A 113,338-nucleotide genomic window follows, 5' to 3' on the forward strand; every position below is an offset into this window, starting at 1 on the left:
TGCGCATCGACGACTACAAGTATCGTTTCATCGACCAGCCCGGTGGCTGGCTCGGCGCAAAGACCAAGGTTGACGTCCCCTACCTGATCAACCTCCGCCTGGATCCGTTCGAGCGAACGGGCTGGCCCGACAACGGGACCAAATACGGCGCCCAACAATACTTCGACTGGTTCAAATATGAGTTCTGGCGCTTCGTGTTCGTTCAACAGGAGGTCGAGAAGCTGGCCATGACCGCGACCGAGTTCCCGCCGATGCAGAAGGGTGCGAGCTTCAACCTCGATTCCGTGAAGGCGAAAATCGAGGCCGCCAGGACCGCAATGGCAAAATAAGATTCATGATCGTGTTGGGCGGCGTCCATGCCGCTCAACACCTTCTCCTCCGGCCTCGCCTCTATCAGAGCGAAGCGGACCGGCCTCGGGAGTACACGCCTAACCTCGTTTCCGCCCCTGCTTCGCCAGCGCCGTCTCGATCAGCGTGCGCGCGGCCTCGCCGGCCGTCTCCATATAGCTCGGGTCGCGATGCAGCAGCACCACGGCGAATGATCCGTCCAGCAGCAAGAGGATCTGCCGCGCCAGTTTGAGCGAATCGGCGATGCCCTGCTCCGCGAAGGTCGCGCGCAGCCAATCCTCGAACTTCTTCTTGTGCGCGGCGCCGATCCGGATCGCGGGATGCCCGGGCATGTTGGCGAGCTCGGCGGAGGTGCGCAGGAAGCCGCAGCCCTTCCACTTCGGATGCCGCGCCGAGCGCGCGAGGTTCTTGAAGATCGCCTCGACCTTCACCGGCAGGCCACCCTCGGCCTCCGCGAACCATTTGCGGAACAGCGCGAGATTGGGCTGGTCGCGCGCGGCGAGATAGGCAGCGACGAGATCGTCCTTGCTCTTGAAGTGATAGTACAGCGTGCGCTTGGTGAGGCCGGCCCTGGCCGCGACCTCGTCGACGCTGACGCGGCGGATGCCTTCATTGTAGAACAGCGCGCTTGCCGCCTGGACGATGCGCTCGCGGGTGGGCTCGGAAGGTCTGGGCATCCTGCGTATGTATACTAACCAGTGAATATACACAAATTGCAGCTGGCCCTACATTCGGCCCGACACACAATTGCTGGAGACTGCATCATGCCCGCCCCCATCCTGCTCGAAATCACCGACGGGATCGCCCTGATCACCCTGAACCGTCCGGAGCAGCTCAACGCGCTGAACTACGCACTGATCGATCAACTGATGGCCGCGCTCGACCGCATCGAGGGCGACGCTGAGGTGCGCGCCGTGATCCTGACCGGCGCCGGCGAGCGCGCCTTCTCGGCCGGCGCCGACATCCACGAATTCGCTGGGAGCGTCAAACAGGGAGCGGCCGTCGCGGTGCGCGACTTCGTCCGACGGGGACAAGCCATGACCGCGCGGCTGGAGGCATTCAAGAAGCCCGTGATCGCCGCGATCAACGGGCTCGCCTTCGGCGGCGGCTGCGAGATCGCCGAGGCGGTGCATCTCGCTGTCGCCAGCGACCGCGCGCAATTTGCAAAGCCCGAGATCAAGCTCGGCATGCCCCCGACCTTCGGCGGCACGCAGCGGCTGCCGCGGCTGGCCGGACGCAAACGCGCCCTGGAATTGCTGCTGGCGGGCGATCCGTTTCCGCCCGAGCACGCGCGCGAGATCGGGCTGGTCAATCAGGTCGTGCCGCATGATCAGCTGCTGACCGCCACGCGCGAACTCGCCGGCCGGATCACCAGGCATTCGCCCGGATCCGTCGCCGGCACCATCACCGCGGTGACGCGCGGGCTCAACATGCCGATTGCCGAGGGCCTTTTGGTCGAGAGCGAGCAGTTCGCCGCGCTGGTGCCGGGCCGCGATCTCGCCGAGGGGTTAGCTGCGTGGAAGGAACGGCGGCCGGCGAGGTATGTCAGGGCTTGAGCTGGCTGATCCCGCAAGCGTCATTGCGAGGAGTGAAGCGACGAAGCAATCCCTACCTCCGCAAGCGGTGAAATGGATTGCTTCGCGGAGCCTGTCATGCGGCAGCGCTTCGCGCCGACCGGGTGGCTCGCAATGACGACCCAAACGTGGATGGCCGGGTCAAGCCCGGCCATGACGACGGAGAGACGGCTGAGACCTGCGCCCTACCGCACCACCGCCGCGGTCTGCCCGAACAGCAACTTACGTTCCTCCTCGGTGCGGATCGCGGGCTGGCCGAAATTCGGGTTGACCTCCTTCGCCTTGGCATAGGCGCGCTCGGTCGCGGGGCGCTTGCCGATCGTCTCGAGCCAGCGCTTCAGATGCGGGAAATCGTCGATCTCCTGGCCCTGGTTCTTGTAGGGCACGACCCAGGGATAGCTCGCCATGTCGGCGATCGAATAGTCGCCGGCGATGAATTCGCGGTCGGCGAGCCGCTTGTTGAGCACGCCGTAGAGCCGGTTGGTCTCGTTGACATAGCGGTCGATCGCGTATGGCAGCTTCTCGACGGCGTAGTTGCGGAAATGGTGGTTCTGCCCGGCCATCGGCCCGAGCCCGCCCATCTGCCAGAACGTCCACTGGATCGCGTCATAGCGGCCATGGATATCGGCCGGCAGGAATTGTCCGGTCTTCTCGGCGAGATAGAGCAGGATCGCGCCGGACTCGAACAGCTGTAGCGGCTTGCCGCCGCCCTTCGGCGCGTGATCGAGAATTGCTGGGATGCGGTTGTTCGGCGCGATCTGCAAAAAGTCCGGCTTGAACTGATCGCCTTTGCCGATGTTCACCGGGAAAATCCTGTACTCCAATCCGGTCTCCTCAAGGAACATCGTTATCTTGTGACCGTTCGGCGTGGACCAGTAGTGGAGATCGATCATGGGCGTGATCCTGCATTGCCAGGGACTGCCGATGTCGTGCATCGGCGAGAAAGATGCGAATGCATGGAGTTGGGCGCATAACCGCACCCAAGTCAATGCCGTGCGCATTGCACCGCGCGCGAATGTGATCTGCGGCCAGCGCAAGTGCCCGATTGAGCCGCGTCCCGATTGCTCCTAGGCTGCCGGAGGGATCGCGCTGACGAATTTTCAACATGGGGCATTGCAATGACACATGATTTGGCAAGACGTGATTTCCTCAAGGGCTCGGCGGCGATCGCCGGCGCAGCAGCCGCGGGCGCTTTCTCCTGCGTCGAGATCGCGAGCGCCGCACCGATCGAGGTGCCGACCGTCGACAAGCTCTCGATCCGCGTGCTGGTCGATTCCAGCTTCGATTTGTTCTTCAAGCCGAAGCAGTCGGGCGGCGTCACCATCGCGGCGCCGCCGCGTTCCGCCGACTACCAGAAGTCGTTGCACAATGAATGGGGCCTGTCGCTGTGGCTGGAGTCGGAGGCCAAGGGCGCGCAGCGCACCCTGATGCTCGACTACGGCTACACGCCGGAGGTGCTGCTCAACAACATGGCGCTGGTTGGCGTCGATCCGGCGAAGCTCGACGCGCTGATCGTGAGCCACGGCCACTACGACCATTTCGGCGGCCTCAACGGCTTCCTCGACAAATTCCGTGATAAACTACCGGCCGACGTGAAGCTCTATGCCGGCGGCGAGGACAATTTCTGCCACCGCGTCAGCGCAACGCCGACCAAGGGCCAGTTCAACGATTTCGGCACGCTCGACCGCCGCCAGCTCGCGGCGCAGCGCGTCACCACGGTGCTGTGCGAGACCCCGACCGTGATCGCCGGCCACGCCTTCACCACCGGCAAGATCACCCGCCGCAGCATCGAGCGTGTGTTGCCGCAGACCTGGGTCGAGTTCGGCATCAAGGACGGGCTCGGCTGCAACGCCAGCCACTATCTGCCGGCTGAGATGGACGGCAAGATCGTGCCCGACGAGCACATCCATGAGCACGCCACCTGCTTCAACGTGCGGGATTTCGGCCTCGTCGTGATCTCGTCCTGCGGCCATGTCGGCATTGTCAATTCGGTGAAGCAGGCGCAGGAGGTCTCCGGCATCCAGAAGGTTCACGCCATCGTCGGCGGCTTCCATCTCGGGCCGGCGCCGAAGGATTACCTCACCGAGGTGGTCGCCGAGATCAAGAAGCTCGACCCCGACGTGCTGATCCCGATGCACTGCTCCGGGCTCAACTTCGTGCAGGAGGCGACCGCGCAGATGGGCGACAAGGTGCTGGTCACGACGACGGGCAGCCGCCTCTCCTTCGGCATATGATCGCGCCGATCCCGCGCGTCATTGCATTCGCTGGCGCGGGCCTGGCATTCGCCGGCGCCGGCCTGTGGCTGACGCTGGCGCCGGTGCCGGCGGGCGATGCGCCGCCGCAATCGGCGCGCTCGGCCGCCGAGATCATGGACATCCTGATGTGGAATAGGGAGCCGGTCGGCGGCCCGTTCGCGTTGACCGATCAGGCTGGCCATGAACGCACCGACAAGGAGTTTCGCGGCAAGCTGATGCTGATCTATTTCGGCTTCACCATCTGCCCCGACGTCTGCCCGACCGATCTGCAGGCAATCGGGCTTGCGCTCGACAAACTCGGCCACGACGGCGACCAGGTGCAACCGATCTTCATCACGGTCGATCCCGACCGCGACACCGCGGCCCACCTCGCGGAGTACGTGCCGATGTTCCACCCGCGCCTGATCGGACTGACCGGCAACCTAGATGCGATCCGCAAGCTCGCTGATGCCTACAAGGTCTACTTCGCGCGGGTGCCGCTGAAGGATGCCGGCGACTACACCGTCGATCACACCGCTTACATCTATTTGATGGACCGCGAGGGCAATTATCTCGGCTTCTTTCCACCGGGGACGTCAGCCGACCGGATGGTCGAGATCATCCGGCCACGGCTCGCCGAGCCGGCGCGCTGACGTGCGTGCGAATAGCGCCGCGTCGATAGTGCGCCCCCTCTCCTGCTTGCGGAGGGTGAAGAAAGCAGTTCGGCAGGCGGATCGGACAAATCGCCGGTCTCAATGCATCCGCCCATGCGCGCGCAAGAAGGTCTCGCCGCTTTCCGTGACCATCACCCGCATGCCTTCGACCGAGGGTCGGCGCGCGACATAACCGCGGTCGACAGCGTCCTCCCAGATCGTCAGCCGCGGGCATGAGGTGCGCCAGACCTCGAGCACCTCGGCATAGCGCCGCGGCGCTCGCGCGACCCACTCGACAAGATCGAGCACCAGGCTATCCGCCGTCTCTGCCATCACACATCTCCCGCAAGTCGTGATCGTGCACCGCTTCTCCCCGCCTGCGCGGAGAAGGTCGGGATGAGGGGAGTCTCGACGAAAACGGTTACAGTGGGACTCGCGGAGACTCCCCCTCACCCGGATCGCATCTGGCGATGCGATCCGACCTCTCCCCGCAAGCGGGGCGAGGTACGTCAACCGCGCCGCATTAGCTCAAATCACGGCAACCATATTTCTGCGCCGCTTGGCCTCTTCCGGCAAACTGAGTTATCTTGACCTTGCATCAGTTTTCCTGAGGGTTCATGCGGCGGCTGCTCTTTCTCAACGGCATCAAGGCGTTCGAAGCGGCGGCGCGGACCGGCAGCTTCGCGGCGGCAGGCAGCGAGCTCAATGTCTCGGCCGCCGCGATCAGCCGGATGGTGCATCTTTTGGAGGAGCGGCTCGGCGTCGCGCTGTTCGAGCGCAAGGCCAACCGCCTCGTCACCACGCCGGCCGGCCGCGCCTATCAGGGCGGGCTGACGCCGATCTTCGACGCGCTGGCGAGCCTCACCGCGCAGGTCACGGCGTCCGCGAGCGCGCGGGTGCTGACCGTCGGCGTCGGACCGACCTTTGCGCTGAAATGGATGATCCCGCACCTCGCCGAGTTCCGCAAAGCGGAGCCCGACATCGAGGTGCGGATCACGACCGGTGGCATGGCGGTGCCGTTCGCCGACGACTGGAGCTGCGGCATCCAGCTCGGCGACGGCCAGTGGCCCGGCCTCGTCGCCGAGCCGCTGTTTGCCGCCGACCTGATGCCGGTGTGCACGGCGCGGCTCGCCAACAGCCTGAAGCGCCCCGCCGACCTCAAGGGCCCGAGCCTGATCCGCGTCGCGCATTCGCCCGACGACTGGCCGTCCTGGCTGAAGGCGGCGGGCGTGCCGCGCCTGACCGCGCGCGGGCCGGAATTCCAGTTCTACGGCCAGGCGCTGCAGGCAGCTAGCGACGGGCTCGGCATCGCGATGGGCATCCGGCCCTATATCGACGACGATCTCGCCGCCGGCCGGCTGGTGGCGCCGTTTGCGCTCAGCGTGCCCAAGGGCATGCGCTGGTATCTGGTCTATCGCGGCTTCCACGCCGAGCAGCGCGATTTCGCCGCGTTCCGGCGCTGGATCATCCGCGCCGCGGCGGAGCCCGCCGCCCGCCGCAAGGGAACGCGCAGTGCCTGACGAGACCGTCGATACGCTGGTGATCGGCGGCGGCCAGGCCGGGCTCACCATGAGTCACCGGCTGAAGCAGCGCGGCATCCCCCATCTGGTGCTGGAGCGGGGTCGCATCGCCGAGCGCTGGCGCAGCGAACGCTGGGACGGCCTCATGTTCCAGTTTCCGAACTGGTCGGTGCGGCTGCCGGATTTCGCGTTTGCACACAGCGATCCCGACGGCTTCTCGGACAGCGCTGCCATCATCGCCTTCATCGAGGACTACGCCGCGTTCGTCGCGCCGCCGATCCGCTGCGGTGTCGCGGTCACCAAGCTGCGCCGTGACGCCGGCGGCTTCCTTGCCGAATTTGCCGGCGGCAGCATCGCCGCCCGCAACGTCGTCATCGCCACCGGTCCCTATCAACGGCCGCTGCGGCCCGATCTGCTGCGCGAGCATCCCGGCCTGTTTCAGGTCGACGCCGCCGGGTACAGGAATCCCGCGCAATTGCCTGACGGTGCGGTGCTGGTGGTCGGTGCCGGCGCCTCGGGTGCGCAGATCGCCGAAGAGCTGATGCGCGCCGGCCGCGATGTCTTCCTCTCGGTCGGACGTCACAACCGCCTGCCGCGCCGCTATCGCAGCCGTGACCTGATCTGGTGGCTGGCCGAGATGGGCATCGACCAAACGCCGGTCGAGCAGCGCGGTCCGTCGCGGCTGCTGCCGGTGATTTCCGGCGCCCATGGCGGCCACACCGTCGACTTCCGCCGCTTCGCCGCCGGCGGCATGACCCTGCTCGGCCGCGTGACGGCGGCGCGCGACGGCGTGCTCGGGATCGCGCCCGATCTCGCCGTCAACATCGCCAATGGCGACGCCTATTACGCGACGTTCCTCGGGATCGTCGACGACTTCGTCGCGGCGCGCGGCATCGATCATCCCGATGATCCGTTGGCGCGCCTCCGCCTGCCCGATCCGCCGTGCCTCGCCGCGCCGCTCGATACGATCGACCTGCGCGCCGCGCGGATCAGGAGCGTGATCTGGGCCACCGGCTATGGCCTCGATCTGAGCTGGATCGACATACCGCTGCTGGATGCCGACGGGGCGCCGCGACACCGCCACGGCGTCTCCGACGTGCCGGGCCTCTATTTCCTCGGCCTGCAATGGCTGTCGAAGATGAAATCGTCGTTCCTGTCAGGCGTCGGCGACGACGCCGCCGTGCTCGCCGACCACATCGCGAGCCGCCGCTAGCTCCGGGTTCCATTGCTTCCTGGAAATAAACCGGACGAGTTGTGAACTGCTTCACATTTAGCGCAGCGCGCTCGTGCTTCCTATGAGAAGGGCGTTTCGAGGTCGCACATGATTTACAGCGGTTTTGAGATCAAGTCGTTCGAAGTGGGGAAGGGGCAATGGCACGCCAGGGTTCAACGGGTCGATCAAAGGCCGGTCGTCATCGATGGCATGCTGTTTCCGACGCTCGACATCGGTTTTGCGTGGTCCGATCCGGATGCGGCGATCGCCGACGCGAAGCGGGCTATCGACCGGTTCCCGCAACGCTATGGCATGACAATGCCGGCGGCCGAAGCGTCGGCGTGACCGGCAACGTCGTGGTCGCCGCTGTCCCGCAATGCGAGCCGGATCCGGTCTGGCCGGCGCAGGTCCGCACCAGCTGCCCGGAATGCGCCGCATCGCTTTCGCTGCTGCGCGTGATCCCCGGCCGCGCCGCCGAATACTGGACCATGCGCTGCGACGGCTGCGGCGGGATCCATCTCGACATCGTCGACCTGCCGCGCGTCTGAACTCCGCGACGCGCCGCCTGCTGACACCCTGCTGTCAGCAGCCTCGCCCGCGCAGCCATCCAGCCGCCGTTTGCCCTTTTCTCGCTGCCGGACTCGTCCCATATTCGGGGCATGGCGAAGACACCGAACACTCCGAAAAAGCTCGGCAAAACCCCCAAATCCAAAGCTCACCGGCCCGAGGTCCTCCCGATCGGGCCCGCGCTTGCCGAATTGCTCAATCCCGCGATCAACCGCGGCGATGCCGGCATGGGTTCGGGCACCGGCCTGCAGCCGCCGCCGGATAATTCCTGGGACCGCCGCGCCGGCGGCGAGGCCGCCGCGCATCGCGCGCGGGCGTCGACGCGCGAGACCAGCGAGGGCGTCGCGAAGCGCGATAGTTCGGGCCTCGGCGAGGCCCCGCAGGCCAATTACGGCACCTCGGCCACCATCCCGACGCTCGATCCGGAACTGGCGCGGCAGCTCGGTCTGCCGACCGCCGAGGATGACGAGGAGGCCTTGGCGCGGCCGCCGCGCAGCAAGATGGAGGCGCTCGGCGTCAAGGCGACCGCCGACGCGCTGGAGAACCTGATCCGCGACGGCCGCCCGGAATTCCGCAAGGACGACGGCTCGATGCGGGTGTGGGCCCCTCACCGCCCGCCGCGCCCGGAGAAATCTGAAGGCGGCGTGCGCTTCGAGATCAAGTCCGACTACCAACCGAAGGGCGACCAGCCGACCGCGATCGCCGAGCTGGTCGAGGGCATCGACCGCAACGACCGCACCCAGGTGCTGCTCGGCGTCACTGGCTCGGGCAAGACCTACACCATGGCCAAGGTGATCGAGGCGACGCAGCGCCCGGCGCTGATCCTGGCGCCGAACAAGACGCTGGCCGCCCAGCTCTATGGCGAGTTCAAGAACTTCTTCCCCGACAACGCCGTCGAGTATTTCGTCAGCTATTACGACTACTACCAGCCGGAAGCCTACGTCCCGCGCACCGACACCTATATCGAGAAGGATTCCTCGATCAACGAGCAGATCGACCGCATGCGTCACTCGGCGACGCGCGCGCTGCTCGAGCGCGACGACGTCATCATCGTCGCCTCGGTGTCCTGCATCTACGGTATCGGCTCGGTCGAGACCTACACCGCGATGACCTTCGCGCTGAAGAAGGGCGAGCGCATCGACCAGCGGCAATTGATCGCCGACCTCGTCGCGCTGCAATACAAGCGCACCCAGGCCGAGTTCACCCGCGGCACCTTCCGCGTCCGCGGCGACGTCATCGACATCTTCCCGGCGCACTATGAGGACCGCGCCTGGCGGGTGAACCTGTTCGGCGACACCATCGAGACCATCGAGGAGTTCGATCCGCTCACCGGCCACAAGCAGGACGAGCTCGAATTCATCAAGATGTACGCCAATTCGCACTATGTGACGCCGCGCCCGACGCTGGTGCAGGCGATCAAGTCGATCAAGTCGGAGCTGAAGCAGCGCCTCGACCAGCTCAACGACCAGGGCCGCCTCCTGGAGGCGCAGCGGCTCGAGCAGCGCACCACCTTCGATCTCGAGATGATGGAGGCGACCGGAAGCTGCGCCGGCATCGAGAACTATTCGCGCTATCTCACCGGGCGTCGCCCCGGCGAGCCGCCGCCGACGCTGTTCGAATATGTGCCGGACAACGCGCTGATCTTCGCCGACGAGAGCCATGTCACCGTGCCGCAGATCGGCGCGATGTTCCGCGGCGACTTCCGCCGCAAGGCGACGCTCGCCGAATACGGCTTCCGTCTGCCCTCCTGCATGGACAACCGCCCGCTCCGCTTCGAGGAGTGGGACATGATGCGGCCGCAGACGGTTGCGGTGTCGGCAACGCCGAGCGGCTGGGAGCTGAACGAAAGCGGCGGCGTATTCGTCGAGCAGGTGATCCGTCCGACTGGGCTGATTGATCCGCCGGTCGATATCCGCCCTGCCCGCACCCAGGTCGACGACCTCGTCGGCGAGGTGCGCGCGACCGCAGCCGCCGGCTATCGCGCGCTGATCACGGTGCTGACCAAGCGCATGGCGGAGGACCTCACCGAATATCTGCACGAGCAGGGCATCCGCGTCCGCTACATGCACTCGGATATCGACACCATCGAGCGCATCGAGATCATCCGGGATCTCCGCCTCGGCGCGTTCGACGCGCTGGTCGGCATCAACCTGTTGCGCGAGGGCCTCGATATTCCCGAATGCGCGCTGGTCGCGATCCTCGATGCCGACAAGGAAGGCTTTCTGCGCAGCGAGACCTCGCTGATCCAGACCATCGGCCGCGCCGCGCGCAACGTCGACGGCAAGGTGATCCTCTATGCCGACAGCATGACCGGCTCGATGGAGCGCGCGATGGCTGAGACCACGCGGCGCCGCGAGAAGCAGGTCGAGTACAACGAGGCCAACGGCATCACGCCGGAGAGCGTGAAGAAGTCGATCGGCGACATCCTCAACTCCGTCTACGAGCGCGACCACGTGCTGGTCGAGATCGGCGACGGCGGCATGGCTGACGACGTGATCAGTATCGGGCATAATTTCGAGGCCGTGCTGAGCGATCTCGAAACGCGGATGCGCGAGGCCGCGGCCGATTTGAACTTCGAGGAGGCCGCCCGGCTGCGCGACGAGGTCAAGCGGCTGCGCGCCACCGAGATGGCCGTGGTCGACGACCCCACCGCCAAGCAGCGCAACGTGCAGAAGCAGGCCGGCGCCTATGCCGGCACCCGAAAATACGGCGACGCCGCCAACCTGCCGGTCAGCGCGCTGAAGAACAAGTCGGCGCAGACCTCGCTGAAGGCAAGCCGCGGCGGCAAGTCCGGCTCAAGGGTGCACAAGCCCGATCTCGACGAGATGCACGGCCCGGAATCGCTGCCCTTCCGCTCCAGCGGTGCGCTGCCGGCAAAGCCGTTCGGCACCACGAGCCGCATCATCCAGCCGACCGACTCGCGGCAGTCGGGGCCGGAGTTCGGGCCGTCGCCGCGGTCGAGCGGCGGCGCGCCGGGGAAGCGCGGCGGGTGGAAGAAAAGGTAGATCATGACGCGCGCCGAGCTGCTCGCCTTCCTGCGGATACATCGGCTCGCGGTGGTCAGCACGGTTCACGGCGGCGCGCCCCAGGCGGCGGTCGTCGGGATCGCGGTCAGCGACAATCTTGAGATCATCTTCGACACCCTGACCACCTCGCGCAAATACCAGAACCTCCGGGCCGATCCGCACGCGGCGCTGGTGATCGGTTGGGACGCCGAGCAGACTGCGCAGGTCGAGGGCGTCGCGGACTTCCCGAGCGGCGCGGAGCTCGCTGCGTGCAAGCAGGTGTATTTCGCGGCGTGGCCCGACGGTCCGACGCGCGAGACATGGCCGAACATCGGCTATGTGCGGATACGGCCGAACTGGGCGCGGTTGAGCGATTTTGGCGCGGTGCCGGCAAGGATCGAGGAAATGACGCTGCCATAGACAGCTTCATCTTCAGCCTCTCCTCGATCACGCCACGTCGAACGCCGGATGGTAGCTCACATCCCCCTTGGGCGCCTTGCACTTCAACACTATCCGCTGAAAGTATCGGCTCGGCTTGCCGCCATAGGTCAGCCGACGATCATCGAGGAAGCCGAAGCGACGGTAGTACGCGGGATCGCCGAGCACGACGCAGCCATCGGCCCCTTGCTCCGCAAGCCGGATGAGCCCCTCGCATAGCAGAGCTTTGCCGATTCCGCGCCGTTGCATGTCGGGTGCGACCGAGACCGGGCCGAGGCCATGCCAGCGTCCCGCTACGCCATCGATCCGGACCGGCGAGAACGCGACGTGGCCGGCGATGCTGCCGACCTCGGAGACAGCCACCAGCGAGAGCGTCAGTGCGCCGTCCGCGCGCAGCGCCTCGACGATGCGGGCTTCGGTGCCGCTGCTGTGCGGCGCTGTTGCGAATGCGGCCGCCGTGACGCGGCTGATCGCGGCGGCGTCTTCGGGGCGTTCGTCCCTGATCTGCATGCTCGCAGATAAGGCCGATCGGCAACAGCGCGCAAGGGAAGCGCAAAGCTCGGGCGGATCATATCGCGAGACTGCGGAAGTATGACGCACCGGCCGAACCACATATTCGACGTCGTCCCTGCGAAAGCAGGGACGACGTCCGGAGAAGCCGCGGGCTCTCCGCTCACGCACGGATGTCTCTGGAATACTGCATCACCCGCATGCACGGGTGATGACACCGAACAAGCTGTTTGACATGTGAAACGGATTCCCACCGTCGTCCCGGCGAAGGCCGGGACCCATTGCCACCAGCGGAAATTATTGCGACGGGCTGTGGCCCCAGCTTGCTTCAACAACATGGCCCGGTGGTTATGGGTCCCGGCCTTCGCCGGGACGACGGCGGAATATGCCTCGCCCTGCGCCTACCCCGATCGCTTGTTGCTGGTGTTCTGGGTCAGATTGCCGTGCGCGGCCTGCTCGCGGATGTTGTGTTTCTCGTCGTCGCGATGGCCCTTGGTGGTGTCGATGGGAACGCTGGGAGTGCTGCCGGGGCCCTTGTGGCTCTTGTTGTCGTCAGGAACGGGCTGGATGGTCTTTGTCTTTGGTTTCGTCATCATCGTCTCCGTTACGCATGGAGACAACGCGGCCGGTGCGGACGGCGTTCCCGGAACGCGACTTCACAACCGAGCCTACAGCTTCTCCTGCTGCGCGGGCTGTGACTGCGGCTGCTGCTGGCGCTGCTGTTTGGCGTGATGGCGGCCGTAGAGGCACCCGGCGGCGGCGCCGAGCATGCCGTGACGGCCTGCATAATGACCGGCGACGCCGCCGACGATCGCGCCCTTGATGCAACCCTTGGCGTCGGCGGAAGACACTGTGGCAAACGCGCTGACGGCAATGACGGACGCGAGAACAATCGATTTCATGATGCGGCTCCAATGCAATGCTGCCGCATCAACGGCGAAGCGGCACGGCCGGTTCCGGGAAGACGAAGCGGTTCACCATCGACCTCGCCGCCGGCAACCGGCGCCATCGGATTAGTTTTTGTCGAGCGCACCGCGACAGCGAGCCGGCGCGATCTCACCGGCCGGCCCCGGAGGAGCTCAAGGCCTCATGGCCGGCGTCGGCACCGGCTCACCGTCGCGCGGTGCGCGCTCGCATGAACTATCTGGGGACAACCAGGGCGGCGACGGCAAGCGGCATGGTGTTACTCATAAGGAACTCCTGATCCCGGAAGCGTCGCCCACGCCGAACCAACCGGGCGCGCGGGCGGAGGTTTCATTAACTCGCGGACAGCTGCCGCCGCACGTCTGCGAGGCGCGGCCGGTTCAGCCGATCAGTTCAGTTTCTTGCCGCCGGCCGAGGCGTGGCCGGTCACGGTGGCCGGGCTGATCGTCTTGATGGTCACGCCTCCGATGTTCTGGCCCATCTGGTTCGGCTCGAATTCGGGATTGAGCAGATCCTTGGTGCCGGTGAGGATCAGCGTCTTCGCCTTGATCGAAGCCAGCGCCTTCGCCGTGTCGCCGCCGAACCCGGCCGTGGTGCCGACATCGTGCCGGTCATAGGCCCAGCTCTGGTAGATCCAGTCGTTGGCGTCGAACAGCTTCCACAGCGCGGTCTCCTGCTCGGCCATCCAGGGCAGCACGTCGGGACCGGACTTGAACTGCGCCGCATAGATGTCGGGCGTGCGCGCCGCGAGCAGCGCGACGATATCGCGGAACAGCTTGAGGCCCTTCTCCGGCGGCGCCTCGTAATTGCCGTCCTTCCACGCCGGATCGTTCATGATCGCCTTGCGCGAGGCCTCCATCACCGCGACCGACCAGGCCGGCGTCTTCGCAAGCGGCACCATCGCAACCAGCGCGTCCATGAAGTCCGGATGGCTGACGCCCCATTGCAGCGCCTGCATGCCGCCCATCGAGGGGCCGACCACGGCGACGACATGGTCGATGCCGAGCTTCTCCTTCATCAGCCGGTACTGCGATTCCACCATGTCGCGGATCGCGAATTTCGGGAACTGCATCCGCGGCTGCGCCTTCGAATTGCTCGGCGACGTGGTCAGCCCGTTGCCGATCGCATCGGTGCAGACGATGAAGTACTTGTCGGGGTCGAGCGCCTTGCCGGGGCCGATCATGAAATCGAGCCGGTGATGATTGCCCGAGATCGCGGTCACCATCAGGATGGCGTTCGACTTCTTCGCGTTCAGCGTGCCGTGGGTGACGTAGGAGATCGAGAAATCCTTGATCGCCTCGCCGCTCTCGAGCTTGAGGTCGCCTTCATTGTAGAGCTGGTGGGCAGGCTGCTGCGGCGTGTGTGCGAAGGCGGGCGGGATCGCCGGGCATGCCAGCAGCGACAGGATCGCGGCGAAGTTGGTGATGCGCTTCATTGGTCTCTCCCCATCGGGGCGGCTCTGTTCGGCCGCCTTCCGCCGCGAAGCATACGGGCCGGCCGTGCCGCGGCAAGGCCGCGGGCGCGAAGATTTAGGTGGCGCGGGCACGGAATAAACCGCCGGCAGCACCGCGATGGCCGCCGTCGTCGCATTGCGCGAACCGGCGCGCCGCATGCATTTTGTGCCACAATGCACGCACTGGTTGCCGAACCTAATCGCGTCTCGCGCGTCAAACATATGTTGTTTGATTGTGGAATGCTCCGGTTCACAATGCCGGGCCAGAGCGAGTCGGACCGGCGGAGTCGATCATGGGCGAGGATTTGAACCGGCAGCGCGTCTTGAACTTCCTCGACGTCTATTATGCCGGCGGCATCGAGGGCGCGCTCGATCGCTGCAGCGACGACGTCGCGTTTCTCGCCAACGCCCCGATCGACATTCTTCCGCATATGGGTCAGCACCACGGCAAGGCCGCGCTGCGCCAGATGTGGACCACGATCCACGAGCGCTATTCCGACATGCGCTACGAGGCGCCGATCGTCGTGACCCAGGGCGACAGGGTCGCCGCGCAGCTGCGCGTGTTCCTCCGCAAGCGCCACAACGCCCGCGTGGTGCAGTTCGACGTCGCGGTGTTCTACACGCTGCGCGACGGCAAGATCACCGAGATCCGCGAGATCATCGACACCTTCGATCTCGTCCAGCAGGTGCTGGAGCGCGACGTCGCGGCGGCGCTGACCGGGCACGACGACATCGTGCAGGCAAATTCGCAACGCCGGCGTTGAACCTCGACGGCCCGGCGCTGACTTATTACCGGGCTTGTTGCGGTCGGGGCTGAAATCACCATGAAAATCGCATTGCTCGCTGTGCTTGGCTTGGCGCTGGGCGCCCTTGGCGGCGCCGCCTTCGGCATCGGAGCCGGGCTTAGCTGGATCGGATTGGCCAGAACCTCGGGTATCGACAGCGGAACCCTGGTGTTTTTCACCTTCATGCCGCTCGGCGCCGCGATCGGCGGCATCGGCGGCGCGCTGCTGTTCGCGGTGGTGGCGATCCGCGACGCCGAGATCGTGATCGAGCGGCAACCGGTGCGGCAGCGCGACCGCTGAATTGCGGCGATCGGTTTTCGCGCGAAGCCTGCCCCGCACGTGATGCGGGGTGGATGCCGGCTCGCATCAAAGAAGCGCGTCAGAACCAGAATCCAGAGGTCGGCGGTCACATTCCGGTAAAATTCCGCGCAATTGTGCATTGCAAAAAAGTCATTTGCGTTTTTGCCGTCCCGCACTATTTCAGGCCGCAATAGCGATGTGCAGCAACCTGGCAAGGCGTCGGCGCTGATCCCCTGCCATCCGTTTGCGTTTGAAAATCCAGTTTCAGGACAAGACCAAAATGACAGAGCACAGTCTCTGGCGTTTTTCGCGCGCATTGCATCGCGCGATCAACGAACGCCAGCTTGCAGATATCGAGCCGCTGCTCGACGACGAGGTCGAATGGTCCATCTATGGGCCGATCGACCTGTTTTCCTTTTTCGGCGCGCGCCGCGGCAAGGCCGCGGTGCTCGAGGTGATCCGGCAGATCGGCGAGAACCTCAGGGTTCACCGTTTCGATCGCGAGTCGATCATGCTCGGCGTGGATTCCGCAGCCTCGATGCTGCGCTATTCGCTGACGGCACTCGACTCCAACAAGCCGATCTCGCTCCGGATCGCGCATTTCGCGCAGTTCAGGGCCGGCAAGCTGACGAGCTTCCGCGTGCTGGTCGACAGTTTCGACCTCGTCGAGCAGACCGTCGGCTACCCGATCCATCTGCCGCGCATCGCGGTCTGACGGCTTTTCGATTTCACGCCTTCGTCACGTCCGGGGCGCTAAAGCGCGAAGCGCGTCTTCGCGTTCAGGCGCCCCGGCAGCGACGGCCTGTTTTGCCAGCCCCGAACGGCCGCGCTCGGGACGCGCCGCGCGAACGCGCGGCGCGTTTGTCCATGACGATCACGCGTTGATCACTTGCTTTCAGAGCGCCGATGCCACAATTTTGCGCCACGGCAATGCATGCTGCGGCTCTGGAATTTGCGGGCTGGGAATGACTTTCACATTACGATTTGGCTGGGCAAGGCTGCCGGTGCTGGCGGCCGGCTTTAGCCTGGCGATGGCGCTGTCGGCCGCCGCGCAAACCCCGCCATGGCAGATCGCTCCTACCACCCAGGATACCGCAGCTGATAACACCGAGGCTGCGGCCGACGGGGAGCCGCCGGCGGCCAATGCCAATGACGCCGACATCCTGAAGGACATCGACGAGAGCAAGCTCGACTGGAGCCAGCTCGACACCGATTCCACCAGCCTGCCCACGCTGGCGCCGAAGCGTGCGGCGAGGCCCGCCAGCGTCGCCGGCAACGATCCGTCCTGGTCAACCAACAACAACGCCAACGGCTCGTCGGCGGTGTCGGTCAAGCAGTCGATCACGCCATTCCTCGATACCCGCATCGGCGCCGACATGACGGTCGCAAGGCAAGGCACGATGACGACGTCGGAGCAATTGTCGGAGCGGCTCGCCAATGGCGGCAGCCTGCCGCAGTCCGGCGGCTCCGCCTGGGCCGCGATCTCGACCGGCGGCGTGGCCTCGATCTGGGACAAGACCTCGGTCGAGGCGCGGGTCGATCCCGCCGCCGACCAGAGCAAGGTCGGCACCTCCCTGAGCAAGTCGGTGCCGCTGTCGGAGCAATATTCGCTGACGCTGCAGAACGGCTACAACCTCATCCAGCAGGGCGTGGTCCCGGTGCCCGGCATCATCAGCCACCCCTCGCGCAGCTACGACACCGATCAGTCGGCGAGCCTGTCCGTTAACGACACCGGCACCAGCATCACGGCAGGCCAGACGCTGTCGACCTCCGACGACAGATGGCTGCGCCGGATCGGCGCCGAGCAGAAGCTGTTCGACGGCGTCACCGTCTCCGGCTCGGTCGGAGAGACCTCCCAGGGCACCACCAACAAGAGCATCAGCGCCGGCTACAAGCGCTCATGGTGAACGGTCTGTTAGCTCTATCGCGCTAAATGATCAGGCATTGCCGCAACTTGGCCCAGATGCGGTCAAATTCGGCGGCACTGATAGGTCCGTAACTTCATCAATTCGTCGTGCGGGGGACAAGCCGCGCTTCGCCATTGCGAACAAGGGGAAAGCCGATGAACGCCACCAACCGTACCGAGGAAACCGAAGTCGAAACGACGTCCGAGGTCGACACCAACCTCGCCGCCGTCTCGGAAGTCGAAGCCGGCATCCGCGACTTCGTGCGCAACGATATCGCCTATCTGCGCCGCCCGGTGGCGAGCCCGGAGACCGCGCCGACCGACACCAACAGCGATGCCACCGTCAGCAACGTCAACTCGCTGATCCAGCGCGTCGCCGGCACCTCGCTCGCCGAGATCGAGAAGCTGATCGGCGAGCTCGAGAGCCTGCGTGACCTGCTGCATGCCGAGGGCCAGCGCGTCCAGCGCGAGATCTCCGGCTATGCCCAGCTCAGCCAAGCCGCGATGAAGTCGACGCGCATGATCGCCGACAACGTCTCGCAGTGGAAGCGCGCCGCCGACGGCCTGCGCAACAGCTGATACAGCTCAGTTTCCCAAACTGATCGCCGCCGCCTCCTGAACAGGGGGCGGCGGCTTCGCTTTGCGGCCGGATTCAGCGCAGAACGATTCGTTATTCAGCGCGGCGTAAACTCCGCGACGTCAATTTTTGCAAGAAGCCGATTTGAACGTCGGATGTCGAGCCCGCGTCCAATCCGGAATTCGCGTCCGGACCGCGCCCTGCCGGGCATCCATTTGGAGACGAAGTCATGCAGAGCGTCCGGCCGGATAACGCCGCCGATCCGATTCCGCTGCGCCAGCCGCAGCAGGGCATCGGCACGATCATGATCCGGTTCATCGGCATATTGGCAGCCGCGACGGTCGTGATGGTGCTGATCTGGAATCGTTAGACAGAAGCTTGGAAGAAATGTGACGCAGCCTGCCGACAGATCACATTGAAAAGCGCAAATGCACGCCACCTGCGCTCCCTCGAGCGCCGGCAGTTACAGACGGTCAATCAGCGGTCGATGCTCGCGGTGGTCTCGAAGGAATAGTTGCCGTCGGCAAAGCCCTTCACGACCATTCCGGTGGCCAGCATCACCACAACCGTTACCGTCGCGAAGATAATGCCGACGAGTTTCAGCGCGCTGCGATCTGCCATGGTATCCCCAGTCATTCTTGCCAGATGTCCGTGCCCTCAAACCATAAGGCAGGGACAAAGGTTCAGAATGCGTTAGCAAAAACTGAGTTCCACGCAACGCACAACTGCGTCGGCAGCAGAAGTCATTCGCTAACCATGGCGTCCGGGCAACATCAGAGGCGCGCCGGCAACATCAGGAACCGGGATTCCGCCGCGGCACGAAAGCGGTGGCGAGGAACGAGAACACCACCTCGTTGCGCTGATTGACGCCGGTGTTGCGGGCCTGAAGGATGCCCCATTCGGGCCGCTTTTCGGACGTGCGCTTGGTCTCGACCTGGTTGGTGAAGCTGACGGTATCGCCTGCCAGCACCGGGCGGATCCAGCGCAGTTCGCGGAAGCCCGGCGAGGGCCCCCAGACCGCGACCTGTTCGCCGCGCGCGGCGGCTTCCGCGGCGAGCCGCTTGCCGTCGGCGACGAGCAGCTTCATGCAGACGCTGGCGACGTGCCAGCCCGATGCGGCGAGGCCGCCGAACAGCGAGTTGCGCCCCTCCTCCTCGTCGAGATGGAAGCGCTGCGGATCGAACTGCGCGGCGAACCGCTTGATGTCCTCAGGCGTGAAGGTGAAAGAGCCGAACTCGCGCCGCGCGCCGATCTCGATATCTTCAAAAAAGCGCATGACCTCTCCTATGCGCCCGCGCCGTCGCGGCGGCTGATGATGATCGGCGACTCCATCTCGCACAGCATCTCGCCGCGCGCGTTGCGGATGGTGCCCTTGAAGGTGACGATGCCGGTCTCGGGCCGGCTCTTCGAGACGCGCGCCTCGACGACGTCGACATCCAGCGTCAAATCGTCGCCCGGACGCAGCGGAGCCACCCAGCGCATCTCGTTGACGCCGGGCGAACCGAGCGAGGCGGTGCGGCCGATGAAGCCGTCGAACAGCATCCGCATCATCAGCGAGCCGAGATGCCAGCCCGAGCCCGACAGGCCGCGGAGCATGGATTTCTTCGCCGCCTCCTCGTCGAGATGCATCGGCTGCGGGTCGAATTCGGCGGCAAAGGCGAGGATCTCCTCGCGTGAAACATGGCGCGGGCCGAACGTGCCGAAGCGGCCGGGCTTGAAGTCTTCGAAGGTCAGCGTGGTCATTGGGTGAGGATATGCCGGAGGGAAGCCCGATTGTGGCCGTTATTTGCGGCAATCACAACCGGCCCACTCGCATAGCTCGCCCCTGGACTGCCGGCGCCCGGTCCGGGGCTCGCTCCAGGCGAGATGGTTTGGGCTTCTGCGGTATCGATCCCTCTGGTCGCGGAGGCGCTGTGGCGCCGCCCGAACCATTGGCCCGGCGAAAGGCCTCGTCCCGACGGACGCCTGCGGCGCAGGCTCCCGGGATGAAGTGATCACGCCGGCGGTCACGCAGTAGGATGAACGAGACGCGAATCATATTCGGCTGGCCGGGAGAACCATGATGTTCGATTTCCAGGATCTGTTTCAGTGGGACCGCTTCATCACGCCCACGATCATCAAGACGTTCTACTGGCTGGTGATCGCGGTCATCGTGCTGTTCGGGATCTCTGGCATCCTGTGGAGCCTCACCGCGATGGCGATCAGCCCGTTCGTCGGATTCATCCAGCTGCTCGCGTCGATCGCCAGCGTCTTTGTCGGCATCGTGTTCTCGCGCATCGCCGCCGAGTTCATCCTGATCGTATTCCGGATCAACGAGCATCTCGGCGCGATCCGCGACCGGGACGGCGCAATGCGCTGAGGCTTTCGGTCCGGCCAAACCGGCCGACCGGCGGGGCCGTGGTTAATCCGAAGTAGCACCCGCGCGCAAATGCCAGCGAAATTCCAACCGGGATTTTAAAACCGCTCGCGTATCAGCCTTCCGTATTGCCAAGACCAACGCGGGGGCGTCGTGAATTCCAGGAATTTTGTTGCCGTGAGGCCGGGTGTCGAGCCGGGCTTTACGACCGAGGATATTTTATGGGCTGTCGGCATCTGGTCGGTGATCCTGACCCTGGCGCCGGTGATCGTGTTCTATCTGCTGATGGTGGCGTGAGGGCATCCCCTCCGTCATTCCGGAGCGATGCGTGAGCATCGAATCCGGGAATCTCGAGATTCCGGGCTCATGCTTCGCATGCCCCGGAATGACTGCAATATTCTCGACGACAAAAAACGCGCGGGTGCCGCGCGTTCTTTCCATTTCGAACGTAAGCGGCGTTGTTACGCCGCCTGCTTGTGCATCGTACCGGACGCCGACGCCGTGCCGCGGATCGCCTTGATCGAACGTTCGATCGCGGCCCACAGTCGATTGATCTCGGCGGCAGCGCGGCCTTCCGCATAATATTCGCGGGCGCCTTCGCCCTGGCCGAGCGCCATCAGAAGATCGGCGCGGTTGGTGATCTGGCCGCTCCACACCGGTGCGCGGAATTTCGCCAGCGCCTCGCGCGCGATCGCGACGATGCGGCTTTCGGCGCCGTCACGCTGCGCGGGCGCGCCGTTGATCACGACGGCATAGGGCTTGCGCATCGAGCGGCAGGTCTGGATGGTTTCCTGCACGGCGTTGACGTCGAACACGCCGGGCCGCGCCGGAATGATCACCATCGTGGCGTTCTTGATGGAGTCGTCGACCACGGCCGAGAGGTTCGGCGGCGTGTCGATGAACACCCACTCGATGCCGTCACGCTTGGCCTGGGCAATGATCCCGCTGACCGAGTTCACCGCCGTCTTGATCGCCGGCTCGTTGGTGCCGCGCAGTTTATGCCAGAGAGTCAGCGAGCCCTGCGGATCGGCATCGATCAGCAGACAGGGCTTCGTTGCCTTGTGCACTTGCGCGGCGAGGTGAGCAGCCAGGGTACTTTTTCCCGAGCCCCCCTTACGCGAAGCGAAAACAATCACGTTCATACGTTGGCCTCCAGATTGACCCCAGGAGGCGAAAATGAATCAGCACGCTGATTCGCGAAAGAAAAAATTTCTTGCAATCCGCAAAGTGGCCAAGATTACCGGTGCGTTTTGCTTTTTGAGTCACACCGAACTTATGACGCAACCGCAAATGGAAGCGCTAAGCGTTTGATTTGACTCAGTGCCTAGCGTTTTCCGGCAGCTTTCGCGCGCTCGCGCTCGGTCCACTTGCGCTCGATCCAGCCGAGCAATTGCGCGGTGGGTTTCTGCAGGAACGGAACGTCCTGTGCGAACAAAAGGAGTCCGAGCGGCAGCATCCAGAGCCCAAGCACCGGCAGGAAGCTGAAGATGCCGCCGATGATCAAGAGGATCGCGAGCGGAATCCGCACATAACGTGACGACGGCTTGCGCAGCCACGCGACGAAGCGCGCCGGCTTTTCCGGCAGCTTGGCTTCGAACCAGGCGAAGTGCCGATCGATCTCTTGCTTGTAGTATTCGCTCACGCGTCCCACTCCATCCGTTCCACAGGCGGAACAGATTTGCCAAACCACACAAGCCCCACAGATGATGCTGCGTGACAGCGTCACAAGGCGTCAGTCTGTCGCGCATCGCAGCCTTGAAATTGCAGCCGCGCGATCCCACAGCATGATCCGGAAAAGTGCGAAGCGGTTTTCCGAAAAGATCATGCTCAAACAACAAGCTGAAGCGCATTTTCGCGCGAAGCGCACGATTGCGCGACGACACGCGTCAAGCTGGTGACCCCTCGCCTGCGTGCGATGCGAGCCAGGTCAGTGGGCCGGCTTCTTCGCCTTGTGCGATTTGGAGACCTTCCGCTTCGCGACCGGCCGCCGCTCCACGCGTTCGTTAGCCCTGCGCGGCTCCGAATCCGCGCGGAAGAACACGCGGCAGGCCGGCGACAGCTGCGCCTTGTTCCTGATCATGCAGGCCGTGATGCGATCGACGTCGGGAATCTCGGGGCCACAAAGCCGGAACGCATCCGGCGTACAGGCCTGCTGCTGGTCCGGCGTGTAGGCCTCGCTTCGGCCCGGCAGCAGCAGCGCCGCAACGGCGAGTCCAAGCATCAACGCAAACGAAAAACTCCTTGAACCGGCGGTCCCCATGCATCCCCCCAAAGGTGTCACTAGGCGTCGTTAAGGCGTCGTGTCAGTCAGTTTGGGTGACGGGACGGAGAAGTGCAAGCGGACGCGATGACACGCCGGGCGATAAGGGCGAGCGACCTTGCGATCATCCGATGTAGCTCTGAGTGATCTTGCGGATGGTACAGTTGGGTGAGAACTGCCGCGCTCCGTACTGAAAAACCTAACGTTTTTGCAGCCGAGATGATGTGGTTTGTAGTACCATTTTGTATTTGTCTCAAGCCTGCTCTTCCGCGCAAGCCGACCGACCCGCACACGCTTGCGCAGAGCGCACTATCGGAACGGAGAGCAGAAGCCCCTCTTTGAAGCTGCCCGACCAATGGGTTGTCCAGCGCGAAACGGCGAAGCGATCTCCGACCGAAGGATGTCCGAGGACAAGGCATGGTGGCTGACGGTGACGTTCGCCGACGTGCTCAAGAAATACATCGCGGAGGCCGTGTCGGGGTTCCGGACCAAGAAGGAAGTAGAACGCTGCTACCGCCGTGACGTGATACCCGTGCTCGGTCAGAAGCTGTTCGTAGAACTGGAGTAGGACGACGCAACATGGGGAAGGAAACAGGCCGCGGCAGACTGACAGACCTGAGGCAGTTCGGCGGGATTTAGCGCTTGGCCGCACAAATATTCGCCACCAGTGGCTAGCAAGAGTCAACCTTGGGTCATTTCGAGGTCAGAGCGCGCTTAAATACAGCTTCCTCGGGATTGGTGAGAGCCGAGAGAATGTTTTCGGCTACCTTCTCGATTAGCTTCTCACCCCAGAAGGGATCGCTGACGTTGTAGTAGATGACTCGTATGTGCTTCAGGTCGAATGGAACGTCTCCTTCATTGGACGAAATCAGCACGACCGGCTTATCGAGCGCGTGAGCCAATCCCAACTCATAGAACACGTTTGGATTTCGATTTGTCAGTTCTGCCACAAGAACCTTAGCCGAATTGATGCCGGCCCAAATTTGATCGATGATTTTTCCGGTTCCGAAAATGTCGGCATCAGCACGTACGGGTCGCAGTCCAGCCTTTCGGATCGCCGGCTCGTAGATTTGTGAGTAGTAGTCCCCGATTGGCGCTCCGAAGGGCATCAGTACGAAGCAGCTATCGCTCGCGCTGACATTAGCGCTCGTGCTTAGCTTTTTGATTTGTGTCGCGCCCTCTTGCAATCCACCCTTGGTGTCGACAATCCGAAGTTTGTCGTCCTTCTTCTCGACGAGTTGCGCGCTCTGCAACGACGCTAGAAAAACATCCTTAAACTCAGCGATTTTATCTCTGGGTATTGAGTATTTATCCTCGAGAGCGTGCTCGAAAAACGCCTCATCCGGTAGATTTTCGCCTCGATAATGGGTGTAGACTTCTTTGATTTCGGGCGCGTCTAGCACAGCGGCCCTGAGAGCTTCGATGTCGTCACCGGCTTTCTGTGGACGAATTGCCTGACGCGCTCTTTCAGTGACCGCAATCCGGCCAGCGCCCGGGCGCGAGAGAAATCCGTACTTAATTGCCGAGCTCACCTCAACTTTGAAGGGACCATTGAAACCGACGCCAACAAACTCCGCGGCCTCGGCATCGGTGCAGTCATGGCCCGCATTCTGTTCGATTATCGCGCGCGGGATGCGAAGAGCCTTGTCCACGCTATGACGCGGAAATTTCGGCGTCCCTCCGGGGCTTGATGGTGGCGCCTTGCTCTTTGACCGTTTAGCTAACTTGGCCTTCTTTTTCGCGACGCGCTTCTTTTTTGCGGTTTCCGGTTGGCTCTCATCCTCCGCGCTCATTTTCTCTCCTCTGCCCTTCTCCACAATTTACGCGGGTGTGTGAGTCCCTCCAACTATCCTTTGGTGGACCTCCACACGTTCCTAAAATGGAGAGAAGCAAGGGATGCGCGCCGGACGCTAACGATACCTAGATAAACGCGATTGGCGTAGGATCGAACGGAGCCAGAATCGCTAACTAGTTGAATCGGATGGTACAGTTGGGTGGGCTCGAACCACCGACCTCCTGTTCCACAGACACAGTAAGGGCTCCGCCGGTGCTACGCCATTGCCGCCTTTCGTACGAAAACTGTAGTATTATCAATTAATAAGCCCGCCGGGTCTCGCCTTATCTGCGCTGCAATTCCCGCTATGGTGGTAGCTACGTGGTAGCTACAGAGGCGGTCGATGGCTGTTTCGAGTATAACGATCCGCGCAGTGCAAGCACTCAAGCCGGGCGAGACTATTTGGGATGCAGACCACCGCGAAGCGGTGCGGGGCTTTGGTGTTCGGCGTCAACGGGACCAAGCGACCTACGTCCTCAAGTACCGAGTGTTCGGTCGGCAGCGCTTTGTCACCATCGGTCCTCATGGTGCCCCTTGGACGCCCGAGCTCGCACGCAAGGAGGCCAAGCGGCTTTTGGGCCTAGTTGCCAACGGCAAAGATCCGGCGGACGAAAAAGCCAAGGCGCGCCTGCAGGCGGCCGACACACTCCGGGCAATTGCGGATCAATATCTCCGGAACGCCAAACAAAGGCTAAAGCCCCGGACCTATTCGGAAATCGAACGCTACTTGTTGGTCAGTTGGAAACCCCTGCATCCCGTCTCGGTTTTCCAGATCACCCGCCGTCATATATCGGCTCGTGTCGCTGACATCGCATCAGCTCATGGAGCGGTCTCAGCAGCCCGCGCCCGTACAGCCCTGTCCTCAATGTTCAACTGGGCAATACGCCAGGGCCTCGACATTGCTGCGAACCCGGTTCTCGGCACTAACCGACCCGCGCAGCCGGGAAGTCGCGAACGGGTCCTCACGGAGACGGAGCTATCAGCCATATGGCGGGCCTGTGGCGATGACGATTACGGACGTATTGTGCGTTTGTTGATACTCACAGGCCAACGCCGTGATGAAGTAGGCGGCATGCAATGGGCCGAACTTGATACCGTTTCGGGGCTCTGGACGCTGCCAAGCGCCCGGACCAAGAACCGTCGCGAGCACCCGCTACCATTGGTTCCGGCCGCCTTAACCCTGCTCCCGCACCGCCGAACCGGCCGAGACTTCCTTTTTGGTGACGGACCCCGACGCAGTGGTGACCCGCGCCGTGGTTTCTCGGGCTGGTCCAAGTCGAAGACAGCGCTTGATGCACGGATCGCGGAAGCCCTAGGCGAACCCCTGCCCCATTGGACAATTCACGATCTTCGGAGATCGGCGTCGACAGTGATGGCCGACCGGCTTGGCGTGTTGCCACACATCGTGGAGGCGATTCTAAACCACGTCAGCGGCCACCGCGCTGGCGTTGCCGGGGTATATAACCGCGCTCGGTATGCGACTGAGATGCGAGAGGCACTTCAGCGCTGGGCACAGTACGTTGCGGCCCTCCCAGCCCAAAAAGCTGGGAAAGGTCGCAGCTTGATAGCGGGCTCCGGCCTTTCTCCAACTGGTGTCCTCATGGGGCTGTCGGGTTCCACTCCTGGTTCAAGGAGCTAGCCTGTGAGCGGCGGAGTTCGAGTCAGGAGACCACTACAGCCCGAGACCCACTTTGAGGCTGGTGGGTCACGCATGGTAGCGGGGGTACAGCAGCCTTATGGCGCAGTGGCGACGATTTGTAGGCCCATTAAACGCATAAACTACTGTACCATCCCCTGGAACCGCCAGACACCCTTGAACGACCGTCCGGCCGAGCTGGGGCTGCGACCGAGCGCGTCGCAGCCCGCGTAGCCTCGCACGACAGGATCAATGAACGACGACGTCCAGCTTCTTAAACCCGCGCAGTGTGTTGTTTATGACGCGTTCGCTGGACCTGATCTCAAAGCGCTTCACTCTCTTGGTAAGCGCGGTCAGCAGCGCTGCCATCTCCATACGAGCCAGATTTATCCCGATGCATGAATGTTCACCGTGGCCAAAGGCAAGCTGGCCTGACACTCCCTCCCGCCGCACGTCGAACTGCCCCGGGTCCACCCACCTCCGCTCATCACGATTGGCGGAGCCGTAAAGCACGATAACACGCGAGTCTCGCGGTATCGTCATATCGTCGAACGAGTGCTCTTGCACGGCAAACCGTGAAAATCCTTGGATTGGCGATTCCATCCGAATTACCTCGCTGATTGCGTTGGGTATCAGCGTCGAATCCTCCCTGATCAAATCCCATTGATCGGGATTATTGGCGAACAGCCAAATCGCACTGGAGATCGCAAAGATTGTCGTATCAAGGGAGGGCCCCACATATGACAGCGCCATGAGGCTCGCCTGCTCCTTGGGTATTTCTCCTCGATCCGCCGCATCGTGCAACATCTCAGCCCAACTTCCTGGCTTGAGCTTTCCGCGAACTGCATACTCGAGCGCGTAGTTTACCATCTCCTGGAACAGATCGAACGACCCGATCGCACGTTCGTTCAAGGGTCCGAAGCAATTGAAGTTCGCGGCGGCCCATTCAAGCATACGCTCCCGACCATCCTCGGGAAGTCCCACGAGATTCGAAACGATGCTCAATGGAAGATGCTGAGCCAGGTCGGTGGCTGCGTCGAAGTGGCGAGCCGCAACCAAGCGGTCAGCAATTGACTCCGCCTCACTCGATATCGTGTCTTTCAGAGAGCGAAGCTCGCGCGGCATTAGAGGCTTAATCTCGATCCGGCGGATCTTGTCGTGCTCAACGCCGTCAGAACATAGACCGATACCTTGAAGCGCCGTGTTGATCCGCTCGTTCATCATCACGCCCTTGCCTGAGATGAAGACAGAAGGGGTCGCGAGGATCTCTTTGACGACGCTGTATCTGGAAGCAACATACATATTGAGGCGGCTGAGCCAGACGAGTGGGCCAGCGTTTCTTAACGTTTGGTATGTCGCGTAGGGGTCCAGAAGAATGTCGTCTCTGTAGAGATCGACGTCAGACTGGGGAATCGCGGATAGCAGGGCAGTTTGCATCATCGGCTTTATCCTCCCAAGTCACCCGGTTACGGAGGGTGATTTCTTGCGAGGAGCAACACTGCACGCGACGTGCCAATGTCGAGCGCCATCGGGCGCACTCATAGAAAAGCGGTCGAATAACAACCAGATAGGCCGGCTTTATCTAAGGACTGCGTGAAGCTTGGAGCGGACCGGTGTCAGGTGACGGTGGCCAAACGCAGCCACTTCGAACTGCGACTTGGCGAATGGCAGCCATTCCTTGGTCCTCTTTTCCGTTGATCCCGTGACGATCTCTGCACCTACTCGCGTGTTCGGGCAGGCCGTTCACAGGAGAAGGACGCACCTGGTAACGACATGCGCATGTGGAGTGAACACGTGGGTAGGTATCGCCACGGTCAGAATGCCGTGGCCTAGGACGGATCGACAAGCCAAGCGCTGGATCCGAAATAATCGTGGCAGGCAAACGCCGACCACCAATTGCACTCATCTTCTCGCTTGCTTCATGCCGTCGGCGAGATCTGGCTTGCGTTTCAAATCAGGTAGCTGTCCCTTGGACTCGCACGCCGTCGGCGGTCCTTCCTTGAGTTCAACGCTTATTTTTGTCGCCGTCATCAAGCCGGCAATGGAAGCCCGCAGATCGCCGAGGTCCGCAGGCATCGTATCGTCGAACTCTTTCGGCAAGTTTCCATAGAGTACCTTTACCGGATAGGGCTTGCCTTCCTCTTTTCGTGGTTCTTGGTGCAAGCGATCCCGTAGCCGACATAGGTGCCGTAGCCCAGATCTGGGGTTACTGCCGATCCACCCGTTCCAGATTTTTCCGAGATCCACGCCAGGAATGCCGTGGAAGAACGGTCGCCCAAGAGCACGTCCTTGACAGGAGACTTGTCGAAGCGCCACCTCGAAGGAGCTTCGCCGCTGACCGGCACCACACGGTGCATCAAGCAGGACTTCGCGGTGAGGAAAGAAAAGCCGCAGAAGACGCGGTTGAATTCGATCTGCGCCTGTTTCGGGTCGCCAGTTAGGTCTTGATGCGAGGCCACGGCGATATACTGAGCATCTTCGAAATCGAAGCCGCTGTATTGATACATCTTGAGCTGAAAGTACGGAACTATGCCGGGAATGACCATCTGGGTCGCCACGGCAGCGGCGATGACGCCAACAACATCCAGCATGAGCCGCTTCGGGTGGTACCAAGAGTGATCCCGGTAGCCACCCGCTTCGGGCTGCCCACTTTCGTCGCTCTGACGAGCAGCCATTGTCCTTACCTCAATCGCAAGTTCGCACGTCGCAAGTCCGCACATCGCAAGTGCGGGCGAAGAAGTCCTTTGACATGAAGATTCTCCCACCTAGCCATTGTGAATGCGAACCGACGACGAACGCGCTGCGTCGGCTCGCCAGCTAATACGTTGTTGAAGCGGCGTGGGAGGTTCACGATCAAATTCACGTCAGCCAAGCAACGAGACGACCTTGCAATACCTGTTATATTTCAACTACTTATCGACAGAAAAGGTTTGATATTCGAACCAATTCGTAATTGACCGGCAAGGAACCTTTTCCGGGCCACCTGACGCTGAGAATTTTCAGCTGCCCGATGCCAGGCGGAGGATTTAATCGGAGAAAGATCGAGGTGGGCGGTTGGGCGCCCTAGCCTTTTGCCGTTATGAGCCGCGGCCTAGTACGTGCACTTGCTCACATGACACTGCCAGCACCTTCCGCCGGCGACCGAGCGTGCAGCCAGAGACGCTCGGGCCGAGAGACGATCGATCCACTCCAGGCCGGATCAATGAGACCGGCCCTGCTGCTTTTGAATGTAGTAGCGCAGCTTCGACCGGGAGATTCCCAAGGTTCGAGACGCTTTTGAAATGTTTCCCTGACATGCGGCCAGGGCTTTCTGGATCGCCAACCTCTCGATTTCTCCAAGGGATAGTTTTCCAGGAATCACCGACTCGATCGGACCGCTATTCGCGTTCTGCTCTTCCGCATACGATAGAGCGCCAAGCTTCCCCGTAGTTTGGGGCTTGAAGACGGTTCGATTGGATATCTGCGAGTGACTGAAGAGATGAAATAGACTTATGGGCTCTTCGTCATGAGTTAGGATCGCGGCACGCTCTACCATGTTCTCGAGCTCGCGGATGTTACCGGGAAATTCGTAGACCAGCAGCGCCTCAATTGCTTCGGCCGTAAAGCCGGTCACGTGTCTCCCGGTCTTCTTGTTGAACCTATGCAAGAAGTGACTGACAAGCAGCGGGATGTCGTCGCGTCTGTCTCTGAGAGGCGGAAGCTTTATCGGAAAGACATTCAATCTGTGCAGGAGATCCGCTCGAAAGGTGCCCTTCGCCACTTCGGCATCCAGATCCAAATTCGTCGCGCAAACCACGCGCACGTTGACCTGCTTAGTTTTGGTACCCCCGATCCGGCTCAGCTGCCCCTCCTGCAGCACTCTTAGGAGCTTCGCCTGCGTGGTTGGACTTAGCGTCCCAATCTCGTCCAGAAAGAGCGTGCTGCCATCAGCGGCTTCGAACCACCCTTCACGAGCCTGGTGGGCACCAGTGTACGCCCCTCTCTCCACGCCGAAGAGCTCCGCATCGATCAGAGTCTCGGGAAACGCCGCGCAGTTTACGCTGTAGAGCGGCTTTTTTGACCTCGAGCTCGCGCTGTGCAAGGCGCGTGCGAAGATCTCCTTGCCGACCCCTGTTTCGCCAAGAAGAAGCACCGTTGTATCCAGGGGCGCGACGCACCGTAGGAGATGCCACGCTCCAAGGAATCCGGGCGAAGTACCGACGACATTGGAGCTGACCGGCTTCTCTGCTGCCTTTGCGTCGATCGAGGGGCCAACGCGTTTCCCCGTAAATGATCGGCGAGGCATAAACTGCGACGCATAGTCTTCCGGCCACTCCTCTACAGGCTTTCCAACGATCCGGCACTGTGGGGACCCGCAGGCGATACACTCCACCTCCCTGAACAAGATCGCCCGTTCCATGATGGCGCTCGTATAGCCGGACGCGTAGCCAATCTGCATCCAGCAAACAGGTTCAGAGCTTCCACCAAACGAGGCAGCATGAGCTTCAGCCTCGGCAGAATTGCGCCATGTGAGTTCGCTGAAGTACTCTCCGGTTTCGACGTTCGCTTCTATGTTGACCGGCTCAACGAAGACTTCACCACGCAGCGCGTGAAGTTGCGGCCCGACAAGAAACGCGTCAATCTGCGGGCGATCTACGCGAACCTTCATCGCGACCTGCGCCTCACGCGTTCCCGCGGCATGCCCCATGCGAAACAGAATTTGCCTGGCTTTTAGCGGACCGTTGGCTTCGATCAGCTCGCGGCGCAGCGCCACCATAGCGTCCAGATTTAGAAGCACGGCTCTTTGATCAGCCAACCAGATTTGCCCGTCGTGAGGCGAGAAGTGGACGCACTCACTCAAGTCGGAGATGTCGGGCAAGACGCTGCTTCGCGCAGATGAACCGGTGCTAGTCCTATCAACGACGTTTTCTTTCAACGCGAAGCTTGTGAACCGCGACACTGCTTCCTCCCTTCTCGCTCCCGCCATTTACGCACTAGCCGCCAGGTATCTCGTCATGAGCGATCTCCAACATGGTTGATCTCAGCCGATCGAGCCGTTGAGATTGGCTAATTTCAACCAGCACCCGGCGACAACCCAAAGGACCACATTTCGAATCGCTCAGTAAACTCAAACGAGTACGAAGAGTTTTCAGTGTTGGCACACCTTCTGCTTAGGAGAGTTACGCGCATCGTCACACCGACGGGTCGCGCCACTATCAAAGCAACATCAGGAGGAGATGCCTGTGCACTCAGTCGCTCAAAAGTCGAATGTTTCCGAGCTAACCGCCTCGTATATCGATCCGCTGGGACCTCAAAAGTCAATCGTCGAGCGAGCCACGCGGCTCCAGCCCTTGGTCAAGGCGAACTCGCAGGCCGCCGAGGACGCGCGTCGCGTGGGCGATGAGACGATTGCTGCGTTGCAACGCGAAGGGCTGTTCCACATCGCTGTGCCGAAGCGTCTCGGAGGCTCCGGCGCGAACTTCCGAACCTTCATCGATGCCGTTTCGGAGATCGGTCGTGCTGACGGCGGCACCGGTTGGGCTGTCGCACTTCTAAATGTTTGCACCTGGTTCGCGACGTTGTTCTCTGAACGCGCCCAAGCAGAGGTGTTTGGCAAGACGCCTGGTGCCCGAGTTTGCGGCGTGTTTACGATGCCGGTGCAGTCGGAGCGCGTTGATGGCGGATATCGCGTCAGTGGCGAATGGTGGTACGGGTCAGGCTCGCTGCATGCACAATGGGGCACCTTGGGCATCAAGATCGGCGAGAACGCCGATGGTTCGCCGATCACTGCGCTCGCCCTCATACCACTAAGCGACCTTACGATCCGCGACACCTGGCATGTGGCCGGAATGCGGGCGTCAGGCAGCAATACGCTGGTTGCGGACAACGTGTTTGTCCCCGACTACCGAGTACAAGCTTTCGCTGACATGGCCGCCGAGAACTATGCGCGCGAGTGGGCCGAGGAGCCGAACTACTACGCTTCGTTCGTGCCAGTTGCCGAGATCATTCTTGTCGCGGTCCAAATCGGACTTGCGCGACATGCAGTAGATCTGACCCTCCAGAAGGGTGCCGGGAAGCCCGTCGCGTACACGGTGTTCAGCGAAGCTCGGCAATCTCCAGCGCACCAGATCAAATTGGCGGAAGCAATGTGCGACATCGACGCCGCCTATCTACTCGTCGCACGAGCCTGCGCCGACATCGACGGCGCAGCGCTACGGCGGGAGAAGCTCGACCTGGTGACGCGCGCACGCGTCCGTATGGACACGGGTCATGCCGCCAAGCTGTGCCGCGAATCCATCAATAAGCTCCTCAGCGTGAACGGCGCAGGAAGCTTTGCCCTTGCGAACCCGCTGCAGCGGATCTGGCGGGATAGCGAGATCGCCAGCCGGCACGCGTTCGTCCACCCGGAAATGGCCAGCCTGATCTATGGCCGTGCGCTGTTCGGCATCGAAGAACTGATTCAGCCGTACTAGTAGGGGGATTTAATGCACAAGCTCATCGCGCTTTATCATCCGCCGAAGTCGGAAGAGGACTTTCGGAATCACCTCGTAAAAGTTCATCTTCCGCTAGTCGCGAAGTTCCCCAAACTTCGATCTCTTCGGTACGGATTCGGCGCCGAGGCCGGACCTCAACCGTCGCCATATTATGCGGTCGTTGAGTGCGAATTCGACGACGAAGCCTCGCTGCGAGCGGCACTCGCCTCTCCGGAAGGAGAGGCGGCGGCGGCCGATGTGCCCAACTATGCGACCGCCGGCGTAACGATCATCACGTTTCCACTCGAGCCGGATTTTGTTGGCGGTTCGATCGGGAGGACGACATGAACGCACCTTTGGTCGATTTTAAATCAGCCATGCGGCGGCTGACCGCAACCGTGTCAGTCGTGAGCTGCACACGAGACGGCGAGTGGTTCGGCATGACTGCGACTGCAATCACTTCTGTCTGCGCGGATCCTCCGACTGTCCTGGTCTGTGTTAACGGAGCAGCGGCCATCCACAATCCGCTGGTTGAGAGCGGGCGCTTTTGCGTCAACGTACTCCGGATCGACCAACAGGAGATATCCGCGGCTTTTGGCGGAAAGCTGAAGGGGCGGGCCCGCTTCGGTGTAGGAGACTGGAGCCTCTCATTCGACGGAATTCCTGTTCTGACGGGCGCTCAAGCCAACATTCTGGCGTCCGCACAGAAGGTCGTTCCTTTTGGCACTCACTCGGTAATTATTGGCGCAGTCGATCGAGTTTTGGTCTCGGAGGAGGTCGCTCCCCTCCTCTACGAGAACGGCCGCTATATGCGGTCGGCCGAGCTCGCAAGTGCCTGATCGCGCTGGGCGAAGATAGCTCGCTATCCCACATCAATCGCTGTCGGGGCTCCTTCCAGAGCCTCGACAGCCAAACTGGGGTGTCGACGTCGAGCTCTCCGGCCCTCTCGGAGGGCGCTTCGATCTCCCTTGGAGGGAATGCGGGCTCACGACGAAACTAGATGCCGCACGCCCCACCAAATCGGCTTGACCTCACAGGGACCGGTGCATGATCCAACCATTTACCTTCGATAGCCTCCCATGCCGCGTCGTGTTCGGCAGCGGAACGCTAGGCACGGCCAGATCCGAGGTTGAGCGGCTCGGCGGCAAGCGCGCGCTGGTGCTGACAACGCCGGAGCAGGAAGTCCAAGGCACACAGCTTGCAGCCACCCTGGGACCTATCTACGCGGGAATATTCCCCGGCGCCGCTATGCATACCCCAGTCGACGTCACTGAGCAGGCGCTGGAGGCCGTAAAGGCCTACGACATTGACTGCGTGATCTCCCTTGGTGGCGGATCGGCGACCGGGTTGGGCAAGGCCCTGGCCCTAAGAACCGACGTGCACCAACTCTCCATTCCGACGACGTATGCCGGCTCAGAGATGACGCCGATCCTCGGCGAGACCAAAGATGGTATGAAAACCACCGTGCGCACCAACAAGGTGCTGCCGGCGACGGTAATTTACGATGTCGACCTGACGCTGACACTGCCTCCCAGCCTGGCTGCCGCCTCCGGCATCAATGCAATCGCACATGCGGCCGAAGCGCTTTATGCGCGGGAGCGCAATCCCATAACCTCGCTAATGGCGGAAGACGGCATCCGCGCGCTCGCCCGCGCCCTCCCCGCGATTATGGCAAAGCCGGTCGATCTCCAGGCTCGCACCGAGGCCCTCTACGGCGCCTGGCTATGCGGCGTGTGCCTGGGCACAGTCGGCATGGCGCTGCACCACAAGCTCTGCCACACGCTCGGCGGTACGTTCGACTTGCCGCATGCGCAGACACACACCGTCGTCCTCCCACATGCGCTTGCCTATAACACCCCGGCGGAGCCCGAAGCCATGACTCGTATCGCTCGCGCAGTCGGCGCCGCAGACGCAGCTCAAGGTCTCTACGATCTTATCAAGCAGCTCGACACGACGTTGGCACTGCGGGACATCGGAATGCCGGAAAGCGGTATCGAGCAGGCGGCCGATCTTGCGCTTACCAATGCCTACTGGAATCCCCGCCCCCTCGAACGCGGCGCAATTCGCGATCTGATCGCACGCGCTTGGATAGGCGAAGCACCGGCGTCCTTTAAGGGTTCCTCGTAGTTGGCGCGCCAGACGTCTCTCGAGGCTTACGGGATCTGAGTTTTTGCAACGGAGCTATCATGCGGAACTTCAACGAGAACACCATCACGGACGCGGTGATCGAGCGGATCAAGAACGCGAGCGATCCGCGCGTCAAGAAGGTCAGTGAAGCGCTTGTGCGACACTTGCACTCATTTGTGCGCGAGGTACGCCCAACCCAGGCGGAATGGGAGTACGGCATCGATTTCCTGACGCGCACCGGCCACACGTGCGACGACAAGCGCCAGGAATACATCCTTCTGTCAGATGCGCTGGGCGTATCCATGTTGGTCGACTCGATCAACCATCCGACGCCGGAGGGCGCAACCGAGACCACGGTTCTTGGGCCGTTCTTCGTCCAAACTGCGCCCGAGATGCAGAATGGCGACGATATCTCCGGCGCGATCAAGGGCGAGCCGATGCTCGTTACCGGCTCGGTCTCCACCGTCAACGGTCGGCCGCTCTCCGGCGCGGTCGTCCATGTCTGGCATTCCGACGACGATGGCTACTACGACGTCCAGCAGCTGGACGAAATCGGCCAACTCGCGATGCGCGCGCGGCTATATACTGACCAGGACGGCCGCTTCCATTTTTGGTCGATTAGGCCAGCGGCTTACCCGATACCGCACGACGGCCCCGTCGGCGAGATGTTGGAGGCGCAAGGGCGGCATCCCTGGCGGCCAGCACACGTGCACTTCCTGGTTTCTTCACCGGGCTTCGAGCAACTGGTCACGCACGTATTCGCGGCGGGCGACAAGTACCTCGATTCCGACGTGGTATTCGGCGTCAAGGAGAGCTTGATCCGCGAGTTCATCCAGCTCCCACCCGGGCGCGCCCAAGATGGCCGTAGGATCGAGCGTCCATATGTCCATCTCAACTACGATTTTCGCCTCAAGCAGGCTTGATCTGGAGATCGGGCACCGAAGGCAGCCATTTAGGACCAGGAGCTGTGGTCTTGGGCCAAGCTGCAAATCGAACATGTAGCGCATCGAGGCTCGAACGATCAGCCACCTTCAATGCAAGGTGGTGCAGACCGACGGCGACGGTCGAACGAAACGCAGGTTTTCGGATCTTCGACCTGCCAAAGAGTCACGATACCATTTCCATCGGACACGAAAATCGCCGGTACGTTGCGCTTTCAGCAACGATCTTCCACCCAAGGCATTCCGTGAAAAACTCCCTAGTATCCGGTAAGCTTTCCACGGCGAGCCCTACATGGTCGACGCCGGCCGTCCAAGGCTCTTTCTCATTCACGATCCATCTCCAATTCCGATGATATCGCGTCGCCACTAGATTGCTGGCCTGTCCGGGTTAGCTCCAACGACGAACAGCCAAAGCGCGATCGGTCCCAGCTGCCGCCGCTATCAAGCGCCTGACAAGGCTACAATCATTCGCGATAGACGCCCGGAAGAACGCAAAACGAGCGTTACTCCACCATTGTCATCTTGAGGACCGTAACGCCCCAAGGGAGCGCCATAGCATCCTTCCAATTTGCCCGGATCGGCAATCAGATGGCCCTTGTGGCAGTGCGCCAAGTCTGGCCACACCGCCACAGTTACCGGCCTGCTTAGCCGCTTGCGACTGGATGCGCCCCCTCTCCATGTACCCGTCCGGAGATGCTCATGTTCTCAGCCGGGTGCTCAACTAACAACACGTTGATGATCTTCGGATCCGATCCGATCGACTCGTGCGTGACTTTGACGATGTCACGGATCAGTTGCGTCTTACGCTGCTTCGAAAGGCCTGCGGCGATGTGACACTGGATGTACGGCATAGAACCTCCTTCTTACTTCAAGCGAGCGATGAGTTCTTTGTCGTTGGCGTTGCCCTCGACAAACTCCGGGAGATGCTGTCCGTGCTCGACGAAGTTAATTCCTCGCCCCTCCCGAACTACGAAGAAGATGTTGTCTGCCGGTTCGCCAGTTGCCTCGCTGACTACCCGCAACAAACCCGCGGAGAGCCTTCTCTTTTGCTCATCCGTTCGGCCGTAGCGCATATCGCAAGAAATCATTGCCATTCTGATTCTCCGCTTTTGGTGATTTCACTATTGGATTCCGGGGTGCCAAGCCGGGTGGATAGGCTTCGGACTAACCTTAACCAGAAGCCCCATCAAATCTGCCACCGACGCCTGATCCAGATTGGCGACCGTCTCGACGATGTTGTTGCGAAGTTCCGCATCCGCAAACTGCTCGCTGAGCCAATTGAACTTTTCCACGGTCCGTCCCCACGACATCGGATTCGCCAATCCGCCCTCGTAACCGAGTTGCTCCCGCTCAAGAATCTTTCCTTCGACGGTTCGGATCGATATCCTGGTGCAGAGATCGTGCGGATAGCGGGCCGTGAAGCTTGCGTCGGGTCGCACCTCGACCTTCTGTAACAACACCTGAGCGTCGCCGGCCCGGACGCGCTCTTGTTCGAGTTGATCGGGGCCGACTTCGTCGTCCAGCAGAGCTGCCGAAATCAGATATTTCAGGTTATAATCGGCCTGTTCCTTGGTTTGCGGCTGATCCTTCGAGCCGAAGGCGCCACCACCGGCGATGTCGTATCCCGTCTGAAAGATGTCACAGCGCACCGACTCGATACGGTCAGTCGAAAGTGCGTTGTCGCGCTTCAGCTTCAGTACCGCTTCGAGCACCGGTTGGCCGTGGATCAAGGAACAGTACTTCTTCATCACCGTCTGTTTGATGATCTCGAGGGATTCATCAGACCAGTCGACGTTAATTTCTTGATCGAACATACGTAGTAGTCCGTTTGGTCCTTCGAAAAGGCCCGACGGGCCGGTGAAACCGCGCTTGGCCAGGGACGCAGAGTACAACGCCCGCATGCCCGTCATTCCCGGCGAGAATCCCTTCCACTGAGACACCGGCTCAACGTGCACGCAAGTCAGTGAGATGTTGTCGACGGTGGCGATTGAAATTGCATGCGCGATCTCGTTTGCCGACAATCCCATCAGCTTACCGGCGCCCGCCGCGGACGAGATTGCAAGCTGAATAGCGTGATTGAACCCCTTGGCCATCACAGGGACAACAGCTGTAATTCTGCATTGAATTTCGTAGGCGACAGCCAGCGCAAGCATGAACTCTTCGCCCGACGCCTTCACGTGCTCGGCGGCCGCGAGAATTGCACCAAAATTGTCGCTCGGATGACACAGCCCGCCAGGTGACATATAGCTGTCGAGCAGATCGACGTATCGCACGAGGCCGGAATTGAACAACGCTGCCTGGTCAGGAGCTGTCTTACCGCCACCGATCAGTGAACAGTGTCCACCTGAGCGATACTCATTGAACTGATCACGCAACGCTGCGAACGGTGCCCCCGCAAGTGCGGAGATGGCACAACCCAAGCTGTCGAGAATGTTGCGTTTATAGAGCTGACGCACGTCGGGTGTTAGAGACTTAACTGACGCCCGAGAAGCAAAGGTTCCGATCGCATTGACCGTAGGCGTCGATACCGGGGTTTTGGTGAGCATATCTAATTTCCTTTCTTATTCCGCCAGGCTGGCAGACGGCTCGGTCGCGGTTACACGGCGATGGAGGTTGGATACGATCCAACACACGACGAACGTTGTCGGAACGGTAAACAGGGCCGGTGAGTCATAGGGGAAGAGCGCAGGCCCCATTCCCAAGACCTTTGTCCACACTGTTGGTCCAAGCGCCGTAAGAATGACGGAGGAAAGCAGGCCGAAGATCCCGCCAGCCAACGCTCCCCCGGTGGTCAAACCTCGCCAATAGATCGCTAGGATCAGCATCGGAAAGTTAGCGCTCGCCGCAATTGAGGTGGCTAGCGCAAGCATGTAAGCGACGTTCTGACCTTCAAAGGCAATCGCCAAAAGAACGGCGATCGCGCCAAGAGTTGCCGCAGTCAACCGGATGGTGGTGAGACGTGCCCGCTCGTCCAGTGCTCGCCCCCTAAGGCCAGAGATCAGATCGTTGGTCGCGGAGGAGGCACCCGCGATCAAGAGGCCACAAACCACCGCAAGAATAGTGGCAAACGCGACTGCGGAAACGAATCCCATCAAAGCATCTCCACCGACGACGTTCGCCAAGTGGATTGCTGCCATGTTCGTTCCCCCGCGTAGACCGCCCCCTTCAATGGCGTGCGCTGCGCCACTTCGCAGGATTGAAATGCTGCCGAATCCGATTGGGAGCAGCATGAGGAAAAACGCCCCGATAAGGCAGATTGCATAGAACACCGACACTTGGGCCGCGCGCTCATTCCGCACCGTCAGGAACCGCATCAGAATGTGAGGGAGCCCGGCAGTCCCGAACAAAATTCCTACTGCCAGTGACGTCGTCGCGAGGCCATCTTGAGCGAAACCACGCACAGTTGTGATGCGTGCGCCTCCTGGATGAACCTCGATAGCTTTTCTCAACAGCTCCGCGAAACTGAAGTCGAACTTCGAGAGGCAAAGGACTGCAATGGAGCCTCCACATACAAGCATCAAAATCGCCTTTATGATCTGCACCCAGGTCGCACCGCGCATGCCGCCAAAGGTTGCAAAGAGAATCATCGCGATCCCCGAAGCAAATACGGCTAAAGGATAGGAAGTGCCAAACAGGAGCGAAATAAGCTCACCGGCGCCAACCAGCTGGGCAACGAGATAGAAGCAGATGATTGTGAGAGAGCAGGCCGCGCAGAGCACACGGATGGGTCGCTCGCTCAGCCTATGGACCAGCACATCAGCAAGGGAATAACGCCCCAGCCGCCGCAGCGGCTCTGCCACAAGGAGCAATACGACAGGCCAGCTTGCGAGATACGTTGCAGCTAGGAAAAAGCCATCTAATCCAGCGGCGTAAATCGCTCCCGTAAGGCCAAGAAAGGCACCGGCCGACATGTAGTCACCGGCAATGGCGAAGCCATTCTGAACGGTCGTGATCGAGTTTCCAGCCGCAAGATATTCATCCGTTGACTGCGCGCGCCGCGCCGCCCAGACGCAGATCCCAAGCGTAACAATCAGAAACAGTCCGAAGAATATGGAGGTTGTTCCAGAAGAGCCAACAATGGGACCTGAGTTAGCCCACACGGACTGTGGAACAAGGAGCGCGTACACACCCGCGCCGGACAAGGTGAGAGCGGACGACCTTCGCATCACTAGGCGCTCCGCCGCGAGGAAACAAAGAACCCTGTGAGAGCCACGCAGCTGAGCATGCACGCGGTGATCGCCGCGATTGACGTCGTTGACGGCCCAACCAAACTGCCAGCGGTACTGCTCGCCTCCCGTGACAGCACGAACACTGCCGCGAACATAGTAAAATAGAGACCAACTACGAGCGCACAGAGCGCAAATCCAATTCTATCCTGAATAGCCTTCGACGATTGTTGTAGTTCGTCGGATGACATTCGTTCCTCCCCGTCTGAGTTCTCCCGTAGTTGCGAGGGTGGAGCGGCGATCAATCACCTTCAAATGATTTGAATCGAGACGGCCATCTGCTTTCTTGATTGCCTCGGGAGAATCCCCCTTGGCAAAGAACTCGAGGATCGTTGCAGAGCACTGATGCGACGATCGAACCTCCGCTGTCAGGCTCGAGCAATCTCCAGAAGAGATCGCTCCATCTGTAGTCTTCGCTACATGCGGAGAGGTGTCGCACTTATCTAAGGGTGTCGAACGATGGGCTGGCAGCGCCGGCTCGCAAATTCCTCGCATGATGAGGCTGCCGTGGAGCTCTACTGGTCTTCCCTCTGCCCTCATTCGCGGATGGTGCGGCTCTGCGCAATTGAAGCTGGGCTTGCGAAGGACATCAAGCTTGTTCGCGTGGAGCATGATCCGTTTTCCGGATTGCGCTCGCTCTTGGAAGAACTTGGCCCGCTATCGAGGGCGCCCGTTCTTCGACTAACGACACGCGATACGTTCTACGACAGTCGCGTAATTTGCGAGTGTCTCAATGAATTCGGCTCGGCTGATCTCATTCCGAGCGATGGCCCTCCAAGATGGCAGGTTCTACGGCGCCAAGCGATCGGTGTCGCGTTGATGGACATCGCACTCTCATGTCGGGCTGAAAGTCGCCTGGGGCCCGAATCGCAGCGTAATCTCTGGTTGGACGACCAACTTCGACGAGTGTGGATCGCCATAGACTATCTTGACGGATCGGAGCTTGTGTCGGATCGATTCGATATTGGGGACATCGCGATCTTTTCCGCTCTCGATTTCCTCGAGCTGGCGTTTCCCACGACGCCTTGGAAGCAGGGCCGGCCTCGGCTCACCAATTGGCGCGCCGAGCTTTCCGATCGTAGTAGCGTGCGCGAAACGGCCCACTTTCCGCTCGAACCAACGCTTCAGGTTGTACCTACTCGGCGGCCGTCATGATCAGCCCAGAGCTTGGCCTAACGGTCTGGAGGAACGCAGCGAGGGCACTTGAGACGTAACCATCGGTCCTGCGGATGAAGACCGTTTGGACTTCCGTGTCGTCAGGTTCGAGTTCATGTACTGCAACCAGCCCATCGCGCCAGGCAGCAGCAGCAACGCCTTTCGGAAGCAAGGTCACGCCAACCCCTGCCGCTACGCAACCAAGGATCGCGTCAATCGAGCTAAACTCCAGCGGCTGCGCTACAAGCACTCCCAACTTGGTAAGCAGGTGATCGAGACGTTTGCGGTAGGAACAACCGACACGGAATACAATCGTCTTAAGCTCCGGTACTGACGCCAGTTCAGCCAAACCGCGGATCGAGCGTGGCGTTACGAGGACGAGCTCCTCGCGGAAGGTCTCTTCCGCGATAAGGTCTGGATGCTCAACTGGGCCGGCAACGAACGCCCCTTCCAAGCGACACTCAACGACGTCAGACACAAGGCTGCAGGTAGTCCCTGTCGTGACTACCGGGCGAACCTTTGGATACTTCTTTGCGAAGCTCGCTAGCAAACCGGGTAATCGCAATGCGGCTGTTGTTTCGAGTGTCCCAATTTCCAATGGCCCGCTAGGTATTCCATCGTCCTTTGCGGCTGATTTCGCGTCCGCGATCAACTTGGCGATACGTCCCGCAAAGGGAAGCATTCGACGGCCGGCAGGGGTGAGCTTTACACCGCGAGCAGTGCGCTGAAAGACAAGTGTCCCGAGCTCAACCTCCAGTGCCCTGATACGCGCCGTCACATTCGACTGGACCGTGTTTAACTCGAGGGCAGCCCGGTTCATGCTACCGTGGCGGGCTACTGTCTCGAATACCTTCAGATCCGTTGCGTCCATGGCGTTACCCCTGTCGTAGGCATTGTGGCCAGGCCTGAATTGCACAGCAGTCCTAGCTATCATTATGAATGGTGGCCCCGCCGCGGCTAATGGAAACCTCAGATATCAATATCACAAAAAATGATAGCTAAAACGCCTAACCGGCCCGCGGGCGCGGATGGACCTTCAGCTGATTTCAGCTCGCGGGCCATAAATCAGCTACAGTAGCGATAAAGACCATCTCCCAATGACGAATTGCCAAACGGCGGTCACGTGGTCGCCTTAGGGGCGCGCGCTCATTTTGGCTGTGCCGGGTGAGATGTCTCGCTTTAGCGGGCGTCCTAAGATGCTGCGAGCAATCACGCATCTCCACAGCGCGCTTGCAGTCGAGGAGTTGTAGTGACCGAAAGGAAGGGCCGCGTGCTTCACGCCAAACGCCGATTGAATCGATCTTTTCCGTGGCGACGGCGCGGCTTCTGGCGACGGCTTCGAGGAGGATCAAGCGATCTTGTCGCCTCTCCCACCGGTTGCGCCACGGCCTCGCTTGCCGGTAGCTCAGTGGCGGCTGATCGAAGCAGCTTTCCTTGAGCGGCGACGGCGATTTCGAGCGCAGACAGAAATTGCTGCCCCTCTTCCGTGATTTCCCAGCCGTGAGCATCGCGAAGCACATACTTGGCCAAGAAGATATTCAAGTCAGGCACGTGTTCGGCCAACCGCTTCATGCGATCGGTCCAGTCTTTGCCACTGTTCATCAGGATTTCAACCGCTCGCCGCATCTCGGCAATAGAAGCCCGTCCGGCGGGCTGGCCGGCCAGCACTTTCAGGACGGTCAGCTGGAAGGACACTCCCAAGGCTCCGGGGCGCTCAATTGTGCAGTTTCCAGCACATTGGACCAGCCACAAGCGCACAACGTCAACAACATGGCGGGGTTAACCTCAACTATGTTGGCTAACGCGGAGGCTGAAGGTTTAGCTTACCTCGTCGCGCAGCTGGCATTTAGAGCCATCCGCTGCGCAGCCCGAAGTCAATCATCAACCTCTCAAGCTCAGCCTTCGCTGCTTCGGCTTGAGCCTCGGCAGCGACTGCACGCGAAAGGATCTCGGCAGGATCCCGCTGATCCTCGTCTTTAGCTGCCAGCCAGCGTTGTGGCTGCAGGTCGGCGCCGTGCTCAAGTACCTTCCCAGTTGCAACGTTTCCAGCCCGGTAGGACTCCTGCTCGGGCTAGAGCCTGACGACGGTTCGGCCCCTCACCTGCCCCGCAAGGATCGCCTCCGCAAGAGACGGCAAGTCGCTAAGCTGAACTTCTTGCGTCACATGCGCAAAGTCCTCCTCTGTCAAGAGATCTGCGATCCTCCCCCAAGCTTCTACTCGGCGGGCGGCCGGCAAGTTAACGGAATCGACGCCCAGCAGAGCGACGTTGCGCAAGATGAACGGGAAGACCGACGATGGAAGTTCACTGCCGCCAGCCAGACCACACGCCGCTACTGCACCGCCATAAGCGGTGGAAGCTAGGACGTTGGCGAGGAGCGTCCCGCCGACCGTATCCACCGCCCCTTGCCAAGTCTCGCTTTGCAGCGGTTTACCCGGCTGTTGGTAAGCCTCGCGCGCCACGATGGCAGTAGCGCCAAGGGATTTCAGGAACGCCTCCTCGGAGGCGCGCCCGGTAAGGGCGTGTACGCGATAGCCTAGTCGAGAGAGCAAACGTACTGCGACACTACCGACGCCTCCGGCCGCCCCCGTTACCAGAACATCGCCCTCGTCATTGATTCCATACCTTTCCAGGGCGATGACGCACAGCATGGCGGTTAGTCCCGCAGTGCCGACCGACATTGCTGTGCGCGTCGATAGGCCCTTTGGCAGCTTGACCAGCCACTCACTCTTCACGCGGGCGCGCTGAGAGAACCCACCCGACCAGCTCTCCCCTACGCCCCAACCGGTGAGAACTACTTTATCGCCAGGCTGGAATAAAGGGCTGGCGCTGGCGCGGACCGTACCAGCGAAATCAACTCCGGGCACAATCGGAAATGTACGCAGAATGCGGCTCAGTCCCTTCAGCGCAAGTCCATCCTTGTAGTTGAAGGATGAAAACTCCACGTCGACGGTCACGTCTGCCTCGGGAAGCTCCCGCTCGGTCAGGTCTTCAATGGCAATTACCTGCCCGTTATCAATCTTTCTCGCTACGAGGGCTCGGAACGTGTTGCTCACCTGCTAACTCCAGTCTTGATGGACGTGTGAAAATGCGTAAGCGACCTACGCCAACGACCACCAGCCGCACGCGCTTTTTTGCTGTTGGTCGCCGCTATAGCGAACGAACTCGGTCGGCATCGCTGGTGCGCGATCCGAATTTGAGCTCTCGCGATCGTTAGAGCCCGCCACAAAATCGCAATAGCATTCGCGGCACGCGTTCCAGTGAGGCAACAGTCATACCGCACGAAGACAGTGCCTGCCGAGAAAGCGATAATCATCATCCTATCTCCGACAATTCAGCGTGACTTTGGGAAACGAGCCCAATCTCAGTGGTCATAAAAGGATCCGCCAATCTTCAACACCCATGGCGCATCACCTAGAGAAGGTCGCCCGGATAATAGACCGATCGTCTCCGAAATGCAATCAGCCTTGGAGCGCTCGGCCGAGTTCGTGGCGCCGGCAATCCACGGCCCGAGCAAATTCCGAACTCTCAAGCTAGCTTTATGATCCTCGCGTCATCAACAGCACGAGCGAATTGAACCCTGGGCGAGCTATCGCACGCTCCCGGCGTTCATAGCGGCACCATCGGCTTTGAGTCGCATGGGTCCATGTTCGGCTTGCTCGTCACCGCCATCGAGATTCTGGACCAGATCCAGCCAATTATGATTCCGATCTCGATCCCGTCGCCCCTTAGCTACGTCTCCAGCCGCCGAAGATCATAGCTCCATCCCTGGACCGGCGAAAAAAGTCCATGCGAACGGCGATGGGCACGACGCTCAGATCCCGCCTCACCGTCTTTTCCATCGGGCATTGCCGGAGATGCTGGGTGGTGCCCCATGTGCGTCGCCCACCAGTTGTTCCTGATCTTGGACTCAAATTCCGATTCCGCGAGCTCCCAATGTCTCGGCGATCTCGTCGAAGACAGTTGGATCGTCGACGGTGGCTGGCACTTTCCAAGCTTCCTTATCGGCGATTTTCTGCATAGTACCGCGTAGCACCTTGCCGGACCGGGTCTTTGGCAGACGCTTAATTGTCAAAACCGTTCTCAATGCCGCAACTGCACCGATGCGATCACGCACCATCTGAACGACCTCGTTTTCAATCGTCGTCTGATCGCGCGACGCGGTCGCATTCAGCACGACGAATCCAAGCGGAGTCTGTCCTTTCATGGCATCAGCGACGCCTATCACCGCACATTCCGCAACGTCCGGATGCTCGGCAAGTATCTCCTCCATTGCTCCCGTCGATAACCGATGCCCAGCGACGTTGATGATGTCATCCGTACGAGCCATGACAAACACGTAGCCGTCCTCATCGAGAAGTCCCGCGTCGGCCGTCTTGTAGTAGCCAGGGAATTCATCAAGGTAAGCTTGTCGAAATCGTTCATCGGCTTCCCAAAGCGTCAGAAGGCAGCCAGGCGGCAGGGGTAGCTCCAAGGCAACATTGCCAAGAGTCCCGTCAGGGACCTCGTGGCCTGCATCGTCGAGGATCTGGATCTTGTACCCTGGCATCGGGACCCCGGGCGAGCCGTACTTGATTGGAAGAATGCCGAGGCCCAAGGGATTGTGTGTGACCGGAGCGCCCGTCTCGGTCTGCCACCAGTTGTCGATGACGGGTACCCCCAACTGCTGCTCCGCCCATTTAATTGTTGGAGGGTCGGCGCGCTCACCTGCCAGGTAAAGCGCTCTGAGCGTCGAGAGATCATATTTCCGGATGAGCTCACCGGAGGGATCCTGCCCCCTGATAGCACGAAACGCTGTCGGCGCAGTGAACAGCCCTACCACGCGATGCTCAGCGATCACACGCCAGAATGTCCCCGCGTCGGGCGTCCCCACGGGCTTTCCCTCAAACAGGACCGTCGTACAACCATGTAGGAGAGGCGCATACACGATGTATGAATGGCCCACCACCCAGCCAACATCCGACGCCGCCCAAAACACCTCACCCGGTTTGACGCCAAATTCGTTGCGCATTGACCAGTTCAGCATGACCATATGGCCGCCGTTGTCCCTGACGACGCCCTTTGGCTGGCCGGTCGTCCCCGATGTGTAGAGAACGTAAAGTGGGTCCGACGATGCGACGGGGACGCACTCAATATCGGAACGTGCTGCTTTTTCGTACGCCACAGCGTCGACATAATCTATGTCGCGATCAGCAATGAGACTACAAGTCAACTGCTCTCGTTGCACGATAATGCAGTGTGACGGCTTGTGGCTGGCAAGCTCGATTGCGTCATCCAGCAGCGGCTTATAGGCAATCGCGCGGTTGGGCTCGAGGCCACAGGATGCCGAGACGATCACTCGTGGCTGCGCATCGTCGATTCGTGTCGCAAGTTCACGCGCAGCAAAGCCGCCGAAGACAACAGAATGAATTGCGCCCAGCCGTGCACAGGCGAGCATCCCGAAGACAGCCTCAGCGATCATTGGCATGTAAATGATGACCCGGTCGCCCTTGCCGACACCGTAACGTCTCAGCACGGCTGCGAGCGCCGTCACTTCATCCTTCAGCTTCGCATAAGTAAATTTCTGCACGGTGCCGGTCATGGCACTGTCGTAGATGAGAGCGACTTGGTCGCCGCGCCCGGCGGCGACATGCCGATCCACGGCATTGTAGCAGGTATTGCATACCGCATCCGGGAACCAATGGCCGTAAGTGCCAGCGCTAGGGTCGAAGACTTTCTTGGGTGGCGTAAACCAGTCAATGCCACGCGCTGCCTCAGCCCAGAAAGAGTCGGCATCTAGTTTCCAGTTGGCATAGAGCTCATGATAAACTGACGCCACGCTCGTCCTCCAAAACTCTTTACTGACCGTATTGGTGAGGGCAACTGACAGCACCGGCATGCGATAGTGACCGCAGAAGCGCCCTACGCCTCAGCGTCCAATACCGAGTACTATCGACCGGATTTGCAGCCTCGCTCGAGGCGAGAGTGGCATCAAGCCACCGAGTAACGCCTCGCTCGCCACCATAGTTCGCGAGCGCTAAGCACTCGTCCAATGATCGTTACCGTCCCAATTCTTCCGGCCAACCATCTTCATGAAGCCATCAACGAACTTGTCCAACGGGACGGCGTTTCGCTCCAACTTCGCCCGCAAAATCGCGCCTTCCCATCCGATCCAAAAAAACTCAGCCATCTGCCTGCAATCGACATGCTGGGAGATCTCGCCGAGCATGCGGGCTTCGTCAAAGCACTCTGATGTCTTCTTCTGCCAGAGCTCAAACACATCTATAAGTCGCTGCCGAAACGAGCCGGGGAGGGATGCCATTTCTTGGCCGAGATTCCCGATCAGGCAGCCGCGGCGAAAATCGTATTTCGCCATACCGTCTCGAGCGAACCTGATGAAATTGTCGAACCTCTGCATCGGAGGGAGGCCGCGTTCCTTGAGGGATTTGTCGAGCCGCGAAACGAAGAATCTATTGTATTCATCGATTAGCGCTAATCCGAACGTCTCCTTGCTACCAAAGTAATGATAGAAAGAGCCCTTTGGGATGCTGGCTGATTTCAAAATCTCGTCGAGACCGACAGCAGAGAAACCAAACTCGCACAACTTCGCAACGCCGGCCTTCAACAGCAAAGCCTTCGACTCGTTGGTGATACTTTCGCTCTTCGGCGGACGTCCTGGACGGCGCTTGATGTGTACGACTGAACCCATAATAAATAATAGACCGATCGTCTCGATTCAGCAATAGCAATTCTGGCCGGCTGGAGGCCGTCTCGCTCCCAGCTCACCGAATGATCGAACTTGCGGTCTGCGGGCTCACGGACGGCCAGTCAAACGTCACTTGGTCGCCTTAGCTTCGGCTGCCTCGCGGCGGCGACTTATGCACGATGGGCCACCACGCGACCGAGGATCCCTTACGTTCCCCAGGGTCGCGAGATCATTCCCCAGTTTACGATCCGGGAGAACATCCTGATGGGTACTCATGCGCGTGAGGACGGGAAACGCGAGATCCCGGACGTTGTGGGTAATCTCTTTCCGTATCTTTTGGCTAGGCGCCTCCGACGATTTCGCGACGTACTCCTTGCCTGAGGTCTTGGCGCGCTTCCGCCGCATTCATCCCAATGTCCGCCTGACGGTTGAGGTCGGTCTTAGCCGGAATCTCTATGACAAGTTGGCGAGCGGAGAGTTGGATTTGGTCTTGGGTAAACGTCGAATTGGCGACCCCGAAGGTGAACTCGTCTCCCGCGAAAAACTGAGTTGGGTTGCATCCCCGGATTATGACTTCGATGCATCTTCTCCGTTGGCTCTTGCTGTCTATCTGAAGCCATGTCTGTACCGGTCCACCGTTATTGAAATTCTTCAGGACGCAGAGCGTCCTTGGAGCATTGTCTACACATGCCCCAGCTTGTCGGGAATCCGTGCGGCTGCTATCGCCGGAATAGCAATGACGCCTTTGGCCGAAAAATACCTGACACCTGATCTCTGCGTGGTAGCGCCGCGTGAAGATCTTCCGGCGTTGCCGGATATGGAGTTCGTGCTTTATCGCAATAGCGCCACCGAGACTTCGGCCACGCGCGAGTTGGGCAACCTGCTCCTAAAGGTCAGGCCGCTCGGCATCGCTCCGTGGCACTAAGGCGAGAACAACCCCCCGCTTGAAACGCCGGCGAACCCGCCTGGTCAGGCTTCACTATTGCAGGCTTGCCGAACGTTGGTGCGTCCGTCCCAAGCCATGCGCCACCAGCATTCGGTGAAAAGCGGCGTCCGATATCGCCGCAGATTGTAATCCTCAGAAGCCCGAGTGGTTCGCTCCTGCCGATCGCTCGCGAATGAGAGAACAGAGATGGACGCCTCGCCGGAACGCAAGCGTGACGATCCGCTCGTTAGAATTGGTGGCTGTCGACGGTAGGTCTGATGCATCACCTAGCGGGGTGACATACTCTTATCTGCGTCAAGCTGGCCGACAGTGCGGTCGCGAGCCGCACGATTGTCCCGATTTACGAAAGAGTGCCTTCCTGACGGCGGCTGTTCAAGTCGCCCCAACTCCCGCATAGGTTCAGCGCACGCTTGGCGTTACCAAGCGAGTAGCGAGCAGCCTTTCCATGACAAAAACGGTCAAAATCGACTTCATATCTGATGTGTCATGCCCCTGGTGCGTCATTGGGTTGGGAAACCTGGATGCTGCACTGAAGCGCTTCGAAGGGCGATTGACGGCCGACATCCGTTTTCAGCCCTTCGAACTCAATCCGGGTATCCCGCGGGAGGGTGAGAGCCGCTTCGACAACGTGGCACGCAAATACGGCGTCGGGCGCGAGCAGGCGATCGTGAACCGTGAGCGTCTGCGCGCCCTGGCCGCGCAAGTGGGCTTCGACATGGTGACCACCGATGAAAGCCGGTTCTACAACACGTTTGACGCACACCGCCTTCTGCACTGGGCCCGGATCGAAGGCCGACAAGAAGAGCTGAAGCGCGCGCTGCTCGCCGCCTACCATACCAACATGCAGAATCCCGGTGACCACCGCGTTCTAGTAGCCGCTGCTGAATCTGTTGGCCTTGATGGCGCCACTGCGAGCGATATGCTCACCTCTGGGCACTTCGCTGACGAGGTGCGCGAGGCCGAAGAGAAATGGCAGAGAGCGGGGATAAGCGGCGTTCCGGCCGTGGTGCTCAACGATCGCTACCTGATCACAGGAGCCCAGCCGCCGGAGGCTTTCGAGCAGGCCATCCGCAGGGCCGCGTCCGAAGTCGCCTGACCGTGCGGCGCTGGCCATGGCCCGGCCAATGCCACAGAATATGATCCGGCCTGCAATATTGGGCCGACTCATATCGGATGATCTTATCTGCCGAGCTCGTGTGAAAGCCACAGACGAGCGAGGCACTTGGACAGCTCTTCTCGCGTCGACCCGTGACGCCTGAAAAGGTTGGCTTCCAATCAGCTACGGAACGGAAGGAAACAATAATGCCGATAATCGAGACAGCCCTAACAAGGTTGCTGCAGATCAAGCATCCGATCCTGCTCGCCCCAATGGGCTCCGCATCCGGAGGTAGGCTCGCGGCTGCCGTAACACACGCCGGCGGGTTGGGGATTATCGGGTCTGGATATGCTGACAGCGTGGCCATCAAGAAGGAACTCACCGCGACCGGCAATGCGCGCGTCGGTATCGGTCTCGTCACGTGGGCGCTCGATGAGAGGCCGGAGGCACTCGATACGGCCTTGGCGGCACATCCGCCAGTACTCATGCTGTCATTCGGAAGTCCCGTGCCCTTTGCCGACGCTATCAAGCGAGCCGGCTGTCTATTGATGTGTCAGGTCCAGACGCTGGCTCAGGCCAAGGAAGCTGCGTCATGTGGGGCTGACATTATCATTGCTCAAGGCCGCGATGCCGGCGGCCACGCCGGCATGACGCGAGGAACGATGGGACTGGTTCCAGCGGTTGTGGACGCAGTCGGCCCGATCCCTGTTGTCGCCGCCGGCGGGATTTCAGATGGCCGCGGACTTGCTGCCGTCTTAGCTCTGGGCGCCGCTGGAGTACTGATGGGCACGCGCTTTGCGGCGTCAGAAGAGTCACTCTGGAACGGCGCCATGAAGGACCGGCTGATCGCGGCCTCCGGAGATGAGACGGAGCAGACCAGGATATTCGATATCGTGCGCGGCGCCGCCTGGCCTCAACAGTATCCCAGTCGCGCCGTTAAGAACGCGTTCCTAGACAAGTGGCAACGACGGGAAGAGGAACTCCACTTGGTGCGGCACGAGGAAGAACAGATCTATGTGAATGCTGCACCAGATGATTTCTCTATCCGTCCCGTGTGGGCTGGCGAGGGCGCTGACTTGGTGCGCGATCGATTGCCGGCCGGCGACATCGTCGAGCACATCATCGCGCAAGCAATCGAGGTCCTACAGCGTGGCGCAACCATTGTGAGAGCCAGCAACGCGCAACGTTACGACACGTGACGAACGCTCGTGGATGAGCTGCACCCTTGGCAGTCAAGGCCGACAATTCTCACTATCGAAACTGCGGGCTGGACGCTGGTCATGTGTCGTTCTCAATTGCAGACCATCGGCGAGTTGCGACTATCCGACTTGAGCAGCCAAACTTCCGGAAGATGTTCCCAATGTGGGTTCGCACAGTGCTTGTACTTAGCTGAAGCGCATGTTCGATCTCCTTGTTGCTCGCGCCGCGGCTGATGAGGCGCATAACCTCAGTCTCGCGGATGGTGAGGGGAATATCGCTTCCTGCGTCGTCAGCGATTTTGCTCGAGTTCATTTATTTGCTCGCTTCGTTATCGTTTGTGGGCTTCTTGCCACTGGCCGAGGTGTCGGTAGGGACCAAGTGAACGCCGACTGAGCTCAATGCAGTCGACCACGCCGGCGCTGCTCGCAATCTGCGACCGATTGATTGACCCTGGATGTCGCCGCCATCTCCGTTTGGTCATCATCCCGCGCCCTGAGCTAGTTGGTCCGGTAATCGGGAGCTGGCTAGCTGGGCCGCTATGAACGCCGGCGCCCTAACTGCGCTCGCTTTTGAGCACTAGCGAGACCGCGGCAAGAGCATCCGGAACTACAAGATTGCTTCCGCCGCTTCTTTTGGCTGGGCGCCACCCAAGCGATCGAGGAGAGAATCGGCGAGATGCTCCGCACATTTCGGACGCATCCCGAAGAACAGACGCGGCTCAATCGCCTCGCACTCAGTCAATAATGGCCCTTGTTTTGACGCCACGAGGTCGATACGGGCAAAGTTAGTGGCACACGGAAGGGTACTAAGGACTCGAATCGCCACGGATTTCTCTTCCTCGCTCGCCTCGTGAGGCAGAGCCATCGGCGTCTCAGATCCCGGCGTCATCGGCCCGCGCAACACGGCATGGCTATAAGAACCTTCAATGTAGATCAACGATCGCTCGCCCTTTGTCGCGATCTCTTCCATGAATGGCTGAACCACCGCGCCGCCATAGGCATCCATCGCCTCGATGTGCAATTGCGCTGCGTATTGATCGGCTGGGTACGAAAATCGACCTACCTTGAAGGACCCGAGCGATACTGCCGGCTTTACGATCACATCCGACCAGCCCATATGCTCGCATACTCGTTTAAAATTAATGACTTCTGACGCAGCCGCAATGCAGGTCGGCACAATTGGGATTCCTAGCGATGAAAGATGGAGCAAGTATCTTTTGTCTGTCAGAAACCTAATTGTCTTCGGGCAGTTCATGACGACCGTCTGACGACCTACCCGCTCAAGCCACAAGTGAAACTCATCAACGTTGTGATGGTAATCCCAAGTCGAGCGGATAACTACACCATCGAACATGTGCCATTCGACGCTTGGGTCGTCCCAAATCACAGCCCGGCATTGATGCCCGCGCTCCTCGAGGGATCGCGCAAGTATACTGTCGTCGTCGACACCTGCAGGTGTAATACTCGATGTAACAAGTGCGAATGCCTTCGACACCTCTCCGCCCCCTTTGCGTCTCTCCCAAACAACTCCTCCTTTTATGAACGCTAGCCGACAATTGTTGGGGAGCCGCGTGAGATGCTACATTTGGGCCGACGGATGTCATCTCGGTCAAATAACCGACCCTAAGCGGCGGCCACGATCTGGGTAATCGTCCCCTGTCGGCGACTGATTGATCCACCGGCTAAACCTGCATCCAGAGCGCTTGTCAGTCTGACACCTGATCATCCGGTTCGGGGTACGTCACACGCGGCTTCGCGGCGCTGTTGCGCCGTGCCTGGACTAGTGTGTGACTATCGGCCCTTATGACGACGCAGTCTATCGACTGCACCCGCAGGCGCAGCAATCATCGTTTCGTAGATCAGGCGGAGGACTTTCCACACCGGCCATGGCACGGCGCCTGAAGAGCATAGCGTCGCTAGGGGCGCCCAAACGGCCAGCCAACGCTTTGACCGGCCGCATGAGCTTCGCAGTCGTTCGATTCAGATATCTAACTCTTCATCGCTGCTTTTACCGCCTCGGGCGTGATTGGCAGCGAGCGTACCCGTGCGCCGACCGCGCTAAAAATCGCATTCCCGACTGCGGGAGCGACGACGGTCGTGGCCGGTTCGCCAACGCCCGTCGGCTTGCCGCCATTGGCGATGATGTTGACCGCGACCTCCGGCAGCTGGCTCATGCGCAGGGGCGTATAAGTGTCAAAGTTAGTCTGCTCAAAGCCGCCGTCTTTGAGCGTCGCCTTCTCGTACAGCGCCAGCGACAGTCCCCAGAGGGCAGCCCCTTCCACTTGAGCCTTGATATTATCGGGGTGGACCGCTGTACTAACGTCCGTGGCGACAGTGAGCTTCTTCACCTTAACATCACCGCTTGGCGCAACCGCAACATGGGCCACACAAGCGGTCCAACTCGCGGTGGCCCGCTCTTGCGAGGATACGCAAGCGACGCCCATACCCTCACCCTTTGGAAGCGAGAGCGAGCCGTAACCCGCAATACCCATGGCAGCCAGCAGGGCGTTCCGAAGGCGCTGAGCACCGCCGCTGTTTTCACCTTGCCCATCGAGCATGGCGATACGGAATTGAGCCGGATCTTTGCCGGCCGCGAACGCAAGCTCGTCGATCATGCTTTCCACTGCCCAGAACGTCCAGCCCGGCGCAACCGACCGAAGTTGGCCCGATGGCGTGGCGCCCTGCGCCAATTCATTAAGAATGGTCCGGACCGTGTGGTTGGGCACTGTATAGAAGTGATCCGCGCCACTGATGGCGAAGCCGTCGAGCGCCCCTTTCTTATCGACTGAAGGCGTGAGGAAACCAGGAATTCCCCAACGCTTCGTCGGCCACGCACTGACCACGTCGTGGCTTATTGCGATCAGATTGCCGTCCTTGTCGAGACCACCCTTGATCGGCTGGTAAGTGAGGGGCCGCGAAAAATCCATCGCCATGTCGTCTTCACGCGAATAGATCACCTTTACCGGCTTGCCCACCGCTTTGGCGGCAAGAATCGCCGGAATCACCATGTCGGAGTCGAGCCTGCGCCCGAAGCCGCCGCCGAGCCACGCCTGGTGCATCACTACATATTTCGGATCGACGCCTGCCGCCGCAGCTGCGATCGCGCCTGTTCGTGTGACGAACTGATTTCCCGTGTAGACATGCCAAATGTCGCCCTGCAGATGCGCGGTGGCGTTCATCGGCTCGAGCGGTGCATGGATGTTGATATTGGTGCTGTATTCCGCCTCGATGACTTTGGCGGCGGAGCCAAGCGCGGCCGCTGCATCGCCCTTCTTCACGAACAACAGGCCGGTGTCTTCACGGGCGTGAAGCCGCTTGGCTTCTGCGAGCAGCGTCTCACTCGATACATTCGCGTACGGCCCCTTGTCCCACTCAACCTTCAGAAGCTCGGCCGCCTTCCGCGCGGCAGCATAGGTCGCGGCGACAACAACCACCCATCCCGACGTCGTCTCGGTCTTGTCGTCCAACACGACCGCTCGGACGAAGCCGGGGATCTTGCGCGCAGCGGTGTCATCTACCGATTTCACCTTCGCGCCGTAGCGCACCGGCGGCAGCACGAGTTTGCCATAGACCATGCCTGGCAGGAACGTATCGATGCCATATTTGGCGGTGCCGTTCGTCTTTGAGGGAATGTCGAGCTGCGGAACAGATACGCCAATCAGCTGATACTGATCCGAAGTCTTCAGTGCGATCGCCTTGAGTTGCTCGGGCGTAAAGCTCCGCAGCGGCTTGCCGCTCTTGACCACATCGGCGAAGGAGATCTGTCTGCCGGACTTGGCATGCTTGATCGTCGATTCTTGCACGATCAATTCGTCGACCCGGACGCCCATGATAGCAGCAGCGGCCTCAGTCAATGCGATCCTTCCAGCGGCGCCGGCCCGGCTCATGGCGTCGAAGTTCATGAGGGTGCTCCAGCTACCACCGGTAATCTGAGCACCAAGCACAGGATCGTTGAATTTCGGATCGTTGGACGCAAGCTGCAGCCGCACATCCTTCCAGGCCGCACCAAGTTCCTCGGCAATCATCTGCGCCATTGCAGACGCGATGTGCTGCCCCATGTCGGCCTTGCCGGACGTTACGGTAATGAGTCCGTCTGATCCGATAGAGTACCAGACGCTGGGCTCGAAGCCGGATGGTACCGCGGGAGCGGCAATCGCTTCAGCTCCCGGAATAGCTGCGTAACCGAAAGCGAGGCCGACCGTCCCTGCTCCAATCAAGAAGGCGCGACGGCTAAGATCGAGCTGCGGCTCCACGACGGGGGCAGACCGAATATGCTGGTTCATGTGTTCCTCCGATCGTTGCCAACGGCGCTAGCGGTCCGCATCTCGGATGCCGCGTGCATGATCGCCCTCTGAATGCGGGAATAAGTCATGCAGCGACACAAATTGCCGTCCATATGCGCCACAATCTCTTCTCGGGTCGGATTAGTGTTTTTGGCAAGCAGTGCGGCGGCCTGCATGATTTGCCCGGACTGGCAGTAGCCGCACTGAGGTACTTGTTCAGTGATCCATGCTTTCTGAAGTGGATGATCACCCTTGGCGCTGAGCCCTTCGATGGTTGTGATCTTCTTGCCAGCTAACTCGGCGAGCTCCATCTGGCACGAGCGACGCGCTTCGCCGTTGATATGAACGGTGCACGCTCCGCAAAGCCCCGCCCCGCATCCAAACTTCGTACCCGACATCTGCAACTGCTCGCGGATGATCCAAAGCAAGGGCGTATTGCTTGGCGCATCAACGTGAACGTTCTTTCCATTGATGTTTAGTGTGGCCATACCAATGCCTTTCCGTTTTGCCCGCTATTGCTCCTTCTACGGGCCGCGTAGCGTTTTGAGCTGCCAGCAGACTGCCCAACCTAAAGAAAAAAGCCGGCGCCAAGGGCGCCGGCCAAGTGCTGACGACGAGGAACCATCGCCATCTCGAGAAGGGAGAACTCGCAACTATCCACGATGTAGAACAGATAAACTAAACCGAAACTGGCTTCGAGGAGCCAGTGGCGCTTGCGTACATATTGATCTCCATGCCAACCGACACTTCAACGATCTTTGGTGAGGCCCACTTCATTCATTCCTCCAACTTGATCGTCACTCACGCTGTGACCCACATTCTGCTCACGACAGATGCCCTCGCTCCAGCACACGCTTCAAACACTTGCTTGTGCCCGATCACTCCAATCCTTACGAACCGAGATACGCGATGTGCGGCACAACCTATAGCTACTCCAGCCTGCGCGTGGATAATATTTATTACTGATCAAGACCATCTTGAACGCAGATGACAAGCCGGAGCGACGCAGCACCGCCGGGCCAATACACCGACGCGCGACATTCGAGTCAGCCTTGAACACCGTGTTACGCGGCCCGGACGCTTGTTAAGAAGCGGTCCACATCTGCCCGGAGCGCGGTGGATTGACGAGTGAGATAATCGACCGCCGACAGAACGAGGCCCGCTGCAGCGCCCGTGCGGCCCGCGGCCTCGTTTACGCTGACAATGTTGTTTGAAACCTCTCCGGTACCCTGCGCGGCCTGCTGGATATTACGCGCAATCTCGCGGGTCGCTGCATCCTGCTCCTCAACTGCCGAGGCAATCGCGATCGCGATCTCGCTCATAGAGGATATCGTGCCCCCGATGTGCTCGATTGCTTGGACTGCATCGCGCATCGCATCCTGCATGCTCGCCACCTGGGCAGAGATGTCTTCGGTGGCTTTCGCTGTCTGACTGGCCAGCGACTTCACCTCGCTCGCGACGACCGCAAAGCCTTTCCCGGCTTCGCCCGCCCGGGCTGCCTCGATCGTTGCATTAAGTGCCAAGAGGTTCGTTTGACTCGCAATCTCAGTGATCAGTTGCACCACATCACCAATTTTTCCGGTCGTCACGACGAGCCCCTGGACCGTCAGATTGGTCCGCCGCGCCTCATCGACCGCGTCACTCGCCACCTTCGTTGATCGCGTTGCTTGGCTACCGATTTCCGCAATTGAAGCCGATAGCTCCTCCGTCGCAGAGGCGACCGATTGAACGCTGGTGGTCGCGGCTTCGGCGGCGGTGGCAACCACGGTGGATCGGCGGCTCGCTGCCAGCGCAGCCTCCGACATGCCTTGAGAGGCAGTCCGCATCTCGGCGGCCGAGTCCGACAAGCTCTCGAGCGAAGCCCGAATTCCTCGCTCAAAATTGTCCGCCAGTGTATTCACGAGCGCTCTTTTTTCCGTCTCTGCCTTCACCTGCAGAACGTCCTGCTCGTGGCGTAGCCGTCCAGCCTCAATCATCGCGTCCTTGAAGACCTTGACCGACCTTGCCATCGCTCCGAACTCGTCGGCACGATCCAGCGACGGAATTAGAGACTCTGTATCGCCACCCGCCAGATTGCGCATAGCCGCGGTGAGATCGACAATTGGCTTTACGATGCTGTGACTGAGAAATACTGAGGTTACAATGACGATCGTGAGCGCGATCAGGGCGAGCAACCCGACCTGCTTCAGCTGTGACATGAACATCGCATCGATATCGTCGAGGTAGATGCCGCCTGCGATCACCCACTCGTATGGCTTGAACGCAACCGCATAGCTAATCTTGGGCAAGGGCTCGCCATTTCCAACTCGTGGAAAGCTAAATGCAACGAATCCAGATCCCACTGACTTGACGAGATCGACCTGTAGCCGGGCGAACGGGACGCCGTTGGCGTCCACCGCATCTACCATGCTCTTGCTCTGCAGCTTGGGATTCGGATGAGCGACCAGAACAGCATTCATATCGAGCGCGTAGAAGTAGTCGTCCTTTCCGAAGTGCAATGACTGCAGGAGTTGCCTGCTACGTTCCCTCGCCTGCGCGTCGGACAGCCCGACGCTTCGGGACGCCTCGAAATCCAACTCAACCGCTTGCTTTGCCAAGAGGACCAGTTGCTGGAGCTTATCCTTGCGATCCTCGAGCAGGTTGCTCTTCAACGCCAAGAGACCCACGAAGGCGACCGCGATTGTAGCGGCTATTGAGACCCCGACCATCAACAACAGCTTCGACGCAATTCTGAACTTGCCGAGCATCGCGAACCTCCCATATGCTGGAGCGCCGATCACTTCGGCTCAAAACACACTATCTGGGTATTGATAAAGATTGCCTTTCGCGCGCAAGACGAGATCGATGCCAAGCTTGTCTGGCAGCGCTCAATGACGCAAAACACCGAGACAGCGTGAGTGCGCTTAGGACGCAACACAGATGCTAGGTTACACGAGCGTGCAAACGCCGAACAATTACTTGTTCAGATGACGGTCATCTTCTGTAGAGATGGCGTGCGATTTAGTTCGACCTCGGCGCTTGATCGGTCTGTATCGCGCGGGCCGCTGACAGACACCCCTGCCGCGTCCGCGATTTGATTCCACGACGACGTTCATCGCCCAAAGGAGCCCTAGACCGGCCACGTGCGTTGTGCGTAGTCCGGTCGTGACAGATCTAACTGACTTATCTAGCCGCAGGAGAGATACAGGCGAACTCTATCCTTATGCCGCCCGGTTCCAGCATCATAAAGTGCATCTTAGGTCCTTTCCCCGACTGCTCTGGACCAAACTCTATTACAGCACCGGGCCATGCTGCGACACGCTTGTGCAGTGCCTCGAGAGCATCTAGATCCGCAACTCTCAACGCAAGGTGATGCAAACCTACATTGAGCCGGCGATTGAAGGGATGGCAGCCTTGCGGGTCCTCGACTTGCCAGAGCGTCACGACGGCGCTTCCGTCCGACACGAACGAAGCCGGATAGTTTGGCCTCTCGCCGACAACGTCCCAGCCAAGGCACTCGCAGAAAAAGCGGCGTGCGTCCGTGAGGTTCTTCACAGCAAGCCCGACGTGGTCAAATCCAACTGTAGATGGGGTATTATCCTGCATAACGGATCTCTCCACTCCCGGGTGCTTTTCACGTCCCCATCCACTGGCCGCACAGCAGAATAGATTGCGCCGGCCGCGGGTTGTCATCGGCGCGATCAGGATCGACAATGCAGATTTTGCAGCACACAGTTCGCCTGGTTTGGTGTGATGCCTTCAGCGATTCGCTCGCTGTCGCCTTTCGACGATATGCTTGTCGTAGACCGTTGCACGAACAGGTCGTCCCATAAAATGATTAGTTGTGATTACAGATATCTGGACTACAGATTACCGGTTGGTTAGACGCGATCAATTGCCGGGCAGAAGCCGGTCGGCTCGGAGGGTAATAACCCCATTGAAGATGCCTTAAAGGTCGCGGCCGTGCGCGTTGAGCATTCAAGCTTGCGGAAGATGCTCTCGACATGGGTGCGAACAGTACTCGGGCTCAATCTCAAGTCCCGCGCCACTTCCTTATTGCTGCCACCCAGGCTAATACGGTGAAGCACTTCGATTTCGCGCGAAGAAAGGAGATTCTTTGAACGGGTTGGCCTAAATCGACGCTCGCCAGGCCGGTTCGATCCAACGCAGCCGACGATACTCGGCTCGAAGCGCCCGATCCGCACTTCATTCTCAAGCTGAGCCATGGCTTCTGTAGCCGGCAGGCCTTCTCTCCAGGGGCGCGCGGATCGTAACTCGACCCATGCTACCGCTGCCCCGAGGATGCGCGCCTCCAAAGGAATTGAGTTACCGACGGCGCCTCGGAAGTATCCCGAGCCATCCAGACGCTCGTGGGCAAACGACGCGATTTCTGCTTCCTGCGCGAGAGCGGGAATCTGCTTTCCCGCCCGAAGCGTCCAGTAAGGCGCGAGACGCACTTTTTCCCACGCAGATGCCGACCGGGAGGCAGGATCGGACCACATCGCGCCGGCAACCGCAACGTTACCAATGCCGTGAATTAGTCCGGCTCGATAAACCCGAGTTTGGCTCTCTTCATTCAAGCCCATACTCCTGCAGCACGCCGCAGCTACTTGGGCAACGATTCGAGACGCTCCTGCCGCCCAGGGCAATTTGAGGTCGACCACGTCGGCAATCAATTCTGTCGACACGATTTTCTGTAGATCTCCGGTAAGAATCGAGGTGTCCAGCTCCTCGGCGCTCATTCGATCAAGCTCCGAGAGCCATTGGGGACTATGGGCCATGACCACGCGCGCAAGGTTTGCGGGATAGTCCGTACCGCCCTTCTCGCTCAATAGTGTCATTGCCCCTTCGACGCCGTAGGCCCTCGTGAAAATCTCAAGGTCGCTGGCGAGCGAGACAATGAAGACCGGACGCGGAATACGATCGGGTGCCGCGCGCAACGGCTTTCGACGCCCGTCGTAAATCTCAAAAATGCGCCGCAACGTCCCTTGAGCGGCGCCACCGAGGTAAAGCATGCGCCCAATTTCTTCGGACGCCTCGCAGTGAATTAGCGCCAGAGGCCGGATCGCCTCCTCAAAACTGACATTGGGGTCCTTGGCATTTATCCATGCCGTTCGAGAGCCGACCAATCCTGCTTTTTCGGCAATATCGTCACTGGGTAATTCGCCCGGTCGGACCGCACTGGCGATACACCCGGTCCACCGAAGCAGCGATGCTTCGCAGACGACGTCGACGTCAACCGAGCTCAGGCCGTCGACAGCAGCTAACTTCCGTGCAATCCACGCTGTTCGAAGCGAATGGTCAGTCGGCTGCCCCATGCTGAAGTCGCCGACAAATGCCAGGGCCTTTGCAACGTCAAATGCTCGAATGATAGAATCAGGTTGCATTGTGTGGCGCCAGCCAACGTTATGTGCAGTCGGCTACACGTACGGCGGCGCGGATCGATCGGTTATTCGTCCGATACCGTTAACGTGACGCAGGTGAGATAGCAGGAGGCTTGTACCGGCACTTGCTCCGGGTGCCCCCTCCTCGACAAAATGAACCGCGGTCGCAGCGTCGGACGCGTGACTTAACGCCTCGTTGCTCGCTACAGCTGCCCGACCAGCACCATTGGATCTCGATATGAGACGACCGCTGCTTTTCATGATCTGTCTTATCTTTACGGCTGTGAATAGAACTGCCGCTGAAAGCCCATCGCGCCGCATACGTGGTACTATCGAGCAAATTATGGATCAATCCATCCAGCTTAAGACTCGCGATGGAAAGAACCTCGCCATACGATTGACTCCGGACACCAAAATCCTCGTCGTGAACCGCACTGAATTCTCAAATGTTCAGCCAAACAGCCTGATCGGATCAACGGTTGCCTTGCAGCTTGATGGAAGATTAGAGGCACTCGAGATCTCCGTGTTTGATTCTGCGTTACGTGATCCAGGCCACCCACTTTTCGACGGCTATCTCGGACTATCCAGCACGATGAGCAGCGAGGCTGTCGGCGAATTGGTCGTAACTAATGGTCGGGAGATGACCGTGAGATATAAGACCGGCCGACAGAAACTCTTTGTGCCGCCATCCGTGCCAATCCGCTCTCTTGCACTTGGTGAACGTACAGATTTGGCGATCGGGGTGGATACGGTTGTCGTTGCGCCGAAAAGTGACGACACCGTTTTGTCTGCGGCGGTCGTTCTTGTCGGCTACAACGGCATCACTCCACCGCTGTAACCTGCGAGGTCTCGTGTATGGCGCAACCTTTTTTTTTAGCTGCAATCGGCCCTCGCTATTGCGACGCTGTCGAGATCCGATTGATTTGGTCGCCCCCCGCAGCCGCATTCGATCGGCCGCACCAGTTTCAGCTGGCGCCCTATGGCCTCATACTCAGCGACGCCTTCGACAGATGATCGGATGCCGGCCGCGGCATTGCTCGGGCCAGCATCGAGTGGCTCACCAATGTCCGGAGTTTTGACCGCCGTCGACGTGAAGAATTTCGCCGGTCACGAAGCAGGCTGTCTCGAGATAAAGTACAGCGTCGACGATATCGCGGACCTCGCCCATACGACCGACCGGATGGAGTTTCCCGAGCGCCTCGTGGTTCTCGGACGGGTGCATGGGGGTCTTGATAATGCCCGGCGAAACGGCATTGACGCGAATGCCACTCTTCGAGAACTCCATGGCCAATGCCTTCGTCACGGCGTTTAAGCCTCCCTTCGTCAAGGACGCGAGGGCCGCGGGGACCCCGGCCATCGGCTGGTTAACCAGGCTGGTGGTCACGTTGACTATGTGGCCCGAGTTCTGCGCCAGCATCTCGACGGCCGCGCGCTGGGTAATATGAAAGAAGCCGGCGACATTAACGCCCATGTTGTAGGCGTAATCTTCCTGAGTGAACTCAACGAACGGCTTGGAAAGGAACACACCAGCGTTGTTCACCAGAGTGTCGATTCGTCCAAAGCGCTCAAGTGCCTCCCGGACGATCCGGTCCGCTGTTTCCGGCTTGCCGATGTCGCCTGGAACAACAAGGACGTCAGCGTCGGAACTGGCCTTGATCGACCGAGAATTGGCAACCACCCGATAGTTGCGATCGAGGTAAGCCCTAACTAGTCCGGCGCCGATCCCTTGGGACGCGCCCGTGATGATGACGACCTTCTGTTCAGCGCTCATGATTTGACCCTTCACCTATTGCAGCGGTCGCATCGTCGGCGTCCCGCCCTACGCTCTCAGCGTAAGCATTGTAGGTTTAGGTCTAACCGGGCTTTGGAAGAATACCCGTTGGCTGGAAGACACTCAACCGCCGTTCGGTGCGATCGGTGAAGGCCGGAGCTCTGCTGCTTCCGATCAGAGAATTCACTTCTGGCTAGCGCCTATTGCCTGGCACCCACTGGCTAGCAGCTCCCGTAGGGTGGATCCGCAGCCTATTCGAGCGGATCCACCCGGAGCGTCCAACTATGCTGATATCAACGCGACTGGCTCTGGCTCGTGCAGGCTGCGCGATGCATTCTTACCGACAATCCGCTCAACCTGAACCAGGTTGTCCGAGAACGTCGGGCAGTTTCCCATTCCGCCAAAACGAGGGGCGCTTACGCTGTTGACCGTCCCTTGCTCGTTGTGAGTACGCCAGTATCCAACGGTGGCCACGACGAGACCCGGAGGAACGTCCTCAGTTACTTTGGCCACCCCGTGGAAGCCACCGGTCCGATTATAGACTTTCAGAGCATCCCCATCTTCGATCATCCGCTCGGATGCGTCCTTGGGATTGACCAGCACAAATTGCTCACCCTGCAGCCTGCGCTTCTTGGTCTCATTCGCGTAGTTTGTGTTCAAGAACGCATGGCTCTTCGGAGCAACGATACTCAAAGGATATAACTTCGCGAGCTCCGGCTCGTCTGCCGCGCTTTCGTACGGCCGCGTGTAACCGGGCAACGGTTCAATGCGCTCTCCGCTTTGCATATCGCCGTAGAGTTGACGAAATGGAGGAGCCACGAAATTCGTTGCATTCTCTAGATAAAGCTCGCACTTGCCAGATGGCGTCTTGAAGTTGCCCTCCGCATGGGGGGTTCTGGTATCGGCGGCCCCCAAGTTGAGCTTCGCAAAACCCTTTGCACGCATCACATCCATATTGATGCCGTCGACCTGAGGTGCAGACCAGTCGATCGCGCTCGCCGCCAACTCCAGATCCGATTTGGTGAATTCGGGTTCTGTAAAGCCCATCACCTTCGCAAGCCTTCGAAAGATTTCAGCGTTCGAACACGCCTCGCCCGGAGGCTCAATGGCCTTTTGATTGAGCGTAAGGTAGAAGTGCCCCCACGAAAACATCATGTCATCGTGCTCGGCTGCCATGGTGGCGGGAAGGACAATATCGGCATAAGCCGCTGTGTCGCTGATGAAGTGATCCGCAACGACGGTGAACAAGTCTTCTCTCTGAAGGCCCTTGACCACGTTGTCGACGTCCATGGCCTGCGTAACCGGATTGGTGTTATAAACCATCAGGGACTTGATCGGTGGATCCAGCGGAATTTCGCCCAGCAGAGCTTGGCCCAACTTGAGCAGATTAACCACGCGAGTGCCTGGCTTAATCCAATCAGGTCGACAGATGGCCTCGAAGTTCACGGGGAATTCCCAAAGGGGCGCTTGATAGATTCCGCCAGCTACATCCTTCCATGCCCCGGTCAAGGCCGGTAGAGCTATGATAGCGCGTATCGCTTGAGCTCCGCCCGCCGTACGCTCAAGAGCGACGCCTATGCGGATGGAGGCGTTCCTTGAGGTGCCATATTCTCGTGCCAGCTTCCGGATATCATCCGCGTCAACACCCGTTATCTTCGCCGCCCATTCCGGCGTGCAGCTGGCCGCGTGTTGCTTGAGCTCGGGAAAGCCCAGGACATGCTTATCGACATAGTCTTGATCAACCATGCCCTCGGCGATCAATGTCTGAATAAGTGCCATCGCCAAGGCGCCGTCGGTACCCGGTTTCGGCATGATGTGCCAGTCCGCCTGCTTAGCAGTACGCGACTTGTACGGATCGATAACGACCAGCTTTGCACCCTTCTGGCGCGCTTCGTTGACGAAGGGCCAATGATGCAGATTCGTCGTGAGGGTATTGCATCCCCAGATGATGATGTATTTTGAGTGCGAAAAGCTTTCCGGATCGAGAGCATTTGTCGGCCCGACCGTGAGAAGCCACGCGGTACTTGAGCCAGAGGCGCAATAAGTCTTCTCACATACCGTCGAACCGAGCTTGTTGAAGAACGCATCTCCGACCGTCAGGCCCTGCACAAGCCCCTCATTTCCGAGGTAGCTTACGGGCATAATTGCTTCGGCTCCGTATGCCGAAATGGTCTTGGTCCAACGGTCCCTGATTTCAGTGAGCGCTTGATCCCAGCTGATGCGGACAAACGATCGCGTCCCCTTGGGGCCATTCCGCTTCAACGGGTACAGAACGCGATCTGCGTGATAGTGGCGATCCGAATAGTCATTGAGCTTGACGCATAATCCACCGCGAGTAATCGGGTGATCGGGATTTCCTCGGACGTTCACAAGTCGATCGCCTTCCACCGTATAGAGCATCGCACAGGTGTCGGGACAATCATGCGGGCAGCCTCCAAAAAACACCTTCGGCGCCGTGGCGGGAGCAGCGGTAGCCATGGGACATATTCCTCCTACCTTTTAAGTTGTCGTTTGAGACGCGCGGTCCAAACCGGACAACGATAGGTCCAGGAAAAAGAGGCACGAAAGTACCGGTAGCAACGAATCTCGTAGGGCCACGTGGCCGGCCGGACTCAGTCCTTTCCCCCCTGCTGGCTCTAAGGGACCCCGACGTTCTGTCACATAATCATAAAAAGGGCGGCTCTACGCGCGCCATACGGATAGGTCACAATGGAAAACCACGGCCCTATTCTGACAGACAAGTTCGGGCGCCGCATTGAGTATTTGCGACTTTCGGTCACTGACCGGTGTGACTTGCGATGCTCGTATTGCATTCCAAAGGGTTTTCGAGGCTTCCAGGAGCCGGCCTCCTGGCTAAAGTTTGGTGAGATCGAGCGGCTGCTTTCGATCATGGCACCTCGCGGGCTAAAGCGCGTTCGTCTGACGGGGGGCGAGCCCCTGGTGCGACGAGATCTCCCCGACCTTGTAGCGAAAATTGCTGCCGTCCCCGGGATCTTCGATGTCTCCCTGAGCACCAACGCAACACGACTGGAGACGCTCGCAGCCCCCCTGAAGCGCGCAGGTCTTAGTCGGGTCAATGTCAGCCTAGATTCTCTACGCGCCGACCGCATTCAGACGATAACCGGCCGTGATGTCCTTCATAAAATTCTTGCTGGTCTTGCCGCCGCCAAGCAAGTCGGGTTCGCTCCGATCAAGATCAATATGGTCGCCATGCGCGGGGTGAACGACGACGAAATCGATGACATGATCGATTTCTGCATGAACCACGGCTTTGTTCTTCGCTTTATCGAAACCATGCCAATGGGAGCCACGGGCCGTAACGCGCAGTTTCTTGACCTTCAGCCCACTCGACGACGTCTCCAGTCAGAGCTCGGTCTGATAGCGGGGGAATCATCCGGCGGCGGTCCCGCGCGGTATCTAAAGACGCCCGATGGAAAATTCAGTGTAGGCTTCATCACCCCGCTCTCGGACCACTTCTGTGCCGCATGCAACCGAGTCCGATTGACCGCAGACGGGACGATGTATCTGTGCCTCGGCCAGCGGGAACGGGCAGCGTTTGGCCCGATGCTACGCCGAGGCGCCAGCGATCTCGAGATTGTCGAAGCTCTCCGAGAAGCGATGAGCATAAAGCCTGAGCGTCACGAGTTCATTGAAAAACCGGAAAAGATAAGCCGGATTATGGCGGTGACAGGCGGCTAGTCTGTTGCAACAACTTTCTTAGGATGAGGAACGAAGATGCCACACGTCGTCACTGGAAATTGCACCAATTGTCGCTTCACAGATTGCGTTCTCGTCTGTCCCGTAGCCTGTTTTCACGGCGACGAAGACCGTATGTACATCGACCCCATCGCCTGCGTTGACTGCGCTGCCTGCGTGCCGGCATGCCCGGTCCACGCCATCAGTGAAAGTGCCGATCTGCCGGACGACCAGATCATGTGGATTGAGATCAATGCTCAAAAATCAGCCCGTACGCCCGTCATCCGTAGCAAACAAACCCCGCTGCCTAACGCCGAAGCTCGACGTGTCGCGCTCGGCTACGGAAACCCCTGAGCTTCAACAGACGATAACGGTTTGCCTGTGAACGCACCTGGAACGCCAAATAACCCACTACGGATCGCCATCATTGGAAGCGGGCCGAGCGGCTTCTACGCGGCCGAGGCCCTCCTGCAATCAGATTACACTGTAGAAGTTGATGTTCTCGAACGGCTTCCGGTGCCGTATGGATTGGTCCGCCATGGCGTCGCACCCGATCATCCAAGATTGAAGGATGTTGCTGACACCTACGCACTCATCGCAAAGCATCCCCGGTTTTCCTTCGTCGGCAATATTTCGTTCGGAAGAGACTTTACCGTCGACGAATTGGGAGACTGCTACCATGCAGCGATCTTTGCCACCGGAGCGGCAACCGATCGGAGACTTGGAATACCTGGCGAGACGCTTCCGGGGATCCATGCGGCGTCATCGTTTGTCGGGTGGTACAATGGGCATCCCGACTTCCGCGATCAACAGTTCGACTTTTCGACCGAGTGTGCCGTCATAGTCGGCCAGGGCAATGTTGCTATCGACATCTGTCGGATCTTGGCGAAGTCGATCGACGAACTGAGAAAGACTGATATCGCAGCCCATGCGCTGGAGGCCCTCGCCGAAAGCCGCATCCGCGAAATCTATTTGATCGGACGCAGGGGCCCAGCTCAAGCGCGCTTTACCACAAAGGAGCTCCGAGAGCTCGGCCAGCTTTCGGAGTGCGATCCCATTGTCGATCCGACCGACCTGATCTTGAGCGAGCAATCCAAGGCAGAGCTCAACGATCCGCGTGAGCCAATCCGTGCCCGAAACTTCGAAGTGTTCCGTAGCTTCTCAGCACGTAGGCGGGAAAAGGCTAAGGCGTGCCAGTTTCGGTTCTTTCTTAGCCCACGAGAGGCGCGTGGCGCCGTCGGCCTCGAGGAGCTAGTTCTCGAGCGAAACCAGCTTGTTGGCCCGGCGGGTCACCAGCAGGCAGTAGGCACGGGCGACACCGTGAGTATCAAAGCCGGGCTCATGATTCGTAGTGTCGGCTATCGCGGGGTGCCGCTGGAAGGCATCCCGTTTGATGATGCGTGCGGCACTATACCCAACGTGAACGGTCGCGTGTCGCTGCGATCATCGCAAGAGCTTCCCATGTATGTCGCCGGCTGGATCAAACGGGGGCCGTCGGGCATCATCGGGACAAACCGAGCCTGCAGCATCGCAACCGTCACGACCCTGCTCGGGGAGCTCTCCAGCTTTTCCTCCCAGCCGAAGCCTGGCTACGCAGCATTAAAGTGCTCGCTGGACCAGAGATCGCTGAAGCAAGTGTCCTTTGGAGGATGGGAGGCAATTGACCGCGCCGAGAGACAACGCGGTTTGCTCTCGGAGAAACCTAGAGAGAAGTTCACACGAATTGCTGAGATGCTTGCGGCGTCCGACACGTAAGCGTACTGTACTAAGGCCCCTCAAGGTTGTGAGAACCTGGCAAGGCCGAAATGAGCTTAGGCGCCAATATAAGCGGGCGCGCGGCTATAGGAGGTCAAGGTGCAATTAGCCTTTGAAATAGACTCTAGCGGCGCACCGCTCCAAGCTCAGATCTTTCAACAGATCCACGGGATGATCCTGTCTGGCCGCCTAAAGCCAGGAACACGTCTGCCAAGCAGCAGATTCCTTAGCGAGCAACTCGGCGTTTCGCGCAACACAGTCATCCTCGCGTATGAGACCTTGATAGCGCAGGGATTTCTCGAACCAAGAGAGGGGGCAGGCACCTATGTGTCGCGTACCCTTCCCGACAACTCGATGTCCGTTACCGAAAGAGCGGGCAGGGCTTCGCACCTCGCAAAGCCGATCAATTTGGTTATGCCGACTGCAGTGGCCCAATTTAAGCCAAAGACTGTTCGGCAGGAGATCATTTTTGATTTTGCGCTCGAGAGCACCGACCCCGCTTCCTTTCCGCGAGGGATCTGGAGGCGGCTTACCAATTGGCGGATGCAGTCTTCGCGATTCAACCTGACATACTACGGTGCCCCGCAGGGGCTACGCGAATTTCGCGAGACCTTGGCTGGGTATCTTGGGGCCTCTCGTGGAATGGTCTGCAGCCCGGATCAGATCGTGATTGTGACTGGCGTACAGCAAGCGCTGAACGTCGCGGCCCACCTATTTGTTCGCGCCGGGACAATTGTCACGATGGAAGCGCCGGGCTGCAGTGTTACCGCAAGTCTTTTTCGGGCCTATGGCGCACAGATTCTACCGATCCCGGTCGATCAGAGCGGCATCGCGGTGAGACACCTGCCACAGTCAAGAAACGGCGTCGCGTTCGTGACCCCCGCACGCCAATACCCAATGGGCGTGACACTGCCGGCGTCGCGCCGGGAAGCATTACTGAGCTGGGCTCGGCAAACTGACTCTCACATCGTCGAAGTGGATTTCGATGCCGAAATTCGCTATGAAGGCTCACCATCACCGTCTCTGAAAAGTCTCGATGCTCACGGGCATGTCGTCTACGTCGGGTCATTTGCGACGTCGATTGGACCAGGTCTGCGAGTTGGCTATATGGTCACTCCTCCGCATCTCGTCGATGCAGCCGTTCATGCGACCGCCCTTCTTGATTACGGCTTCCCGTGCAGCGGCGTACCGTGGCTCGAGCAGGCGGTGCTAAACGACTTCATCGAAGGCGGAGCATTTGAACAACATCTGAGAAAGATCAGACGGACTTATATGGGGCGACGGGACCATCTTATCACTTCGCTTCAAAAGCATTTTGGGTCGGTCCAGATTAACCCAGTGTGCTGCGGTACTCACCTGGTGTGGGAGCTACCGCCAGATTTTGATAACGCTCCTGCGATTCAGGCAAAATTGCGCTCGCACCAGGTCGGCGTCTACACCTTGCGGGACCAAAATATCGCCGACGCGGATTACCTAGAAAATTGCGATCGGTATCTCCTGCTCGGCTTTGCGGCGCTTGCTGAAGCGGCCATCGAGGAAGGCGTCGCAAGGATGGCGAAAGCCCTTCTGTGATCTTGGCCTGCGCTGATCGATCTACACGTGGGCTGACTGCTTGCTCACGCGTCCCTTGTTCGATGGCTCCTTCCCTTCGTTCAACCCTCCCAAAGCGACGGCATTCGGAACGCGCGACAGCGTCGCTCGTGCGGCGACCGGTACCATATTCTTTGGCGGTGCTGGCGCTGTGAGGACGTTCGTCTCGATATTAAAGTTACGGTCGGAAGCCGCGATGTGCGGTCCTGCTGTGAAGACGCCCGCGGTAGGCATCGGCGGACAATTCCGGTTCGTTCAACGGCGTTGTGGTGTATCTCGAAAGGAAGAAGCAAAATGAGTGCTACAGCTACGAACCTTGAGGACTACGAAGCCATTGGTCAGGTTATTCAACATTACCTCGACGGCGCGAAGTCCGGGAAGGGCAACACGATGAAGCCCGCTTTTCACAAGGATGCGACAATTTTTGGCTACGTCGGGTCCGATCTTTTCGCCGGCCCCATTCAAGGCTTGTACGACTGGAACGACAACAACGGGCCGGCGGCTGGCATCAAGGCTCGCATTTCGGAGATTGATGTTGTGGGTACCATCGCAAATGTCAGGCTCGAAATCGATAACTGGACGGGATCGCGCTTTACGGACATGTTTACCCTTCTAAAGCTCGACGGGAAGTGGCAGATCATGAACAAGGTTTTCCACCTCCATAGCTAATAGCTTCGCGGACCTTCGCCTGCTCCTCGAGCGAAGGTCCGCGAGTTGACTGGACGACTCAGCCTCTATTCTTTGTCGTCGGATTGCTCGATGATACGCAGCTGGGTACCTGCCATTGGGGGATCGGAAAACCACCTCGCGGCGGCCGCCTCATCGCGATCATTGGCGTCGATCCACGTGGCACCCATCGCAGTCTCTGCCCACTTCCAGAACGGAGCGCGTGTTTTAACGTAATCCATCAGAAACTCAGCAGCTTCAAATGCAGCCGTACGGTGCGCGGATGCTACGATCACCAGGACTATGTTTTCTCCAGCGGCAATTCTTCCGGACCGATGGATCAAGCTGATGCCTGTGAGCGGCCATCGCGACAACGCTTCCTTGAGATGACGCGCAATCTCTACCTCGACCATGCCCGGATAATGTTCAAGATTCAGAGCTGCGATGCCGTCGTCCGCCCGACACACTCCGACGAATGACACAATAGCTCCAATATCGTTACGCCCTACCCTTAGATTGGCGATCTCCTGGGCGATATCGAAATCCGCCTCTTGAATGCGAAGACTTACGAGTACCGACATGCCGCACCGTTCTGGGTTAGCCGCCCGTCATCGGCGGAAAGAACGCGATTTCCCGAGCGGAGGAGATATTTGCGTCGTGGCCGACGTGCATCCGATCGATCGCCGCACGGATTACGTGTCTGTTCTCAAAGGCATATGCATATTCCTCGCTCAGCATGCATAACCAGCCAATTAGCTGGGCGACGGTCAATATTTCTGGTGGCGGCTGGATAGTCTCTTCGGACTTGCCGATTCTTTCGCGCACCCAAGAAAAGTACTTAACATGCACGCTACTTCTCCAACCGCAATGCAAGGGACCGTTCTCACTTTTCACGATCGTCGGGGGCCTATCGAACCGATACTGCCCGCACCACCGCGCGCGACGCGGCTGTGTGTCCTTAGGGTCTCTCGGCGATCTCCTTGGCAAAATTTGTGAAGAACTCGTCGGCCAGCCTCTTTGCTGTGCCTTGAACAAGCCGTTGACCCAACTGTGCCAATTTTCCACCTATCTGAGCCTCGACTGAGTAGGTGAGCAACGTGCCACCTTCCTTCTCGCTCAATCCAACCACCGCACCCCCTTTGGCGAAGCCGGCGATGCCACCTTCACCCTGTCCGGCAATCCTGTAACCGTTGGGCGGGTCGAGGTCAGAGAGCTTCACGTTGCCCTTAAAAAGCGCGGACACAGGCCCCACTCTCATCCTCGCGATTGCGCGAAAGCTACCTTCGGCGGTCGCCTCAAGCTCTTCGCAACCTGGTATGCAGGCCTTCAGGACCGTAGGATCGTTAAGTTTATCCCATACGACTTGTCGCGAGGCATCGAGTTGAACCTCGCCATTCATCGTCATAGCCATGCTAGTTACCCCTGGAGACTTCCTTTGGTCGGACGATTTCAACTTCGAACGAATGATTGTCTTTGAAGCGCGTCCACGACCGCGTGATGTAGTTTCTCCCCTCGCAGCGGCCTTTTCGATACCGGTCTTGTATCCCTGGAAAAGGGCCGGGATCTCTGCGAGATCCCGGCGAGTCAGGGAGGAGAAGCCGCCATTCAGATGACCGTAGACGATCATCTCCGCTGGCGGCACGCGGATACCTTGTTTGAGTACGGTCGCAAGCAGGGCTCGCTAGACAACGTTCAACCTGTCAACGCCCGCTGTCCCATCACCTTGACCAGGTTGGCGCGGTAATCCGCCGAGCCATGGATGTCGGCGAGCAGGCCGCTGGCCGGGATCGTGACGCTGTCGAGCGCCGAGGCCGCCCAGTTCGCCTTCAGCGCCTGCTCGATCGGCGCCACCCGCATGACGCCGCTCTGCGACGCACCGGTCGCGGCGACGCGGACGTCACCCGACTTGGTCTTGGCGACGAACACGCCGGTCAGCGCGAAGCGCGAGGCCGGGTGCCGCATCTTGGCATAGCCGGCCTTGGCCGGGACCGGGAACGAGACCGCGGTGATGATCTCGCCATCCTCGAGCGCCGTCGTGAACAGGCCCTTGAAGAAGTCCTCCGCCGATATCGAGCGCTTGTTGGTCTTCACCGTCGCGCCGAGCGCCAGCACCGCCGCCGGGTAGTCCGCCGCCGGGTCGTTGTTGGCGAGCGAGCCGCCGATCGTGCCGCGATGACGCACGGCGGGATCGCCGATCATCGACGCCAGATTGGCAAGCGCCGGGATCGCCTTCTGCACGGCCTCGCTTTGCGCCACGTCGTAATGCGGCGTCGCGGCCTTGATGGTCACGGTATCGCCCGACACCTCGACGCCGATCAACTCCTGGATCTTGGAGAGGTCGATCACGTCGGAGGGCGCGGCAAGGCGCTGCTTCATCACCGGAAGCAGGGTCTGTCCGCCGGCGAGGAATTTCGAATCGCTGCCCTTGGCGAACAGCGCCGCGGCGTCAGCAACCGAGGAAGCGCGATGATAGTTTGTCTCGTACATGGCTCTTCCTCCCTCAACCGTGAATGGCGTGCCAGACGCGATCGGGCGTCGCCGGCATTTCCAGCTTGTTGTTGCCGATGGCGTCCGTGATCGCGTTGATCACGGCAGCAGAGGCGCCGATCGCGCCGGCTTCGCCGCAGCCCTTGACGCCGAGCGGGTTGCCCGGACACAGCGTCGTGGTGTGGGAGAGCTGGAACGACGGCAGGTCGTCGGCGCGGGGCATGCTGTAATCCATGAAGGACGCGGTCACGAGCTGACCGGTGCCGTCATAGACCGCGCCTTCGAGCAGCGCCTGGCCGATGCCCTGCGCAAGGCCGCCATGGACCTGGCCCTCGACAATCATCGGGTTGATCAGCCGGCCAAAGTCGTCGGCTGCCACGAAGTTGACGAAGGAGGTCTTGCCGGTGCCCGGATCGACCTCGAGCTCGCAAATATAGGCGCCGGCCGGGAAGGTGAAGTTGGTCGGATCGTAGAACGCCGTCTCCTTCAGGCCGGGCTCCATGCCGTCGGGCAGGTTGTGCGCGGTGTAGGCGGCGAGCGCGACCATCGGCAGCGCGATCGACTTGTCGATGCCGGTGACCTTGAACTCGCCGTTCTCGATCACGATGTCGCTCTCGGATGCCTCGAGCGCATGTGCCGCGATCTTCTTGGCCTTGGCCTCGACCTTCTCCATCGCCTTCACGATCGCCGTGCCGCCGACCGCGAGCGAGCGGGAGCCGTAGGTACCCATGCCGAACTGCACCTTGTCGGTGTCGCCATGGACGATCTGCACCTGGCTGATCGGGACGCCCAGGCGTTCTGAAATCAGCTGCGCGAACGTCGTCTCATGGCCCTGGCCGTGGCTGTGCGAGCCGGTCAGCACCTCGATGGTGCCGACCGGATTGACGCGGATCTCCGCGGATTCCCACAGGCCGACGCCGGCGCCGAGGCTGCCGACGGCCTTCGATGGCGCGATGCCACAGGCCTCGATGTAGCAGGAGACGCCGATGCCGCGCAGCTTGCCGTCGGCTTTGGCCTTGGCCTTGCGGGCCGGGAAGCCGGCGTAATCGATCGCCTTCATTGCGGCGTCGATCGAAGCATTAAAGTCGCCGATGTCATACGCCATGATGACGGGCGTCTGATACGGGAACTGGGTGATGAAGTTCTTCTTGCGCAGCTCGGCCGGATCGACCTTCAATTGCCGCGCCGCCGTCTCCATCATGCGCTCGACCAGGTAGCTCGCCTCGGGGCGGCCCGCGCCGCGATAGGCGTCGACCGGCGTGGTGTTGGTGTAGACGCCGATCACCTCGGCGTAGATCGCCGGGATCACGTACTGGCCGGACAGCAGCGTCGCGTAGAGATAGGTCGGCACCGCCGAGGAGAACAGCGACATGTAGGCGCCGAAATTGGCGTGGGTCTTCACCCGCAGGCCAAGGATCTTGTTGTCCTTGTCGAACGCCATCTCCGCCTTCGAGACATGGTCGCGGCCATGCGCGTCGGTGAGGAAGGCTTCCGTACGATCGCCGGTCCACTTCACCGGACGATTGACCTTCTTGGAGGCCCACAGCGCCACCATCTCTTCCGGATAGATGTAGATCTTGGAGCCGAAGCCGCCACCGACGTCGGGCGCGATCACGCGCAGCTTGTGCTCGGGCGCGATGTTGTAGAACGCCGACAGCACGAGGCGGGCGACGTGCGGGTTCTGCGAGGTCGTGTAGAGCGTGTAGTGCTCTTCGGCCTGGTCATAGTGCGCGACCGCCGCGCGCGGCTCCATCGCATTCGGCACCAAGCGGTTGTTGGTGAGATCGAGCGTCACCACGTTGGCCGCCTTGCTGAAGGCGTCGCCGACCGCGGCTTCGTCGCCGATGTGCCAATCATAGACGATGTTGCCGGGGGCTTCGGGGTGCAGTTGCGGCGCCCCTGGCTTGATCGCCGCCTTGATGTCGGCGGCCGCGGGCAGCTCTTCATAATCCACGACGACGGCTTCCGCCGCGTCCTTGGCCAGATTCTTGGTCTCGGCGATCACGACCGCGACCGCCTGACCGACGAAGCGCACCGTCTCCGGCGCCATCGCCGGCCACGCGCCCATTTTCATCGGCGAGCCGTCCTTCGAGGTGATGGCCCAGCCGCAGATCAGATTGCCGACCTTGTCGTCGACGATCTGCTGTCCGGTCAGCACCGCGATCACGCCGGGCATCTTCATGGCCTCGGCTGAATCGATGCCCTTGACCTTGGCATGCGCATGCGGGCTGCGGATGAAGTGAGCGTAGCTCATGCCGACCATCTTGACGTCGTCGACGTAACGTCCCTGTCCGGTGATGAACCGGCGATCTTCCTTGCGCACGACACGTGCGCCAATTCCTTCAACACCCATTGTCTAGTCCTCCCGACCGGAGATTCGATTTGCCGCCGTTTCCATCGAGACCGGCGGTGGTGAGCTTGATCGTACGCGGTGCGTGGCGCGCTATTCGGCGGCCTGCGCAACCTTCATGCGGCCGGCAGCGTCGAGCACTGCCTTGACGATGTTGTGGTAGCCGGTGCAGCGGCAGATGTTGCCTTCGAGCTCGTGGCGAACCGTTTCCTCGTCGAGCTTGCCGCCATGCCGGTGCACGATGTCGACCGCGGACATGATCATGCCGGGGGTGCAATAGCCGCATTGCAGGCCGTGATTGTCGCGGAACGCCGCCTGCATCGGATGCAGCTCGTCGCCCTTGGCGAGGCCTTCGATCGTGGTGACGTTGGAGCCGGCGGCCTGGCCGGCCAGCATGGTGCAGGATTTGACCGCCCGTCCATCGACATGGACGACGCAGGCGCCGCACTGGCTGGTATCGCAGCCGACATGGGTGCCGGTGAGGTTCAGATTTTCGCGCAACAGGTGCACGAGGAGGGTTCGATCCTCGACGTCTACAGAAACAGCGCTACCGTTGATCGTCAAATGGATTTTTGACACGTATAGACCTCCCACTGTTTTCGCTTCGGGGTATCTGTTGCGAAGCAAACTTTTTGGTAGACGGAGGTCCACGTATCGGTTGACGAACTCGACCGACAGCACCGCCGCTCACCACTATTGTAACGCGAATGAGTTAGGTGCGAGACAGGCCAAGCCGTCTCGCACGGTTCGTCTCGATCCTCGCTTCATCCAAATCTTTGAGAGCGTCCGCCCGGCTCAAATCTACGTCCAGCTTACGCCGCAACGGCCGCAGTTGTTATTTGGGCCTTTAGCCGAATGCATAGACCGGCCATAGCACCGGCCGACATGAAAACGATGGTACCAGACCACTGAACAACAGCAGCGCTCCGCCCTAACCCGTTGTCTTGCCGTCAAACCTGAAGCCCAGCTGTTAGATTGTTGCGAAGCGTGCTGTTTAGTGCTCCTTGGCTTCCGCCATTTTTATCAATTAGGTCGGGCTGGTTACCGTAAGGAAACGTAAATCTCAGCCGAACCTTGGTTGTTGTGTTGGCAAACTGATCGCGTGACCATACTGATCAGAGTCACGACCGCGCCAATACGGAGTTCTTTGGATAGACCACGCACCCATGCCTGGATTGTTCTGACCGACCTCAATGAGAGCCAATCGTCGACTTACTGGGCGTCGATCGCGTTGATGTATAAGAGCTCGCTGAACTCGCGAACCCGCTTTGCTCCTACTCGAACGAGACACGGAACAAGTAGGGCTCAGACTGACGTTCGTGAACTTGGCCGATGTCGATGGTCGCCGTGCGCTGGCCATTGACGATCCTTCGAACTCCAACTCGACCGGCGACACCGCAGCGCACGTCGCTCAAAGAGAAAGCAGTGCCATGAACATCAACGTGACGCGGGAAGGACCGGCGACTGGCGCAATAGGCTCAACGCCAGGCCAGAAGCCGGCGTTCATCAAAGGCGTGAGCGATCTGCTCTTCGAAGCGCTTGGCGCCCCGCAAATGACACTCGTTTTGATCGACGAGGTCGAGCCAGAGAACTGGGGTGTCCGTGGCGCCACAGTGCCCAGCATCGCGCGCAGCCCGGCGCAGCGAAAGGGCGAATTGAAGTGGTGGGCCGTTGTACGAGACGGCAGAGCCTTGTTCCAGATAGGCGGTGGCGGCCTGATAGCGGCGCACTGCGCTTTTCCCCGTAGTTGGCGAGCAGCTTGAGCGCTCCTGTTCGCCCTCGCAATTCCGCAGTCAGTTTATCCGCTATTTACAAGTACTTATGAAGGTGTATTCGATGAGACAGGACAAAGCGGATTGCGCGAGCGACGCCTTCGCGGAACTGATGTCGATCCGGGCTAACGGTCCGGTACGTCGTGAAGAGGTCACGTTCACGGGTGCTGATCCTTTCTACCCTACGCCACTGCGCATCGGCGAAACCGTAGCTGCGGCGCTAGCTGCACGAGGTGTCGCTGCAAACGATTTGTGGGAACTGCGCACCGGTTCGCGCCAACAAATCAGCGTGGATGCACGTGCTGCAGCAGCGACATCGTTGGCTGGCGGCGAGGCCACCTTGGTGCGCGACAAAAATGGAGTTTACCAGTCAGCTCCGGTCTCGCCAGCGATGAAGCATATGGTTGCGCTGACACAGCCTTGGGAGACCGCTGATGGCGGTTGGGTTTTGCCGCATACCAACCTGCCCCACCTCGAGCGCCGTGTGCTCGACGTGCTCGGATGCGAGAGCAGCGTCGAGGCGGTTAAGGCAGCGGTAGCAAACTGGAAGGCGGACGAGCTTGAGGAGGCGATCGCGGCAGCAAATGCTTGCGCGGGTAAGGTTCGCTCGCCGGAGGAATGGCTGGCCCACCCACACGGCGCATATCTCGCATCGCGACCGGTCGTTGAGATTACCAAGATCGCGGAAAGCGCCCCGGAGCCGTTACCAGCCGGCGACCAACCCATGTCAGGCATCCGGGTACTTGACTTGACCCGCATCCTAGCAGGCCCTACGGCGGGTTTAGGTATGGCAGAACACGGTGCCGATGTCCTCATGGTGACCGCCCCAAACCTGCCGCAAGTAACCGCCTTCGTGCGTGATACCAGTCACGGCAAGCGCAGCTGCTACCTTGATTTCAATCGGCCCGATGAGCTCGCCAAGTTCCGGGAGCTCGCAGGCGCGGCCGATGTGCTCATTGATGGCTACCGCCCCGGCCGGATGGCAACGCGCGGCTTGGGCGTTGAAGACCTCATCGCGCTGCGGCCAGGCTTGATCCATGTCGACGTAAACTGCTTTGGATCGGGCGGCCCATTCGCCCCGCGCGCAGGATGGGATCAAGTCGCTCAGGCCGTCACGGGCATCTGCCATGTCCAAGGGGTCGCAACCAACAATGGTCGACCTGCTTTGACGCCGGTTTTCATGTGCGACTTCCTGACCGGCTTCCTTGGTACGTTCGGCGCCATGCTGGCACTCGCTCGACGAGCGCGCGAGGGTGGGAGCTATCGTGTACAGGTATCTCTCTGTCAATCAGCGATGCTCATACTTCGTCAGGGCCTCGTCGATATTTTCCACCAAGCAACCGGGCATCTGTCATCCGAGGAGTTCGAAGCCTTGTCCGTTCGTGTCGACAACACCGCTTATGGCGACTTGATCGCATTGGGGCCCGTGTTACGAATGTCGCAGACACGCTGCCGCTGGACGCGCCCTACGCCGGCCCTCGGAAGCGATCAGCCCGGGTGGTTGCATCGCACACCGTAGCCAGTCATCTGGCGGGTCATTAGACAGTGCGCTCGGCCGAAACGTGGTCCCATCCCCGCGCAGTCAGCGCAATTCGGACGCTGAACAGTGCGGATGACAGCCGTTCGCGGCCGAGCGAAACATTCCCTCTAGCACGCGCCGCCGCAATTTTAGACGGTTCAGATCGTCGAAACTATCAGTTTACCCGCGCGCCTAGATCACTAGAACAATCGGCACCGAAGTCCAATGCTCTTGCCGGGACGCCGAGCTTTACTCAGCGGCATTCGTCGGATTTCCAATAAGGGACATCTCTGATGTCAAACACGCTCTCGACGAATTCACGTGTTGCGCCGCGCCCAGCGACACAATGCTGACGAGTAGACATGAGGCGCGCCTAGTGACTCGCGCTTCGGTTGGCGAATACGCGCTGAGAGATGTCGTCAGCTATTGAAGCCGCGGATGTCGGGTCATGGCAAGGAGACCATAAAATATCGCTCCATACTCGACATCAGAGATGGTGTACACGTCCTTCGAAGTGCGCCTGCGTGGGCGCCTTACCGATCACACAGATCCGGCGTCCGATTCGATCGTGATGATTTCAGCTAAGTGGTGACAAACGTCCCAAAGGGCGGAGTGGGAAAGCATGACTATCAATAGAGCAGATCAACCCGTCCGGTCCCGTGAGACGCCAACCCACCTTTGACGGGTCACCTAAACCTATACCAACCTATACGGAGCGTCCGCCAGAACGAAATGTGCACCTCTGTCAGCAATCATGATTGTCGGCGTGTTGGTGTTGCCCGACGTAATACTGGGCATTATCGAGGCGTCGATTACGCGCAGTCCATCGAGACCGATCACGCGAAGGTGCTGATCGACTACAGCCGACGGATCCGCGTCTAGTCCCATCTTTGCTGTACCGACCGGATGAAAGATAGTTGTCCCGATGTCGCCGGCAGACTTCGCCAGTGCGGCTTCGCTGTCATCGACCAGGGGCCCTGGAACGTACTCTTCGGGCCGATAGCGGCGGAGTGCTTTCTGCCTCATCAATCTTCGCGTGACACGTATGGCATCGGCTGCGACCCGTCTGTCCTCATCAGTTGAGAGGTAACCAGGGGCTATGGCGGGTTTCGCGGCAGGATCAGTCGATCGCAGGCGCACCGTGCCGCGAGACGTCGGTCGAAGGTTGCAAGCCGACACCGTGATCGCGGGAAAACGGTGCAATGGATCACCAAATTTGTCCAGCGAAAGCGGCTGGATATGGAATTCGATGTTGGAACGGTCAAACTCTGCAGACGATGTGGTGAAAATTCCGAGCTGAGACGGAGCCATAGTGAGTGGACCACGCCTGAACGCCAGATACTCCAGCCCCATCAGTGCGCGTCCACTCAGTGAATGGTAGGTCTCATTAAGCGTCTTCGCGCCATGAACCTTGTAGATCGCGCGTTGCTGCAGATGATCCTGCAGATTTCGTCCAACACCCGGCCTGTCAGCAACAATTGGAACGCCACACTCGCGCAACCACTCGGCAGGACCCACTCCGGATAACTGAAGTATCTGCGGTGATCCGATCGCACCTGCGCAGAGGATAATTTCGCCTTTTGTGCGAACCTCCAGCGATCGTCCCCCTTTGCGGTATCGGATACCCACAGCGCGCGCCCCGTCGAACAATACCTTCTCGACGAGGACATTTGTCTCGAGGCGTAGATTAGCACGGTGCAGTACGGGCTTTAGGAAGCCGCGAGCCGACGACCAGCGCAGACCACGCTTCTGATTGACATGGAAGTACCCGACGCCCGTATTTTCCCCGGTATTGAAATCGGGGACCATCGGAATACCCATCTCGGTAGCTGCTTCCGCTACCCTATCCAGGACGTCCCAACGAACTCGCGGTTGCTCAACACGCCACTCGCCGCCGGCGCCATGATGCTCCGATTCGCCCATAAAATGATCGTCAAGGCGCTTGAAGACTGGAAGGACGTCTTCCCAAGCCCAGCCGGTAAGACCAAGTTGTCGCCAATGATCATAGTCTGCGGCCTGTCCTCGCATGGAAATCATGGCATTTATTGCTGACGAGCCGCCGATTACCTTTCCCCGCGGATACTTGAGGGATCGACCGTTCAAACCCTTTTCTTTCTCCGTTTCGAACATCCAGTCCGAGCGGGGATTGCCAATAGCGAACAGGTAACCAACCGGAATGTGATACCAGATCCAGTTGTCTTTACCTCCAGCCTCCAAAAGGAGGACGCGGTTCTTACGGTCCGTCGATAGACGATTTGCTACTACGCACCCGGCAGATCCGGCGCCAACGACAATGTAGTCAAAGTCGCCGTCCAATTCGGTTTCAGCGATCACGATTGGCTCCAGGTGGCTACAATCGAAGGCAAGAAGAAATGCTCGATCCCACGACGATGGGAGCCGCGCGGCGGTCGTTGGGCAAGCTGATGCAGTCAACGATGACGGAAAACCGGCGCCCGCTTGTTTACGAAGGCGTTCATACCTTCCTTTTGGCCTTCCGTTGCGAAAGCCGCCTGAAATAGTAGACGCTCATGTCGTAACCCTTCTGACAACGGACTTTCGAATGCACGATTCACGGCCTCTTTCGCCATTTTCACCGCGGGAGCATTGTAACCGGCAATCGTGTGCGCGGCCTCCAGGGCTACTTGCAGAAGCTCAGCACTCGGTACGACCCGCGCGACGAGACCAACGGCCTTTGCCTCCGCAGCGGTGATGGTACGGCCTGTTAGGATAAGATCCATCGCAAGTGATTTTCCTACGGCCCGCGTTAGCCGCTGTGATCCCCCGATGCCCGGCAATATCCCTAGTTTGACCTCTGGTTGGCCAAATTGCGCATCCTCGGACGCAATGATGAAATCGCAAAGCAAGGCAAGTTCGCAGCCTCCACCAAGAGCGAACCCGCCGACGGCGGCAATGATCGGCTTGGAGATCGATTTCACCTCATCCCAGGGAGCGAGAAAGTCATTCATGTAAAAGCCGCTGAACGACTTCTCTGCCATTTCTGCAATATCTGCACCCGCAGCGAAGGCCCGCGAGCTACCTGTAACCACGATCGCCCCGATCTGCTCGTCTGCGTCGAACGCCCTCAATGCGGCCAGCGCTTCTACTGCCAAACGGCGGTTCAAAGCGTTCAAACTCTTGGGTCGGTTCAGGGTAATGAGGCCGACGCGATCGCGGCGTTCAACAATGATCGTTTCGTTCGACCCGGTCGAGGACACGGAGGTCCCCGCCTCCGAAGTGAGAGCGCCGTCTTTGCGGATTGTTGCAACAGTGTTGCTCATGGCCATTTTCCTTCGCTTCGGTTTCACTCGGCTGCCCGGGGGAGCGGATTGCAGGCGTCGACGTGGGCGGGCGCGGGCTCATCGACCGCTGGAGCCGCGTAGGCTCCGCTTGGGGCCATAAGTTCGCTCAGGATCTCTTCGCGATGTTGGTTGAGCCCTGGCGCAATGGCCGGCGTCTCTACGTCATTCTCTGCATATCCAGTCAAACGGATCGGATTGCCTGCGGTACGGACAGGGTTGTGACCCTGTCCCCGCACTTTGATGATCATGTTGCGAGCCTTGAGCTGCGGGTGATCGAACAACTTGTCGATGGTGTTGATTGGGGAGCAGGGAACACCAGCTTCGTTGAGCCTTTCGATCCAATGTTGGACGGGCTGCCGCGTTGTGATCACCTCGATGGACTTGACCATTGCAGGGCGATTGGTGCAACGCAGGTCATTGCTCATGAACCTCGGATCGAGCGCTAAGGCCGGGGACCCGAGCGCATCTGCCATCAACATGAACAGCGTATCGTTTCCAGCCGCAATGATGAACCGGCCGTCCTTCGCGGCGAAACTCTCGAACGGAGCAAGTGAGGGGTGACTGTCGCCCGTACGGCCAGGTACTTTGCCTTCAACATCGAAGCGCGCAAGCGCCGTTTCCATCAGCGCAGCTTGACAATCGAGCATGCCGATATCGACACGCGCTCCTTGCGCATTTTGGACCCGTTTATAGAGCGCGGAGAGTATTCCTATGGTCGCGAACAGCGCTGCGCCGAGGTCACCAAAGCTTGTTCCGACACGTGACGGCGGGCCATCTGGCCATCCGGTCAAGCTCATCACTCCGCCCATGGCTTGCACCACCATATCGTACCCGGGAAGGTCACTAAACGGACCCGAGTGGCCAAAGCCCGAGATTGACGCATAGACGATGTGAGGATGCGTCTTAGCCAATCGCTCCGCACCATAGCCGAGACGATCCATGACGCCCGGGCGGAAGTTTTCGACAACGACGTCGGCCCGGTCGAGCAACAGCTCGAGCAACTCTCGATCACGCGGCGACTTGATATCGAGAACAATACTCTCCTTACCTCGATTGAAGCACATAAAATATGCCGACTCGCCGGCGACAAAGGGACCAAATGCACGCGTGTCGTCGCCAGTGCCGAACTTTTCAACCTTGATGACCCGCGCGCCCAAGTCCGCCAGCACCATGGTGCAGTATGGCCCCGCTAAAACGCGCGAGAAATCGAGGACTGTAATCCCTTCGAGCGGGCCCTTTTTCGGAGCCTGATTCTGCGCGTCCCCCATAAGCAGGTCCTCCCGGCACAGCAGCTGTTGCGCCTTAGGGACGCAATCAACCAAACAAATTCTAGCCCGGCGCCGAGGTGGTGGCCGCTCCACTATGGCCGCCTCATCGAGCCATGAAGCCCTCAACACTCGATTGATCATCGAGGAGAGATCAACAACCCAAGAAGGCTAGTTATTCAGCGGGATGGCGCGCCGGTGAAGTACCGGTTCCGAAGAAAGGTCTGAGTCCGCAGAGGGCAGCCGAACCGGTACCAGTAGATTCACGGCGACTGGTACCATCGCGCTCAGGACGTTGCTCCCTGCGCATTCGTGAACAGGTCCGTATGGTTGCTGGTCTTTTTTGCACGAGATGGGCCTCACCTCGCGTCGTTATATTTCGTTGGATATAGCGTTGACGACGCTTCATCGTTCGGCCCAGACTGCCTTCCGCCTTTGGCCGGGTACCGGAACGGTGCTTGCGTGGGAGCGAAACCACCACAGCGGCCACGGCTTGGCGCCCCAGGGGCGCGATCTCATCAACGAGGAAACGCCATGTATCAACAAGCTCTCGACAAAGTCTCGAAACAGGTTCTGATCCGCGACCGGTATGACAATTTTATTGGAGGAAGATGGGCGGCGCCGATCGAGGGAAGATACTTTGACAACCCGAGCCCGATCACCGGCAAGCGACTTTGCCAGGTCCCTCGGTCCACGGCAGCAGATATCGAACTTGCGCTTGACGCTGCCCATAAGGCCAAGGATGCGTGGGCCCGCACGTCGGTGCAGGAACGATCGCGTATCCTGAACAAGATCGCTGACAAGATCGAGGCAAACTTGGATTTGCTAGCTCTGGTCGAGACCCTCGACAACGGCAAGCCGATCCGAGAAACCACGCATGGCGACATGCCGCTGGTAGTCGATCATTGGCGCTATTTTGCCAGCGTCGTACGGGCGCAGGAGGGAGGCATTTCGGAGATTGACCACGATACAGTGGCCTATCACTTCCATGAGCCGCTCGGTGTCGTCGGTCAAATCATTCCGTGGAACTTTCCGATTCTAATGGCGACCTGGAAGCTAGCACCAGCGCTCGCGGCCGGTAACTGCGTCGTGCTGAAACCGGCCGAGCAGACGCCGCTCGGTATCCTCGTCGTCATGGAGCTGATTGCCGATCTCCTGCCGCCCGGCGTCGTCAACGTCGTCAACGGATTCGGCATCGAAGCGGGTAAGCCACTGGCGCAAAATAGGCGAATTGCCAAAGTTGCGTTCACCGGCGAGACGACAACAGGGCGCATGATCATGCAGTATGCGTCAGACAACATCATCCCCGTCACGCTCGAGCTAGGCGGCAAATCGCCCAACATCTTCTTTTCCGACGTAGCCGAGCTAGATGACGACTTTTTCGACAAGGCCCTGGAAGGCTTTGCTATGTTCGCGCTCAACCAGGGCGAGGTTTGTACCTGCCCGAGCCGCGTGCTCGTTCAAGACGCGATCTATGACAAGTTCATGGAGAAGGCCGTCGCCCGCACCAGAAGAATCAAGCAAGGCCATCCCCTCGATCCTGAGACAATGATCGGTGCCCAAGCCTCCAACGACCAACTCGAAAAGATACTTTCGTATCTCGAGATCGGGAAACAGGAGGGGGCTAAAGTGTTGACCGGCGGCAAGCGCGCTAAGTTGGATGGTGAGTTGGCTGGAGGTTACTACGTCGAGCCCACCATCTTCGAGGGCAACAACAAGATGCGCATCTTCCAGGAGGAGATATTCGGACCGGTCGTATCAGTCACGAAGTTCAAGGATGAGAGCGAAGCGCTCACGATTGCGAACGATTCATTGTACGGCCTCGGCGCCGGCATCTGGACTCGCAATGGCAACCGCGCTTATCGCTTCGGTCGCGCCATTCAGGCCGGTCGTGTCTGGACCAACTGCTATCACACTTACCCGGCCCACGCGGCCTTTGGCGGCTACAAACAGTCGGGCATCGGCCGCGAGACCCACAAGATGATGCTGGATCACTACCAGCAGACGAAAAACATGCTGGTGAGCTATTCAACCAAGGCACTTGGGTTCTTTTGAGGACGTCGAATCCCAAACAGGCGCGGGGGCTTCCCCGCGCCTGTCGTTCTTACGTGGAGGTGGACGATGGTCAACAGGGTCGAGATTACAGACGAAGCTATCAAGATCGTCGAGCACCTTAGGACGCGGCATGGCGCACTCATGTTTCATCAATCCGGCGGCTGCTGCGACGGCTCCGCGCCAATGTGCTATCCGACAGGCGATTTCAGGGTTGGACCGCAGGACGTGTTGCTGGGGACTATCGCAGGCTGCAATTTCTATATCGGCGCGGCACAATTTGAGTACTGGCAGCATACCCAGCTCATCATCGACGTCGTCGCCGGCCGCGGCTCCGGGTTTTCAGCGGAGGCACCGGAGGGCGTCAGATTTTTGACCCGCAGCCGGGTATTCACAGAAGAAGAAGTTGCCGAGCTTGACGCTGCCGGCTCCCCTACCCGCGCGGCTTGATCTGCCACCGCCACTGGAATGAAATGCCAATCGATCTCCACGCCCCTTCACGTCACGAGACCACGGCTCACGCTCTGGACGCGGCGACCAACCAGCGCCTGCGTTTGGCCGACGATCGCCAGGGGGCGGATCGTGCGAACGTTAGCCGTTCACGGCGCCAAGATTGAGCAACTACCTCGATGCAGCCCGCGGCTTCTTCGATGTTCAATTCCGTCGTTATGACCAGCTTGCGAATTCGCGGCGAGCTGAACGCACGGTCGCAACAATGTGCGAATGAACCGCCGATACCCTGCGTGTGTGATGAGTATCAGGATGGGAAACCAACCAGTAGCTTCGTACAAAGTTCGTTTGGGGCAGCAATCGCTTAAGCTCAGGGAAGCGCTTCGCGGCATAATCATGCAGTATGCCGACGCCGTGACCACGCCTCACCGCCTCCATCTGAGCCACCACGCTTCCGCACTCGTAGTGTCTGTTCATGAACTTCCCAAGCGCCGATGCATAGTCGAGCGCCCGGCTATAAACGAAGTCCTCAATATGAGTAACGAAGAGCCGACCCGCGAGATCGGACTGCTTCCGAATCGGACCTGTACGCTCAAGATAGCTTTCAGTGCTATAGATGCTAAGCGTATAGTCGGTGAGCTTCGTAATTATCAAGCTGCCCTGTTTCGGCCGGTCCAGCGTTATTGCTATGTCTGCTTCACGCTTGGAAAGAGAGAATGTTCGCGGCAAAGGGACAAGCTGAATCAGTAGATCTGGGTGTTGCGTGGCCAACGCTCCAAGCGCGTTGGCAAGAAAATAGTTGCCAAGTCCATCTGGAGCGCCGACACGAACCGTGCCCGAGATCAGCTCTGACGATCCACTCAGTTGGGCACCGACCTGAAGAAATCCCGATTCTGCCCGCTCAGCCACGTCGACGAGGGCTTCCCCTGCACTCGTGAGCACGCAGCCCGTCGTGCTGCGCTCGACAAGCTTGGTCTTCAGGTCTGCTTCAAGCGCACCGAGCTGCCGCGCCACCGTCGCATGATTCACACCTAGACGCTGCGCCGCGCCAAGGATCTGGCCGGTGCGTGCTACTTCCAAAAAAGTCCGTATGTGATCCCAGTCCATGACTACTTTATTTTTTGCACAACAAATCCGCGAAAGTTCGTATTGCTGTGCGCAACTTAACATTCGATACCAGGCGGAGGCAATGAGGAGGACACCTTGGTTACGCAGATTAGGCATTTTATCGATGGCAAGCTCGTTTCGGGACGTTCTGGACGGACGACTCCGGTCTTCAATCCTGCTACCGGCGAGCAGACCGGATCACTGTCCATTGCGGGCATCGCTGATGTCGCGGACGCTGTCGCTGCCGCGAGCAAGGCTTCACACCAATGGGCGGCAACTACGCCTTTGCGACGCGCTAGGATATTGAATCGCTTCCTCAGAATCCTCGAGGATCGGGTCAGCGATCTCGCGGACATAATCGTAGCCGAGCATGGCAAAGTCCATTCGGACGCTGTTGGCGAAATTCAGCGTGGCATGGAAGTCGTCGAGTTCGCGACGTCTGCTCCGCAGTTGCTGAAGGGCGACTTCACCGAGAACGTTGGTACTCGCGTGGATAGTTATTCCGCTCGGCAACCCCTCGGTGTCGTCGCCGGCATCACTCCGTTCAATTTTCCCGCAATGGTACCGATGTGGATGTTTCCCGTCGCCCTTGCGTGTGGCAACACATTCATTCTGAAACCATCAGAGCGAGATCCCTCTGCATCACTGGTCATCGCGGAGTGGCTGAAAGAAGCTGGCCTGCCAGACGGTGTATTCAACGTGGTCCACGGGGATAAAGAAGCCGTGGACGCGCTACTTCATCATCCTGGCATCGCGGCAATCAGCTTCGTTGGCTCGACCCCGATTGCCCGGTACATCTATGAAACCGCCGCAACAAAGGGGAAGCGCTGCCAGGCCTTGGGCGGCGCCAAGAACCACATGATCATCATGCCTGATGCCGATATGGATCAGGCGGTTGATGCTTTGATGGGGGCGGCATATGGCTCCGCCGGCGAGCGGTGCATGGCCATCTCCGTCGCCGTCCCGGTCGGGGAGACGACAGCCGACCGGCTGATTTCAGCATTGGAGCCAAAGGTTCGCGGCTTGAAAATCGGCCCCGGCTCCGATGGCGAAGCAGAGATGGGCCCGTTGGTCACGAAGCAGCACCTCGAGAAGGTACGCGGCTACATTGACGCTGGCGTCGCTGAGGGAGCAAAACTGCTCGTCGACGGTCGCGGCTTCAAGATGCAGGGTTATGAGAGCGGCTTCTTCCTTGGCGGCACACTGTTCGATCGTGTCACAACGGATATGAAGATCTACCGAGAAGAGATCTTTGGACCCGTCTTGTCCGTTGTTCGGGCCCCCGACTACAAGGCGGCTGCTCAGATGATCAATGACCACGAATTCGGCAACGGGACATCGATCTTTACCCGAGACGGTGATGCCGCGCGGGAATTTGCGCACGAGATCAAAGTTGGGATGGTTGGCATCAATGTCCCGATTCCCGTACCCATGGCGTTTCACTCATTCGGCGGATGGAAGGCGTCGATCTTCGGCGACCATCACATGCACGGCCCGGAGGGCGTTCGCTTCTATACTCGGTTGAAGACCATCACGAGCCGATGGCCCACGGGTATTCGTGCCGGTGCGGAATTCGTAATGCCGACCATGTAAGTACGAAGCTGATGCTCGCTGCGCAGCCAACGCAGCGGGCACTAGCCATTAGGTCCTGTCAGAGAGATACCCACAACCCGCAACATCCCGCGGATGCGTGTCTGACGATAGGACGCCGTCGAGCGGGGCGGCCTTCCGAACCGTTAGGTGCCGCCAGCGGCGCGACGCTTGCGAAATTCAGGTACCGGCAAGCCACCCCAGCCCCAGTTCTCGGTCTCTACTTCCTCAATGATGACAAAGGTCGCCTCGAGGGGCTTGTTGAGCACTTTCAACAGAAGTTGGCTCACACCCGCGATGAGTTCAGCCTTCTCTTCCGACGATACCGAGTCTCGGCCAGGTGCAGACCCCTCCCGGGTAACCTGGATGGTAACGATTGGCATTAACGTCCTCCTTCAGTTGCCGGCGCTGGTCCGCCGTCCGCGTGAAACATGTGTCGGCTGCCGCAGCTGCCGAATTTGGTTCCCATCCATGATGCCGTGAATGTGCCCATCTGCGGGACTGGTCGGTGTCAAAAGAGAGCAATCTCGCCCCAACCGACGACCAACCAGGCTCCACAGCAAGCGAAGCCTAGATCGCCAAGATAACCGTTGGAAACCCCGTAACCTTTCTTTCCGGCGACTCTCGAGTTTCCCTGTGGTTACCAAGAAGACGAACGGTTTCGCTGAGGACCCCTTCATCCACCGGCGAATGCGCCATGCCAAACGCGGCATTTGGACGATCGCCTCAAGCAACGACCTGCGTCGTATCCGTAACGTAAGCCAACAACGGGAGATCACAGTTGCGAGCGCTCGAAGTAGAGCCGGATTTGTCCAGCTCGCAGATACACAACTGCATCAATCGTCCGCTTCGATCCGAAAGATCAAAGAAGTCCGTTCAGCACAAAGTTCGCGCTACTTTTTGACCAACGAGCAGGCACTTTCCGAGAGCGGTCTGAATGCCTCGTCGCCCGGGGTCGTTCCTACCAGCTTGTAATAGTCCCATGGCCCCTTTGATTCGGACGGTGTTTTGACCTCGAACAGATAAGCTGTGTGAATTTTGCGACCGTCCGCGCGAATGGTGCCCTTGCCGAAAAGCGGATCGTCCGTCGGCGTTTCCTTCATCTTTTCGACCACTTTGATACCGTCATGCGGATTGCCACCGAGCGATTCCAGTACCTTGAAGTAATGCAAGAGCCCCGAGTAAACGCCCGCCTGTACCATTGTGGGCTGGGCTTTAGTCTTCATCCGTTCAGAAAAGCGCTTCGAAAACGCACGCGTTTCGGCATTAAGATCCCAGTAGAACGTCTCCGTCAGGGTTAAGCCTTGCGTCACCTTGAGCCCAAGCGAGTGAACATCGGTAATGAACAGCAAAAGGCCGGCGAGCTTCTGGCCTCCCGCGGTGATGCCGAACTCGGAAGCCTGCTTGATTGTATTGCTTGTGTCTCCCCCGGCATTGGCCATGCCGATGATTTTGGCCTTCGAGGCTTGCGCCTGCAGCAGGTAGGAAGAGAAGTCTGATGAGTTCAAGGGATGCCTCACAGTACCGACCACCTTGCCTCCAGATTTTGCCACAACAGCAGTAGTATCCCGCTCCAGGGCAGTACCGAACGCATAGTCAGCAGTCAGAAAGAACCAGGTATCACCGCCCGTTTTCACCAACGCCTGCCCCGTGCTTTTGGCAAGCATGTACGTATCATAGACCCAGTGGATTGTATTTGGCGAGCACTGGGCATTGGTAAGATCTGACGTGGCGGCCCCAGCATTTATCATGATGGAGTTCTTCTCTCTCACCACATGGTTCACCGCCAGAGCAACACCAGAGCTCACGACGTCTACGAAGATATCGACTTTGTCGACGTCAACCCATTGCCGTGCGATGCTGGTGGCGACGTCTGGCTTGTTCTGGTGATCCCCAGAAATCACGTCGATCTGCCAGCCTTTGAGCGCAAGCCCCGAATCCTCAACCGCCATTCGAGCAGCCACGACGGACCCTGCGCCGCTCAGGTCGGCGTAGAGGCCGGAATGATCGGTCAATACGCCGATCTTGATCGCTTTATCTTGAGCCGAGGCACCATTGGCGGTCACTAGAGCCAGTGCGGCCCCAAGCACGAAAGCCGAAGTTACGTTCTTCATTAGTCCCCCAAAACCGATTCTCGACAGAATGTCCGCGACGCGATGAGCGATTGGGACGGACTATTGCTTGTGCTTCGGTTCAGCAGCCTCCTCAGGAGCTCTATAATTGGACGGTGCTCCTGAGGCCGCACAGCTTGCGAACACGACCTAGCTCGCGTCCCAGCTAACCTCTGCTAGCCTCGGCCTTCGGCCGACGCCAATCCGTCATAGTTGGCCGATCGGAACATCGCATGCAGCTGGCGTCGCCGCACACCCATATTGCCTCCGTCGTAGAGTGGGAAGCAAAGCGCGTCCTGCATCAAGCCCGCGAGCGGGAACATATCGGTGTAACTGTTCACGCCAACCAAACGCATCGCATCATAGACCACCTGAACGCACAGTTCAGAGCAATAGACCTTTGTCATGACGGCCAACTCACGGCTGCGTCCGCCGGTGATATCAAGCTGGTGGCACGCCTTCCAGGTCAGGTAGCGCGCAGCCTCAATGCGCATCTTGATGTCGGCCAGCATGAAGCCGACGTTCTGATGCTCGATCACGGGACCGGTTCCCAAACGCTTATCGGTCTTGGAAAACTGGAGAGCGGTATCAAACGCTGTTCTCATGACGCCGACGCATGCAGCTCCGATGAGTGCGGCTGACCACGAGAAGGTCGTTTCCACGATACCGATGCCATCGCCTGGCTGTCCTACGATGTTGTCCACCGGCACGCGCACATCCTCGAAATGGATCCGAGGTGAATTTGCTGCGCGATGTCCGACCGTATCCAGAAGCCCTGTCACCTTGATGCCCCGAGCGCTTCCCGGCACGACGATGACAGCCAGCGATTCTTGCGGAGAACGCTGCGGATCCGTTCGACAAACCACGCTGTACAAATGCGCACCATTGCCGTCCCATCCGGATCCATTCGTCGTGAAGTGTTTCTGGCCGTTGATGACCCACTCGTCTCCTTCTCGGCGTGCAAAGGTTTGCACTCCAGCCGTCGGGTCTGGACAATCGAAGTTGGCACCGCCAGCGACTTCAGTGAACGCGAATGCGGCCAGGCGCGATCCATCTTCGACAAAATCGGGCAGAAACCGCTTTCTTTGGGCCGCAGTTCCGAAGCGCAATAGCGGTTCAAAGCCAAGACCCGTGGCTACCAACGCGGTAGGCACGTTAATGTCGACGGCCGCCAGCTCCTCGGTTGCCAGTGCGAGGTCGACGACCTTAAGCGCTGTGCCGCCCAATTCGGTAGGAAGCAGCGCCTTGATGAAACCCGCGTCAGCCATTGCCTGGTAAAACGGCCGGGTCGCATAGAAGCGCTGCTCCGGCCGAGGCAACGGCTCGATCGTGGGCGCGACTTTGCGCAGGACTTCGGCTGCAAAGGCGCGTGCGCCGGCCTGCAAATCTCGTTGAGGCTTGCTGAGTGTGAAATCAATTGCCATTGGAGTCCCCCTTAGACGGCAAGAAGTGGTTCGTTAAATCTTCTATTCTTGGACGTGCACGTATCCGGGCAATCCCGCAGACGTCGAACGATCGCCGTCATCGCTCAAAACTTGCGATGAGCCGCTCGGATCGCGTCAGATTGGTAGCGGGTATTTCCGAATGCCACGGCGTGACGAGCAAAGGCTAAATCGAGGAGATATCGCTTGGAAACCCCCATGACCTCAGGGTAGCCTAACTCTCAGGTTTCCATTTGGTTACCGAAGAAGGTCAGCCATGGTTCTCAAGGTGCGCAAGAACAGGACTCAACCGCCGCGGCCATCCTGCGCGCTAGCGGAGTGCATGTCGCTGATTGGCGGCGCTTGGACGCCAAACATCATCTGGTATTTGTCCTCTGGGCCACGGCGTTTTAGCGAATTGAGAACCGACCTCTCCTCGATTTCCGCGAAAGTCCTCAGCGCACGACTTCGAAATCTCGAGACCAGACGTGTAATCGTTCGAAGCGTGATGTCTACCTCGCCGCCTTCGGTCGAATATGCTCTCACGGAGCTAGGCAAAGAGCTCGTTCCGGCGATCAAGGCAATCGTCGAAGTAGGTCACAGGCTTAAAGCCCAAATTGAGAGGGAGCCTGAAGTAACCAGGTCCACCGGAACGCGGAACACGACACAAACCGTGGCCTAGAAGAGCATGGGCCTTGTCGTTCGTTCAGCTGAACAAGCAGATTAAGTCATGCCAGGAAGCAAGACCGGCGATCGGGTGGCGCGCGGGTAAATCCGAGCGAACGTCGACACTATTTTTAGGGCGTTCGGTTGCGCGAATCGCGCGAGCAACCTCAAGAGTAAGCATCTGCCGTTCACGAGATACGGCAGATGCACGGATTTCCCAATGATCAGTTACCGCTTGAGCGAACGCCTCACGTTGCTCTGAATGGGCTCGGCAAGTGTTGCCGGATCCGCTATCAGCAGATCCCGCAAAGGGCTCCACGAGGAATCAGGCGAGCAAGGACCGCAGGCTTTGGTCCTCCAGTGTGCGACCAATATCCTCCAGCAACATAGTTCACTCGATCTCGGATGAACGCCGAGCGCTCGATCGCGTCGACTGATCCAGGCATATCGAGCGCATGTGCATTACCGTATACCGACGCGCCGGCGGTGCCTACCGTCGCTGAGCACAACAAGATCAGCATTGCCGACCGGCGCAAAACGCCAATCCATTGGTAGTTGAGGGCTCGAGCCCCCCTTTTCATGAATGCCTCACAGAGGCCGGTCAAGCTTTTCAACTGTGACATAAAGACACTCCTTTACTGGTTTGTCGCCAGGTCAATCCCGCGACGAACCGATTGTGGAATGCATTTTTGTTCTCCATCATCGGTAAGATGACCGATGACGCTTTCATGGAGAGATGGTTGCTCGGCCTGCGCCTGAACTCCAACTTGGCTTACGCATCAAGCAGTCGCAGGTTCGACTTTTGGCGCGCGACGGCACGAGAGTATTCTGATTGACCGAGCGCAAGCGCTTCGAGACATTGAGCTTCGCAGCTTGATGCAGTCCTATGCAGCGGATCGCACGCTAACAGGTCGGCGGAACCAGCTCCAATCGGTCGATGGGCTCGCAATTTCAATCATTGCCAAGATCGTCTGCGACTTTCTGCTCGTCGCGCACTTGTTGCACGCGCGAGGACGACGTTCAGTTTATCACCGTGAAGGCTTTTAGGGCGGTCCCGTCGAAAGCAACCTTGCGTCCTTGGTAGCACGATCGTCTGATCGCTATCCCAGATCCTTTCGCGTTACCTGGCGGTTACTCCATTCTATCTGGTCAGCGGCATGCGGGATCGGTGGATCACCGGCAAACATGCTAGGGCTCCAACTCTCGGAACCGTTAGAAAGGAGTCTCGAAAATGAAGCGCGCAGTTGCTTGTGGATTTTCCGCATTGGGACTGATGTTGACTATCGTCCCGGCGCAGGCGCAAGGAATATCAACGAGTGAATTCGGCGCCGTCCTGTCCGAGAACATCGAGTGGAAGTCATTTCCGGCCTTTCCAGAATCAGTACGGCTTGCCGTGGTCGTCGGCGACCCCAAAAAGCCGGCTCCGTTTGTGGTGCGGGTAAAGGTACCGGCGAACGCCAAGATCATGCCCCATTCACATCCGGAGGACCGCATCTACACGGTGATCTCGGGGGTGTTCTACATTGGTATTGGCGACAAGTACGATGCCGCCGCGCTAAAGGCCTACGCCCCGGGCAGCGTCATCGTTTTGCCAGGCAATACGCCACATTTTCATTGGGCCAAATCCGGCGAGTATGTGTCCCAGGTCAGCGCCATTGGGCCGCTTGGCCTTAGCTATATAGATCCGGCAGACGACCCGCGGAAGAAATAGTATCGCCCGGCCGGCGGAAGCGAGCGATCACGCGAATTGAAGACCACCGCTTTGGGCCTGAGCCTGATCGCTCAATCTTCCCAAGAAGAACTGCCACTTCAGAGACCCATTACATGAAGATTAGATCAATCGAACCGATGGTATTGAAGATACCATTCGACGCCGGGGCTTCCAGCCAGGGGTTTGGCGATAAGCCATGGACATCTTATGACATGCTTATCGTAAAGGTCGAAACCGACAGCGGCCTTGTGGGATGGGGGGAAGCCTGGGGCTATGGGATCATACCCGCTACAAAGACTACAATTGCCGAAGTCCTTCGCCCCCATCTGATCGGCCGTGACGTGGCTGGCTTCCCGGCGATGCTCGACGAGATTCGCTATAAGCTACATCTCTTCGGGCGCAATGGTACAGTGAACTACTCACTGGCGGGCATCGAAATCGCGCTCTGGGATATCTGGGGCAAAGCACACAACGCTTCCATTCACGAACTTCTCGGTGGCGGCAGACGTCTTGCCTTCGAGGCCTATGCCAGCCTATTGCCGTATCGCGCGCCCGACGTCGTAGCAAAAATCTCGGCTCGAGCTGTGGCCGAAGGCTACGCGGCGATCAAACTGCATGAGATCGAAATGCCACCGATTCGCGCTGCGCGCGCGGCAATCGGCCCTGACGTTGCGCTGACAGTCGATACCAACTGTCCTTGGACACTTGAGCAAGCCAAATCTATGGCGCGGCAGATGGCCGACTGCAACGTTATGTGGCTAGAGGAGCCAATATGGCCGCCAGAAAATTTCTCTGCTCTCGCCGAGCTCAACCGCGGGTCCGGTATCGCAATTGCGGCGGGTGAGAATGTTGGTTCAGTCCGCGAATTTTCGACGATGCTTGCATTGAATGCCGTGACTTACGTTCAACCGAGCGTCACGAAGATCGGTGGGATTGCCGAGATGCAAAAGGTTTTCGTGCTGGCAGATTCGCATAATGTGACGGTTGCTCCGCACTCCCCCTATTTCGGTCCAGGCTTCGCCGCCACGCTGCACCTGGCAGCAACGCTTCCTTACGCCGTCCAGATCGAACGCGTTTACTTGAATCTCGAAGCATCGCCGTTCGGTGCAATGATCAACCTGAAGGATGGCAGACTCATCGTTCCGTCTGGGCCAGGGCTCGGAATCGAGCCGGATCTTGCGCTGCTTACCCGATATCGGGTGGCTTAACTGATCTTCTAGCGATCGACGTCTCACGTCTGGCCGCCTTCTGCATCCGATCAGCGATCCAGCCAACACGGACGATGTGGGTTCGCCTTGACCGCTCAATCCACTAACGGGCCGCGACGTTCAGGCATGCAACACGCTTGCCGGGCAACTCATTCTCATTCGAGCAGAAGGGAGCAGCTAATGAAGCGACGGGAATTTATCAGAGCAGCCGGTCTCGGGGGAGCGGCTACAGCAATAAGTGCCCCCGCGGTGGCCCAATCGACGCCTGAACTTCGATGGCGACTGGCTTCGAGCTTTCCAAAGTCGCTTGACACGATCTTTGGCGCGTCCGAGATCTTCTCGAAAGCTGTTGCCGAGGCTACGGACAACAAATTCCAGATCCAGATCTTTGGCGCTGGCGAGATCGTGCCGGGCCTCCAGGCGTTAGACGCAGTCTCCAACGGTACGGTGGAGATGGCGCATACCGCCACCTATTACTACATTGGTAAGGATCCAACCTTTGCCTTCGGGACTTCTGTTCCGTTCGGACTAAACAGCCGCATGCAAACGGCATGGCTCCAAGTCGGGGGAGGCGCCGAGCTATTCAACGACTTTCTGAAACCCTACAACGTGGTTGCAATCTTGGCTGGCAATACCGGCTGCCAGATGGGTGGTTGGTTTCGAAGGGAACTCAAGGAACCATCAGATTTGAGTGGCTTGAAAATGCGCATCGGTGGATTTGCTGGGCGAGTTTTGACCAAGCTAGGCCTCGTCCCGCAACAGTTGGCGGCCGGCGACATCTATCCGGCGCTGGAAAAGGGAACCATTGATGCCGCGGAGTGGATCGGCCCGTATGATGACGAAAGGCTCGGCTTTCACAAGGTAGCAAAGCACTACTACTTTCCAGGTTGGTGGGAGGGAGGGCCGTCGCTCCACAATCTTGTCAATCTTTCTAAATGGGACTCTCTGCCGGCAGGCTACAAATCGATTATCAAATCCGCCTCATCGCTGGCTACTGAAACGATGCTGGCGCGTTACGACGCTTACAATCCGATTGCTCTGAAACGATTGGTTGCAAACGGGACTCAGCTACGCCCGTTTCCTCAATCGATCATGGAGGCGTCGTGGGCGGCCGCAAATGAGATCTATACGGAAACTTGCGCCAGCAATCCAAACTTCAAGAAGCTTTACGATCAAATGACGATGTTTCGAAGAGATCAATACGCCTGGTGGCAGGTCGCCGAATACAGCTTTGACGGATTCCAGATTCGGGCACGCGCACGAAACTAATCCCTGCGATAAGGACTCGAACTAAGGGCCCTACTTAACACACAAGCGGGGCCGATCTTTTTCGACGAGCGAATTCAACCACTCTGCTCAGCTGGAAGCGTGACGCTGCGGACGCGGAGTTCGCGCTCTCAATGCCGTAGCGTGCGCAGCGCCTCGGCAATTTAGATGCCTACCGAAAGGGATCTCGTGAGATCAGCGAATGATTCTCGATGGCATTCGGGGCTTTATCATCAGCAAACGCGTCTTCTTCGAATGATCAATACGTATTCGAATGCTAGCTCGTTTTGCGAGCACGCGCCCTCAGTTCAGCGCAATTTGGCTACGTGCCTCATCATCGCGAACACAGATGACCGTGATCTGTATTAATCATTGTCCCTCCATATCGTCATTATTTACCGTCGTGACGAAGCCGATGGAACAACTTCCATGCGTCGTTCCTTGCGAAAGCAGGACGGTCCGACATCCGAGCGCGATGCGGCGACAATCACTCTAGGAGAGATACATGACGTCAAGGAGCAGGACTATCTTCGCTGGCGCGGCCATTTTTGTCAGCATGACAATCGGTGCGGGCGCAAACGAGTCTGTTAGCCAAGCTGTCGCGCATCCCGAGTACTGGGCGGTCGCGGGCCACGATTACGCCAACACTCGCTTTAGCCCACTCAAGCAGATTAACTCGGACAATGTCGCCAAACTTTCATTGGTCTACTCATTCTCGCTTGGTTCATTGCGATCCAATGAATCGTCGCCGGTTGTAATTGGGAACACCGCTTTATGTCACGTCGTCATGGGGACCGAAGTACGTCTATGCGCTCGATGCTACGACTGGATCTCGCAAATGGACGTATGAGCCAGATATCCCCGATGATGTTCTTCAATACGCCTGCTGCGACGTCAATAATCGCGGCGTGTCCATCGCCGATGGCAAGGTTTTCGTGGGGCGGCTCGACGGAAAGTTGACCGCACTTGATGCCACGACCGGCAAAGAGCTCTGGACCACCAACGTAGTTGACTACAAACAAGGATCGGTCATCACCTCCCCACCGCTGGTCGTTCGGGACAAAGTCATTACCGGCTTTGGCGGCGGCGAATACGGCGTTCGAGGCGCTCTACAGGCCTACGATACCGCTACGGGTAAGCAAGCCTGGAAGACTTTCACGGTGCCCGCGCCAGGAGAACCCAACAGCGACACATGGAAAGGCGACACCGGGCTAAAAGGGGGTGGGGCGGCATGGCTGGTCGGCTCTTATGATGTAAAGACCGACACCGTCTACTGGGGTACTAGCAATCCTGGTCCCTGGAATACCAGTGTTCGATCGACCGGTGATGGCGAGTTCGGCAAACTGACAAACCTCTATACGTCGTCAACACTTGCCATCGACCCCAACACTGGCAAGATCAAATGGCATATTCAGAACACACCAGCCGACGCGTGGGACTACGACGGCGTCAACGAAAACATTCTCGCGGATCTTAAGATCGGCAACAAGACCGTTCCCGCTTTGATGAAAGCGGATCGCAACGGCTTCTTCTTCGTCTCCGACCGCGAGACGGGGAAGGTCCTATCCGCGGAAAAGTACGTGTTCACAAACTGGGCTGAAAAGTGGGACACCACAACGCTACGCGCCGTTGAGAATTCCGAGAAGCGGCCTGGCGCAAACCGGCCTTCTAAGGATATCTGCCCGAACTTGATCGGCGGCAAGAATTGGCAACCGATGTCGTTCAATCCGGAAACCGGCCTCGTATATATTCCAAGCAATAACATGTGCATGGACTTCTCGGTTAACGATGTCTCTTACAAGCGAGGCGTTTTCTATCTCGGCGCGGAGTTCATAACGAAGGAAGGTCCAGGGGGCTTCCTCGGCGAGCTCGTCGCGTGGGATCCGGTAACGAACAAAAAGGCATGGAGCATTCGGGAGGATCTTCCCTTCAATGGCGGCACACTGACCACCGGCGGCAACTTGGTGTTCTCTGGCAATCTTCGTGGCGACTTCCGAGCAATCGACGCAAAGAATGGCAAAATTCTCTGGACGAGAAACCTCGGTTCGGGCATCGGCGCGGGTCCAGTGACCTACTCGATTAACGGCAAACAGTACGTGGCAGTCGTCGTGGGGCGTACTGCGGCAATTCCCGCATTTCTTGGAGATGTCGGCAAGAAAATGACGGCTGCAGCACCCGAAGGCGGCGCATTGTTTGTTTTTGCAGTTGAGTAAGCCTCAGCGCGTCATGGGCAGGGGTGACACAGCTCCTGCTCATGATGCGCCACTCTCCCGTACACACAGTCTCTGCACCCGCTAAGCGGCCTGATGGCCCAAGAGATTACGATGATCGCAAATATATCTAGTCACCTCCGCGCGTATGGCGCCCGGCGTCGCGCGCGTTGCTCTACAGCTTTCGGCACGCTCAGCGCCATCTCAATGCTGCTGTCGCCAATGCCAATCGCAGCAGCCGACGACGTCAAGCCACTGCGACTTTGCGTGGATCCGACCAATCTTCCGTTCTCCAGCGACGATCCGTCTCGTCCTGGCTTTCAGATCGAAATTGGTCAAGCTCTAGGGCAGTTGTTGGATCGGCCCGTGACCTACAATTGGTATAAGTCGTACTTCGGTAAGCGTACCGTGCGCGTCACCCTATTAGGCAAGCAATGCGACCTCTCGATCGGGCTGCCTTCGTCCGACGATTTTATGGGGCCCGCGGTATTGTTTTCCAAGCCGATCGGCAGATTTGCCTATGCCTTGGTGGGAAGAAAAGAACTCGCGATCCGAAGCATCGATGACCTCAAAGGAAAGCGTGTGGCCGTCCAGTATCAGACCACGCCGCAAGATTTGCTCGCGCCGCGGGACGATATCGAGAAGAAGACCGTTCTGACGCCTGAGGAAGGCATGGAGGCATTGGACAAGGGGGAGGTAGATATCGCATTCATCTGGGGGCCGGTTGCGGGTTGGTTGAACAAGACTTTGTACGGCGAACGGTTCCAGGTCACTCCTACCGAAGGGAACGGTCTATCATGGGAGGCCGCCATCGGGTTCGCAAAGACGTCAAAGGAGTTGCGCGATCAAGTTGACGTAGTGCTGCCGCAACTAGACACCGTAATCGCTGAACTCGCCAAGAAATACGGGATTCCGACCGACAAACCGATACGGTTGACCCAAGCTGGCATCGGTAAGGAGGTGGCTGCAAGGGCTTTGGTTCAACCCAACGCCGATCGCGCTGCGGACGCAGTCCCCGCCTCAAACACGGTCGGTTCATCGGCAGAGTTAGTGAACTCGGGACATGAGATCTTCAATGGAACTTGCGCGCATTGTCACGGCCCTGATGCCGTACAGAGCGAACGTCGAATCGACCTTCGGCTACTGACGAGGCGCTACGCCGATGACACGCGCACGAGGTTTTGGGTCACCGTCCATGAAGGACGCCCAGCGAAGGGAATGCCAGCCTGGAAAGACGTTTTTACCGACGAGCAGCTTGAGAACGTGTATGCCTATTTGATGAGTATTCAAACGCCGACGGACTCAGCCAACTAAGCTCGACGCAGGACGGCGTGCATCTTGGAGTGCGACGCCCGATCAACCTCGATCGTGCGTCGTTCTTTGATTCAGAAACACTCAACGTGATTGCGACGGCATACGCGCCAAGGCGCCAAGCAGGTCCGTTTGGGTTATCATCCCCTCAATCTTTTGCTCGGCGCTTACAATAAATACCGCATGTGTTCGGCCATCCGTTAACGCCGAGACAAGCGCTAGAGCAGGACCGTCCGACGCCGCCGTGACGGCACTCGACAGATGACCACGGAGGCCTGCCTCAGCATCCATCAGCTCGCGAAGCCCTACGGTCCCAGCAAGCCTGCTGTCGTCGTCTACGACCGGTAATGTCCGAATATTGTGTGCCAACAGCAGGGCTCGTGCTGCCCTCGCGCTCGCGTTCACGCTGATCGAGACGACGTCGCGGGACATGATGTCATGACACAACAGATGGCCGTGTGACCGGTGCAACGCCTGAAGTTCGACTTGACGTAGCAAACGGTGAATATCAGACCGCTCAATATCGAACGTTTCGCTCATTGCTTTCAGCGCAGCATCAATATCCTCGGGACGAAAGCCGATTCGCAGTTGCGGAGGAACATCAGCGGTCTGATGCGTGTTGGTCGGCAGCGGCAGCGCAAGATGTGGATACGAACGGCGAGAAAGCTTGTGAAACCCATAGCCTAGTCCAACGAGGATCAGGGAATTTAGCCCCACTGGCGCAAATGGAAACACGAAGCCTGAAGCAGCGACGATCGGGCCGCCGAGCACCGCGCTTAGTGCTGCAGCGCCCCCCGGTGGATGCAAGCAGCGTGTGAGGGACATCGCCGCTATCGCTAGCGACACTGCTATTCCGCTGGCAAGTAGCGGGGTGTGGACCAAGTGAGCAACCGTCACTCCGACCAGCGCGGAGATTGTGTTGCCACCGATAATCGACCATGGCTGGGCCAGCGGGCTTGTTGGAACTGCAAAGAGCAGAACCGCTGACGCGCCCATAGGCGCAACAATCAAAGGAAAATGCGTATCGTAATCAGACAGCCGGCCGCAGATGAATCCTGTCAGCCCGATCCCGATCAGGGCACCAAAGCAGGCAATTACGCGCTCTCCAAGTGTAGCCCCAGCTAGTATTGGCGCAAAAAGATGGGCTCGAAGGGTCGAGGTACCTTGTTGGCGATGCTTTGGTCGAAACATGAATAATGCGAGCTCCAAGCCGCCTCTTGCTTGGAGAGCGCGCCCACGCGTCTTGAAGAGACGCACCTAACCGATAATGCTTAGAGCGTTTCGAGATGCTTCAATTTACCCTCATCCCAGCTGATTCCGAGACCTGGGCGGGTCGGACACTCAGCCGAGCCGTCGGAGAGCTTCATTGGTTCAAGCAATATAGCATCGGCCCAATCAACGTACTCCAGCCAATGCATGGTCGGAGTGGCCGCGAGCAGGTGAACACTGATCTCTGGCATAAGGTGCGAGGACATTGCTATCCCACGTGCGGCCGCTATGCCCGCTGCTTGGGTCCAGCCAGTCACCCCTCCGATCCGTGCCACATCGGGCATCACGTAGTCGCATGCATCCGCGGCCAGAGCGGCCATCATGGCTGGAGGTCCATTGAAGTTCTCTCCGAGCTGGAGCGGCAGGGCTAGTTCTTGTGCAATTAAGGCATTGCCCTGCAAATCATCATGACGGATTGGTTCCTCGATCCACAGCAGCCCCTCACCTTCGAGCGCTCGTCCCCGAAGGATGGCTTCTGTGGGGACCAGCGCTTGATTGTAGTCGACCATAATGTCGATGCCGTCTGGCACGGCTCGCCGAACCGCACGTATGGCCTCAACATCTTCGCTCAAGGTTGGATAGCCGAGACGCAGCTTGATGGCCCGCAGTCCGCTCGAAAGCAGCTGCTTTGCTTCGTCGGCCAACTTAGACGGCCGCATCAATCCCAGGCCACGGCTGTCGTAAGCTGGGATGGCGGAGGGCTCAGAGCCGAGAAGACGCGCGAGCGGCTGTTGCAAGGCGACGCCCAAGGCGTCCCACGCCGCGATGTCGATCGCGGAGAGAGCCATACGCGCCGTACCCGAGACTCCGAGAAGAGCGAAGCGGCGTTCTAACGACTGTCCCAGGGCCAGTGGCGAGCTCGCTCGCTCACGGGTCAATTCAACGGCTTCCGCAATGTGCCCTGCGACAGCTAGAGCCCCCGATGTTGTGTAGCAGAAAAGATAGCACCGCCCCGTTACTCCCTCCTGCATCTCGAGATCAATTAATAGCAGCGGGACGGCGCGGACAACCGCCGCGCTTGTCCCGAGCGTAAACCTAAGCGGCACCTTCACTGCGCGCGTCTTTACCGATTGAATAGTGAGCGGCAGCGTCATTGGGGATCTCCTCACTTGGTACTTTAGCTGGCGCGGTGACATACGCAGCAGATCCAGTTACCGGCTCCGATCGGAGCTGGTCGCTAGACGCAAATCTTCACGCACCCGTGCCCTTGCGTCGGAAGCGCGAGGATAGCAGGTAACATTGACGATGCCTGTTAGCGCCGCAATAGCTATCGGATAGGCCAAGCCGACATAGATATTTCCGAAATAAGTCACTAGCGAGAGGCTCACGAGCGGCACGAAACCCCCAAAGATGCCGGTACCGATGTGATAGGGCAAGGACATCGACGTGTAGCGCAGGTGCGGTGGGAACAGCTCTACCAGGAAGGCGGCGTTGGGGCCATACACGAGCGCCGCGAAGACAAGCTGCAAGAATATGAGAGCAGTTACCAACACGAAGTTGCTATTTGATACTGCCGCACTCATTCCCATGTAGATCGGAATATACATGCATGCCGACAACATGAGCCCCGCTACCATGAGCTTGCGGCGTCCGATTCTGTCAGACAACGCACCGAAGACGACGAACAAGGGCGTACCGAACGCGAGCGCTACAGCAATGCAAATGTTCGCGGTCAGAAAGTCCACTTTAAGAACACTTTGCAGGAAATACAGCGCATAGAATTGACCTGTGTACCAAACGCATCCAAGGCCCGCCGTTGATCCAAATAGTGCATAAAGCGTCAAGCGCAAATTTCTGCCGTCCGCGAAGCTCTCACGTATTGGCGAGCGCGCAATCTTGCCCGCCTTGCGCATGTCTTCGAAGACGGGTGATTCAGTCAGCTGGAACCGCAGGTAAACCGACATAACCACAAGGACACCGGAGAGAAGGAAGGGAATACGCCATCCCCAGGCTCGAAACGCTTCGTCTCCCATCGATAGGCGACAAGTCAGAATGACAAGAATTGCTAGGAAGAAGCCCAGCGTTGCGGTTGTCTGAATAAAGCTTGTATAGAAGCCACGACGCCCCGCCGGCGCATGCTCTCCCACGTAGATCGCCGCTCCCCCGTACTCGCCACCAATGGCAAGCCCCTGAACGAGGCGGAGGATCACAAGCATGATCGGAGCACCATAACCGGCTGACGCAAAGGTCGGAAGACATCCGATCAGCATCGTCGACGCTCCCATTAATATCAGAGCGAACAGAAACGTATGCTTCCTGCCGAATCGATCGCCGAGGCTTCCGAAGACAAGCGCACCGAGAGGCCGGACTACGAATCCGGTGGCAAAGGTGGCCACACTCACCAACACAGCAGCCGTGGGTTCATTGGCCGGATAAAATAACGTCGAAAAGAATATTGCCAGGCTGCCGTACAGATAGAAGTCGTACCATTCAATGACCGTGCCGGCACTTGAAGCAAGAACGATTGTCCAGGTTCTGGCTTTGCCGGATTCTGGCTGCAACGCTTCGATTTTCATTCCCCACCTTTTTCTTTCTGTCAGAGCGCATAGCTCCGCCAGGAGGTGGCCAACGGATGCCACCTCCTTCGCCAATTTCCCTGATTAGACGTATGCGAGACTTGACACAGACTTCTCGGCAAACTTTTCCAGACACTGTGTCGCCTCGGCAGCAATTCGGCGAACTAGTTCGCCTGCAGCAGGAATGTCGCGGACCAGTCCTATCGATTCACCTACGGTTACGTTTGCCGTATCGTAGTCTCCTGCGTCCCACGCCGACTCGACACGCTTCAGCTCTTCGTCGCGCATGCCGAGCAGCTTGTCCTCTCGGCTGTGCCACTTGTTGATGAAGCCGTTGATCATAAGGCGGCCGGTATATTCGACAGGCCAGGACCTTTTGCGGACGACATCGTAGACCTTGGTGCGGATCGTCTCGTCACCCGTAGCCGCAACGACCTTCGCATGCGCCGCAGGGTGGATGAGCGCTTCTCGGGTAGCCCAAAATCTAGTGCCCATGAGAACGCCATCGGCGCCGAGCATCAGCGCCGCCGCCAGGCCCCGGCCGTCCGCGATTCCGCCAGCAGCTACAACACTCACGTGGGGCGCCCTCTGGACCAGCGCATCCACGACGGCAGGAACGAAGGGCATCGTCGACCGCGCGGTCATTCCATGACCGCCGGCTTCGGTGCCCTGCGCAACAACGACATCCGCACCGACATCGACGGCTCGGTAGGCGTGCTCGAGCGTTTGGACTTGGCAGATCAACGGGACACCCGCCTTCTTCACCCTGGCTGCTAGCTTCGCAGGGTCGGAGAAGGACAACATCATTGCCCGAGGATGACGCTCAAGGGCGCGATCGAACAGGTCGAGATCTGGTTCAACGGCCCAAGTGATGAACCCGGCTCCGACGTCTGATCTGGTTACTTTTTGCGACTCTTGCTCAAACCACTTTCGCTCGCCGTATCCACCGCCAAGCAAGCCGAGGGCACCCGCCTCCGAAACTGCCGACGACAGTGCGCCTCCGGCAGCCGGAGTCATCGGCGCAAGGATAATTGGGTGCTCTAAACCAAAGAGCTCAGTCAGCTTGGTGTCGATAGTCATAGTCCCTCCGTATGAGCGTCGTTACGTTTCCTTGCTTCTGCATGTAGAGGGGGGATTGACAGACGAAAAATGATTATATCAGATCGACGTCATCATTCTGGGAGATGACCATAATGGACAGCACCGATCTCAATATCTTCAAGGCGGTTGCAGTTGCCGGAGGAATTGGACGAGCGGCGACCGAGCTCCACACGGTGCAATCCAATGTGACACAGCACATTCGCGCGCTGGAGGATCAACTCGGCGTTCAGCTCTTCCACCGCTCGAAGAAAGGCGTGACGCTAACCTCGATGGGCTCTCGCCTTCTGCCTTATGCGGTGCGAATCGGCGACCTTCTCGCCGAGGCGAAACGGGCGGTCCGAGACGAATCTGAACCGAGCGGAGAATTGCGCGTCGGGTCCATGGAAACCACGGCTGCGCTGCGGCTTCCTCCAATCCTTACGGCTTACGCGCACTCACACAGAAACGTCGATCTCGCGATCGAGACCGGACCGACCGCGGCGTTGGTTGAGCGTGTGCTGGATCGAAAACTGGACGGCGCTTTCGTTTCGGGTCCGGTCGGTCACCGCGACCTAGTCGTTACGCCAATAGTCGAGGAAGAGCTTGTTCTCGTGACGCCTTCTTCTGTCGTGACGCGCCGCCAACTCAGCCAATTTCTATCCCAGACAAACGGCCGCAAAGCTATCGTCTTTCGATCTGGTTGTTCTTACCGGCAGCGCCTCGCGGAATTTCTCGCTCATAACGGCTTCGTGGACATTCGGTGGATGGAACTGGGTACACTCGACGGCATTCTTGGGTGCGTGGCCTCTTCGGTGGGTATCAGCCTATTGCCCAGGGAGGTCATCAAACCGGCCGAACAGCAAGGGCTGGTCGGAACCCATGCTCTGAAGAATAATGGCGGAAGAGCGACTACCGTCTTTATTCATCGTCGAGATACGTTTGTGACTTCGGCGTTGCGTGGGTTCGTTGCATGTGCCAAGGAGCAGTTCAACTCGCCATCATGAGAGCTTACTGACAGCCAGTTGCAAAAGCTGTAACTGGTGACGGCACTCCAAAAGCCGCGAAACCGGCTAGGCCGGCAACATCAGGGCTGCTACGCTCGGCCGGTCCAATGCTAGCCTGGATGGGTTGTTCGACCGATACCGCGGGCTCGATTCTGTCTACCTCTATTGGTTCGATCCAACGGTGCGTGTTCGCCACCCCTATTAGAGATTCCAGCCGTTGAATGCTTGGCCCGTTCGCCCTTGGCTCCAAAGCTTGGAGTTCCTTCTGGTAGCGACGAGCTTGGTCGCCGCATCCAGAATTGCCAGCTACCAACAGCAGCACCGGAAAGTCGACGAAGACTTAAAGGACACTGATCTCGACGTCGATGTTATTGCGAGTAGCATTCGAATACGGGCAGACTTCATGCGCTTTCGCTACCAGCGCCTTGGCTTCGGCGCGATCGAGACTAGGCACCGAGACCTCCAGCGCGATCTCCAGGCCGAAGCCACCTTCTGAACGCGGTCCGATGCCAACGGTCGCGGTGACAGCGGTGTCCGCCGGCACCTTGGATCCGCCCTGCGAAGCGACGAACTGCATCGCTCCGATAAAGCAAGCGGCATAACCAGCCGCAAAGAGCTGCTCAGGATTGACGCCGCTGCCACCCGCACCGCCGAGCTCCTTTGGCTTGCTCAGCTTGACGTCGAGGGCACCATCAAGCGTGGCTGAGTGACCATCGCGGCCACCAGTGGCGCGGGCCGAGGTACGATATCGGACGTTTACAGGCATTGGGCATTTCCTTTCAGGGAAGTACGAGAGATCCAAGTAGCTGTCCCCAGGCCGAAGAGGACACTTGCGTTCGGGCCTTGGTCGCGGCTGATTCAATACGAGCGTCGAATTGAGTTCAGACGTCGCCCGTCATAGGCCCGTATATGGCCCAGAGAGCGTTGGCCCACGTTGCTGCAACTCAGCAATCAATTCCGTCATCAGATTGCTGCTAGAGCGAGAACGGACGAGAGGCGCTCCCTGTCCGGCCCATTGAGCGCCATAGCTGAAGTCGCCGATAAGCTTAGCCGCGACATTGAGTGCTTTCCCGGCATCATAAGCAATCGGATAAGCAGGCACATCTGCCGGATTCACATTTCCGCCAAATGCTGTAAAGCGATTCTCCAGGCACCGGGCCGGACGTCCTGATATCACGCGCGTCATTACCGTGTGATTTGCAGCATCGCTGAACAAAGCAGCGCGGTGCCCCTCATCTGCGGCAGATTCATCAGTAGCGACGAACGCAGTACCCAGCTGTGCGGCAGCCGCACCAACTCGGAGCATTGCGGCGATGCCCGCGCCATCCATAATTCCGCCCGCTGCAATGACGGGAATGCTGAGCTCTCGCACCAAGCGTTGGGTGAGCGTCATCGTGCTCAGGCAGTCGTCCGGACCATCAGGATCAAAAATTCCACGATGCCCACCAGCTTCATAGCCCTGCGCAATCACCGCATGTGCACCCGCCGAAGCAATGATTCGTGCTTCGCTAACATTGGTGGCGTTTCCGAGAATAATGATGCCCGCCTCACGCATTGCGCGAATTGAATGAGGCGACGGGAGCCCAAAATGGAAACTGACCACTTTCGGTCGTGAGGCGAGCAGCACTCGAAGCATCTCATCGTCTTCGACGAAGCTCTTGTAGATTTCGCTAAGTGTGGCTGGCCGCACCACGCCAACTTCATCGAACCGCGGCCGGAGCTTCTCGAGCCACGCCTCGTCGCGATCGCGATCTATCTTCGCTGGTTTGTGACAAAATACATTAACGTTCAAGGGCCCACTGGAGCGCTCGCGAAACGCCGCGATCATGGCGGCGGCCCCGTTGCTTCCTAGTGCTCCGACACCGATTGAACCCAAGCCACCCGCACTCGAGACCGCGGCAGCCATGGCAGGCGTCGACGTTCCGGCCATGGGGGCCTGTACAATCGGCCATTCGGCACCGATAGTTTCCAGGAACTGCCGTGAAGAAGGGGCCACACTCATTGGAAACCTCGTACGGGGATTACCTAACGACCGCCGCATGGCGGTCCGACGTTTTCGACGCTTCCGTCGCGATAGCAACTGCTCGATTGCGAGACGTCAAGCGGCTGCGAGTAGCGCAGCTATGTCAAGCTCCAGTGCCTCGACATGGGCGTACCCGTTTCCAACCCGACGAAGCTTCTCATTCTGTTCTAGGAACAACGTGGGGAAGCTCGACACCCCCATCCCTCTTGCCCTCGCAAAATCAGCGGCAGCCTCATCAATGGTGCTCCGTTTGCGCCACACTTCGAGGAAAGCAGCTGGCGTCACAGGATAACCAGCGGCGCTCAACGCTTCAGCACCAATCTTAGCGAGAACCTCGCCATCAGTGGTATCAAGCGCGTCTACGTAGAACCCGTGCTGAAATGCCCTGAAGACCCTCAACAGGTCCGCTCTTGGAGCGAGAACTCGAGCCGCTACAACAGCACGACATACAGGCTCGGTGTCGTAGATGAAGCCCTTGCGGGCCTTGAACCCTTCACGATTGAACGGCAGACCACTCGCCTGCTCGACTTTCGCCCAATGTTCGAGCCGAAATCGCTTGCCGACATCATCGAGCACGTCCCTGGCACCCGCGCGCAGGCCTCCGACGACAATCTCCAACGCCATTTCCGGATGGCGCTCCTGCAAAGCCGTCATCTCTTTTCCAAACCCGTAACACCACGAGCACATCGGGTCGGCTACCAATACCAGCTTCATTTTCAACCTCGCTTTGCGTTGTAGGCTTAATGGCGCTCCGGCCGATGGAACACGACGCCGAGAGCGAGTGCCCTCGCCGGCCTCACCAGTGTCCAGCGTTCTGGCCACCGTCGACGTGGAGAATCTCGCCCGTAACAAAGTGCGCCGTTTCAAGGTAAAGAACAGCGTCGACGATATCGCGGATTTCGCCCATGCGACCAACCGGATGAAGGGCGCCAAGCGCCGCGTGCCTTTCTGCCGGGTGCATGGGCGTCTTGATGATGCCAGGAGACACCGCGTTAACACGAACACCGCTCTTGGAGAATTCCATAGCAAGCGCTTGCGTCACCGCGCTCAGCCCTCCCTTCGTCAAGGAGGCGAGCGCGGCGGGCCTCGCACCCATCGGCTGATTGACGCGACTGGTGGTGATGTTGACGATGTGGCCTGAGCGCTGCTTCAACATCTCTGCGGCCACGCGTTGGGTGATGTGAAAAAAGCCGACCACATTGACCCCCATATTGTGGTCGAAGTCCTCTTGAGTGAATTCGATGAACGGCTTGGAAAGAAAGACGCCAGCGTTATTAATGAGCGAGTCGATACGACCGAAGCGCTCAAGCCCCTCGCGAACGATCCGCTCGGCAGTTTCCGGCTGGCTGATGTCGCCCGGGACCGTTAGGATATCAGCATCGGCGCTGGCTCTGATCGAGCGCGAAGTCGCGATGACGCGGTAGTTCCGATCGCGATAGCTGCGAACCAATCCGGCACCGATTCCTTGAGACGCGCCGGTAACAATAACAACTTTCTGTTCGACGCCCATGATGCATCCCCTTCAACGATTGCTGGGGGTCGCATCATCGGCTTCCCGCCCTTCGCCCCCGGCGAAATTGGGGATGGCTTAGTTCCAATTGCGGATACGGAGAATGATCGTTAGCTGGAAGACACTCAACCGCAGCTCGGTATAATCAAATGAGGGTCTCCGCCTCGGCTGCCATGCGGGCAAATTCGGATCTTAAACGTGGTGCGGCGAAGTCGATGAAGGCACGGACCTTTGGCACGGTCATCCGGCCACTCGGTGTAAGTAGATGCACCGGCAATGCTGGATGCTCTGCATCAGCCAACACGATCTTGAGCCGACCGTCTCTCACGTATTCCGCAACGTGATACGAATAGAGACGCGTCAAGCCGCCGCCGGCAACGGCCGAGGCAACGGCCACCCGAACACTATTGACCGTGCACCTTGGTACGAAGTGGACCGCTCTGGGGATGTTCGAACCCTTTGCCGCCGTGAAACTCCATGAATCAATACCGAAATTGGTAAACGCTATGATCTGATGCTTTGCCAGATCCGCCGGCTCCCTGATGCGAGGATGGTTCGCGAGATAACGTGGCGAAGCGACGACGACACGCCGCACATCACCGCCGATACGAGTGGAAATGAGTGACGAATCCGGCAGATGACCGATTCTCAGTACAATGTCGACCCCCTCATCTACGAGATTGATAGGCCGGTCGAGGAGGAGAAGCCGAGCTGAAACGGTCGGGTGCAAGTTGAGAAAGTCGTCCAGAATCGGCCCTAGCACTTCTTCCCCGCTAATAGGCGGCACCGAAATTGTCAGCACGCCACGAGGCGCCGACCGCTCCCCGCCCGCCAGCATGTCCGCCTCCTCGAGCTCGGTCAGCACGCGCCGACAGGCGGCCGCATAGCGCTCTCCCGCCTCGCTCAATTTCAGGGAACGGGTCGTTCGGTGCAGCAACTCGACGCCAACATGAGCCTCTAAAAAGCTCAGCGCCCGACCTACCGCCGTCGGCGATCGCTTCAGTCGGCGGGCAGCGCCGGCCAGACTACCCTCGTCGAGAGCCGTGACGAACACCTTCATTGCTTCGATACGGTCCATAACTGTGCCGATCCTCGGGATAGTGACTGCCGGGCAGCGACTATTCCTCCGAAAGAGGCGGGAAGTAAATATGCCGACGCGATGAAGAAGCCGCGAACGCGCGCGGGTACCGGCTCATTGCGATTAAGATTGGAAGGAACAACCATGACAAACGCAGTTATCGATGCTCTTGAAAATAGGCGGACCGTTAATCTATTCGATGCTTCGCGCGCTATTAGTGACAATCAGATCAACGATTTGGTTCGGCTCGCAACACGTGCCCCGACCGCATTTCACTTGCAGAATTGGCGGTTCATCGCTGTGAAGACGCCAGAAGCGAAGGCCCGTTTGAGACGCGTTGCCTTCGACCAGGCGAAGGTCAGCGAAGCAGCCGTAACGTTTATCATTGTGGGGCAGCTCGCGTCACATCAGGTTTTGGGTGAGCGCCTCGCGGGATCGGTGGCTGCGGGTTTCATGCCTGCAGACGTGGTGGCCGGCTGGCAAGGCGCAGCCAAGTCGCTCTACTTCGAAAAGCCGCAGACGCAGCGCGACGAAGCCGTGCGCACCGCGACTTTTGGCGCGGGTGCACTGATGTTCGCGGCGCAGGCTCGGGGACTTGGCTCTTCGCCCTTGATCGGATTTGACGCCGCCGGCGTCACCCAAGAGTTCGGCCTCGCTGGTGACGAGGTGCCCGTTGTGCTCGTCGCTGTCGGTTACGCCGCGGAGGGCAACTGGCCGCAGAAGCCTCGTCGCTCGGTGAACGAACTGCTGAGTTTCGTCTAGATCCTCGTAGATCGGGCAAAACTACAGGCCGCCACTGACATTGCGGCGGCCTGTCTAATAAAAGGAAATGCGCGAAATGTTTGAACTCCGTAAGTGCGCCTTTGTGCTTGCCTGCTCGGTGGCGCTTTATTCGTTGACACAAGCTCTCGCGCAGCATCCAAAGGCGTCGAACGAAGCTGGTCTGCAACGTCAGCCCGCCGAGACTGACCAGACTGCGACGACCCACCTGAGGCGCGCGAGCGATGCGTACTGGCAGGTAACTCTCAGCGGTGCTCCTCTCAAGGCCACTGAGTTCGGCCAGGCCGACGAGCTGGATAAGATCCTTGACCAAATCGAAGCCGATCCAAAGGTCAAGGTCATCTCAATCAAGAGCGCGGTGCGAGGCGGTCCTATCAAGCCACTTGAGAATTCGACCGATATGGACCCCGCCCAAGAGAACCGCGAGATGGCAGCCCTGCCCCAGGTGGAAGGCGGCGCAAGTCCTGCGCCGGGCGAAGGGACAGTGGCTAGCTTGCCGCGGCTCATTGGGCCCGATCGCGAAGTTGGCGCGGACTTCAATGAGAACTTAGCTGCACGCTACGGCCGCGTAAATCCACCTGACGATGAAGAACTGGACGGCGTTCTGGATGCTTTGGCGAGGCGTATCACGCTATCTGACCAACCGAGGCCAAGGGGTGACGGTAAGAATGTCTGCCGATCCACAGTGAAGTCGCGAAATTGAGCTGGGACGGCAAAGTGGGCGTACCGACCAATTCCAAGGAGGACTTATGTCCCTTTCTCAAGCTCTAAGCCTCGAGCGGCGGCGTGACTTGCTAGAGGGACCGACGCCCATTCAACGGCTCCACGGCATCGAAGATGCTCTTGGTTCGTCGCTGAACGGCGTTCGGATCTACTGCAAGCGGGACGATCTTATGTCGCTTGGCGGCGGAGGCAACAAGCTTCGGAAACTCGAGTTTCTGCTTGGGGATGCCGCTGCGCAAGGTGCTGACACGATCATCGCCACAGGCGGACGGCAGTCGAATTTTGCCCGCCTCGCCGCTGCAGCTGCGGCGCGTTTGGGCCTTGCTTGTGAAGTCGTCCTTTCCCCTATGGTTCCGTATTCAGGTCCAGAATATAATTGGAATGGAAACATTCTACTCAACGATCTTTTCGGCGCCCGTATTCATAATCTTTCTGCCGGAAGCGACTCGACACGCTTTGCGCAGGGACGAGCCGAGGAGCTCCGTCGCTCGGGTCGGATCGCATATGTGGCGACACTCGGCGGATCCTCGGTGGTCGGAAGCCTTGGCTACGCGGCCTGCGCTTTAGAAATCCAAAGCCAGTCAAAGGCTCTCGGCATCGACTTCACTGCGATCGTGGTCCCCAATGGGAGTTCTGGAACGCAGGCAGGTCTTGTAGCCGGGTATCGGGCGCTTGGGCTTGATACGACGCGGATCAAATCTCATTCGGTGCTAGCGTCCGCCGCCCACGCCAACGCGGCAACGGTTGAGAAAGCTAACGCCGTCTTATCTCTCCTGCACTTTGATCCATCGCTGACTTCGGACGACATCAAGGTTTCAGGTGACCAGCTGGGGCAAGGCTATGGCCTACCGACCGCCGCGATGGTCGATGCGGTCAGGCTAATGGCGAGCCGACAGGGCTTACTAATCGATCCCGTCTATGGCGGAAAAGCATTTGCTGGCCTGTTAACTGACATCTCGGCTGGGCAATATAGGGCCAACGATAACATCCTCTTCATCATGACAGGCGGAAGCCCAGGCCTCTATGCTTACGCTAGCCACTTCCTCGGCGAGGGAAGTTCACGAGCGGCCTGTTCGTAGCCGCCTGGGGCGCTTGTGCATCGGAGGTAAAGAATTCGCCGCGGTCTGTGCGTCATTCGGCATGAGGGTGGTCCGTCTCAGGCGCCATCATCAGGCGCCAAGTCGCAAGCACTCCTAAATCCCTCGGCCATTGAGCAGCCGAACAATGCATGTCTTTCGGGGTTCGGCGGTAAATTTGGCTGAGCAATGCATCGCATCTTCCAACAATTCATCGACCTCCTATCTCGAGCCGGTGATGCTCAGGATCTCTCAAGAGCTTTGGCACAGGCCACAGCGGAGCTGGATCTTTCGTGCTTTGCCTACTTGGCGCTGCCGGACAACCCACAGGGACGACCCTACCTTATCTCTACATACCCTTCTAACTGGACGTCCCACTATCTGCGCAGCAACTATCAAGCCATCGATCCAGTCATCGTAGAGGCGCTCCAGACTGCCGAG

At 59.3% G+C, this 113,338-nt stretch carries 114 protein-coding genes and 1 pseudogene (2 of these 115 cut by a window edge); 55 read left to right on the forward strand and 60 right to left on the reverse strand.

Annotation, left to right across the window (positions count from 1 at the left end):
* A protein-coding gene (locus ACVWY5_RS32675) for an arylsulfatase (protein ID WP_028336055.1) crosses the window boundary here: on the forward strand, positions 1–329 show its 3' end. The gene continues 1,384 nt to the left of window position 1, outside the view; only the last 329 of its 1,713 coding nucleotides appear in the window; its start codon lies off the left edge, out of view; the stop codon is at positions 327–329.
* Between the two features lie 99 nt (positions 330–428).
* On the opposite strand, the gene ACVWY5_RS32680 is transcribed toward ACVWY5_RS32675, so the two are convergent.
* Complete coding sequence (locus tag ACVWY5_RS32680) at positions 429–1,025, reverse strand: TetR/AcrR family transcriptional regulator (protein ID WP_028336054.1); 597 nt, start codon at positions 1,023–1,025, stop codon at positions 429–431.
* Between the two features lie 87 nt (positions 1,026–1,112).
* Here ACVWY5_RS32680 and ACVWY5_RS32685 point away from each other — a divergent pair, with 87 nt between their 5' ends.
* Positions 1,113–1,904 (forward strand): crotonase/enoyl-CoA hydratase family protein, encoded by a 792-nt coding sequence (locus tag ACVWY5_RS32685; RefSeq protein WP_028336053.1) that lies wholly within the window; start codon positions 1,113–1,115, stop codon positions 1,902–1,904.
* A 203-nt stretch (positions 1,905–2,107) separates the two neighbouring features.
* Here ACVWY5_RS32685 and ACVWY5_RS32690 read toward each other — a convergent pair whose 3' ends face one another.
* Positions 2,108–2,815: a glutathione binding-like protein gene (locus ACVWY5_RS32690; protein WP_028336052.1), complete on the reverse strand. Its 708-nt coding sequence runs from the start codon at positions 2,813–2,815 to the stop codon at positions 2,108–2,110.
* Here ACVWY5_RS32690 and ACVWY5_RS32695 point away from each other — a divergent pair.
* From ACVWY5_RS32695 to ACVWY5_RS32705, 3 genes are read left to right on the forward strand one after another with little or no spacing between them, the layout of a single operon-like run.
* The gene (locus ACVWY5_RS32695; protein ID WP_028336051.1) at positions 2,814–2,993 is read left to right on the forward strand and encodes a hypothetical protein; all 180 of its coding nucleotides are present in this window, start codon (positions 2,814–2,816) and stop codon (positions 2,991–2,993) included. The genes ACVWY5_RS32690 and ACVWY5_RS32695 overlap by 2 nt on opposite strands.
* Before the next feature lie 47 nt (positions 2,994–3,040).
* Positions 3,041–4,156 (forward strand): MBL fold metallo-hydrolase, encoded by a 1,116-nt coding sequence (locus ACVWY5_RS32700; protein ID WP_028336050.1) that lies wholly within the window; start codon positions 3,041–3,043, stop codon positions 4,154–4,156.
* Positions 4,153–4,809, forward strand: coding sequence for an SCO family protein (locus ACVWY5_RS32705; protein ID WP_051376250.1), 657 nt, complete (start codon positions 4,153–4,155; stop codon positions 4,807–4,809). Before ACVWY5_RS32700 ends, ACVWY5_RS32705 begins: the two co-directional genes overlap by 4 nt.
* 99 nt (positions 4,810–4,908) lie before the next feature.
* Here ACVWY5_RS32705 and ACVWY5_RS32710 read toward each other — a convergent pair whose 3' ends face one another.
* The gene (locus ACVWY5_RS32710; protein WP_028336048.1) at positions 4,909–5,142 is read right to left on the reverse strand and encodes a hypothetical protein; all 234 of its coding nucleotides are present in this window, start codon (positions 5,140–5,142) and stop codon (positions 4,909–4,911) included.
* 284 nt (positions 5,143–5,426) lie between these two features.
* Here ACVWY5_RS32710 and ACVWY5_RS32715 point away from each other — a divergent pair, with 284 nt between their 5' ends.
* From ACVWY5_RS32715 to ACVWY5_RS32740, 6 genes are all read left to right on the forward strand, one after another.
* On the forward strand, positions 5,427–6,329 hold the full coding sequence (locus ACVWY5_RS32715) for a LysR substrate-binding domain-containing protein (RefSeq protein WP_028336047.1): 903 nt from the start codon (positions 5,427–5,429) through the stop codon (positions 6,327–6,329).
* Positions 6,322–7,542 carry an NAD(P)-binding domain-containing protein gene (locus ACVWY5_RS32720; protein ID WP_028336046.1) on the forward strand — a complete coding sequence of 407 codons (1,221 nt, stop codon included), beginning with the start codon at positions 6,322–6,324 and terminating at the stop codon, positions 7,540–7,542. The genes ACVWY5_RS32715 and ACVWY5_RS32720 overlap by 8 nt, the downstream gene beginning before the upstream one ends.
* 210 nt (positions 7,543–7,752) lie before the next feature.
* Positions 7,753–7,887 carry a hypothetical protein gene (locus tag ACVWY5_RS32725; protein ID WP_456671739.1) on the forward strand — a complete coding sequence of 45 codons (135 nt, stop codon included), beginning with the start codon at positions 7,753–7,755 and terminating at the stop codon, positions 7,885–7,887.
* Complete coding sequence (locus ACVWY5_RS32730; RefSeq protein WP_028336044.1) at positions 7,884–8,090, forward strand: zf-TFIIB domain-containing protein; 207 nt, start codon at positions 7,884–7,886, stop codon at positions 8,088–8,090. Before ACVWY5_RS32725 ends, ACVWY5_RS32730 begins: the two co-directional genes overlap by 4 nt.
* Before the next feature lie 111 nt (positions 8,091–8,201).
* Positions 8,202–11,114, forward strand: a complete 2,913-nt coding sequence (gene uvrB, locus ACVWY5_RS32735) for an excinuclease ABC subunit UvrB (protein WP_080667163.1) — start codon at positions 8,202–8,204, stop codon at positions 11,112–11,114.
* Positions 11,115–11,117: 3 nt separating this feature from the next.
* Positions 11,118–11,534 (forward strand): pyridoxamine 5'-phosphate oxidase family protein, encoded by a 417-nt coding sequence (locus ACVWY5_RS32740; RefSeq protein WP_028336042.1) that lies wholly within the window; start codon positions 11,118–11,120, stop codon positions 11,532–11,534.
* Between the two features lie 27 nt (positions 11,535–11,561).
* Here ACVWY5_RS32740 and ACVWY5_RS32745 read toward each other — a convergent pair whose 3' ends face one another.
* The 4 genes from ACVWY5_RS32745 to ACVWY5_RS32760 form a co-directional block, all read right to left on the reverse strand.
* The gene (locus tag ACVWY5_RS32745; RefSeq protein WP_028336041.1) at positions 11,562–12,062 is read right to left on the reverse strand and encodes a GNAT family N-acetyltransferase; all 501 of its coding nucleotides are present in this window, start codon (positions 12,060–12,062) and stop codon (positions 11,562–11,564) included.
* Positions 12,063–12,463: 401 nt separating this feature from the next.
* On the reverse strand, positions 12,464–12,658 hold the full coding sequence (locus ACVWY5_RS32750; protein ID WP_016841379.1) for a hypothetical protein: 195 nt from the start codon (positions 12,656–12,658) through the stop codon (positions 12,464–12,466).
* Positions 12,659–12,730: 72 nt separating this feature from the next.
* The gene (locus tag ACVWY5_RS32755) at positions 12,731–12,964 is read right to left on the reverse strand and encodes a hypothetical protein (protein ID WP_028336040.1); all 234 of its coding nucleotides are present in this window, start codon (positions 12,962–12,964) and stop codon (positions 12,731–12,733) included.
* A 410-nt stretch (positions 12,965–13,374) separates the two neighbouring features.
* Positions 13,375–14,421: an alpha/beta fold hydrolase gene (locus ACVWY5_RS32760; protein ID WP_080667162.1), complete on the reverse strand. Its 1,047-nt coding sequence runs from the start codon at positions 14,419–14,421 to the stop codon at positions 13,375–13,377.
* Between the two features lie 311 nt (positions 14,422–14,732).
* On the opposite strand from ACVWY5_RS32760, the gene ACVWY5_RS32765 reads away from it, so the two are divergent.
* From ACVWY5_RS32765 to ACVWY5_RS32790, 6 genes are all read left to right on the forward strand, one after another.
* Entirely contained in the window at positions 14,733–15,203 is a 471-nt protein-coding gene (locus ACVWY5_RS32765; RefSeq protein ID WP_028336039.1) for a nuclear transport factor 2 family protein, read from the forward strand.
* Between the two features lie 60 nt (positions 15,204–15,263).
* Positions 15,264–15,524: a hypothetical protein gene (locus ACVWY5_RS32770; protein ID WP_028336038.1), complete on the forward strand. Its 261-nt coding sequence runs from the start codon at positions 15,264–15,266 to the stop codon at positions 15,522–15,524.
* 280 nt (positions 15,525–15,804) lie between these two features.
* Positions 15,805–16,239: a nuclear transport factor 2 family protein gene (locus tag ACVWY5_RS32775; RefSeq protein ID WP_028336037.1), complete on the forward strand. Its 435-nt coding sequence runs from the start codon at positions 15,805–15,807 to the stop codon at positions 16,237–16,239.
* 250 nt (positions 16,240–16,489) lie between these two features.
* Positions 16,490–17,431 carry a hypothetical protein gene (locus tag ACVWY5_RS32780; RefSeq protein ID WP_028336036.1) on the forward strand — a complete coding sequence of 314 codons (942 nt, stop codon included), beginning with the start codon at positions 16,490–16,492 and terminating at the stop codon, positions 17,429–17,431.
* A gap of 155 nt (positions 17,432–17,586) precedes the next feature.
* A complete protein-coding gene (locus ACVWY5_RS32785) occupies positions 17,587–18,009 on the forward strand; it encodes a hypothetical protein (protein WP_028336035.1) in 423 nt (140 codons plus the stop codon).
* A 227-nt stretch (positions 18,010–18,236) separates the two neighbouring features.
* The gene (locus ACVWY5_RS32790; RefSeq protein ID WP_167350365.1) at positions 18,237–18,377 is read left to right on the forward strand and encodes a hypothetical protein; all 141 of its coding nucleotides are present in this window, start codon (positions 18,237–18,239) and stop codon (positions 18,375–18,377) included.
* Positions 18,378–18,484: 107 nt separating this feature from the next.
* Here ACVWY5_RS32790 and ACVWY5_RS32795 read toward each other — a convergent pair whose 3' ends face one another.
* From ACVWY5_RS32795 to ACVWY5_RS32805, 3 genes are all read right to left on the reverse strand, one after another.
* A complete protein-coding gene (locus ACVWY5_RS32795) occupies positions 18,485–18,628 on the reverse strand; it encodes a hypothetical protein (RefSeq protein ID WP_016841369.1) in 144 nt (47 codons plus the stop codon).
* 172 nt (positions 18,629–18,800) lie between these two features.
* Positions 18,801–19,283: a MaoC family dehydratase gene (locus ACVWY5_RS32800; protein WP_028336034.1), complete on the reverse strand. Its 483-nt coding sequence runs from the start codon at positions 19,281–19,283 to the stop codon at positions 18,801–18,803.
* An 8-nt stretch (positions 19,284–19,291) separates the two neighbouring features.
* Complete coding sequence (locus ACVWY5_RS32805) at positions 19,292–19,750, reverse strand: MaoC family dehydratase (protein ID WP_028336033.1); 459 nt, start codon at positions 19,748–19,750, stop codon at positions 19,292–19,294.
* Positions 19,751–20,069: 319 nt separating this feature from the next.
* On the opposite strand from ACVWY5_RS32805, the gene ACVWY5_RS32810 reads away from it, so the two are divergent.
* Positions 20,070–20,366: a DUF4282 domain-containing protein gene (locus tag ACVWY5_RS32810; protein WP_026193358.1), complete on the forward strand. Its 297-nt coding sequence runs from the start codon at positions 20,070–20,072 to the stop codon at positions 20,364–20,366.
* 458 nt (positions 20,367–20,824) lie between these two features.
* Here ACVWY5_RS32810 and ACVWY5_RS32815 read toward each other — a convergent pair whose 3' ends face one another.
* A complete protein-coding gene (locus ACVWY5_RS32815; RefSeq protein ID WP_028336032.1) occupies positions 20,825–21,505 on the reverse strand; it encodes a ParA family protein in 681 nt (226 codons plus the stop codon).
* Between the two features lie 34 nt (positions 21,506–21,539).
* On the opposite strand from ACVWY5_RS32815, the gene ACVWY5_RS32820 reads away from it, so the two are divergent.
* Positions 21,540–21,674, forward strand: a complete 135-nt coding sequence (locus tag ACVWY5_RS32820) for a hypothetical protein (RefSeq protein ID WP_256521274.1) — start codon at positions 21,540–21,542, stop codon at positions 21,672–21,674.
* A gap of 13 nt (positions 21,675–21,687) precedes the next feature.
* On the opposite strand, the gene ACVWY5_RS32825 is transcribed toward ACVWY5_RS32820, so the two are convergent.
* On the reverse strand, positions 21,688–22,014 hold the full coding sequence (locus ACVWY5_RS32825; protein WP_028336031.1) for a hypothetical protein: 327 nt from the start codon (positions 22,012–22,014) through the stop codon (positions 21,688–21,690).
* 52 nt (positions 22,015–22,066) lie between these two features.
* Between ACVWY5_RS32825 and ACVWY5_RS32830 the strand changes: the two genes are divergently transcribed.
* Positions 22,067–22,261: a hypothetical protein gene (locus tag ACVWY5_RS32830; RefSeq protein WP_321177046.1), complete on the forward strand. Its 195-nt coding sequence runs from the start codon at positions 22,067–22,069 to the stop codon at positions 22,259–22,261.
* 29 nt (positions 22,262–22,290) lie between these two features.
* Here the strand turns inward: ACVWY5_RS32830 and ACVWY5_RS32835 are convergent, their stop codons facing one another.
* Complete coding sequence (locus ACVWY5_RS32835; RefSeq protein WP_038377732.1) at positions 22,291–22,584, reverse strand: hypothetical protein; 294 nt, start codon at positions 22,582–22,584, stop codon at positions 22,291–22,293.
* A gap of 439 nt (positions 22,585–23,023) precedes the next feature.
* Between ACVWY5_RS32835 and ACVWY5_RS32840 the strand changes: the two genes are divergently transcribed.
* Complete coding sequence (locus ACVWY5_RS32840; RefSeq protein WP_321177047.1) at positions 23,024–23,191, forward strand: hypothetical protein; 168 nt, start codon at positions 23,024–23,026, stop codon at positions 23,189–23,191.
* Between the two features lie 124 nt (positions 23,192–23,315).
* Here the strand turns inward: ACVWY5_RS32840 and ACVWY5_RS32845 are convergent, their stop codons facing one another.
* Positions 23,316–24,416 carry a hypothetical protein gene (locus tag ACVWY5_RS32845; protein WP_028336029.1) on the reverse strand — a complete coding sequence of 367 codons (1,101 nt, stop codon included), beginning with the start codon at positions 24,414–24,416 and terminating at the stop codon, positions 23,316–23,318.
* A 414-nt stretch (positions 24,417–24,830) separates the two neighbouring features.
* Between ACVWY5_RS32845 and ACVWY5_RS32850 the strand changes: the two genes are divergently transcribed.
* Positions 24,831–26,096, forward strand: a complete 1,266-nt coding sequence (locus ACVWY5_RS32850; protein WP_456671740.1) for a tyrosine-type recombinase/integrase — start codon at positions 24,831–24,833, stop codon at positions 26,094–26,096.
* Positions 26,097–26,342: 246 nt separating this feature from the next.
* Here the strand turns inward: ACVWY5_RS32850 and ACVWY5_RS32855 are convergent, their stop codons facing one another.
* The 4 genes from ACVWY5_RS32855 to ACVWY5_RS32870 all read right to left on the reverse strand — a co-directional run bounded on the left by ACVWY5_RS32855 (position 26,343) and on the right by ACVWY5_RS32870 (position 31,032).
* Complete coding sequence (locus tag ACVWY5_RS32855; protein WP_080673069.1) at positions 26,343–27,533, reverse strand: cytochrome P450; 1,191 nt, start codon at positions 27,531–27,533, stop codon at positions 26,343–26,345.
* A 462-nt stretch (positions 27,534–27,995) separates the two neighbouring features.
* Positions 27,996–28,193 (reverse strand): hypothetical protein, encoded by a 198-nt coding sequence (locus ACVWY5_RS32860; RefSeq protein ID WP_028352316.1) that lies wholly within the window; start codon positions 28,191–28,193, stop codon positions 27,996–27,998.
* 17 nt (positions 28,194–28,210) lie between these two features.
* Positions 28,211–28,768, reverse strand: coding sequence for a hypothetical protein (locus ACVWY5_RS32865; protein WP_028352317.1), 558 nt, complete (start codon positions 28,766–28,768; stop codon positions 28,211–28,213).
* A 524-nt stretch (positions 28,769–29,292) separates the two neighbouring features.
* Entirely contained in the window at positions 29,293–31,032 is a 1,740-nt protein-coding gene (locus tag ACVWY5_RS32870) for a sigma 54-interacting transcriptional regulator (protein ID WP_456671741.1), read from the reverse strand.
* A 283-nt stretch (positions 31,033–31,315) separates the two neighbouring features.
* On the opposite strand from ACVWY5_RS32870, the gene ACVWY5_RS32875 reads away from it, so the two are divergent.
* The 5 genes from ACVWY5_RS32875 to ACVWY5_RS32895 all read left to right on the forward strand — a co-directional run bounded on the left by ACVWY5_RS32875 (position 31,316) and on the right by ACVWY5_RS32895 (position 35,595).
* A complete protein-coding gene (locus ACVWY5_RS32875; protein ID WP_321177049.1) occupies positions 31,316–32,545 on the forward strand; it encodes an acyl-CoA dehydrogenase family protein in 1,230 nt (409 codons plus the stop codon).
* A gap of 12 nt (positions 32,546–32,557) precedes the next feature.
* Positions 32,558–32,893 (forward strand): EthD family reductase, encoded by a 336-nt coding sequence (locus ACVWY5_RS32880; protein ID WP_051383908.1) that lies wholly within the window; start codon positions 32,558–32,560, stop codon positions 32,891–32,893.
* Positions 32,890–33,384 (forward strand): flavin reductase family protein, encoded by a 495-nt coding sequence (locus ACVWY5_RS32885; protein WP_028352319.1) that lies wholly within the window; start codon positions 32,890–32,892, stop codon positions 33,382–33,384. The genes ACVWY5_RS32880 and ACVWY5_RS32885 overlap by 4 nt, the downstream gene beginning before the upstream one ends.
* Before the next feature lie 208 nt (positions 33,385–33,592).
* The gene (locus ACVWY5_RS32890) at positions 33,593–34,672 is read left to right on the forward strand and encodes a maleylacetate reductase (protein WP_028352320.1); all 1,080 of its coding nucleotides are present in this window, start codon (positions 33,593–33,595) and stop codon (positions 34,670–34,672) included.
* Positions 34,673–34,731: 59 nt separating this feature from the next.
* Positions 34,732–35,595, forward strand: coding sequence for an intradiol ring-cleavage dioxygenase (locus ACVWY5_RS32895; RefSeq protein ID WP_028352321.1), 864 nt, complete (start codon positions 34,732–34,734; stop codon positions 35,593–35,595).
* 184 nt (positions 35,596–35,779) lie between these two features.
* On the opposite strand, the gene ACVWY5_RS32900 is transcribed toward ACVWY5_RS32895, so the two are convergent.
* The 5 genes from ACVWY5_RS32900 to ACVWY5_RS32920 all read right to left on the reverse strand — a co-directional run bounded on the left by ACVWY5_RS32900 (position 35,780) and on the right by ACVWY5_RS32920 (position 39,740).
* Positions 35,780–35,980 (reverse strand): VOC family protein, encoded by a 201-nt coding sequence (locus ACVWY5_RS32900; RefSeq protein WP_456671742.1) that lies wholly within the window; start codon positions 35,978–35,980, stop codon positions 35,780–35,782.
* Between the two features lie 277 nt (positions 35,981–36,257).
* A complete protein-coding gene (locus tag ACVWY5_RS32905) occupies positions 36,258–36,464 on the reverse strand; it encodes a tautomerase family protein (RefSeq protein WP_028352322.1) in 207 nt (68 codons plus the stop codon).
* A 12-nt stretch (positions 36,465–36,476) separates the two neighbouring features.
* Entirely contained in the window at positions 36,477–36,707 is a 231-nt protein-coding gene (locus tag ACVWY5_RS32910) for a tautomerase family protein (RefSeq protein WP_028352323.1), read from the reverse strand.
* Between the two features lie 27 nt (positions 36,708–36,734).
* Positions 36,735–38,159, reverse strand: a complete 1,425-nt coding sequence (locus ACVWY5_RS32915) for an MmgE/PrpD family protein (RefSeq protein WP_038381802.1) — start codon at positions 38,157–38,159, stop codon at positions 36,735–36,737.
* Positions 38,160–38,174: 15 nt separating this feature from the next.
* Positions 38,175–39,740 (reverse strand): sodium:solute symporter family transporter, encoded by a 1,566-nt coding sequence (locus ACVWY5_RS32920; RefSeq protein WP_321177050.1) that lies wholly within the window; start codon positions 39,738–39,740, stop codon positions 38,175–38,177.
* Between the two features lie 558 nt (positions 39,741–40,298).
* On the opposite strand from ACVWY5_RS32920, the gene ACVWY5_RS32925 reads away from it, so the two are divergent.
* Positions 40,299–40,994: a glutathione S-transferase N-terminal domain-containing protein gene (locus tag ACVWY5_RS32925; protein WP_080673071.1), complete on the forward strand. Its 696-nt coding sequence runs from the start codon at positions 40,299–40,301 to the stop codon at positions 40,992–40,994.
* Here the strand turns inward: ACVWY5_RS32925 and ACVWY5_RS32930 are convergent.
* The 5 genes from ACVWY5_RS32930 to acuR form a co-directional block, all read right to left on the reverse strand.
* Entirely contained in the window at positions 40,975–41,865 is an 891-nt protein-coding gene (locus tag ACVWY5_RS32930; protein WP_028352325.1) for a LysR family transcriptional regulator, read from the reverse strand. The genes ACVWY5_RS32925 and ACVWY5_RS32930 overlap by 20 nt on opposite strands.
* A gap of 404 nt (positions 41,866–42,269) precedes the next feature.
* A complete protein-coding gene (locus ACVWY5_RS32935) occupies positions 42,270–42,689 on the reverse strand; it encodes a hypothetical protein (protein ID WP_063616646.1) in 420 nt (139 codons plus the stop codon).
* Positions 42,690–43,065: 376 nt separating this feature from the next.
* Entirely contained in the window at positions 43,066–44,049 is a 984-nt protein-coding gene (locus ACVWY5_RS32940) for an MDR family oxidoreductase (protein ID WP_028352326.1), read from the reverse strand.
* A gap of 854 nt (positions 44,050–44,903) precedes the next feature.
* Positions 44,904–46,811, reverse strand: coding sequence for a propionyl-CoA synthetase (locus ACVWY5_RS32945; RefSeq protein ID WP_028352327.1), 1,908 nt, complete (start codon positions 46,809–46,811; stop codon positions 44,904–44,906).
* A gap of 198 nt (positions 46,812–47,009) precedes the next feature.
* Complete coding sequence (acuR, locus tag ACVWY5_RS32950; RefSeq protein WP_051383910.1) at positions 47,010–47,681, reverse strand: acrylate utilization transcriptional regulator AcuR; 672 nt, start codon at positions 47,679–47,681, stop codon at positions 47,010–47,012.
* Between the two features lie 189 nt (positions 47,682–47,870).
* Between acuR and ACVWY5_RS32955 the strand changes: the two are divergent.
* The 4 genes and pseudogenes from ACVWY5_RS32955 to ACVWY5_RS32970 all read left to right on the forward strand — a co-directional run.
* A pseudogene (locus tag ACVWY5_RS32955) lies at positions 47,871–48,020 on the forward strand (ABC transporter ATP-binding protein); the annotation flags it as partial.
* A 31-nt stretch (positions 48,021–48,051) separates the two neighbouring features.
* Positions 48,052–48,603 carry a LysR substrate-binding domain-containing protein gene (locus ACVWY5_RS32960; protein WP_321177052.1) on the forward strand — a complete coding sequence of 184 codons (552 nt, stop codon included), beginning with the start codon at positions 48,052–48,054 and terminating at the stop codon, positions 48,601–48,603.
* Between the two features lie 466 nt (positions 48,604–49,069).
* On the forward strand, positions 49,070–49,720 hold the full coding sequence (locus tag ACVWY5_RS32965) for a DsbA family oxidoreductase (protein ID WP_028352328.1): 651 nt from the start codon (positions 49,070–49,072) through the stop codon (positions 49,718–49,720).
* Positions 49,721–49,926: 206 nt separating this feature from the next.
* Positions 49,927–50,919: a nitronate monooxygenase gene (locus ACVWY5_RS32970; RefSeq protein WP_051383912.1), complete on the forward strand. Its 993-nt coding sequence runs from the start codon at positions 49,927–49,929 to the stop codon at positions 50,917–50,919.
* A gap of 79 nt (positions 50,920–50,998) precedes the next feature.
* On the opposite strand, the gene ACVWY5_RS32975 is transcribed toward ACVWY5_RS32970, so the two are convergent.
* The 8 genes from ACVWY5_RS32975 to ACVWY5_RS33010 all read right to left on the reverse strand — a co-directional run bounded on the left by ACVWY5_RS32975 (position 50,999) and on the right by ACVWY5_RS33010 (position 60,568).
* A complete protein-coding gene (locus tag ACVWY5_RS32975) occupies positions 50,999–51,232 on the reverse strand; it encodes a LuxR C-terminal-related transcriptional regulator (RefSeq protein WP_028352329.1) in 234 nt (77 codons plus the stop codon).
* Between the two features lie 294 nt (positions 51,233–51,526).
* Positions 51,527–52,414 carry a hypothetical protein gene (locus tag ACVWY5_RS32980; protein WP_321177053.1) on the reverse strand — a complete coding sequence of 296 codons (888 nt, stop codon included), beginning with the start codon at positions 52,412–52,414 and terminating at the stop codon, positions 51,527–51,529.
* A gap of 493 nt (positions 52,415–52,907) precedes the next feature.
* Positions 52,908–55,202, reverse strand: coding sequence for a molybdopterin cofactor-binding domain-containing protein (locus ACVWY5_RS32985; RefSeq protein ID WP_028352331.1), 2,295 nt, complete (start codon positions 55,200–55,202; stop codon positions 52,908–52,910).
* Positions 55,199–55,690, reverse strand: coding sequence for a (2Fe-2S)-binding protein (locus ACVWY5_RS32990; protein ID WP_028352332.1), 492 nt, complete (start codon positions 55,688–55,690; stop codon positions 55,199–55,201). The genes ACVWY5_RS32985 and ACVWY5_RS32990 overlap by 4 nt, the downstream gene beginning before the upstream one ends.
* A gap of 190 nt (positions 55,691–55,880) precedes the next feature.
* Positions 55,881–55,979: a pyrroloquinoline quinone precursor peptide PqqA gene (gene pqqA / locus ACVWY5_RS32995; protein ID WP_080673072.1), complete on the reverse strand. Its 99-nt coding sequence runs from the start codon at positions 55,977–55,979 to the stop codon at positions 55,881–55,883.
* Between the two features lie 287 nt (positions 55,980–56,266).
* Positions 56,267–57,949 (reverse strand): methyl-accepting chemotaxis protein, encoded by a 1,683-nt coding sequence (locus tag ACVWY5_RS33000; RefSeq protein ID WP_028352333.1) that lies wholly within the window; start codon positions 57,947–57,949, stop codon positions 56,267–56,269.
* Between the two features lie 415 nt (positions 57,950–58,364).
* A complete protein-coding gene (locus tag ACVWY5_RS33005) occupies positions 58,365–58,787 on the reverse strand; it encodes a VOC family protein (RefSeq protein WP_028352334.1) in 423 nt (140 codons plus the stop codon).
* Between the two features lie 275 nt (positions 58,788–59,062).
* Positions 59,063–60,568, reverse strand: coding sequence for an HD domain-containing phosphohydrolase (locus ACVWY5_RS33010; RefSeq protein WP_051383913.1), 1,506 nt, complete (start codon positions 60,566–60,568; stop codon positions 59,063–59,065).
* Between the two features lie 235 nt (positions 60,569–60,803).
* Here ACVWY5_RS33010 and ACVWY5_RS33015 point away from each other — a divergent pair, with 235 nt between their 5' ends.
* Positions 60,804–61,403, forward strand: coding sequence for a hypothetical protein (locus ACVWY5_RS33015; protein WP_028352335.1), 600 nt, complete (start codon positions 60,804–60,806; stop codon positions 61,401–61,403).
* Positions 61,404–61,622: 219 nt separating this feature from the next.
* Here ACVWY5_RS33015 and ACVWY5_RS33020 read toward each other — a convergent pair whose 3' ends face one another.
* Positions 61,623–62,336, reverse strand: coding sequence for an SDR family oxidoreductase (locus ACVWY5_RS33020; RefSeq protein WP_028352336.1), 714 nt, complete (start codon positions 62,334–62,336; stop codon positions 61,623–61,625).
* Between the two features lie 282 nt (positions 62,337–62,618).
* Positions 62,619–64,814 carry a molybdopterin-dependent oxidoreductase gene (locus tag ACVWY5_RS33025; protein WP_080673073.1) on the reverse strand — a complete coding sequence of 732 codons (2,196 nt, stop codon included), beginning with the start codon at positions 64,812–64,814 and terminating at the stop codon, positions 62,619–62,621.
* A gap of 231 nt (positions 64,815–65,045) precedes the next feature.
* Between ACVWY5_RS33025 and moaA the strand changes: the two genes are divergently transcribed.
* The 5 genes from moaA to ACVWY5_RS33050 all read left to right on the forward strand — a co-directional run bounded on the left by moaA (position 65,046) and on the right by ACVWY5_RS33050 (position 70,046).
* Positions 65,046–66,035, forward strand: a complete 990-nt coding sequence (moaA, locus tag ACVWY5_RS33030; RefSeq protein WP_038381804.1) for a GTP 3',8-cyclase MoaA — start codon at positions 65,046–65,048, stop codon at positions 66,033–66,035.
* A gap of 36 nt (positions 66,036–66,071) precedes the next feature.
* The gene (locus ACVWY5_RS33035; RefSeq protein ID WP_080673074.1) at positions 66,072–66,386 is read left to right on the forward strand and encodes a ferredoxin family protein; all 315 of its coding nucleotides are present in this window, start codon (positions 66,072–66,074) and stop codon (positions 66,384–66,386) included.
* Between the two features lie 27 nt (positions 66,387–66,413).
* Positions 66,414–67,787, forward strand: a complete 1,374-nt coding sequence (locus tag ACVWY5_RS33040; RefSeq protein WP_028352338.1) for an FAD-dependent oxidoreductase — start codon at positions 66,414–66,416, stop codon at positions 67,785–67,787.
* A gap of 99 nt (positions 67,788–67,886) precedes the next feature.
* The gene (gene pdxR, locus ACVWY5_RS33045) at positions 67,887–69,359 is read left to right on the forward strand and encodes a MocR-like pyridoxine biosynthesis transcription factor PdxR (RefSeq protein WP_028352339.1); all 1,473 of its coding nucleotides are present in this window, start codon (positions 67,887–67,889) and stop codon (positions 69,357–69,359) included.
* 312 nt (positions 69,360–69,671) lie between these two features.
* Positions 69,672–70,046: a nuclear transport factor 2 family protein gene (locus ACVWY5_RS33050; RefSeq protein WP_028352340.1), complete on the forward strand. Its 375-nt coding sequence runs from the start codon at positions 69,672–69,674 to the stop codon at positions 70,044–70,046.
* Between the two features lie 65 nt (positions 70,047–70,111).
* On the opposite strand, the gene ACVWY5_RS33055 is transcribed toward ACVWY5_RS33050, so the two are convergent.
* The 6 genes from ACVWY5_RS33055 to ACVWY5_RS33080 all read right to left on the reverse strand — a co-directional run bounded on the left by ACVWY5_RS33055 (position 70,112) and on the right by ACVWY5_RS33080 (position 75,459).
* On the reverse strand, positions 70,112–70,624 hold the full coding sequence (locus ACVWY5_RS33055; protein WP_051383915.1) for a molybdenum cofactor biosynthesis protein MoaE: 513 nt from the start codon (positions 70,622–70,624) through the stop codon (positions 70,112–70,114).
* Between the two features lie 16 nt (positions 70,625–70,640).
* Positions 70,641–70,892: a molybdopterin converting factor subunit 1 gene (moaD, locus tag ACVWY5_RS33060; RefSeq protein ID WP_028352341.1), complete on the reverse strand. Its 252-nt coding sequence runs from the start codon at positions 70,890–70,892 to the stop codon at positions 70,641–70,643.
* Positions 70,893–71,001: 109 nt separating this feature from the next.
* Positions 71,002–71,454, reverse strand: a complete 453-nt coding sequence (locus ACVWY5_RS33065) for an SRPBCC family protein (protein WP_028352342.1) — start codon at positions 71,452–71,454, stop codon at positions 71,002–71,004.
* Between the two features lie 281 nt (positions 71,455–71,735).
* Entirely contained in the window at positions 71,736–72,530 is a 795-nt protein-coding gene (locus ACVWY5_RS33070; RefSeq protein ID WP_028352343.1) for an FAD binding domain-containing protein, read from the reverse strand.
* A 13-nt stretch (positions 72,531–72,543) separates the two neighbouring features.
* Positions 72,544–74,883 (reverse strand): xanthine dehydrogenase family protein molybdopterin-binding subunit, encoded by a 2,340-nt coding sequence (locus tag ACVWY5_RS33075; RefSeq protein WP_028352344.1) that lies wholly within the window; start codon positions 74,881–74,883, stop codon positions 72,544–72,546.
* 90 nt (positions 74,884–74,973) lie between these two features.
* Positions 74,974–75,459 carry a (2Fe-2S)-binding protein gene (locus ACVWY5_RS33080; RefSeq protein ID WP_028352176.1) on the reverse strand — a complete coding sequence of 162 codons (486 nt, stop codon included), beginning with the start codon at positions 75,457–75,459 and terminating at the stop codon, positions 74,974–74,976.
* An 851-nt stretch (positions 75,460–76,310) separates the two neighbouring features.
* Between ACVWY5_RS33080 and ACVWY5_RS33085 the strand changes: the two genes are divergently transcribed.
* On the forward strand, positions 76,311–76,643 hold the full coding sequence (locus ACVWY5_RS33085) for a tautomerase family protein (protein ID WP_080673053.1): 333 nt from the start codon (positions 76,311–76,313) through the stop codon (positions 76,641–76,643).
* A 73-nt stretch (positions 76,644–76,716) separates the two neighbouring features.
* The gene (locus tag ACVWY5_RS33090; RefSeq protein ID WP_028352177.1) at positions 76,717–78,171 is read left to right on the forward strand and encodes a CoA transferase; all 1,455 of its coding nucleotides are present in this window, start codon (positions 76,717–76,719) and stop codon (positions 78,169–78,171) included.
* A 696-nt stretch (positions 78,172–78,867) separates the two neighbouring features.
* On the opposite strand, the gene ACVWY5_RS33095 is transcribed toward ACVWY5_RS33090, so the two are convergent.
* The 3 genes from ACVWY5_RS33095 to ACVWY5_RS33105 all read right to left on the reverse strand — a co-directional run bounded on the left by ACVWY5_RS33095 (position 78,868) and on the right by ACVWY5_RS33105 (position 82,738).
* Positions 78,868–80,505 (reverse strand): GMC family oxidoreductase N-terminal domain-containing protein, encoded by a 1,638-nt coding sequence (locus ACVWY5_RS33095; RefSeq protein ID WP_321176918.1) that lies wholly within the window; start codon positions 80,503–80,505, stop codon positions 78,868–78,870.
* Between the two features lie 95 nt (positions 80,506–80,600).
* Complete coding sequence (locus ACVWY5_RS33100; protein WP_080673054.1) at positions 80,601–81,449, reverse strand: enoyl-CoA hydratase; 849 nt, start codon at positions 81,447–81,449, stop codon at positions 80,601–80,603.
* A gap of 23 nt (positions 81,450–81,472) precedes the next feature.
* Positions 81,473–82,738, reverse strand: a complete 1,266-nt coding sequence (locus ACVWY5_RS33105) for a CoA transferase (protein WP_028352180.1) — start codon at positions 82,736–82,738, stop codon at positions 81,473–81,475.
* 531 nt (positions 82,739–83,269) lie between these two features.
* Here ACVWY5_RS33105 and adh point away from each other — a divergent pair.
* Together adh and ACVWY5_RS33115 are read left to right on the forward strand one after the other, a co-directional pair.
* On the forward strand, positions 83,270–84,790 hold the full coding sequence (gene adh / locus ACVWY5_RS33110; RefSeq protein ID WP_028352181.1) for an aldehyde dehydrogenase: 1,521 nt from the start codon (positions 83,270–83,272) through the stop codon (positions 84,788–84,790).
* A 66-nt stretch (positions 84,791–84,856) separates the two neighbouring features.
* Complete coding sequence (locus tag ACVWY5_RS33115) at positions 84,857–85,237, forward strand: DUF779 domain-containing protein (protein WP_028352182.1); 381 nt, start codon at positions 84,857–84,859, stop codon at positions 85,235–85,237.
* A 216-nt stretch (positions 85,238–85,453) separates the two neighbouring features.
* Here the strand turns inward: ACVWY5_RS33115 and ACVWY5_RS33120 are convergent, their stop codons facing one another.
* Positions 85,454–86,344 carry a LysR family transcriptional regulator gene (locus ACVWY5_RS33120; protein ID WP_028352183.1) on the reverse strand — a complete coding sequence of 297 codons (891 nt, stop codon included), beginning with the start codon at positions 86,342–86,344 and terminating at the stop codon, positions 85,454–85,456.
* A gap of 96 nt (positions 86,345–86,440) precedes the next feature.
* Here ACVWY5_RS33120 and ACVWY5_RS33125 point away from each other — a divergent pair, with 96 nt between their 5' ends.
* Complete coding sequence (locus tag ACVWY5_RS33125; protein WP_028352184.1) at positions 86,441–87,937, forward strand: CoA-acylating methylmalonate-semialdehyde dehydrogenase; 1,497 nt, start codon at positions 86,441–86,443, stop codon at positions 87,935–87,937.
* A gap of 143 nt (positions 87,938–88,080) precedes the next feature.
* Here ACVWY5_RS33125 and ACVWY5_RS33130 read toward each other — a convergent pair whose 3' ends face one another.
* The 3 genes from ACVWY5_RS33130 to ACVWY5_RS33140 form a co-directional block, all read right to left on the reverse strand.
* Positions 88,081–88,317 carry a tautomerase family protein gene (locus ACVWY5_RS33130; protein ID WP_028352185.1) on the reverse strand — a complete coding sequence of 79 codons (237 nt, stop codon included), beginning with the start codon at positions 88,315–88,317 and terminating at the stop codon, positions 88,081–88,083.
* Between the two features lie 510 nt (positions 88,318–88,827).
* The gene (locus ACVWY5_RS33135; RefSeq protein ID WP_028352186.1) at positions 88,828–90,048 is read right to left on the reverse strand and encodes an ABC transporter substrate-binding protein; all 1,221 of its coding nucleotides are present in this window, start codon (positions 90,046–90,048) and stop codon (positions 88,828–88,830) included.
* Between the two features lie 173 nt (positions 90,049–90,221).
* On the reverse strand, positions 90,222–91,469 hold the full coding sequence (locus tag ACVWY5_RS33140; protein ID WP_028352187.1) for an acyl-CoA dehydrogenase family protein: 1,248 nt from the start codon (positions 91,467–91,469) through the stop codon (positions 90,222–90,224).
* Between the two features lie 340 nt (positions 91,470–91,809).
* Here ACVWY5_RS33140 and ACVWY5_RS33145 point away from each other — a divergent pair, with 340 nt between their 5' ends.
* From ACVWY5_RS33145 to ACVWY5_RS33175, 7 genes are all read left to right on the forward strand, one after another.
* The gene (locus ACVWY5_RS33145) at positions 91,810–92,148 is read left to right on the forward strand and encodes a helix-turn-helix domain-containing protein (protein ID WP_321176919.1); all 339 of its coding nucleotides are present in this window, start codon (positions 91,810–91,812) and stop codon (positions 92,146–92,148) included.
* Positions 92,149–93,363: 1,215 nt separating this feature from the next.
* Complete coding sequence (locus ACVWY5_RS33150) at positions 93,364–93,843, forward strand: cupin domain-containing protein (RefSeq protein WP_028352188.1); 480 nt, start codon at positions 93,364–93,366, stop codon at positions 93,841–93,843.
* A gap of 113 nt (positions 93,844–93,956) precedes the next feature.
* A complete protein-coding gene (locus ACVWY5_RS33155) occupies positions 93,957–95,051 on the forward strand; it encodes a mandelate racemase/muconate lactonizing enzyme family protein (RefSeq protein WP_028352189.1) in 1,095 nt (364 codons plus the stop codon).
* A 180-nt stretch (positions 95,052–95,231) separates the two neighbouring features.
* Positions 95,232–96,320, forward strand: coding sequence for a TRAP transporter substrate-binding protein (locus tag ACVWY5_RS33160; RefSeq protein ID WP_028352190.1), 1,089 nt, complete (start codon positions 95,232–95,234; stop codon positions 96,318–96,320).
* Positions 96,321–96,873: 553 nt separating this feature from the next.
* On the forward strand, positions 96,874–97,167 hold the full coding sequence (locus ACVWY5_RS33165; protein WP_456671785.1) for a hypothetical protein: 294 nt from the start codon (positions 96,874–96,876) through the stop codon (positions 97,165–97,167).
* Positions 97,076–98,530: a PQQ-dependent dehydrogenase, methanol/ethanol family gene (locus ACVWY5_RS33170; RefSeq protein WP_456671743.1), complete on the forward strand. Its 1,455-nt coding sequence runs from the start codon at positions 97,076–97,078 to the stop codon at positions 98,528–98,530. Before ACVWY5_RS33165 ends, ACVWY5_RS33170 begins: the two co-directional genes overlap by 92 nt.
* 93 nt (positions 98,531–98,623) lie before the next feature.
* Positions 98,624–99,841: a c-type cytochrome gene (locus tag ACVWY5_RS33175; RefSeq protein WP_456671744.1), complete on the forward strand. Its 1,218-nt coding sequence runs from the start codon at positions 98,624–98,626 to the stop codon at positions 99,839–99,841.
* 81 nt (positions 99,842–99,922) lie between these two features.
* Here the strand turns inward: ACVWY5_RS33175 and ACVWY5_RS33180 are convergent, their stop codons facing one another.
* The 4 genes from ACVWY5_RS33180 to ACVWY5_RS33195 form a co-directional block, all read right to left on the reverse strand.
* Complete coding sequence (locus tag ACVWY5_RS33180) at positions 99,923–101,029, reverse strand: HPP family protein (RefSeq protein WP_051383890.1); 1,107 nt, start codon at positions 101,027–101,029, stop codon at positions 99,923–99,925.
* A gap of 80 nt (positions 101,030–101,109) precedes the next feature.
* Positions 101,110–102,201, reverse strand: coding sequence for an enolase C-terminal domain-like protein (locus ACVWY5_RS33185; protein WP_028352194.1), 1,092 nt, complete (start codon positions 102,199–102,201; stop codon positions 101,110–101,112).
* A 57-nt stretch (positions 102,202–102,258) separates the two neighbouring features.
* Entirely contained in the window at positions 102,259–103,623 is a 1,365-nt protein-coding gene (locus ACVWY5_RS33190; protein ID WP_080673049.1) for an MFS transporter, read from the reverse strand.
* Between the two features lie 84 nt (positions 103,624–103,707).
* The gene (locus ACVWY5_RS33195; RefSeq protein ID WP_028352195.1) at positions 103,708–104,703 is read right to left on the reverse strand and encodes a nitronate monooxygenase; all 996 of its coding nucleotides are present in this window, start codon (positions 104,701–104,703) and stop codon (positions 103,708–103,710) included.
* A gap of 113 nt (positions 104,704–104,816) precedes the next feature.
* Here ACVWY5_RS33195 and ACVWY5_RS33200 point away from each other — a divergent pair, with 113 nt between their 5' ends.
* Positions 104,817–105,707, forward strand: a complete 891-nt coding sequence (locus ACVWY5_RS33200) for a LysR family transcriptional regulator (RefSeq protein WP_028352196.1) — start codon at positions 104,817–104,819, stop codon at positions 105,705–105,707.
* A gap of 340 nt (positions 105,708–106,047) precedes the next feature.
* Here the strand turns inward: ACVWY5_RS33200 and ACVWY5_RS33205 are convergent, their stop codons facing one another.
* The 5 genes from ACVWY5_RS33205 to ACVWY5_RS33225 form a co-directional block, all read right to left on the reverse strand.
* A complete protein-coding gene (locus ACVWY5_RS33205) occupies positions 106,048–106,473 on the reverse strand; it encodes an organic hydroperoxide resistance protein (protein ID WP_028352197.1) in 426 nt (141 codons plus the stop codon).
* A 129-nt stretch (positions 106,474–106,602) separates the two neighbouring features.
* The gene (locus tag ACVWY5_RS33210; RefSeq protein WP_028352198.1) at positions 106,603–107,709 is read right to left on the reverse strand and encodes a nitronate monooxygenase; all 1,107 of its coding nucleotides are present in this window, start codon (positions 107,707–107,709) and stop codon (positions 106,603–106,605) included.
* A gap of 96 nt (positions 107,710–107,805) precedes the next feature.
* Positions 107,806–108,444: a DsbA family protein gene (locus ACVWY5_RS33215; RefSeq protein WP_028352199.1), complete on the reverse strand. Its 639-nt coding sequence runs from the start codon at positions 108,442–108,444 to the stop codon at positions 107,806–107,808.
* 82 nt (positions 108,445–108,526) lie between these two features.
* A complete protein-coding gene (locus tag ACVWY5_RS33220) occupies positions 108,527–109,240 on the reverse strand; it encodes an SDR family oxidoreductase (protein ID WP_028352200.1) in 714 nt (237 codons plus the stop codon).
* Positions 109,241–109,385: 145 nt separating this feature from the next.
* On the reverse strand, positions 109,386–110,318 hold the full coding sequence (locus ACVWY5_RS33225) for a LysR family transcriptional regulator (protein WP_028352201.1): 933 nt from the start codon (positions 110,316–110,318) through the stop codon (positions 109,386–109,388).
* 144 nt (positions 110,319–110,462) lie between these two features.
* On the opposite strand from ACVWY5_RS33225, the gene ACVWY5_RS33230 reads away from it, so the two are divergent.
* The 4 genes from ACVWY5_RS33230 to ACVWY5_RS33245 form a co-directional block, all read left to right on the forward strand.
* The gene (locus tag ACVWY5_RS33230; RefSeq protein WP_028352202.1) at positions 110,463–111,080 is read left to right on the forward strand and encodes a nitroreductase family protein; all 618 of its coding nucleotides are present in this window, start codon (positions 110,463–110,465) and stop codon (positions 111,078–111,080) included.
* Between the two features lie 76 nt (positions 111,081–111,156).
* The gene (locus tag ACVWY5_RS33235) at positions 111,157–111,801 is read left to right on the forward strand and encodes a hypothetical protein (RefSeq protein WP_321176920.1); all 645 of its coding nucleotides are present in this window, start codon (positions 111,157–111,159) and stop codon (positions 111,799–111,801) included.
* A gap of 46 nt (positions 111,802–111,847) precedes the next feature.
* Complete coding sequence (locus tag ACVWY5_RS33240) at positions 111,848–112,900, forward strand: D-cysteine desulfhydrase family protein (protein WP_051383891.1); 1,053 nt, start codon at positions 111,848–111,850, stop codon at positions 112,898–112,900.
* A 186-nt stretch (positions 112,901–113,086) separates the two neighbouring features.
* Positions 113,087–113,338, forward strand: the 5' portion of a protein-coding gene (locus ACVWY5_RS33245) for a LuxR family transcriptional regulator (protein ID WP_028352204.1). It continues 477 nt past the right edge of the window; 252 of the gene's 729 nt are visible here — the first part of the coding sequence; its start codon is at positions 113,087–113,089; its stop codon lies off the right edge, out of view.

This window comes from Bradyrhizobium sp. USDA 3256 (assembly GCF_054058275.1).

Coding starts and splice junctions, on each gene's coding strand:
- ACVWY5_RS33240 (WP_051383891.1), top strand. CDS start 111,848: ATGTCCCTTTCTCAAGCTCTAAGCCTCGAGCGGCGGCGTGACTTGCTA.
- ACVWY5_RS32840 (WP_321177047.1), top strand. CDS start 23,024: ATGTCCGAGGACAAGGCATGGTGGCTGACGGTGACGTTCGCCGACGTG.
- ACVWY5_RS33000 (WP_028352333.1), bottom strand. CDS start 57,949: ATGCTCGGCAAGTTCAGAATTGCGTCGAAGCTGTTGTTGATGGTCGGG.
- ACVWY5_RS33200 (WP_028352196.1), top strand. CDS start 104,817: ATGGACAGCACCGATCTCAATATCTTCAAGGCGGTTGCAGTTGCCGGA.
- ACVWY5_RS33015 (WP_028352335.1), top strand. CDS start 60,804: ATGAGACGACCGCTGCTTTTCATGATCTGTCTTATCTTTACGGCTGTG.
- ACVWY5_RS32775 (WP_028336037.1), top strand. CDS start 15,805: ATGACAGAGCACAGTCTCTGGCGTTTTTCGCGCGCATTGCATCGCGCG.
- ACVWY5_RS32785 (WP_028336035.1), top strand. CDS start 17,587: ATGAACGCCACCAACCGTACCGAGGAAACCGAAGTCGAAACGACGTCC.
- ACVWY5_RS33150 (WP_028352188.1), top strand. CDS start 93,364: ATGAAGCGCGCAGTTGCTTGTGGATTTTCCGCATTGGGACTGATGTTG.
- ACVWY5_RS32705 (WP_051376250.1), top strand. CDS start 4,153: ATGATCGCGCCGATCCCGCGCGTCATTGCATTCGCTGGCGCGGGCCTG.
- acuR (WP_051383910.1), bottom strand. CDS start 47,681: ATGGGTTCAGTCGTACACATCAAGCGCCGTCCAGGACGTCCGCCGAAG.
- ACVWY5_RS33090 (WP_028352177.1), top strand. CDS start 76,717: ATGAGACAGGACAAAGCGGATTGCGCGAGCGACGCCTTCGCGGAACTG.
- ACVWY5_RS33105 (WP_028352180.1), bottom strand. CDS start 82,738: ATGGGGGACGCGCAGAATCAGGCTCCGAAAAAGGGCCCGCTCGAAGGG.
- ACVWY5_RS32805 (WP_028336033.1), bottom strand. CDS start 19,750: ATGACCACGCTGACCTTCGAAGACTTCAAGCCCGGCCGCTTCGGCACG.
- ACVWY5_RS32810 (WP_026193358.1), top strand. CDS start 20,070: ATGTTCGATTTCCAGGATCTGTTTCAGTGGGACCGCTTCATCACGCCC.
- ACVWY5_RS32830 (WP_321177046.1), top strand. CDS start 22,067: ATGATGCTGCGTGACAGCGTCACAAGGCGTCAGTCTGTCGCGCATCGC.
- ACVWY5_RS33175 (WP_456671744.1), top strand. CDS start 98,624: ATGGCCCAAGAGATTACGATGATCGCAAATATATCTAGTCACCTCCGC.
- ACVWY5_RS33005 (WP_028352334.1), bottom strand. CDS start 58,787: ATGCAGGATAATACCCCATCTACAGTTGGATTTGACCACGTCGGGCTT.
- ACVWY5_RS33215 (WP_028352199.1), bottom strand. CDS start 108,444: ATGAAGCTGGTATTGGTAGCCGACCCGATGTGCTCGTGGTGTTACGGG.
- ACVWY5_RS32690 (WP_028336052.1), bottom strand. CDS start 2,815: ATGATCGATCTCCACTACTGGTCCACGCCGAACGGTCACAAGATAACG.
- ACVWY5_RS32695 (WP_028336051.1), top strand. CDS start 2,814: ATGGGCGTGATCCTGCATTGCCAGGGACTGCCGATGTCGTGCATCGGC.
- ACVWY5_RS33225 (WP_028352201.1), bottom strand. CDS start 110,318: ATGGACCGTATCGAAGCAATGAAGGTGTTCGTCACGGCTCTCGACGAG.
- ACVWY5_RS32970 (WP_051383912.1), top strand. CDS start 49,927: ATGCCGATAATCGAGACAGCCCTAACAAGGTTGCTGCAGATCAAGCAT.
- ACVWY5_RS32885 (WP_028352319.1), top strand. CDS start 32,890: ATGAACGCACCTTTGGTCGATTTTAAATCAGCCATGCGGCGGCTGACC.
- ACVWY5_RS33195 (WP_028352195.1), bottom strand. CDS start 104,703: ATGACTATCGACACCAAGCTGACTGAGCTCTTTGGTTTAGAGCACCCA.
- ACVWY5_RS33155 (WP_028352189.1), top strand. CDS start 93,957: ATGAAGATTAGATCAATCGAACCGATGGTATTGAAGATACCATTCGAC.
- ACVWY5_RS32820 (WP_256521274.1), top strand. CDS start 21,540: ATGAATCAGCACGCTGATTCGCGAAAGAAAAAATTTCTTGCAATCCGC.
- ACVWY5_RS32795 (WP_016841369.1), bottom strand. CDS start 18,628: ATGGCAGATCGCAGCGCGCTGAAACTCGTCGGCATTATCTTCGCGACG.
- ACVWY5_RS32700 (WP_028336050.1), top strand. CDS start 3,041: ATGACACATGATTTGGCAAGACGTGATTTCCTCAAGGGCTCGGCGGCG.
- ACVWY5_RS32715 (WP_028336047.1), top strand. CDS start 5,427: ATGCGGCGGCTGCTCTTTCTCAACGGCATCAAGGCGTTCGAAGCGGCG.
- ACVWY5_RS33235 (WP_321176920.1), top strand. CDS start 111,157: ATGTTTGAACTCCGTAAGTGCGCCTTTGTGCTTGCCTGCTCGGTGGCG.
- ACVWY5_RS32895 (WP_028352321.1), top strand. CDS start 34,732: ATGCGGAACTTCAACGAGAACACCATCACGGACGCGGTGATCGAGCGG.
- ACVWY5_RS32910 (WP_028352323.1), bottom strand. CDS start 36,707: ATGGCAATGATTTCTTGCGATATGCGCTACGGCCGAACGGATGAGCAA.
- ACVWY5_RS33035 (WP_080673074.1), top strand. CDS start 66,072: ATGCCACACGTCGTCACTGGAAATTGCACCAATTGTCGCTTCACAGAT.
- ACVWY5_RS32710 (WP_028336048.1), bottom strand. CDS start 5,142: ATGGCAGAGACGGCGGATAGCCTGGTGCTCGATCTTGTCGAGTGGGTC.
- ACVWY5_RS33160 (WP_028352190.1), top strand. CDS start 95,232: ATGAAGCGACGGGAATTTATCAGAGCAGCCGGTCTCGGGGGAGCGGCT.
- ACVWY5_RS32990 (WP_028352332.1), bottom strand. CDS start 55,690: ATGGCCACACTAAACATCAATGGAAAGAACGTTCACGTTGATGCGCCA.
- ACVWY5_RS32685 (WP_028336053.1), top strand. CDS start 1,113: ATGCCCGCCCCCATCCTGCTCGAAATCACCGACGGGATCGCCCTGATC.
- ACVWY5_RS32915 (WP_038381802.1), bottom strand. CDS start 38,159: ATGCTCACCAAAACCCCGGTATCGACGCCTACGGTCAATGCGATCGGA.
- ACVWY5_RS32725 (WP_456671739.1), top strand. CDS start 7,753: ATGCTGTTTCCGACGCTCGACATCGGTTTTGCGTGGTCCGATCCGGAT.
- ACVWY5_RS33210 (WP_028352198.1), bottom strand. CDS start 107,709: ATGAGTGTGGCCCCTTCTTCACGGCAGTTCCTGGAAACTATCGGTGCC.
- ACVWY5_RS33085 (WP_080673053.1), top strand. CDS start 76,311: ATGAACATCAACGTGACGCGGGAAGGACCGGCGACTGGCGCAATAGGC.
- ACVWY5_RS32745 (WP_028336041.1), bottom strand. CDS start 12,062: ATGCAGATCAGGGACGAACGCCCCGAAGACGCCGCCGCGATCAGCCGC.
- ACVWY5_RS33205 (WP_028352197.1), bottom strand. CDS start 106,473: ATGCCTGTAAACGTCCGATATCGTACCTCGGCCCGCGCCACTGGTGGC.
- moaA (WP_038381804.1), top strand. CDS start 65,046: ATGGAAAACCACGGCCCTATTCTGACAGACAAGTTCGGGCGCCGCATT.
- ACVWY5_RS33180 (WP_051383890.1), bottom strand. CDS start 101,029: ATGTTTCGACCAAAGCATCGCCAACAAGGTACCTCGACCCTTCGAGCC.
- ACVWY5_RS33010 (WP_051383913.1), bottom strand. CDS start 60,568: ATGCAACCTGATTCTATCATTCGAGCATTTGACGTTGCAAAGGCCCTG.
- ACVWY5_RS32975 (WP_028352329.1), bottom strand. CDS start 51,232: ATGAACTCGAGCAAAATCGCTGACGACGCAGGAAGCGATATTCCCCTC.
- ACVWY5_RS33065 (WP_028352342.1), bottom strand. CDS start 71,454: ATGGCTATGACGATGAATGGCGAGGTTCAACTCGATGCCTCGCGACAA.
- ACVWY5_RS33115 (WP_028352182.1), top strand. CDS start 84,857: ATGGTCAACAGGGTCGAGATTACAGACGAAGCTATCAAGATCGTCGAG.
- ACVWY5_RS33075 (WP_028352344.1), bottom strand. CDS start 74,883: ATGGGTGTTGAAGGAATTGGCGCACGTGTCGTGCGCAAGGAAGATCGC.
- ACVWY5_RS32755 (WP_028336040.1), bottom strand. CDS start 12,964: ATGAAATCGATTGTTCTCGCGTCCGTCATTGCCGTCAGCGCGTTTGCC.
- ACVWY5_RS33230 (WP_028352202.1), top strand. CDS start 110,463: ATGACAAACGCAGTTATCGATGCTCTTGAAAATAGGCGGACCGTTAAT.
- ACVWY5_RS33190 (WP_080673049.1), bottom strand. CDS start 103,623: ATGAAAATCGAAGCGTTGCAGCCAGAATCCGGCAAAGCCAGAACCTGG.
- ACVWY5_RS32740 (WP_028336042.1), top strand. CDS start 11,118: ATGACGCGCGCCGAGCTGCTCGCCTTCCTGCGGATACATCGGCTCGCG.
- ACVWY5_RS32985 (WP_028352331.1), bottom strand. CDS start 55,202: ATGAACCAGCATATTCGGTCTGCCCCCGTCGTGGAGCCGCAGCTCGAT.
- ACVWY5_RS32930 (WP_028352325.1), bottom strand. CDS start 41,865: ATGGACGCAACGGATCTGAAGGTATTCGAGACAGTAGCCCGCCACGGT.
- ACVWY5_RS32800 (WP_028336034.1), bottom strand. CDS start 19,283: ATGCGCTTTTTTGAAGATATCGAGATCGGCGCGCGGCGCGAGTTCGGC.
- ACVWY5_RS32750 (WP_016841379.1), bottom strand. CDS start 12,658: ATGATGACGAAACCAAAGACAAAGACCATCCAGCCCGTTCCTGACGAC.
- ACVWY5_RS33025 (WP_080673073.1), bottom strand. CDS start 64,814: ATGGCTACCGCTGCTCCCGCCACGGCGCCGAAGGTGTTTTTTGGAGGC.
- ACVWY5_RS32880 (WP_051383908.1), top strand. CDS start 32,558: ATGCACAAGCTCATCGCGCTTTATCATCCGCCGAAGTCGGAAGAGGAC.
- ACVWY5_RS32965 (WP_028352328.1), top strand. CDS start 49,070: ATGACAAAAACGGTCAAAATCGACTTCATATCTGATGTGTCATGCCCC.
- ACVWY5_RS32905 (WP_028352322.1), bottom strand. CDS start 36,464: ATGCCGTACATCCAGTGTCACATCGCCGCAGGCCTTTCGAAGCAGCGT.
- ACVWY5_RS33185 (WP_028352194.1), bottom strand. CDS start 102,201: ATGACGCTGCCGCTCACTATTCAATCGGTAAAGACGCGCGCAGTGAAG.
- ACVWY5_RS33220 (WP_028352200.1), bottom strand. CDS start 109,240: ATGGGCGTCGAACAGAAAGTTGTTATTGTTACCGGCGCGTCTCAAGGA.
- ACVWY5_RS33120 (WP_028352183.1), bottom strand. CDS start 86,344: ATGGACTGGGATCACATACGGACTTTTTTGGAAGTAGCACGCACCGGC.
- adh (WP_028352181.1), top strand. CDS start 83,270: ATGTATCAACAAGCTCTCGACAAAGTCTCGAAACAGGTTCTGATCCGC.
- ACVWY5_RS32855 (WP_080673069.1), bottom strand. CDS start 27,533: ATGATGCAAACTGCCCTGCTATCCGCGATTCCCCAGTCTGACGTCGAT.
- ACVWY5_RS33130 (WP_028352185.1), bottom strand. CDS start 88,317: ATGCCAATCGTTACCATCCAGGTTACCCGGGAGGGGTCTGCACCTGGC.
- ACVWY5_RS32770 (WP_028336038.1), top strand. CDS start 15,264: ATGAAAATCGCATTGCTCGCTGTGCTTGGCTTGGCGCTGGGCGCCCTT.
- ACVWY5_RS33140 (WP_028352187.1), bottom strand. CDS start 91,469: ATGGCAATTGATTTCACACTCAGCAAGCCTCAACGAGATTTGCAGGCC.
- ACVWY5_RS33055 (WP_051383915.1), bottom strand. CDS start 70,624: ATGTCGGTACTCGTAAGTCTTCGCATTCAAGAGGCGGATTTCGATATC.
- pqqA (WP_080673072.1), bottom strand. CDS start 55,979: ATGAAGTGGGCCTCACCAAAGATCGTTGAAGTGTCGGTTGGCATGGAG.
- ACVWY5_RS33020 (WP_028352336.1), bottom strand. CDS start 62,336: ATGAGCGCTGAACAGAAGGTCGTCATCATCACGGGCGCGTCCCAAGGG.
- ACVWY5_RS33100 (WP_080673054.1), bottom strand. CDS start 81,449: ATGAGCAACACTGTTGCAACAATCCGCAAAGACGGCGCTCTCACTTCG.
- ACVWY5_RS33135 (WP_028352186.1), bottom strand. CDS start 90,048: ATGAAGAACGTAACTTCGGCTTTCGTGCTTGGGGCCGCACTGGCTCTA.
- ACVWY5_RS32845 (WP_028336029.1), bottom strand. CDS start 24,416: ATGAGCGCGGAGGATGAGAGCCAACCGGAAACCGCAAAAAAGAAGCGC.
- ACVWY5_RS32925 (WP_080673071.1), top strand. CDS start 40,299: ATGGGCTGGCAGCGCCGGCTCGCAAATTCCTCGCATGATGAGGCTGCC.
- ACVWY5_RS33165 (WP_456671785.1), top strand. CDS start 96,874: ATGACAATCGGTGCGGGCGCAAACGAGTCTGTTAGCCAAGCTGTCGCG.
- ACVWY5_RS32790 (WP_167350365.1), top strand. CDS start 18,237: ATGCAGAGCGTCCGGCCGGATAACGCCGCCGATCCGATTCCGCTGCGC.
- ACVWY5_RS32780 (WP_028336036.1), top strand. CDS start 16,490: ATGACTTTCACATTACGATTTGGCTGGGCAAGGCTGCCGGTGCTGGCG.
- ACVWY5_RS33070 (WP_028352343.1), bottom strand. CDS start 72,530: ATGTACGAGACAAACTATCATCGCGCTTCCTCGGTTGCTGACGCCGCG.
- ACVWY5_RS32815 (WP_028336032.1), bottom strand. CDS start 21,505: ATGAACGTGATTGTTTTCGCTTCGCGTAAGGGGGGCTCGGGAAAAAGT.
- ACVWY5_RS32890 (WP_028352320.1), top strand. CDS start 33,593: ATGATCCAACCATTTACCTTCGATAGCCTCCCATGCCGCGTCGTGTTC.
- ACVWY5_RS32680 (WP_028336054.1), bottom strand. CDS start 1,025: ATGCCCAGACCTTCCGAGCCCACCCGCGAGCGCATCGTCCAGGCGGCA.
- ACVWY5_RS33050 (WP_028352340.1), top strand. CDS start 69,672: ATGAGTGCTACAGCTACGAACCTTGAGGACTACGAAGCCATTGGTCAG.
- ACVWY5_RS32865 (WP_028352317.1), bottom strand. CDS start 28,768: ATGGCTGCTCGTCAGAGCGACGAAAGTGGGCAGCCCGAAGCGGGTGGC.
- ACVWY5_RS33145 (WP_321176919.1), top strand. CDS start 91,810: ATGTCGCTGATTGGCGGCGCTTGGACGCCAAACATCATCTGGTATTTG.
- ACVWY5_RS32835 (WP_038377732.1), bottom strand. CDS start 22,584: ATGCTTGGACTCGCCGTTGCGGCGCTGCTGCTGCCGGGCCGAAGCGAG.
- uvrB (WP_080667163.1), top strand. CDS start 8,202: ATGGCGAAGACACCGAACACTCCGAAAAAGCTCGGCAAAACCCCCAAA.
- ACVWY5_RS32765 (WP_028336039.1), top strand. CDS start 14,733: ATGGGCGAGGATTTGAACCGGCAGCGCGTCTTGAACTTCCTCGACGTC.
- ACVWY5_RS32760 (WP_080667162.1), bottom strand. CDS start 14,421: ATGAAGCGCATCACCAACTTCGCCGCGATCCTGTCGCTGCTGGCATGC.